This is a genomic window from Aliiroseovarius conchicola, assembly GCF_041403445.1.
Taxonomy (GTDB): domain Bacteria; phylum Pseudomonadota; class Alphaproteobacteria; order Rhodobacterales; family Rhodobacteraceae; genus Aliiroseovarius; species Aliiroseovarius conchicola.
On the sequence record NZ_JBGEHL010000001.1, the window covers coordinates 513,151 to 601,199 of the forward strand.

At 56.1% G+C, this 88,049-nt stretch carries 92 protein-coding genes and 1 pseudogene (1 of these 93 running past the window's edge); 38 read left to right on the forward strand and 55 right to left on the reverse strand.

Features of this window, described 5'->3' with window-relative positions; all coding sequences use genetic code 11:
- Positions 1 to 382, forward strand: the 3' portion of a protein-coding gene (gene pgeF, locus V6N04_RS02490) for a peptidoglycan editing factor PgeF (RefSeq protein WP_371168531.1). 377 nt of this gene lie to the left of the window's left edge; 382 of the gene's 759 nt are visible here — the last part of the coding sequence; its start codon lies off the left edge, out of view; it ends in the stop codon at positions 380 to 382.
- Here the strand turns inward: pgeF and V6N04_RS02495 are convergent.
- A complete protein-coding gene (locus V6N04_RS02495) occupies positions 379 to 879 on the reverse strand; it encodes an Lrp/AsnC family transcriptional regulator (RefSeq protein WP_371168532.1) in 501 nt (166 codons plus the stop codon). The genes pgeF and V6N04_RS02495 overlap by 4 nt on opposite strands.
- A gap of 246 nt (positions 880 to 1,125) precedes the next feature.
- On the opposite strand from V6N04_RS02495, the gene trxB reads away from it, so the two are divergent.
- The 3 genes from trxB to V6N04_RS02510 all read left to right on the forward strand — a co-directional run bounded on the left by trxB (position 1,126) and on the right by V6N04_RS02510 (position 4,714).
- A complete protein-coding gene (trxB, locus tag V6N04_RS02500) occupies positions 1,126 to 2,067 on the forward strand; it encodes a thioredoxin-disulfide reductase (protein ID WP_371168533.1) in 942 nt (313 codons plus the stop codon).
- Complete coding sequence (locus V6N04_RS02505) at positions 2,064 to 2,507, forward strand: RES family NAD+ phosphorylase (RefSeq protein ID WP_371168534.1); 444 nt, start codon at positions 2,064 to 2,066, stop codon at positions 2,505 to 2,507. Before trxB ends, V6N04_RS02505 begins: the two co-directional genes overlap by 4 nt.
- Positions 2,508 to 2,650: 143 nt before the next feature.
- On the forward strand, positions 2,651 to 4,714 hold the full coding sequence (locus V6N04_RS02510; RefSeq protein ID WP_371168535.1) for a bifunctional sulfate adenylyltransferase/adenylylsulfate kinase: 2,064 nt from the start codon (positions 2,651 to 2,653) through the stop codon (positions 4,712 to 4,714).
- 80 nt (positions 4,715 to 4,794) lie between these two features.
- On the opposite strand, the gene V6N04_RS02515 is transcribed toward V6N04_RS02510, so the two are convergent.
- Positions 4,795 to 5,034 carry a DUF1150 family protein gene (locus V6N04_RS02515; protein WP_371168536.1) on the reverse strand — a complete coding sequence of 80 codons (240 nt, stop codon included), beginning with the start codon at positions 5,032 to 5,034 and terminating at the stop codon, positions 4,795 to 4,797.
- A gap of 4 nt (positions 5,035 to 5,038) precedes the next feature.
- The gene (locus tag V6N04_RS02520; RefSeq protein ID WP_371168537.1) at positions 5,039 to 5,452 is read right to left on the reverse strand and encodes an Hsp20 family protein; all 414 of its coding nucleotides are present in this window, start codon (positions 5,450 to 5,452) and stop codon (positions 5,039 to 5,041) included.
- A 168-nt stretch (positions 5,453 to 5,620) separates the two neighbouring features.
- Here V6N04_RS02520 and V6N04_RS02525 point away from each other — a divergent pair, with 168 nt between their 5' ends.
- The 4 genes from V6N04_RS02525 (at position 5,621) to V6N04_RS02540 (ending at position 8,413) form a co-directional block, all read left to right on the forward strand.
- Positions 5,621 to 5,839 (forward strand): YdcH family protein, encoded by a 219-nt coding sequence (locus V6N04_RS02525; RefSeq protein ID WP_371168538.1) that lies wholly within the window; start codon positions 5,621 to 5,623, stop codon positions 5,837 to 5,839.
- Positions 5,840 to 5,903: 64 nt separating this feature from the next.
- Positions 5,904 to 6,392 (forward strand): 5-(carboxyamino)imidazole ribonucleotide mutase, encoded by a 489-nt coding sequence (gene purE / locus V6N04_RS02530; protein ID WP_371168539.1) that lies wholly within the window; start codon positions 5,904 to 5,906, stop codon positions 6,390 to 6,392.
- The gene (locus tag V6N04_RS02535; protein WP_371168540.1) at positions 6,385 to 7,455 is read left to right on the forward strand and encodes a 5-(carboxyamino)imidazole ribonucleotide synthase; all 1,071 of its coding nucleotides are present in this window, start codon (positions 6,385 to 6,387) and stop codon (positions 7,453 to 7,455) included. Before purE ends, V6N04_RS02535 begins: the two co-directional genes overlap by 8 nt.
- A 235-nt stretch (positions 7,456 to 7,690) precedes the next feature.
- Positions 7,691 to 8,413, forward strand: coding sequence for an outer membrane protein (locus V6N04_RS02540; RefSeq protein ID WP_371168541.1), 723 nt, complete (start codon positions 7,691 to 7,693; stop codon positions 8,411 to 8,413).
- 39 nt (positions 8,414 to 8,452) lie between these two features.
- On the opposite strand, the gene V6N04_RS02545 is transcribed toward V6N04_RS02540, so the two are convergent.
- The 3 genes from V6N04_RS02545 to V6N04_RS02555 form a co-directional block, all read right to left on the reverse strand.
- A complete protein-coding gene (locus V6N04_RS02545; RefSeq protein ID WP_371168542.1) occupies positions 8,453 to 8,938 on the reverse strand; it encodes a DUF2937 family protein in 486 nt (161 codons plus the stop codon).
- Positions 8,939 to 9,077: 139 nt separating this feature from the next.
- Positions 9,078 to 10,430 carry a proline--tRNA ligase gene (gene proS / locus V6N04_RS02550; RefSeq protein WP_371168543.1) on the reverse strand — a complete coding sequence of 451 codons (1,353 nt, stop codon included), beginning with the start codon at positions 10,428 to 10,430 and terminating at the stop codon, positions 9,078 to 9,080.
- A gap of 128 nt (positions 10,431 to 10,558) precedes the next feature.
- Positions 10,559 to 10,747 carry a hypothetical protein gene (locus V6N04_RS02555; protein WP_371168544.1) on the reverse strand — a complete coding sequence of 63 codons (189 nt, stop codon included), beginning with the start codon at positions 10,745 to 10,747 and terminating at the stop codon, positions 10,559 to 10,561.
- Positions 10,748 to 10,919: 172 nt separating this feature from the next.
- Between V6N04_RS02555 and V6N04_RS02560 the strand changes: the two genes are divergently transcribed.
- From V6N04_RS02560 to V6N04_RS02575, 4 genes are read left to right on the forward strand one after another with little or no spacing between them, the layout of a single operon-like run.
- A complete protein-coding gene (locus V6N04_RS02560) occupies positions 10,920 to 12,005 on the forward strand; it encodes an AI-2E family transporter (protein ID WP_371168545.1) in 1,086 nt (361 codons plus the stop codon).
- Positions 12,005 to 12,688, forward strand: coding sequence for an HdaA/DnaA family protein (locus tag V6N04_RS02565; protein WP_371168546.1), 684 nt, complete (start codon positions 12,005 to 12,007; stop codon positions 12,686 to 12,688). Before V6N04_RS02560 ends, V6N04_RS02565 begins: the two co-directional genes overlap by 1 nt.
- Positions 12,689 to 12,729: 41 nt before the next feature.
- Complete coding sequence (locus tag V6N04_RS02570; protein ID WP_371168547.1) at positions 12,730 to 14,928, forward strand: RNA degradosome polyphosphate kinase; 2,199 nt, start codon at positions 12,730 to 12,732, stop codon at positions 14,926 to 14,928.
- 50 nt (positions 14,929 to 14,978) lie between these two features.
- Positions 14,979 to 16,520 carry a Ppx/GppA family phosphatase gene (locus V6N04_RS02575; protein ID WP_371168630.1) on the forward strand — a complete coding sequence of 514 codons (1,542 nt, stop codon included), beginning with the start codon at positions 14,979 to 14,981 and terminating at the stop codon, positions 16,518 to 16,520.
- A gap of 14 nt (positions 16,521 to 16,534) precedes the next feature.
- Here V6N04_RS02575 and V6N04_RS02580 read toward each other — a convergent pair whose 3' ends face one another.
- From V6N04_RS02580 to V6N04_RS02640, 13 genes are all read right to left on the reverse strand, one after another.
- Positions 16,535 to 16,873, reverse strand: coding sequence for a hypothetical protein (locus tag V6N04_RS02580; RefSeq protein ID WP_371168548.1), 339 nt, complete (start codon positions 16,871 to 16,873; stop codon positions 16,535 to 16,537).
- A gap of 36 nt (positions 16,874 to 16,909) precedes the next feature.
- A complete protein-coding gene (locus tag V6N04_RS02585) occupies positions 16,910 to 17,926 on the reverse strand; it encodes an endonuclease/exonuclease/phosphatase family protein (RefSeq protein WP_371168549.1) in 1,017 nt (338 codons plus the stop codon).
- The gene (locus V6N04_RS02590) at positions 17,926 to 18,606 is read right to left on the reverse strand and encodes a TerB family tellurite resistance protein (RefSeq protein ID WP_371168550.1); all 681 of its coding nucleotides are present in this window, start codon (positions 18,604 to 18,606) and stop codon (positions 17,926 to 17,928) included. Before V6N04_RS02590 ends, V6N04_RS02585 begins: the two co-directional genes overlap by 1 nt.
- A 128-nt stretch (positions 18,607 to 18,734) precedes the next feature.
- Entirely contained in the window at positions 18,735 to 18,968 is a 234-nt protein-coding gene (locus V6N04_RS02595) for a GNAT family N-acetyltransferase (protein ID WP_371168551.1), read from the reverse strand.
- Positions 18,955 to 19,209 carry a GNAT family N-acetyltransferase gene (locus tag V6N04_RS02600; protein WP_371168552.1) on the reverse strand — a complete coding sequence of 85 codons (255 nt, stop codon included), beginning with the start codon at positions 19,207 to 19,209 and terminating at the stop codon, positions 18,955 to 18,957. The genes V6N04_RS02595 and V6N04_RS02600 overlap by 14 nt, the downstream gene beginning before the upstream one ends.
- On the reverse strand, positions 19,206 to 19,823 hold the full coding sequence (locus V6N04_RS02605) for a VOC family protein (protein WP_371168553.1): 618 nt from the start codon (positions 19,821 to 19,823) through the stop codon (positions 19,206 to 19,208). The genes V6N04_RS02600 and V6N04_RS02605 overlap by 4 nt, the downstream gene beginning before the upstream one ends.
- 76 nt (positions 19,824 to 19,899) lie before the next feature.
- Positions 19,900 to 22,026, reverse strand: coding sequence for a methylmalonyl-CoA mutase (gene scpA, locus V6N04_RS02610; RefSeq protein WP_371168554.1), 2,127 nt, complete (start codon positions 22,024 to 22,026; stop codon positions 19,900 to 19,902).
- Between the two features lie 124 nt (positions 22,027 to 22,150).
- The gene (locus tag V6N04_RS02615) at positions 22,151 to 23,707 is read right to left on the reverse strand and encodes a hypothetical protein (RefSeq protein ID WP_371168555.1); all 1,557 of its coding nucleotides are present in this window, start codon (positions 23,705 to 23,707) and stop codon (positions 22,151 to 22,153) included.
- A 3-nt stretch (positions 23,708 to 23,710) separates the two neighbouring features.
- Complete coding sequence (locus tag V6N04_RS02620; protein ID WP_371168556.1) at positions 23,711 to 25,756, reverse strand: ATP-binding protein; 2,046 nt, start codon at positions 25,754 to 25,756, stop codon at positions 23,711 to 23,713.
- A gap of 129 nt (positions 25,757 to 25,885) precedes the next feature.
- Positions 25,886 to 26,092 (reverse strand): hypothetical protein, encoded by a 207-nt coding sequence (locus V6N04_RS02625; protein ID WP_371168557.1) that lies wholly within the window; start codon positions 26,090 to 26,092, stop codon positions 25,886 to 25,888.
- A gap of 325 nt (positions 26,093 to 26,417) precedes the next feature.
- Positions 26,418 to 26,765, reverse strand: coding sequence for a hypothetical protein (locus V6N04_RS02630; protein ID WP_371168631.1), 348 nt, complete (start codon positions 26,763 to 26,765; stop codon positions 26,418 to 26,420).
- Positions 26,766 to 26,779: 14 nt separating this feature from the next.
- Positions 26,780 to 27,235, reverse strand: coding sequence for a DUF6497 family protein (locus tag V6N04_RS02635; protein ID WP_371168558.1), 456 nt, complete (start codon positions 27,233 to 27,235; stop codon positions 26,780 to 26,782).
- 11 nt (positions 27,236 to 27,246) lie between these two features.
- Complete coding sequence (locus tag V6N04_RS02640) at positions 27,247 to 28,779, reverse strand: acyl-CoA carboxylase subunit beta (RefSeq protein WP_371168559.1); 1,533 nt, start codon at positions 28,777 to 28,779, stop codon at positions 27,247 to 27,249.
- 168 nt (positions 28,780 to 28,947) lie between these two features.
- Here V6N04_RS02640 and V6N04_RS02645 point away from each other — a divergent pair, with 168 nt between their 5' ends.
- From V6N04_RS02645 to V6N04_RS02655, 3 genes are all read left to right on the forward strand, one after another.
- Positions 28,948 to 30,162, forward strand: coding sequence for a multidrug effflux MFS transporter (locus V6N04_RS02645; RefSeq protein WP_371168560.1), 1,215 nt, complete (start codon positions 28,948 to 28,950; stop codon positions 30,160 to 30,162).
- A gap of 70 nt (positions 30,163 to 30,232) precedes the next feature.
- Positions 30,233 to 31,636, forward strand: a complete 1,404-nt coding sequence (locus tag V6N04_RS02650) for a helix-turn-helix domain-containing protein (protein WP_371168561.1) — start codon at positions 30,233 to 30,235, stop codon at positions 31,634 to 31,636.
- Positions 31,633 to 32,457 (forward strand): alpha/beta hydrolase, encoded by an 825-nt coding sequence (locus tag V6N04_RS02655; RefSeq protein WP_371168562.1) that lies wholly within the window; start codon positions 31,633 to 31,635, stop codon positions 32,455 to 32,457. The genes V6N04_RS02650 and V6N04_RS02655 overlap by 4 nt, the downstream gene beginning before the upstream one ends.
- A gap of 60 nt (positions 32,458 to 32,517) precedes the next feature.
- On the opposite strand, the gene V6N04_RS02660 is transcribed toward V6N04_RS02655, so the two are convergent.
- From V6N04_RS02660 to betI, 4 genes are all read right to left on the reverse strand, one after another.
- A complete protein-coding gene (locus V6N04_RS02660; RefSeq protein ID WP_371168563.1) occupies positions 32,518 to 32,757 on the reverse strand; it encodes an HP1242/YdcH family protein in 240 nt (79 codons plus the stop codon).
- Between the two features lie 83 nt (positions 32,758 to 32,840).
- Positions 32,841 to 34,496 carry a choline dehydrogenase gene (gene betA, locus V6N04_RS02665; RefSeq protein ID WP_371168564.1) on the reverse strand — a complete coding sequence of 552 codons (1,656 nt, stop codon included), beginning with the start codon at positions 34,494 to 34,496 and terminating at the stop codon, positions 32,841 to 32,843.
- 22 nt (positions 34,497 to 34,518) lie between these two features.
- Positions 34,519 to 36,027 (reverse strand): choline-sulfatase, encoded by a 1,509-nt coding sequence (gene betC, locus V6N04_RS02670; protein ID WP_371168565.1) that lies wholly within the window; start codon positions 36,025 to 36,027, stop codon positions 34,519 to 34,521.
- Positions 36,024 to 36,605, reverse strand: a complete 582-nt coding sequence (gene betI, locus V6N04_RS02675; protein WP_371168566.1) for a choline-binding transcriptional repressor BetI — start codon at positions 36,603 to 36,605, stop codon at positions 36,024 to 36,026. Before betI ends, betC begins: the two co-directional genes overlap by 4 nt.
- A gap of 197 nt (positions 36,606 to 36,802) precedes the next feature.
- Here betI and V6N04_RS02680 point away from each other — a divergent pair, with 197 nt between their 5' ends.
- The 3 genes from V6N04_RS02680 to choV all read left to right on the forward strand — a co-directional run bounded on the left by V6N04_RS02680 (position 36,803) and on the right by choV (position 39,669).
- The gene (locus tag V6N04_RS02680; protein WP_371168567.1) at positions 36,803 to 37,735 is read left to right on the forward strand and encodes a choline ABC transporter substrate-binding protein; all 933 of its coding nucleotides are present in this window, start codon (positions 36,803 to 36,805) and stop codon (positions 37,733 to 37,735) included.
- 75 nt (positions 37,736 to 37,810) lie between these two features.
- Positions 37,811 to 38,641: a choline ABC transporter permease subunit gene (choW, locus tag V6N04_RS02685; protein WP_371168568.1), complete on the forward strand. Its 831-nt coding sequence runs from the start codon at positions 37,811 to 37,813 to the stop codon at positions 38,639 to 38,641.
- A 2-nt stretch (positions 38,642 to 38,643) separates the two neighbouring features.
- Positions 38,644 to 39,669 carry a choline ABC transporter ATP-binding protein gene (choV, locus tag V6N04_RS02690; RefSeq protein WP_371168569.1) on the forward strand — a complete coding sequence of 342 codons (1,026 nt, stop codon included), beginning with the start codon at positions 38,644 to 38,646 and terminating at the stop codon, positions 39,667 to 39,669.
- On the opposite strand, the gene V6N04_RS02695 is transcribed toward choV, so the two are convergent.
- Entirely contained in the window at positions 39,666 to 40,160 is a 495-nt protein-coding gene (locus V6N04_RS02695) for a hypothetical protein (RefSeq protein WP_371168570.1), read from the reverse strand. The two genes, choV and V6N04_RS02695, sit on opposite strands and share 4 nt — an antisense overlap.
- A gap of 176 nt (positions 40,161 to 40,336) precedes the next feature.
- Here V6N04_RS02695 and V6N04_RS02700 point away from each other — a divergent pair, with 176 nt between their 5' ends.
- Positions 40,337 to 40,708: a VOC family protein gene (locus V6N04_RS02700; RefSeq protein WP_371168571.1), complete on the forward strand. Its 372-nt coding sequence runs from the start codon at positions 40,337 to 40,339 to the stop codon at positions 40,706 to 40,708.
- Between the two features lie 3 nt (positions 40,709 to 40,711).
- Positions 40,712 to 41,410, forward strand: a complete 699-nt coding sequence (locus V6N04_RS02705; protein WP_371168572.1) for a helix-turn-helix transcriptional regulator — start codon at positions 40,712 to 40,714, stop codon at positions 41,408 to 41,410.
- Positions 41,411 to 41,469: 59 nt separating this feature from the next.
- Here V6N04_RS02705 and polA read toward each other — a convergent pair whose 3' ends face one another.
- The 4 genes from polA to V6N04_RS02725 form a co-directional block, all read right to left on the reverse strand.
- Positions 41,470 to 44,262, reverse strand: a complete 2,793-nt coding sequence (polA, locus tag V6N04_RS02710) for a DNA polymerase I (RefSeq protein WP_371168573.1) — start codon at positions 44,260 to 44,262, stop codon at positions 41,470 to 41,472.
- 139 nt (positions 44,263 to 44,401) lie between these two features.
- Positions 44,402 to 44,599, reverse strand: coding sequence for a zinc-finger domain-containing protein (locus V6N04_RS02715; protein WP_371168574.1), 198 nt, complete (start codon positions 44,597 to 44,599; stop codon positions 44,402 to 44,404).
- A 71-nt stretch (positions 44,600 to 44,670) separates the two neighbouring features.
- The gene (locus tag V6N04_RS02720) at positions 44,671 to 45,054 is read right to left on the reverse strand and encodes a histidine triad nucleotide-binding protein (RefSeq protein ID WP_371168575.1); all 384 of its coding nucleotides are present in this window, start codon (positions 45,052 to 45,054) and stop codon (positions 44,671 to 44,673) included.
- 28 nt (positions 45,055 to 45,082) lie between these two features.
- Positions 45,083 to 46,660 (reverse strand): DUF5928 domain-containing protein, encoded by a 1,578-nt coding sequence (locus V6N04_RS02725; RefSeq protein WP_371168576.1) that lies wholly within the window; start codon positions 46,658 to 46,660, stop codon positions 45,083 to 45,085.
- A 153-nt stretch (positions 46,661 to 46,813) separates the two neighbouring features.
- On the opposite strand from V6N04_RS02725, the gene V6N04_RS02730 reads away from it, so the two are divergent.
- Positions 46,814 to 47,632 carry a sulfotransferase family protein gene (locus V6N04_RS02730; protein WP_371168577.1) on the forward strand — a complete coding sequence of 273 codons (819 nt, stop codon included), beginning with the start codon at positions 46,814 to 46,816 and terminating at the stop codon, positions 47,630 to 47,632.
- A 39-nt stretch (positions 47,633 to 47,671) separates the two neighbouring features.
- On the opposite strand, the gene V6N04_RS02735 is transcribed toward V6N04_RS02730, so the two are convergent.
- Together V6N04_RS02735 and nth are read right to left on the reverse strand one after the other, a co-directional pair.
- Entirely contained in the window at positions 47,672 to 48,664 is a 993-nt protein-coding gene (locus tag V6N04_RS02735) for an adenosine kinase (protein ID WP_371168578.1), read from the reverse strand.
- A complete protein-coding gene (gene nth, locus V6N04_RS02740; protein WP_371168579.1) occupies positions 48,661 to 49,305 on the reverse strand; it encodes an endonuclease III in 645 nt (214 codons plus the stop codon). Before nth ends, V6N04_RS02735 begins: the two co-directional genes overlap by 4 nt.
- A 228-nt stretch (positions 49,306 to 49,533) precedes the next feature.
- Between nth and V6N04_RS02745 the strand changes: the two genes are divergently transcribed.
- The 4 genes from V6N04_RS02745 (at position 49,534) to V6N04_RS02760 (ending at position 53,221) form a co-directional block, all read left to right on the forward strand.
- Positions 49,534 to 50,577 (forward strand): heme-binding protein, encoded by a 1,044-nt coding sequence (locus tag V6N04_RS02745; protein WP_371168580.1) that lies wholly within the window; start codon positions 49,534 to 49,536, stop codon positions 50,575 to 50,577.
- Positions 50,578 to 50,708: 131 nt separating this feature from the next.
- Positions 50,709 to 51,551, forward strand: a complete 843-nt coding sequence (locus V6N04_RS02750) for a methylated-DNA--[protein]-cysteine S-methyltransferase (protein WP_371168581.1) — start codon at positions 50,709 to 50,711, stop codon at positions 51,549 to 51,551.
- A 144-nt stretch (positions 51,552 to 51,695) separates the two neighbouring features.
- Positions 51,696 to 52,349, forward strand: a complete 654-nt coding sequence (locus V6N04_RS02755) for a YiaD family glycine zipper/OmpA-like lipoprotein (RefSeq protein ID WP_371168582.1) — start codon at positions 51,696 to 51,698, stop codon at positions 52,347 to 52,349.
- 113 nt (positions 52,350 to 52,462) lie between these two features.
- Entirely contained in the window at positions 52,463 to 53,221 is a 759-nt protein-coding gene (locus tag V6N04_RS02760) for a FadR/GntR family transcriptional regulator (protein ID WP_371168583.1), read from the forward strand.
- A gap of 85 nt (positions 53,222 to 53,306) precedes the next feature.
- Here V6N04_RS02760 and V6N04_RS02765 read toward each other — a convergent pair whose 3' ends face one another.
- The 5 genes from V6N04_RS02765 to V6N04_RS02785 all read right to left on the reverse strand — a co-directional run bounded on the left by V6N04_RS02765 (position 53,307) and on the right by V6N04_RS02785 (position 55,998).
- Complete coding sequence (locus V6N04_RS02765; protein ID WP_371168584.1) at positions 53,307 to 53,870, reverse strand: F0F1 ATP synthase subunit B; 564 nt, start codon at positions 53,868 to 53,870, stop codon at positions 53,307 to 53,309.
- 5 nt (positions 53,871 to 53,875) lie between these two features.
- On the reverse strand, positions 53,876 to 54,442 hold the full coding sequence (locus V6N04_RS02770; protein ID WP_371168585.1) for a F0F1 ATP synthase subunit B': 567 nt from the start codon (positions 54,440 to 54,442) through the stop codon (positions 53,876 to 53,878).
- 77 nt (positions 54,443 to 54,519) lie between these two features.
- Positions 54,520 to 54,756, reverse strand: a complete 237-nt coding sequence (locus V6N04_RS02775; protein ID WP_055188564.1) for a F0F1 ATP synthase subunit C — start codon at positions 54,754 to 54,756, stop codon at positions 54,520 to 54,522.
- A 59-nt stretch (positions 54,757 to 54,815) separates the two neighbouring features.
- Positions 54,816 to 55,619, reverse strand: a complete 804-nt coding sequence (locus V6N04_RS02780; RefSeq protein ID WP_371168632.1) for a F0F1 ATP synthase subunit A — start codon at positions 55,617 to 55,619, stop codon at positions 54,816 to 54,818.
- 28 nt (positions 55,620 to 55,647) lie between these two features.
- A complete protein-coding gene (locus tag V6N04_RS02785; RefSeq protein ID WP_371168586.1) occupies positions 55,648 to 55,998 on the reverse strand; it encodes an AtpZ/AtpI family protein in 351 nt (116 codons plus the stop codon).
- A gap of 228 nt (positions 55,999 to 56,226) precedes the next feature.
- Here V6N04_RS02785 and V6N04_RS02790 point away from each other — a divergent pair, with 228 nt between their 5' ends.
- On the forward strand, positions 56,227 to 56,550 hold the full coding sequence (locus V6N04_RS02790) for an ArsR/SmtB family transcription factor (RefSeq protein WP_371168587.1): 324 nt from the start codon (positions 56,227 to 56,229) through the stop codon (positions 56,548 to 56,550).
- A 9-nt stretch (positions 56,551 to 56,559) separates the two neighbouring features.
- On the opposite strand, the gene V6N04_RS02795 is transcribed toward V6N04_RS02790, so the two are convergent.
- On the reverse strand, positions 56,560 to 57,450 hold the full coding sequence (locus tag V6N04_RS02795; RefSeq protein ID WP_371168588.1) for a LysR family transcriptional regulator: 891 nt from the start codon (positions 57,448 to 57,450) through the stop codon (positions 56,560 to 56,562).
- Between the two features lie 113 nt (positions 57,451 to 57,563).
- Between V6N04_RS02795 and V6N04_RS02800 the strand changes: the two genes are divergently transcribed.
- Positions 57,564 to 58,130 carry an FMN-dependent NADH-azoreductase gene (locus tag V6N04_RS02800; RefSeq protein ID WP_371168589.1) on the forward strand — a complete coding sequence of 189 codons (567 nt, stop codon included), beginning with the start codon at positions 57,564 to 57,566 and terminating at the stop codon, positions 58,128 to 58,130.
- Positions 58,131 to 58,270: 140 nt separating this feature from the next.
- Here V6N04_RS02800 and V6N04_RS02805 read toward each other — a convergent pair whose 3' ends face one another.
- Positions 58,271 to 58,558 carry a hypothetical protein gene (locus V6N04_RS02805; protein WP_371168590.1) on the reverse strand — a complete coding sequence of 96 codons (288 nt, stop codon included), beginning with the start codon at positions 58,556 to 58,558 and terminating at the stop codon, positions 58,271 to 58,273.
- A gap of 251 nt (positions 58,559 to 58,809) precedes the next feature.
- Here V6N04_RS02805 and V6N04_RS02810 point away from each other — a divergent pair, with 251 nt between their 5' ends.
- Positions 58,810 to 59,307 carry a universal stress protein gene (locus V6N04_RS02810; RefSeq protein ID WP_371168591.1) on the forward strand — a complete coding sequence of 166 codons (498 nt, stop codon included), beginning with the start codon at positions 58,810 to 58,812 and terminating at the stop codon, positions 59,305 to 59,307.
- Between the two features lie 379 nt (positions 59,308 to 59,686).
- Here V6N04_RS02810 and V6N04_RS02815 read toward each other — a convergent pair whose 3' ends face one another.
- Positions 59,687 to 61,882 carry a primosomal protein N' gene (locus tag V6N04_RS02815; protein WP_371168633.1) on the reverse strand — a complete coding sequence of 732 codons (2,196 nt, stop codon included), beginning with the start codon at positions 61,880 to 61,882 and terminating at the stop codon, positions 59,687 to 59,689.
- Positions 61,883 to 61,984: 102 nt separating this feature from the next.
- On the opposite strand from V6N04_RS02815, the gene fsa reads away from it, so the two are divergent.
- The 4 genes from fsa to V6N04_RS02835 all read left to right on the forward strand — a co-directional run bounded on the left by fsa (position 61,985) and on the right by V6N04_RS02835 (position 65,176).
- Positions 61,985 to 62,638, forward strand: coding sequence for a fructose-6-phosphate aldolase (gene fsa / locus V6N04_RS02820; RefSeq protein WP_371168592.1), 654 nt, complete (start codon positions 61,985 to 61,987; stop codon positions 62,636 to 62,638).
- 138 nt (positions 62,639 to 62,776) lie between these two features.
- Complete coding sequence (locus V6N04_RS02825; RefSeq protein WP_371168593.1) at positions 62,777 to 63,484, forward strand: DUF484 family protein; 708 nt, start codon at positions 62,777 to 62,779, stop codon at positions 63,482 to 63,484.
- Positions 63,481 to 64,416, forward strand: coding sequence for a tyrosine recombinase XerC (locus V6N04_RS02830; protein ID WP_371168594.1), 936 nt, complete (start codon positions 63,481 to 63,483; stop codon positions 64,414 to 64,416). The genes V6N04_RS02825 and V6N04_RS02830 overlap by 4 nt, the downstream gene beginning before the upstream one ends.
- Positions 64,417 to 64,477: 61 nt before the next feature.
- A complete protein-coding gene (locus V6N04_RS02835; RefSeq protein WP_371168595.1) occupies positions 64,478 to 65,176 on the forward strand; it encodes a CDP-alcohol phosphatidyltransferase family protein in 699 nt (232 codons plus the stop codon).
- A gap of 11 nt (positions 65,177 to 65,187) precedes the next feature.
- Here V6N04_RS02835 and V6N04_RS02840 read toward each other — a convergent pair whose 3' ends face one another.
- The 12 genes from V6N04_RS02840 to V6N04_RS02895 all read right to left on the reverse strand — a co-directional run bounded on the left by V6N04_RS02840 (position 65,188) and on the right by V6N04_RS02895 (position 77,046).
- On the reverse strand, positions 65,188 to 65,637 hold the full coding sequence (locus V6N04_RS02840; protein WP_371168596.1) for a molybdenum cofactor biosynthesis protein MoaE: 450 nt from the start codon (positions 65,635 to 65,637) through the stop codon (positions 65,188 to 65,190).
- A 1-nt stretch (position 65,638) separates the two neighbouring features.
- A complete protein-coding gene (gene moaD, locus V6N04_RS02845; protein ID WP_371168597.1) occupies positions 65,639 to 65,887 on the reverse strand; it encodes a molybdopterin converting factor subunit 1 in 249 nt (82 codons plus the stop codon).
- Positions 65,880 to 66,554, reverse strand: a complete 675-nt coding sequence (gene pgsA / locus V6N04_RS02850) for a CDP-diacylglycerol--glycerol-3-phosphate 3-phosphatidyltransferase (RefSeq protein ID WP_371168598.1) — start codon at positions 66,552 to 66,554, stop codon at positions 65,880 to 65,882. The genes moaD and pgsA overlap by 8 nt, the downstream gene beginning before the upstream one ends.
- 18 nt (positions 66,555 to 66,572) lie before the next feature.
- Positions 66,573 to 68,456: an excinuclease ABC subunit UvrC gene (gene uvrC / locus V6N04_RS02855; RefSeq protein ID WP_371168599.1), complete on the reverse strand. Its 1,884-nt coding sequence runs from the start codon at positions 68,454 to 68,456 to the stop codon at positions 66,573 to 66,575.
- A gap of 322 nt (positions 68,457 to 68,778) precedes the next feature.
- Positions 68,779 to 69,567: an SDR family oxidoreductase gene (locus V6N04_RS02860; RefSeq protein WP_371168600.1), complete on the reverse strand. Its 789-nt coding sequence runs from the start codon at positions 69,565 to 69,567 to the stop codon at positions 68,779 to 68,781.
- A complete protein-coding gene (locus tag V6N04_RS02865) occupies positions 69,568 to 70,539 on the reverse strand; it encodes a calcium/sodium antiporter (protein ID WP_371168601.1) in 972 nt (323 codons plus the stop codon).
- 168 nt (positions 70,540 to 70,707) lie between these two features.
- On the reverse strand, positions 70,708 to 71,505 hold the full coding sequence (locus V6N04_RS02870; protein WP_371168634.1) for a S49 family peptidase: 798 nt from the start codon (positions 71,503 to 71,505) through the stop codon (positions 70,708 to 70,710).
- Positions 71,506 to 71,584: 79 nt separating this feature from the next.
- Positions 71,585 to 72,346 (reverse strand): ABC transporter permease, encoded by a 762-nt coding sequence (locus V6N04_RS02875; protein ID WP_371168602.1) that lies wholly within the window; start codon positions 72,344 to 72,346, stop codon positions 71,585 to 71,587.
- Positions 72,343 to 73,269: an ABC transporter ATP-binding protein gene (locus V6N04_RS02880; protein ID WP_371168603.1), complete on the reverse strand. Its 927-nt coding sequence runs from the start codon at positions 73,267 to 73,269 to the stop codon at positions 72,343 to 72,345. The genes V6N04_RS02875 and V6N04_RS02880 overlap by 4 nt, the downstream gene beginning before the upstream one ends.
- Positions 73,270 to 73,334: 65 nt before the next feature.
- On the reverse strand, positions 73,335 to 73,793 hold the full coding sequence (locus tag V6N04_RS02885) for a methylated-DNA--[protein]-cysteine S-methyltransferase (RefSeq protein WP_371168635.1): 459 nt from the start codon (positions 73,791 to 73,793) through the stop codon (positions 73,335 to 73,337).
- A gap of 173 nt (positions 73,794 to 73,966) precedes the next feature.
- On the reverse strand, positions 73,967 to 76,870 hold the full coding sequence (ileS, locus tag V6N04_RS02890; RefSeq protein WP_371168604.1) for an isoleucine--tRNA ligase: 2,904 nt from the start codon (positions 76,868 to 76,870) through the stop codon (positions 73,967 to 73,969).
- A 14-nt stretch (positions 76,871 to 76,884) separates the two neighbouring features.
- Positions 76,885 to 77,046 carry a hypothetical protein gene (locus tag V6N04_RS02895; RefSeq protein WP_371168605.1) on the reverse strand — a complete coding sequence of 54 codons (162 nt, stop codon included), beginning with the start codon at positions 77,044 to 77,046 and terminating at the stop codon, positions 76,885 to 76,887.
- Between the two features lie 95 nt (positions 77,047 to 77,141).
- On the opposite strand from V6N04_RS02895, the gene V6N04_RS02900 reads away from it, so the two are divergent.
- Complete coding sequence (locus V6N04_RS02900; protein ID WP_371168606.1) at positions 77,142 to 78,359, forward strand: FAD-dependent oxidoreductase; 1,218 nt, start codon at positions 77,142 to 77,144, stop codon at positions 78,357 to 78,359.
- On the opposite strand, the gene V6N04_RS02905 is transcribed toward V6N04_RS02900, so the two are convergent.
- The 3 genes from V6N04_RS02905 to V6N04_RS02915 all read right to left on the reverse strand — a co-directional run bounded on the left by V6N04_RS02905 (position 78,307) and on the right by V6N04_RS02915 (position 81,164).
- Positions 78,307 to 79,320: a YcjF family protein gene (locus V6N04_RS02905; protein ID WP_371168607.1), complete on the reverse strand. Its 1,014-nt coding sequence runs from the start codon at positions 79,318 to 79,320 to the stop codon at positions 78,307 to 78,309. The genes V6N04_RS02900 and V6N04_RS02905 overlap by 53 nt on opposite strands.
- A gap of 111 nt (positions 79,321 to 79,431) precedes the next feature.
- The gene (locus V6N04_RS02910) at positions 79,432 to 79,752 is read right to left on the reverse strand and encodes a GNAT family N-acetyltransferase (protein ID WP_371168608.1); all 321 of its coding nucleotides are present in this window, start codon (positions 79,750 to 79,752) and stop codon (positions 79,432 to 79,434) included.
- Positions 79,749 to 81,164 (reverse strand): YcjX family GTP-binding protein, encoded by a 1,416-nt coding sequence (locus tag V6N04_RS02915; protein ID WP_371168609.1) that lies wholly within the window; start codon positions 81,162 to 81,164, stop codon positions 79,749 to 79,751. Before V6N04_RS02915 ends, V6N04_RS02910 begins: the two co-directional genes overlap by 4 nt.
- Before the next feature lie 205 nt (positions 81,165 to 81,369).
- On the opposite strand from V6N04_RS02915, the gene truA reads away from it, so the two are divergent.
- The 3 genes from truA (at position 81,370) to V6N04_RS02930 (ending at position 83,851) form a co-directional block, all read left to right on the forward strand.
- The gene (gene truA / locus V6N04_RS02920) at positions 81,370 to 82,137 is read left to right on the forward strand and encodes a tRNA pseudouridine(38-40) synthase TruA (protein ID WP_371168636.1); all 768 of its coding nucleotides are present in this window, start codon (positions 81,370 to 81,372) and stop codon (positions 82,135 to 82,137) included.
- A gap of 65 nt (positions 82,138 to 82,202) precedes the next feature.
- A complete protein-coding gene (locus V6N04_RS02925; RefSeq protein ID WP_371168610.1) occupies positions 82,203 to 82,853 on the forward strand; it encodes a site-2 protease family protein in 651 nt (216 codons plus the stop codon).
- Between the two features lie 83 nt (positions 82,854 to 82,936).
- On the forward strand, positions 82,937 to 83,851 hold the full coding sequence (locus tag V6N04_RS02930; protein WP_371168611.1) for a DUF533 domain-containing protein: 915 nt from the start codon (positions 82,937 to 82,939) through the stop codon (positions 83,849 to 83,851).
- Between the two features lie 78 nt (positions 83,852 to 83,929).
- Here the strand turns inward: V6N04_RS02930 and V6N04_RS02935 are convergent, their stop codons facing one another.
- Positions 83,930 to 85,243, reverse strand: a complete 1,314-nt coding sequence (locus tag V6N04_RS02935) for a pyridoxal phosphate-dependent decarboxylase family protein (RefSeq protein ID WP_371168637.1) — start codon at positions 85,241 to 85,243, stop codon at positions 83,930 to 83,932.
- 270 nt (positions 85,244 to 85,513) lie between these two features.
- Here V6N04_RS02935 and parE point away from each other — a divergent pair, with 270 nt between their 5' ends.
- Both parE and V6N04_RS02945 read left to right on the forward strand, forming a co-directional pair.
- Positions 85,514 to 87,472, forward strand: coding sequence for a DNA topoisomerase IV subunit B (gene parE / locus V6N04_RS02940; RefSeq protein WP_371168612.1), 1,959 nt, complete (start codon positions 85,514 to 85,516; stop codon positions 87,470 to 87,472).
- Between the two features lie 27 nt (positions 87,473 to 87,499).
- Positions 87,500 to 87,931 carry a hypothetical protein gene (locus tag V6N04_RS02945; protein ID WP_371168613.1) on the forward strand — a complete coding sequence of 144 codons (432 nt, stop codon included), beginning with the start codon at positions 87,500 to 87,502 and terminating at the stop codon, positions 87,929 to 87,931.
- A 4-nt stretch (positions 87,932 to 87,935) separates the two neighbouring features.
- On the opposite strand, the pseudogene V6N04_RS19000 reads toward V6N04_RS02945, so the two are convergent.
- Positions 87,936 to 88,049: pseudogene (locus V6N04_RS19000) on the reverse strand (IS200/IS605 family transposase); the annotation flags it as partial.

Here is an 88,049-nt window from a genome sequence, read left to right on the forward strand (position 1 = left end):
GGGTTGGAAGGGGGCGTTGGACGGAGTCCTCGAGGCAACACTGAATGCAATGGAAGCTTTGGGCGCCGCGCGTGGCAACATCACCGCAGTCATCGGTCCTTCGATCAGTCAGAGCGCTTATGAAGTCGGCCCTGAATTTCTTGACAGGTTTTTGGACGCGGATCCGGAATACAGTCGGTTTTTCGCCGGTGCCGACGGTGACAAAGCGATGTTCGATCTACCAGCGTTCGGGCTGTACCGGCTGCGCGCGGCGGGCGTGGGTCATGCTGAATGGGTGCGTTATTGCACATATTCAGACCCCGACCGTTTCTACTCGTATCGAAGAAGCTGTCATCAGAACGAGGCCGACTACGGGCGCCTCATCTCGACCATTCGGCTTTAGGGCGCTTCTTCCAAACGTGCTTCAAGCACATCGAACGGCACCCCCGGCTCGTCTTTCGCCCCTCGAATAACAAGTGACGTTTTGACCGACGCCACGTTTTCTGCCGCGGTCAGTTCTTCGGTCAAAAAGCTCTGAAATGTCGACAAGTCAGGAGCGACGCATTTCAGGACAAAATCCACCTCACCATTCAGCATGTGGCATTCTCGAACCAACGACCAGCCTCGGCACTGCTCCTCGAACGCTGACAGGTCGGCCTCGGCCTGACTGACAAGCCCAACCATAGCAAAGACTTGTACTTCAAACCCAAGCGCACGAGCGTCCACATCCGCGTGATAGCCACGGATCAGCCCTTGTTCCTCCAACGTCCGCACCCGGCGTAAACAAGGTGGCGCCGAAATGCCCACCCGTTTGGCCAGTTCGACATTCGTCATGCGGCCATCAGCCTGAAGCTCGGCCAGAATCATGCGATCAATCGGATCAAGTTTGCTTACAGACATTGATTAACCTTCTTAGGAGGGCGCGCGAAGACCCTGTTTGGACAGGGCTTTCGTCGGAAGTTGCGCGAAGACTACTCTTGCGCGATTGAATGCGCAACAATCTTTCGTCCATGCGCAAGATAATTTCCGGACCAGATAAGCCATCAAAGAAACGTGTTGTAGGTGGCAGGCATCACAGTTGGGGTTCCCTCGGACCCCGAGCGGCCTTATATGCGTTGGGAAACCAGAATGCTCAAGGGAATTTCCATGTCCGAGACACGTCACACCAAAGTCCTGATCATTGGCTCCGGTCCCGCCGGTTATACCGCCGGCGTCTACGCCGCGCGTGCGATGTTAGAGCCGATCCTTGTGCAGGGCATGGAACCCGGTGGCCAGTTGACCACCACCACCGAGGTCGAAAACTATCCAGGCTTCACCGAGGTGCAAGGCCCGGACCTGATGGTCAAGATGGAAGAACACGCCAAAGCGATGGGAACCGAGATCATCGGCGACCTGATCACAGATCTGGACCTGTCAGAACGCCCCTTCACAGCAACCGGCGATAGCGGGACAATCTACAAGGCGGATGCGGTTATTCTGGCCACCGGCGCACGCGCAAAATGGCTGGGTCTTGAGAGTGAAGAGAAGTTCAAGGGCTTTGGCGTTTCGGCCTGTGCAACCTGCGATGGCTTCTTCTATCGCGGCCAGGAAATCGTGGTGGTCGGTGGCGGCAACACCGCCGTCGAAGAAGCACTTTTCCTAACCAATTTCGCTTCGAAAGTGACATTGGTTCACCGCCGGGACGAGTTGCGCGCCGAGAAAATCCTGATTCATCGCCTGATGAAGAATGAAAAAATCGTTCCCCTGTGGGATCACACATTGGAAGAGGTCGTCGGTGACGAAAATCCCTTGGGCGTTACGGGCGTGCGCGTCAAACACGTCAGAACCGGCGAGATCACGCAGCTTGACGCAAAGGGCGTCTTCATCGCGATCGGCCACGCACCAGCGAACGAGCTGGTGAAAGGCACTCTTGAGACGCATATGGGGGGTTATGTCGTGACGAAACCGGATTCCACCGCAACCTCGATCCCCGGTGTGTTCGCCGCAGGTGACTTGACTGACCATAAATACCGGCAAGCCGTTACCTCGGCTGGCATGGGGTGCATGGCAGCGCTTGAGGCAGAGCATTTCATCGCTGAACAGGAATGATATCGTTCACCGGTCGCAGCTATCGGCTGATTTTCACTGATCATGACGCGTTGTTGCCGGTGCAATCGCCTGAAGGCCGTTTTCACCATTCAGGACAGTTCGCGATCTACACATCCCTCACGCCCGAGGGCTGTGCGGTCGCAATCAAGCGATATTTGAGTATTGCAGACCGAAACCGGCACATCATACCGCTGAACATTTCTTTGGATCGTGTTGCGGATATGAGAGGCCAAGAGCACGCTTCAATCGTTTGGCAGGGCGAACGGATCGCCGGACAACCGGCCTCGACATGGGCGATTTCCGATGCAGCGCGCGACCGGAACGCACAGGGAATGCTGTATTCCTCGCGATCGCGCCCGGACCTTACGCATCTGGTATTGTTCGTAAACACCTCGAAACAGGTTCAAGTTGCTGGGGACCCGCTTCCCTTCCCTGCATAACGCGCACCTCAACCGCGGCGTTACAGCAATACCACGTCTTTTAGGAACGTCTTTTCCCCCTAAAAATATCTTTGCTCAAACCTCAATCCATGCCATGTGTTCACGCGTGAACACACTTTGAGTCGCCAGCCATGACGTCGCCAATGACAAAACCCAATTCTACCGAGGAAGATCAGCTCTTCCTACTCTTGCGCCAGCTTGATGCCGCGCCTGAGGCCTCGCAGCGCGCGACGGCGGCATCCATTGGGATTTCACTTGGACGTCTGAACGCTTTGCTGCGAAGGGCAACAGATAACGGCCTTATTAAAGTCACTGAACGGTCTGGCCCCGATAAACGTCAACGCTTCGCTTATGCGCTGACGTCACGCGGTGGTGCTGAAAAACTAAGGCTTACAGATCAATTTCTAACCCGCAAATTTGCAGAATATGACGCATTGCACGCAGAACTAACCGGAACTTCAAGCGGCTTGGTTCCGCTGAAACACAGGACCCATCCAATGGAAAACAACCTTACTCCAATCCCCGAGCTCTATGTCTCGTATGAAAGTGCCCAGAAGCTAAAAGTCGAGGCGGCAGACCTGACCAGCCATGACCTGACACCACGTCAGATTTGCGATCTGGAGCTTTTGATGAACGGCGGGTTCAATCCCCTGAAGGGCTTCCTGACCGAGGACGACTACAATAGCGTGGTCGAGAACATGCGCCTTGCCGACGGCACACTGTGGCCGATGCCAATCACATTGGATGTCTCAGAGGACTTCGCAAAGTCGGTTGAGCTGGGCCAAGACATCGCCCTTCGCGATCAGGAAGGCGTCATTCTGGCGACCATGACCGTCACGGACCGGTGGGAACCCAACAAAGCACGCGAGGCTGAAAAAGTATTCGGCGCGGATGATGACGCTCACCCGGCGGTGAATTACCTGCACAATCAAGCTGGTAAGGTCTATTTGGGCGGTCCGATTGTTGGAATCCAGCAGCCCGTCCACTATGATTTCCGCGCCCGCCGCGACACCCCCAATGAACTGCGCGCCTATTTCCGAAAGCTGGGCTGGCGCCGCATCGTCGCGTTCCAAACACGAAACCCGCTGCACCGCGCGCACCAAGAGCTGACGTTCAGGGCCGCAAAAGAAGCTCAGGCCAACCTGCTGATCCACCCCGTCGTCGGCATGACCAAACCCGGTGATATTGATCACTTCACTCGCGTGCGCTGTTACGAGGCCGTCTTGGACCAATATCCCGCCGCCACAACAAGCATGTCCCTTCTGAACCTTGCCATGCGTATGGCTGGCCCGCGCGAAGCAGTGTGGCACGGCTTGATCCGCAAAAACCATGGCTGCACTCACTTTATTGTTGGCCGCGACCACGCGGGGCCCGGCAAAGACTCGGCCGGTGACGATTTCTACGGCCCCTATGATGCACAGGACCTGTTCCGCGAGCATCAAGAAGAAATGGGCATCGAGATGGTCGACTTTAAGCACATGGTTTATGTGCAAGACCGCGCCCAGTACGAACCAGCGGATGAGATCACCGACAAAGACGACGTGACGATCCTGAACATTTCGGGCACCGAACTGCGTCGCCGCTTGTCCGAAGGTCTGGAAATTCCTGAGTGGTTCAGCTTCCCAACTGTCGTGGAAGAACTGCGCAAGACCAAGCCACCACGCGCGGAACAAGGCTTCACCGTGTTCTTCACCGGCTTTTCGGGCTCTGGTAAATCCACCATCGCCAACGCGTTGATGGTGAAACTGATGGAGATGGGCGGACGCCCCGTAACCCTTCTGGACGGCGATATCGTTCGTAAGAACCTGTCATCTGAACTTGGTTTCTCCAAAGAGCACCGCGATTTGAACATCCGTCGTATCGGTTACGTCGCCTCGGAAATCACCAAAAACGGCGGTATCGCCATCTGTGCACCCATTGCACCTTACGCGACCACACGTCGCGCTGTGCGCGAAGATATTGAAGGGTTCGGGGCGTTTGTTGAGGTCCATGTCGCCACATCAATCGAAGAATGTGAACGCCGTGATCGCAAAGGGCTCTACAAGCTCGCACGAGAAGGCAAGATCAAAGAATTCACAGGTATCTCTGATCCCTATGATGTTCCCACAAACCCAGAGCTTAGTGTTGAAACTGAAAATGTGGACGTCGACAACTGCGCCCATCAAGTTCTGCTGAAACTTGAAAGCATGGGCCTGATCAAAGCCTAAGGCGCTCGTAAAAAGAATAAACCCGGAGGTCTCCTCCGGGTTTACTCACTCTTTGTTTGTTCTCTGACCGTCATTCCACGTTAGTGGATGGATACCGGCGAAAAATCATTCTCACGCGCAAGCAGATAGGCCAGCTTTCGGTCTGCAACCAAAGCCAACTGCTCGCCATCTTCTCGGTGCACAGAATAGAGCGTCTCAACTCCGTTGGCCTGTGCACGCGCTTCATCCCGAATGTCGGCGGGAAGGTCCTCAATCGCTACGGACTTCACGTAGACGATGTTACCGATCTCGGCCTTATCAAGTGATAGTTTGTGATTCATCTGCTCACCCCTTGTTAATTTGGATCGTTTGCACCAACCGCTCGGGTTCAGCCCGTTCAAGGTCGATATGCAGAAGGCCGTTTTCTGTCCGTGCGCCAATCACATCAACGCCATCGGCCAAAACGAAACTTTTCATAAACTGGCGCGCTGCAATGCCTCTGTGTAGAAACACACGCTCATCACTTGTGTCTGACTGCGCACCGCGGATCACCAGCTTGGCGTTCTCTACCGTGATCGACAGATCGTCATCAGAAAACCCCGCCACGGCAAGCGTGATACGGTAGGCACGGTCACTGACCTGTTCAATATTGAAAGGGGGGTAGCCATCCTTGCCGGATTTCGCGGCCTGTTCGACCATACGTTCAAGCTGTTCAAAGCCCAAAAGAAAGGGATGTGTTCCCAGATTCATCTTTGTCATCGACACGTCCTTAACTAAGCGACACGTTTTTGGCCCCTAAAGCGGCGACCGTTGTAGAAAATATGGGGGCTGGCCGCGGTGCTTGCAAGGGGTGCTTTTCCTTGGCTAAGTGCACCTGTTGGCGCTAAACTGTCCCCGCAATCGCCAAGAAAAGAACGACTCGCAAAAATGAGCAACGCTAAAGAGATGAAGACCGAAGAAGTGCTCCGCGTGGAGCTGGAGGTCTTCCGCGCAGAACACCGTGATTTGGACGACGCAATTCATGCCTTGGAAGAGCGTGGACGCGCCGATCAACTACAGCTGCGGCGCCTGAAAAAGCAAAAGCTGGCTTTGAAGGACAAGATTGCCCAGATCGAAGACAAACTGACCCCGGATATCATTGCCTGATTGCATCGCACCATGCAGAGCTTGTAAGTAAGCGCCAAACTTATGCGTTTGACGCGAGGACAGCATGACCGATGTAAAAGTGGGTATCATCATGGGCAGCCAGTCTGACTGGTCGACGATGAAGGAAGGCGCAGATATTCTTGATGAACTGGGCATCGCCTATGAAACGAAGATTGTCTCGGCGCATCGCACGCCGGACCGGTTGTGGGAGTACGGCAAGACCGCCGCAGATCGCGGATTGCATGTCATCATAGCGGGCGCAGGGGGGGCTGCGCATTTACCTGGCATGATGGCCTCAAAAACGCGTGTGCCGGTGGTGGGTGTTCCGGTGCAAACCCGCGCCTTATCGGGTGTTGATAGCCTTTATTCCATTGTTCAGATGCCCAAGGGCTTTCCCGTGGCCACCATGGCGATCGGCGCGGCAGGCGCTGCCAATGCGGGGCTTATGGCTGCGGGCATACTTGCGATTTCAGACGCGGACTTAGCTGACCGGCTGAATGACTGGCGCGACGCGCTGTCCGCCTCCATACCCGATGAGCCGTCAGATGACTGATGCTCTTGCACCCGGCGCGACGATAGGGATCCTTGGCGGTGGCCAGCTTGGTCGCATGCTGTCTGTTGCCGCTTCTCGCCTTGGTTTCAGAACCCACATTTTTGAACCGGGTTCCAATCCTCCAGCCGGTCATGTCGCAAATCATGTGACGACGGCCAACTATGGTGACCATGCGGCTCTCGAGGCGTTTGCAGCCTCAGTCGACGTCATTACATTCGAGTTTGAAAACATCCCAACCGCCGCTCTGGACGTGCTAGAGGCACATCGGCCCATCCGACCCGATCGCGAATCGCTTCGGGTGAGTCAGGACCGATTAACAGAGAAGGAATTCCTATCTGGTCTCGGGTTGCATGTGGCTCCTTATGAAAACATCGAAAATTTTAAAGATCTCGAAGCTGCGGTTGAAAAAATCGGCACACCATCCATCCTAAAGACTCGTCGATTTGGATATGATGGGAAAGGACAAGCGCGTTTGCGCTCTGCTGAAGATGCCAAACAGGCTTTTTCCGACATTCAGGGCGCCCCGGCCGTGCTGGAAGGTTTCGTGAACTTTAGCCACGAAGTTAGTGTGATCGCAGCGCGTGGCCTGAACGGTGAGATCGCATGCTTCGACCCCGGCGAGAACGTCCACAAGGACGGCATTCTTTCGACCACGACAGTTCCAGCGCGCCTGACCAGAGCCCAGCGCACAGATGCCGTTTTGTTAGCTGCGAACGTGTTGAATGCGTTGGAGTATGTTGGCGTTATGGGTGTTGAGCTTTTCGTTACACCTCAAGGACTTATTGTGAATGAGATTGCGCCTCGCGTTCACAATTCCGGGCACTGGACACAAAATGGCTGTGCGATAGACCAGTTCGAACAACACATCCGCGCGGTGGTGGGGTGGCCTCTGGGCGACGGGTCACGCCATGCGGATGTCGTGATGGAGAACCTCATCGGAGCCGACATGAACCGAGTCCCAGAGATCGCGAAAGAGGCAAACGCAGCACTTCACCTTTACGGCAAGGCGGATGTTAAGCCCGGTCGGAAAATGGGCCATGTAAATCGCGTCAAAGCTCCCTAAAATTGCACCAACCCGACATGTACCACTTAGTTGGCAATGGCCCCAATCGCTTGGATGCGTTCAATAGTAATACAAAATGTATACAACCCAGAGTTTGATTATCATTTGGACAAACGTAGAGATCGTCCATCATTAGTGGTGTCATACTAGATATGACCTAAAAAATGTTTCCCTACGCAAGGTTTTGTAGGTAGAAATCACCAGCCGTTTCTTTTGTTGCTAATGGATCAGTAAGATGCCAACTCAATTTTTCTCCAAAATGACCCTCGCAATTCTGCTGGCGGTCATCTCTCAAAGCGCATTCGCTGGGAACCTGACAGACCCAACTGTCGAACCGTCGATTGATCTCGCACAAAGCGATAACCGAGCTTATTGGGAAGGTGCCTATGTCGGGGCGACAATCGGCTATAACTTCGGAAACCGGGACCGCATTGGTATTACTTCTCCGATAGAGCCGGATTTTCGCCTAGGTAACTTTTTCAATGAAGGTTGGGCGGGCAGTCTACGCGCCGGCTATCGTTGGCAAACCGGCCGCTGGGTATTTGGCCCTGAGATCGCCATCGAGGGAGGCAAAATCGAAGACAGCGTTAGGTTCGAGGACTATCGCGGCAACACAAAGCTCAACCATGCATTCTCTCTTCGTTTGAAGGGTGGCAGAGCTGTCCCGGTGTTCAACTCAATTGTCTACGGAACCATCGGCGTCACGCGCGGTTCCTTTGATTATGATCTGATTGGCACTGGTCCGTATGGAACCATCGACTTTGACGACGGCTTCTCTGCGAACGGGTACATACTTGGGTTTGGGATCGAGCATCCGCTAACCAAGCGGCTGTCAGTCACAGGCGAATACGAATATGTAAACTACGGAAAGACTGAGCTAACGGACTCCCTAGGCAATGTGACGGTCGCAACACCTCTGTTTCATAACGTCAAAGTTGGTCTAAACCTGCGGTTCTAATCCTGCACGCGCAGTCTAAAGCTGTGGCATCTAGACCCCTCAGGCCGCGCGGCGAAATGGTCGCATAAGCAGACCAAGCAAGAGTGATACTGAAAGCCACCCTCCGACAAAGCCAATTCCGGCGCAGAGCAATCCGTCGGCCGTCACCGGGATCGCTGGTCTGAAATCGTCCCATGTCCGCTGGACCAAATCCGTATCACGAAAGTGCCAAAGCTTTGTCAGACGCAACAAGGGCTCCGTCCCTTTCAGCGAGACATAGGCGGCATCCAAACTGTCATATCGGTTGAAGTTCCGCTTCATTTGGTCACGCAAATCGTTTTGAAACGTGGAGCCGCCCATATTTTCCAAAGCATCTTCACGCGAGTAGCCTGCTGCCTTTGCCGTCAGGTCAAAAGCCCCGGTGATGACTTTCAACTCCGTCCGTGCGCCCGAAAGGCGCTGCATGTACTGCTGTGAAAACTCGGGAAACTGGCTCAACGCCACCGCGCCGGCCAAACCGCCTGCCATTGCCAAAGCCCGGATCATCTTGACCACCGCCCGTTGTTATTCTTGGTCGCCAGACTCTCAAAGCCGCGTGTTCTGGTCAAGGGGTGGATGGGTTGAAAGTACTTAAGCAAATGGCGCACCCTTGAGTGCGCCATTCCTCAACACTTCAAAAAAGCGCTTACAGCCCGCGAACGTGATGCGGCTTGTAGATCTCGATCACCTTGGCGACTGCGGCCTCGGGCGCCATTTCTTCGCTTTCGCCAGTACGGCGGTTGGTTAATTCAACCACACCGTTTTTCAAGCCACGCGGCCCGACGGTGATCCGCCATGGCAGACCGATCAGGTCCATTGTTGCAAACTTGCCGCCCGCGCGTTCGTTACGATCATCATAGAGCGGCTCAAGACCAGCATTGGTCAGTTGCTCGTAGAGTGCTTCGCAGGCTGCATCAGCTTCGTCATCACCTTGCTTCAAGTTCACGATGCCGCAATGGAACGGTGTCACACCTTCGGGCCAGATAATGCCCTTGTCGTCATGGCTGGCTTCAATGATCGCGCCCAGCAGACGACTGACCCCAATCCCGTGCGAACCCATGTGAACTGGCACTTGTTGCTGGTCCTTGTTGACCACAGTTGCGCCTAGCTTCTCAGAGTACGTTGTACCGAAATAGAATATCTGCCCCACTTCAATCCCGCGCGCGACGCGGCGGCGATCCTCGGGGAGATTTTCGAACTCGGCTTCATTGTGGGTCTCATCGGTCCGCGCATAGCGTGAGGTGAACTCGTCCATAACACCTTGGCATTGCGCGACATTGTCATAGTCAATGTCCCGGTCGCCGAAGCTCAGATCGGTGACTTCACTGTCGTAGAAAACTTCCGACTCACCGGTGTCGGCTAGGACCAGAAACTCGTGCGTGTAATCGCCACCAATTGGGCCGGAATCGGCACGCATCGGGATCGCTTGAAGTCCCATCCGTTCATAGGTCCGCAAATAGCTGACCAAATGGCGATTATAGGCGTGCAGCGCGTCTTCTTTCGTCAGATCGAAATTATAGCCGTCCTTCATATAGAATTCACGACCTCGCATCACACCGAAGCGTGGGCGGATTTCATCACGGAACTTCCACTGGATCTGGTACAGCGTCAGCGGCAGGTCTTTATAGGAGTTTACATGCGAGCGGAAAATATCGGTGATCATTTCCTCGGCGGTCGGTGAGAACAGCATATCGCGCCCGTGGCGGTCCTGCATGCGCAGCATCTCTTCACCATAGCCGTCGTAACGGCCGCTCTCACGCCATAAATCCGCCGACTGAAGCGTCGGCATCTGCATCGGAATATGTCCCGCACGCACCTGTTCTTCGTGGACGATGTTCTCGATCTTACGCAGCACTTTGAAACCCAGCGGCAACCAAGAATAGATACCAGCGGATTGCTGTTTAATCATTCCAGCGCGCAGCATGTAGCGGTGCGAAACGATCTGGGCCTCGGAAGGGGTTTCCTTCAACACAGGCAGGAAATAGCGGGACAGGCGCATTGGGACCTCGTTCAATCCGAAATTATCCCAAGCGGTCTAGTCGATTGATGCGCGAGGGGCAATCAGACAATGGCCTGCGCTACACATTCGCGCAGTCGATCGAGCTAATTTGAACAAGTTTCAGGGTGTCAAAGCGACCCGCCAAGATGAATGCGGATCTTCGTTTTGTTAACGGGTGTAGTTTTACCGCCTTCGTATTTGACACCGATCCCCGCCTCGCCCGAGATCGAGATACCCGGTTCGCGCGGTTCGTACTTATGCCCCGTACAACCGGCAAGAACAGCTAGGCCCGCGGCGATAACAACGAAAACACGCATTTCCTGTCCTTTTCGACTTGGTCAGGTCAACCTGACGCAAGCCCTATAATCCAACGTCTGCGCTTTGTCGGCAAGCCTCAAAGCTGCAACTCAGTAAGTTGTGACCACCACCGACCACCCTTGAAAACCCGCACAGACTAGGCGACATAGGGACAAAGACGAAGGAGCGCCAATGGCCTTACCCGTTCAGACGCAAGCCAAGTACTGGTCCATCGCCATCGCAATCTTCGCGCTGGCTCTTTGGTATTTGGGCCACGTGATCATGCCGTTTATCCTAGGTGGGGCGATTGCCTACTTCATGGACCCTGTGGCCGACCGGTTAGAAACGATGGGCCTGTCACGTGTATCGGCAACGGTCATCATCTCGGTCATCGCTATCTTGCTGTTTGTCATCGCCATCTTGTTGGTCGTCCCGACCCTTATTTCACAAGCGCTTGCACTGGCGAACGCCGCCCCCGATCTGTTCCGCGAGCTTCAAGCCTTTTTGACAGAGCGCTTTCCGTCGCTGGTCGACGAAGGCTCAACCATTCGCCAGTCGCTTGAAACGATCGGTCAGAAAATTCAAGATCGTGGCGGCGAGCTTGTTGGTACGGTTCTGAACTCGGCACTCGGGGTGATCAACATTGTCATCTTGCTGGTCGTAACACCGGTGGTCGCATTCTATTTGCTCTTGGATTGGGACCGGATGGTGGCACAGATCGACAAGCTGTTGCCGCTTGATCACCGTCCTGCCATCCGCCAAATCGCCCGGGATATCGACAGGACACTCGCCAGTTTCATTCGCGGACAAGGTTCGGTTTGTATCGTGCTTGGGACCTATTATGCGGTGGGGCTGATGTTGGTCGGTCTTCAATTTGGGCTGGTTGTAGGCTTTATCGCAGGACTGATCACATTCATCCCCTATGTCGGTGCATTGGTTGGGGGTGCGCTGGCCATTGGGCTGGGGCTGTTCCAGTTCTGGGGCGATTGGTGGAGCCTGGGTGCAGTCGCCGCCATCTTCATGCTTGGCCAATTTCTTGAAGGAAACATCCTGACGCCGAAACTGGTCGGAAAGTCGGTTGGGCTTCACCCAGTCTGGCTGATGTTTGCCTTGTCTGTCTTTGGGTCGCTGTTTGGATTTGTCGGTATGCTGGTCGCCGTTCCAGTAGCGGCATCGCTGGGCGTCGTTGCACGGTTCTTTATCGCGAAATATCAGCATGGTCGCCTGTATCAAGGTGTGACAGGCAGTACGCCTTTGGATGATCTTGGCAGCGACTGATGGCCGAGCAGCTGACCTTTGATTTGCCCGCGCTTGCCGCGCAGGGGCTAGACGATTTCCTAATGACACCGTCAAATATGACCGCTTTGGCCGTAATCAAAGGGTGGCAGGAGTGGCCCAATCGCAAGCTGATCCTGACCGGGGATCGGGGCACTGGGAAAACCCATTTGGCCCATGTATGGGCCGCAATGTCGGACGCCGTGATCCTGAATGCGATTGATCTCGGCGCGACCGATATCGCCGACCTTGCCGGACGAAACGTGGTTGTCGAGGACGCTCAGGAAATCGCCGGCCAATCAGCACCCGAAACTGCCCTTTTTCACCTGCACAACCTGGTACTGGCCGAGGGAGGCTGGCTTTTGGTGACGGCTGCTGCACCCGCAACACGCTGGGGCATTACGCTGCCCGATCTCCGCAGCCGGATGGAAAGCACAACACTGGCGCAGCTGGATGCACCCGATGATATGTTACTTTCGGCCGTACTGGTGAAGCTCTTTGATGACCGTCAGATCGCAGTACCCGCGAATGTCATCGACTATATTCTGCCGCGGATGGAGCGGTCCTTGGCAGCGGCTGCCGACCTGGTTGCGCAATTGGACAAAGTCGCCTTGACCGAAGGCCGCCCGCTCACGCGGGCGCTGGCGGCACGCGTTCTAGACGCACCGACGAAACCAGAGGCATAACGTCACCTTCCCGTCACAAATGAACGTGATAGAGTGCTGCTATGAACAAGAACAACACACCCCAGATTCCCCTAGTCGATTTTCTTGCGTCGGACTTCCCTGCCCCGCAGTCCCGTCCAGTCGAGGACTATGCCGGCACCCGGCGGTTCTTTAACCGCGAGCTAAGCTGGTTGGGCTTCAACTGGCGTGTGCTGGAGGAGGCCGAAAACACACGGGTTCCTCTTCTAGAACGGCTGCGCTTTCTCTCGATCTCAGCCACCAATCTGGATGAATTCTACACCGTCCGCGTGGCAGGGCTGCGTGAACTCGTCCGCGAAGGCGTGACGACGCCTGCAGCAGATGGTTTAAGTCCAACTGAGCAATTAAAGCTGATCAACGCAGATGCGCGCGCGCTTATGGCACGCCAGCAGGCGGTATTTGAAACATTGACCGCAGACATGAACAGCCAGGACATCATCATCGCCCGCCGGGTGGACTTGACTGATGCCGACCGGGCGCATCTGGATCAGGTATTTCTAAACCAGGTTTTTCCAGTATTGTCGCCTCTGGCTATTGACCCGGCCCACCCCTTCCCGTTCATTCCGAACACCGGATACACATTGGCGCTTCAGCTGGAGCGCAAATCTGACAAGCAGAAGCTGAAGGCACTTTTGCCCATTCCGGCCCAGATCGACCGCTTCGTCGCCCTGCCCGCCGAAGATGGCCAGTACCGGTTCCTTCCTCTAGAAGATCTATTGCTTGAGCATCTAGGCTCGCTCTTCCCGGGATATGTCGAAAAGGGAAACTGCGCATTCCGCATCCTGCGTGACAGTGATCTCGAGGTGGAAGACGAGGCCGAAGACCTTGTGCGCGAGTTTGAAACCGCATTGAAACGTCGCCGTCGTGGTGAAGTCGTGCGCATGAAGATCACCAAAGGTGCGCCATCGGGCCTGCTGTCGATGATCAAGCGCGAGTTGAAAGTCACGGATGACGAAATCGTCGCCGTCGACGGCATGATCGGCATGGCCGATCTGGGTGAGCTTGTGATCAAGGACCGCCCGGACCTTCTGTGGCCTAGCTTTTCTCCGCGCGTGCCCGAGCGTGTACAGGACCATGAAGGCGATATGTTCGCAGCGATCCGGCAAAAGGACATGCTTCTTCATCATCCCTATGAGACGTTCGACATGGTCGTGCGGTTCTTGCATCAGGCCGCGCGCGACCCGAACGTAGTGGCGATCAAGCAGACGCTCTATCGCACGTCCCACGACAGCCCGATCGTGACAGCATTGTGCGAAGCCGCTGAGGATGGAAAATCCGTCACCGCACTTGTCGAGCTAAAAGCCCGATTTGACGAAGCTGCCAACATCCGGCAGTCCCGCCGGTTGGAGCGTGCAGGGGCACATGTGGTCTATGGGTTCATCAACTATAAAACCCATGCCAAAATCTCGACCGTGGTTCGGCGTGAAGGCGATCAGCTTGTGACCTATACGCACTACGGCACCGGAAATTATCACCCAATCACAGCGCGGGTTTATACAGACCTAAGCCTGTTTACCTGTGACACAGCACTTGGCCGTGACGCCACACGGGTCTTCAACTATCTGTCGGGGTATGCGGAACCCCAGTCACTTGAAAACCTGGCTATTTCACCGCTTGATCTGAAATCCACTCTGATCAAAAAGATCGAGGCCGAGGCGAAATTTGCCGCCGAAGGAAAGCCTGCCGAGATCTGGGCCAAGATGAACTCGATCGTCGAACCCGACGTCATCGATGCACTTTATAAGGCCAGCCAAGCGGGCGTGAAGATCAGCCTTGTCGTGCGTGGTATTTGTGGTTTGCGGCCGGGCATCAAAGGCCTGTCCGAAAACATCCGCGTCAAGTCCATCGTTGGTCGCTTTCTTGAGCATTCGCGCATCGTCTGCTTTGGCAACGGCCACGGTCTGCCGTCAAAGAAAGCCCGTGTTTACATGTCATCTGCTGATTGGATGGGCCGCAACCTGAACCGCCGCGTCGAAACACTGGTGGAGATCAAGAACGCCACCGTGAAAGCCCAGATCGTCAGCCAAATCATGGCCGCAAATCTGGCAGATGTCGCCCAAAGTTGGGTGATGGGCCCCGACGGCAGCTTTCAACGTGCGGACCTTGATGCAATCGACAGACCGTTCAATTGCCACCGCTTCTTTATGGAGAACCCCTCGCTTTCGGGCCGCGGGTCAGCGGGTGCGTCTGACGTACCGAAATTGGCGCATTCGCAAGATTGATCGCGGCGTTGTAGATAGCTAGATTGGCGCCACCAGATGGGGGACACATGATGGATGGACGTGGCGATACAGGCGACGATTGGGGTCCCTTTGGGCGCCCCTTGTTTGACGACCCATCTGTTCGCGCACTTAGCCGCGTTGGCGTCGTGGACGTCGGTTCAAACTCGGTCCGGCTGGTGGTGTTTGACGGTGCAGCCCGCAGCCCTGCCTACTTTTTTAACGAAAAGATTCTGTGTGGTTTAGGCACCGGGCTTCTTGAGACCGGGCGCTTGCATCCTGAAGGGCGCGAGCGGGCTCTGGCCGCAATCAAACGCTTTCAACTGTTGGCCGAGGGCATGAACCTACCGCCTTTATCGGCGGTGGCCACAGCAGCAGTACGAGAAGCAAGCGACGGGCCAGATTTCCGCGCAGATGTCCTGCGCGAAACCGGGCTGGAGCTTTATGTCATCGACGGCGAGGAAGAGGCGCGCCTGTCTGCTCAGGGCGTCCTGCTTGGCTGGCCCGAGGCTGATGGTTTGATGTGTGACATTGGCGGATCATCCCTTGAGCTTGCCAGCATCGCGGACGGGCAAGTTGGCAAGCGCGTCACCTCGCCGCTGGGACCATTGAAACTGGCAGGCATCCCCGGCGGCAAAAAAGGATTGAAGGCGGAAATCTCTCGTGTTGTCGATCAGCTCGCCGAAGATATGGGCACCGATCATGATCGTCTGTTTCTGGTCGGCGGCTCATGGCGTGCGATTGCACGTCTAGACATGGAACGGCGCGGATACCCCCTGACCGTTCTGCATGAATACCGGATGACCCCAAAGTCTCTTGTTTCGACGCTAAAGTGGATTGGTGAGGTCGATCTAAATGAAGTTCGCCAACGCACCAACACCTCCGCGGCCCGGATGGCGCTCGTCCCCATCGCAGCGCAGGTCCTGAAACGCCTGATCCGCAAGTTTCGCCCGAAAGAGATCGCGGTCAGTTCATATGGTATCCGCGAAGGGCTGCTTTACGAACAGATGCCAGACCGTTTGCGCAAGCGCGACCCGCTGATCGAAGCCTGTTACGTCGCCGAGAAAAAAGACGCACGAAACCCCGGTTTTGGCAAACGCCTTTTCAACTTCCTGCACCCGCTGTTCAGCAAAGCAAAACCTCAAGAGCTTCGGGTGATCAAAGCCGCCTGCCTGTTGCATGACGTGAGCTGGCGCGCGCATCCCGATTACCGCCACGAAGTCTGTTTTGACAATGCAACCCGCGCCAACCTTGGTGGCTTGACCCATCAGGAACGGGTGTTTTTGGGGTTTGCGCTTTTGCACCGTTACAAAAATACCCGCGAAGGATCTCGGTTCGAGAATTTGATCGAAATACTGTCCGAAAAAGATGTGACACGCGCCGAGGTTTTGGGAAAAGCCATGCGGTTTGGAGCGATGTTTACGGTCGATGATCCAACCCAACTTGGCACGCTCAGGTGGCATCCAAAGAAACGTCTGCTCGTCCTGAATCTTAATTCGCGAGGCACGGATTTGTTCGGCGAGGTTGCCCAAGCGCGGTTCAACGCGTTAACGACTGCTTTGGATGCAGAAGGGCGCGTCAAATCCAAGCGATAGTCAGCGCAGCGCCGTTATAGCTCCGTCTCGCCTTCTGGTGCTTCTGCCGCGTCCAATGGCGTCCGACGACGGATAATAATGTCGCCGTTGGGCAATGTCTCAGGCGGATGATAGGCATTCAAGTCGCCAAACCGTTCGACCAACCCAGCCCAACCTTCGGCCCATTGATCAGCCATAGGTTCGACCTCGTTCGCCAACCCCTCCAACAGCAATTTGAAACCTTGGCTCAAAAGCTCAGCGCCTTCGGAAAGTTCGGGGTTGTTGGGGGGCTGTTGATCTTCCGAAAAGGCTGAACCAGACCATCCAACGGTGGATACAACGACAATAGTGGCTATTTTTGCAATCTGTTTCATATCCACCATGTAGGTCGAAACTTGAACATTTGAAGGTCAGAGATCAATATCCATTGTCACCGGAAAATGGTCCGACGCGGTGAGAAGCGCGTCACGAAGTGCGGGCGCGTTGTAACACTCTGGATCATCAAACGGATGCCAAATCCGCCAATTCGGTGACTTTTCTGCAAGGTCGGGCGACACCATGATGTAGTCCAGTAACGCCTGTAGATAGCGCTTTTCTTTCGCGATGTAGAACCGTGACGTGGCTGGGCGGGCACCGGCGCGTTGGGTCAGGACCATCCTCGCGTGGGGGTCAAACATACAAGTGGCATCGCCCTCGCCCATCACGATTTCAACGCCAGAACGTCCAAAGAGCTTCTCGTATTCATCCAGACCTGGGCCATCGTTGAAATCGCCCAGAACAATCAGGGGATCCCCGTTCTCAAGGTGTTCATCCACGCGCTGTCTGATCCAAATGCATTGGGCCATCTGTTTGCGGCGATTCTCGATCGCGACACGGGTTACTTCGGCAGGTCCGCGCGCGCCATGGGGGGCCTTCGACTTGGCGTGAACACCGATCAACCGCATAACCTTGCCGCTTGACAGATGTGTCAACGCGACCTCTAGGGGTGGTTTGGAAAACACAATCGGATCGGGCGAGGCATCGGTGTTCAGGTCAAGCTGAAACGTGGTGTCAAACCGTGGACCGATCCGTCCGCCCGGATCGCCAATGGGATCGTGGACGGCAGACAGTTTGTCGGGGTCATACAGCAACGCGATTTCCTGTTGTGTATCGTTGCCAAACCCGATCATTGCCTTGCGGGCACGCAGCTCAAAAACCTCTGCGAAATTCTCAAGCGCTCGTACCGTGTCGCGGCGATTGCTCCGGTCAGGGGCCTCGATAACCATGATCGCATCTGCGTCCAAAACCTTGAACACAACCCCAGCCGCCTTGAACTGTTCATGGCGCGTTACGTCTCGTCGGCTGGACCATTGATTGTCCACAAGCGGTTGGCCATCGTCATCGAAAAGTGCGTTGAACCATTCGACATTGTAGGTGGCAATCCGCATTAACCAAGCTCCTGATTGATTTGCTCCCAAGCGCGGTTGACCGCGATCAGGCGCTTTTCGGCCAGCTTGATGGCTTCCTCCGGAACGCCCCGTGCCATCATACGATCGGGGTGGCTTTCACGCACCTCGCCGCGCCAAACCTTGCGTATGTCTTCCAGTGACATGTCGGGCGTGACCCCCAACACCTGATAGGGGTCAGGCTCTGCATCCGGTACGAAGCGGGACCGTAAAGCTGCAAATTTGCGCGGAGAGATGCCGAATATCTCGGAGACATGCAGGAGGTATTCATTCTCGGCGGGATGATATTCCCCGTCCGCTACTGCAATGTGAAAAAGCCCCTCTAACAAATCGCTGAGCGCGGGGTCGTCAGGGCCGAACATTGTCGCGATCCGCTGGGCGTAAAGTTCGAAACCGGCCACATCAGTACGCGCCAGGTTAAAAAGACGAGCCGCGTTTTTTTCTTCATTCTGGGGAATGTTGAACACTTCGCGAAAGGCCGAAACCTCGTCCCGTGTGACCAAACCATCTGCTTTCGCCATCTTCGCCCCCAACGCAATCACCGCAATAGCAAAACCAGCCGAGCGTTCGGGCGGCGTGCGCAATTGCGAGAACACGTCTGAAAGGCTTTCGCCCTTGGCAAGAGAAGACAGTGCGTCAGAGATACGGGACCAGATCGACATGGGGTCTTGTTACACAGTCTGTGATTCAAAACGAGTGCAAACCGTATCTGTGATTGAGGGCACTAATGATTAGAAACCATTCGCGAAACGGGAGCGCCCGTCAATCCAAACACCCATCAAAAGATCAGTTAAAGTAATTTCTGCATCAAAATCAGGTCGTGCCACTGACCGAACTTCTGCCCGGCTTCCGGCACGCGGCCCACGGCCTCAAAGCCAAGTGCTGTGTGAAATGGGATCGCGCCGGGATTCGATCCCGAGATACCGGCAATCAACGAATGGACGTTCTGCTGGCGTGCCTGTGCCATCAAAGCGTCCATCAGTGCCCGCCCCAGCCCCTGCCCGCGCACATCACCCGACAACATGATCGAGTGCTCTTTGGTGTGCGCATAGCCCCACCCCGCTGCGAAACGGGAACAACCCGGCAAATCCCAGGATCTTGCCGCCCTGTTCAACCACCAAAAAAGCATCATACTCACCCAAGGCAGCTTTCACATCGGACAGGGTTTTTTCAGTGGCGTTGAACGTGATCAACGTGTCCCGGATTGCGTGATTCCACAGCGATTGAATGGCCGCAGCATCCCCTTCTTCTGCCTTTCGGATCATGGCAGCTTCACCAAGCCGTTGGGCGTATCGAGCCACGCCGCCACAGCGGGCTTGCCCACGTGAACGGACAGCCGATCATCTTGAACAAGCGGTGCTATGGCCACTGACAGGGCTTCGGCTTCTGGATGTGTTACCTCGAGCGCCGCCAGTCGGATCGCCTGATCTGGCAAGTTCGGCGCAGGCTGCGCACCAGCCCAGCTGAGCATTCCCGGCGCACAGCCATCAAAGGGTAGCCGTCCATTCTCGGAAATGGCCATGTCCCAAACAAGGCTTCCTCGTTCCAACCGGGTCGCCACGCCCATACCCGCTGGTGCGCGTTGCAATGCTTCAGGCAATTCTGGCACGCGAACGGCCCAATTTGTCAGCCGGGTTGGGCCGGTGAAATAGTCCAGATCGAACCAGCGTGCATGGTCGGGTTGCGATGCCTCTGGGTTAATCGCGATCACCTCCAGATAGGTCGCAGGGCCCAACGACAGCAAGGCGTTGTGAGTGCCCATAAGCGGATGTTCTCCTCCCTCCGCCATGGGCACTCCCAACAGGTCCTCTAAAAACGCAACACCTTCGGAAAGCGTTGCGGAGGATACAACCAGATGATCAATTTCGCCCAGCGCCATGCGGAACTCCTTTAGGACCCCCATTGGTCTGCGCGATGCTGGCGGGGATTGCCGCCCGCATCAAGTGTAATGTGGATTAGCCACGCGTTTCGCGCACGAGCTTCAGGATGTCTTGCGCTGCCTCCGGGATATTCGTACCCGGCCCGAAAATGGCTTTCACCCCATTTTCATAAAGGAAATCATAATCTTGTTGCGGAATGACGCCACCGCAGATGACAATGATATCCTCGGCACCCTGTTCCTTTAGCGCCTGCACCAGTTGTGGGGCCAGTGTCTTGTGACCCGCCGCCTGAGAGGAAATGCCAACAATATGCACGTCATTGTCGATTGCATCCTGAGCAGCCTCATCCGGCGTCTGGAACAATGGCCCAACATCAACATCAAAGCCAATGTCCGCAAAAGCTGTGGCGATGACCTTGGCCCCTCGGTCGTGGCCGTCCTGACCCATCTTGACCACCAGCATACGTGGGCGACGACCTTCGGCATCTGCGAAATCCTCGACCGATTTCTGGATGGCTGCAAAGCCTTCGTCGCCTTCGTATGCGGCACCATAAACACCAGCGAGTGTTTTCACCTCGGCGCGGTGGCGCCCGAATTCATCTTCCATAGCCATGCTGATTTCTCCTACGGATGCTCGGGCGCGGGCCGCTTCGACGGCGGCTTGCAACAGGTTTCCTCCTTCGCGCGCCACACGTGTAAGCTCTGCCAATGCGGCCTCGCATCCGGCTGCGTCGCGGGTCGCGCGAATTTTCTCAAGGCGGGCGATCTGATTGTCACGCACGGCCATGTTGTCGACATCGAGGATCTCGATCTCATCCTCTTTCTCAAGCTTGTGCTTGTTGACGCCGACGATGGTTTCTTCACCCCGGTCGATCATCGCCTGACGTTTGGCGGCGCTTTCCTCAATGCGCAGTTTGGGCATGCCCGACGCCACGGCCTTGGTCATGCCGCCCATCTCCTCGACCTCTTCCATCAAGGCCCATGCTTTGTTGATCAACTCGCCCGTCAGGCTTTCCACATAGTAAGAACCCGCCAGCGGATCGACCACATTGGTGATCCCCGTTTCTTCCTGCAAGATGATCTGGGTGTTGCGTGCGATGCGGGCCGAGAAATCGGTCGGCAGGGCAATCGCTTCGTCCAACGCGTTGGTGTGCAGCGACTGAGTGCCACCAAGCGCTGCCGACATCGCCTCGTACGCTGTGCGGATCACGTTGTTATAGGGGTCTTGTTCCTGCAGCGACACACCCGAAGTCTGGCAGTGGGTGCGCAACATCTTGGAGCGTTCGGATTTCGCACCGAATTCCGTCATCACACGGTGCCACAGGGTACGGGCGGCACGCAATTTGGCAGCCTCCATGAAGAAATTCATGCCGATGGCAAAGAAGAAGCTCAGACGACCCGCGAACTTGTCCACGTCCATGCCGGCTTCGATGGCGGCGCGCACATATTCGCGCCCATCCGCAAGCGTATAGGCCAGCTCTTGCACCAGGTTCGCGCCCGCTTCCTGCATATGATAGCCGGAAATCGAGATTGAGTTGAATTTCGGCATCTCATTTGAGGTGTATTCGATGATGTCCGAGATAATCCGCATCGAAGGCTCAGGTGGGTAAATGTAAGTGTTGCGCACCATGAACTCTTTCAGAACGTCGTTCTGAATGGTGCCAGCCAGAAGCGATTTGTCATGCCCCTGTTCTTCGCCAGCCACAATGAAGCTCGCAAGGATCGGGATCACCGCACCGTTCATAGTCATCGAGACCGAAACCTTGTCCAGTGGAATGCCGTCAAACAGGATCTTCATGTCCTCGACGCTGTCGATGGCCACACCTGCCTTGCCAACGTCGCCCACAACACGCGGATGATCAGAATCGTAGCCCCGGTGTGTCGCAAGATCGAACGCGACCGAAACACCTTGCTGACCCGCCGCCAGATTACGGCGATAGAACGCGTTAGATTCCTCGGCGGTCGAGAAACCCGCATACTGGCGGATCGTCCACGGACGGCCCGCATACATCGTGGCCTTCACACCGCGGGTGAACGGGCCGAAACCGGGCAGCGTGCCCATATGTTCAACGCCGTCAGTATCTTCAGCGGTATAGAGGGGCTTGACCTCGATCCCTTCAAGCGTGTTCCACGTCAGATCGTCCAACGCACGCCCGCGAAGCTCCTTCTCGGCCAGCTCTGTCCACTTGGCTGTATCGCTCATCTCGTCGTCCTTTTCGTCATCTTGTCCCCACACAGCGGCGGGATGAAGCCCCATCTGTCATCACAGACAAATGCGGCCGGTATGTCATCGAATATGTACGTGAAGTCGTAACTGTACTCGAACATCAGTGGCCCTCCGGGAACGTGACCAACCGGGCTTTACCTTCGACCGTAGGTTTGAACTCATCAAGTTGCGCGCGGATTGCCTGAGCGGCCAGCTCGTTTGTGGCATAAAAGCTCACGTCAAAGTCCCCAAGGAAAGCCGCATCACCGGTGTACTGAAGCTGCCCAACTTTAATCCAGTCCTTGCCGATCCCTTCTTTGATCCATTTGTCATAAATCATCGCAAGCTCGACGCCACGTTCCTTCATTAGATCCCCAGCCCAACCGTCGTAGGGGTTGTCTAGTCTTGTCCTTAGCGCGCGATAGGAGGCCAGCCCCCACAGATCGAGTACGTAGTCGGAGTTGTTCCACGCAACATATCCAAGGTCATTCACAGCAACAGGCTTTTTGTACACCTCGGACACAAAGCGGCTCATGTTGCGCTGTTGCGAGTAGATACCGGCAGGTGCGTACCGACCGTCCTTGATCAGAATGCTTGTATAAGAAGCACTTAGGTATAGCAAAATGCCCAGCAACGCTAATTTTTCCCGCGTCAGTCCCTGAGTTCGAAACAGCGCAAGTATCAGCATGCCGATCACAAAGTTGATCGCATATAACTCGTATCGGTTGAACCACCCGAACTTCCCCAAGATCAGATGCCCAATCCCAACAAAGATCGCTGCCGTCAGACAAGCGCGCATGATGCGCGAAGATCTTGGCGTGATCACCATGACTCCAACCGACAGAAACACGGCCAACAGCAAGGCGATCGCCTTGTCCGAAAAAAGATTGACCAGCAACTTCACAGGGATCGACGAGAGCATGGAGTGTTTCTCCTGCCCGCTCAAAGTGAGCTTGGCTATGACCGAGTTCGGTAGCGGCTCAAGTCCCAGGTAAATAAGGAACACGGCAAATGCTGCGATTAGAAACGTAGCACCGGTAAACAAGATAGAACCTAGCACCCACCGGCCGGTCAGCGCCAACACAAGAGCCGCACCACCCGTCACTGCTAGCCCTTCAAACCGGATCATCGGCCCCAAAAGCATACCCGCAATCAGCAACCAACTGATGTACCCTTCCTCAAACTTGATTTGCAGTCCTCGCAGCACCGCTATCCCAAGCAATAAATGGATCGTATGTTCCATACCAACAAAGGTCGAACCGGGCAGGTTGAAGGCAAGCGGTCCAATAGCGGCCAGCACTACTGCCCAACGCCGATCTGACACAGCGCACGACACGATCTTGCCCCACAGACCCGCAGCAAGGACCATCGCGAGCAAGTTCCAAAATGCAGGCAACCAGGCATGAAACGAGCTTCTCGCTAGCGGCGTCAGTAAAAACGGATATAGCGGCGAGGAGGCCGCCGACGAGTACTCGCCGCGGTTCACCCCATATCCTCCGGTGGCAATCTGCTCGGCAACGGCAAGGTGGATATAGACGTCGTCAAGCGGATACTCGAAAGCTCCAATCTCAGTGTAGGCAATTGCTTGCACGAACGCATATACACCGATGCACACGACAATCGCGATTAGGGAATACCGCTGCGGGGCACGAGGATTCGCTGCGGCTTCGGTCATCATCCGTTACTCGAATTCCATGATAACTTCGTCAACAGCCAAGCTATCACCTGCCCCTGCATTGACGCTGGCGACAACACCTTTCTTTTCGGCGCGCAGGATGTTTTCCATCTTCATTGCTTCAATTGTGCAAAGCGCCTGACCCTCTTGCACTTCTTGACCTACCTCCACGTCGACCTTCACCATCAGGCCGGGCATGGGGCACAAGAGCATTTTGGACGTATCAGGTGGCAGTTTTTCGGGCATCAGGCGTGCAAGTTCAGCTTGACGAGGCGTGCGAACCTGCACTTTCAAATCTGCCCCACGGGTGCGCATACGGAACCCGGATGTGATCTTATCGACCTTCAATACTAACGGGTCGTCGCCAACATTCAGTCGCGCAAGGCTGTCACCCGGTGTCCAGTCGGAACTGACCCTAAGTTTCGTGCCGTCTTCGAACTTGATCGTCGAACCCTTCTTGTCCGCTTTTATTTTTACAGCGAACTCAACGCCTTGCAGGGAAACAACCCAGTGCTTTCCCACTTTCCGCTCGTGATTATCCATCCGGCCCGAGATACGCGCACGCCGGATTTCCGCGACACGGTACATCGCAGCAGCCGAGGCAGCGATCCGCCGCAAGTCATCCTCCCCCAGGGTGACGCCTTCAAATCCGTCCGGGTATTCCTCGGCGATGAAAGCCGTGGTCATGTTACCCTTGATGAAGATCGAATGATCCATCACGGCGGACAAAAACGGAAGGTTATGCCCGATACCTTCAACCTCGAAACTGTCCAGTGCCACGCGCATCGCCTCAATGGCTTTGTCGCGGGTTGGCGCCCATGTGCAAAGCTTGGCGATCATCGGGTCGTAATACATCGAGATCTCACCGCCCTCGAACACTCCGGTATCGTTGCGGACGGCCGCAGCGCCTTTGGGCGCATCACCTTGCCACTTATCATTCTCAAGCAATGGACCCGAGGCAATTTCCGCAGGTGGCCGATAACGTGTCAGGCGGCCAATGGACGGCAGAAAGTTTCGATAAGGATCTTCGGCGTATAACCGGTTCTCAATCGCCCAGCCCGTTAGCTTCACGTCCTTTTGCTTCATGGACAGTTTTTCGCCCGCTGCAACGCGGATCATCTGTTCGACCAAATCGACGCCGGTGATCAATTCTGTCACCGGATGTTCCACCTGAAGGCGCGTGTTCATCTCAAGGAAATAGAAGTTCTTATCCCCATCCACGATAAATTCCACGGTCCCGGCAGACGCATAGTCCACGGCCTGTGCAAGCGCCACGGCCTGTTCGCCCATTGCCTTACGGGTCTCTTCATCAAGGAATGGCGACGGCGCTTCTTCGACAACTTTCTGGTTACGGCGTTGGATCGAGCACTCGCGCTCTCCCAAGTAGATACCATTGCCATGAGTGTCGCAAAGAACCTGAATCTCGATGTGGCGCGGCTGGGTTACGAACTTTTCGATAAAAATACGATCGTCGCCAAAGCTCGACGCAGCCTCGTTCTTAGAGGATTGGAAACCCTCGCGAGCTTCGTCATCATTCCACGCGATGCGCATGCCTTTGCCGCCGCCGCCGGCAGAGGCTTTGATCATCACCGGATAGCCGACTTTGTTCGATATCTTCACCGCATCGTCCGCGTCCTCGATCAGGCCCATATAGCCCGGAACCGTCGACACATCCGCCTCCTGAGCGATCTTCTTCGAGGTGATCTTGTCGCCCATCGCCTCGATCGCGCCAACAGGCGGTCCGATGAAAGCAACACCTTCCGCGGCCAATGCTTCAGCAAATTTGGAATTTTCAGACAGAAATCCATATCCCGGATGAACAGCCTCGGCACCTGTTTCTTTGATGGCCTTCATTACATTTTCGATAACAATGTAAGACTGGTTGGCCGGCGGAGGGCCAATGTGAATCGCTTCGTCGGCCATTTTGACATGCAACGCATTCTTATCCGCATCCGAATAGATTGCGACGGTCTGGATGCCCATCTTACGGGCGGTTTTGATCACACGGCAGGCGATCTCGCCCCGGTTCGCAATCAGGATCTTTTTGAACATGACCTGTCCCTTTCATTCATCTGCGTATGTCGGCACAGACCGCCCCACGCGTTATCAAAGAAAAACCCGCCCGGCACGCGCCTGGCGGGTTGAATGTCTTGTTTTGAGCCGCAGGTTGCGGCGGATTGTTCAGTTACAAAGCTTGACGCCAACGTCATCGCACAGCGCGCCTGCGCCCGCGCCAATGACGGCACCGGTAAGTAGGTTGCCGCTTGCCGCTTGCGCAACGACTGCGCCGGTAGCAGCGCCCACTCCGGCGCGTTGAAGGTCGTTCCACTGGCACCCGGCCAGCACGCTAAGGGCGAAAACCCCCGCAGTGATTTTGCTGATCTGCATCGTTGATTGCCTCTGGTTGTATTATTATTGCCAACCAGTCTGCCCTGAAACACTTGGTTTCGGAAGTGCAAATTCGAGCGATGTGCCCTGCGTGTTGCAGTCATCGGCAAAAAGAGGCCCGGTCCAGATGCTTGCGCATAGAACCGGGCTGAAGAAGGGGAAGGGTAATGGTTTCGACAAACCATAGCGGAAAACGGGGATTTGCTTTCCGCTTGATTAAGAGATTGGCACGGATCGCCGGCGTTACAAGCACGCAGAAATGGCGCCCCCCTTGTTTGGGCTGGATTCTGCCGGTTCGCTCTATCAACGGGCGAATTCATGCCGATCACCCCTCAAACACATCCGGAAACGCTGCGGCGGCACGGGCGACGTCAATCACCAGCATTGCCTCATAGCTTTCGGCATCAAAAGGGTCTTCGGCGGCAACGACTTCGCGCCCGAACAACCAAGACAGGCGGCCTGCATCAAGATTGCCGCGTTCAAAGGGTTGATCGCCGAAATACTCCCAAAGGGCGGCCATAAACCCCGTATCCGCACGCCGATCAGCCGGTTTTCGATCCGCATAGCGCTCGCGGGCGGCCAACAGTGTTGCACCAGTTTTGTTCGGACGGCGGATGGTGAATTGAAAGTCGGTCCCCGGCAAACGGCCGGGAAATCCCTTATGCTTCGTCATATACGGTAAGGCCATCAGAACCCCTCCCAAATGCAGGTGTTGCCTTCGGGGCGATAGGCCTCGAAAAATTGTGTCGCGTCAGGGTTCGTCACACCAAACTCGACCGGGCGATCTGACATGACAATTATGATTTGCTCGGGCATCTCGACATCCTGCTCCAGCAGATAGGGTAAGATATGATCCTGACACAGCATGGCCATGTCTTCCTCGGCCTCGGCAAAGCCCACCTCACCCGTATCGCGTGCGATACCCGGTGCGACAAATCGATATCTCAGCGCCGACCCTTGTGCACTGTCGACCCCCTTGATCACATCCAGAAACGTTACGTCCTGACCCGAAGGCATTGTTACTTTCGTCCCCGGTTCAAACACATCGTCCGCAGCATAGGCCGCGAGTGACAATGGCAGGGCCAGGGTGGCGGACAGTGCCGCCACCCCAGTCAGGCCTGAACGGCCTTTATATCCCGCCATATGACCCATACTTACAGCGGAATATTGTCGTGTTTTTTCCACGGGTTTTGCAGCTTCTTGTTGCGAAGGGATGCAAAGGCCCGGCTGATGCGCTTGCGCGAAGAATGCGGCTGGATCACCTCGTCAATGAAACCGCGCTCTGCCGCAACGAACGGATTGGCGAAACGGTCTTCATAGTCCTGCGTGCGCTGCGCGATCTTTTCGGCATCATCCAGCTCTGAGCGGTACAGAATCTCAGTCGCGCCTTTGGCCCCCATCACCGCGATCTCGGCCGTGGGCCAAGCGTAGTTGAAATCCCCACGCAAATGCTTGGACGCCATAACGTCGTAAGCGCCGCCATAGGCTTTACGCGTGATCAATGTGACCTTGGGAACGGTCGCCTCGCCATAGGCAAAAAGAAGCTTCGCCCCATGCTTGATTACACCCCCGTATTCCTGACTGGTCCCCGGCAAGAAGCCCGGAACATCAACCAAGGTCAGGATCGGAATTTCAAACGCGTCACAGAAGCGCACAAAGCGCGCGGCCTTACGCGAGCTATCAATGTCCAGACAACCAGCCAGCACCATTGGTTGGTTGGCCACCACCCCAACCGTCCGCCCTTCTAGCCGAACAAACCCAGTGATGATGTTCTTGGCATAGTCTTCCTGAATCTCGTAAAAATCGCCTTCATCCGCGAGCTTTACGATCAATTCCTTCATGTCGTAAGGCGCGTTTGCATTCTCGGGCACCAACGTATCAAGGCTTTCATCGATCCGACCCGGATCATCAAAGAAGGGGCGAACCGGTGCTTTGTCGCGATTGTTGAGGGGCAGGAAATCGACCAAACGGCGCACTTCTGCCAGCGCCTCAACATCGTTTTCAAACGCGCCATCCGCGACCGAGGATTTCTTGGTGTGTGTCGACGCACCGCCCAACTCTTCAGCTGTCACGACCTCATTGGTGACGGTTTTCACCACATCCGGGCCCGTCACAAACATGTAAGAACTGTCCTTCACCATAAAGATGAAGTCGGTCATCGCCGGGGAATACACTGCGCCGCCCGCGCACGGCCCCATAATTACCGAAATCTGAGGCACCACACCCGACGCCATGATATTGCGCTGGAACACCTCGGCATAACCCGCAAGCGACGCCACACCTTCTTGAATACGCGCACCGCCAGAATCGTTGATGCCGATCACCGGCGCGCCGTTCTGCATCGCCATATCCATGATCTTGCAAATCTTTTCCGCGTGCGTTTCAGACAACGAGCCGCCGAACACGGTGAAATCCTGACTGAAGACATAGACCAAGCGTCCGTTGATCGTTCCCCAACCAACCACAACACCATCACCTGCAGGCTTGTCTGCTTGCATCCCGAACTCAGTACAGCGATGCGCCTTGAACATGTCAAACTCTTCGAACGAGCCCTCGTCCAGCAACAAATCAACCCGCTCGCGCGCGGTCAGTTTGCCCTTTTTGTGTTGGCTGTCGATCCTTCGTTGACCACCACCCAAACGAGCGGTCTGGCGGCGACTCTCAAGTTCCTGAAGAATATCTTTCATCGGCGGCACTCCTTGATTTCGGTGCAAACTAACGATCAAACCCAAAGATCGAAAGGAAAATTGGGCGAATTTGCAAACTTAATGCAATGCAGAAAATGCAAACTGAATATTTGCAAATAATCCATAGGTAGCATGGACAGTTCGAAGTCACAGGCATAGCCATGTCACATGCCCTCTCAGACCGCATCACGTTTTCTAGACGCCTCGACACCACCACACGTGTTCACGCTGACATTTGTGGCAGCGGCGGCAACGCTGTCGATGAACGTGTTTCTGCCTTCCCTACCTGGCATGGCCCGCTATTTCGACACTGATTATCGCGTCGTTCAGCTATCGGTGGCTCTTTATCTGGGCATGAACGCAATCATGCAAGTGATAGTCGGCCCGATCTCAGACCGCTTTGGGCGCAGGCCGGTGATACTTGCGGGCTTCGGTCTTTATATCCTTGCCACACTAGGGTGCATCTATGCACCGACGATCCAAACATTTTTGGCCTTTCGCATGATGCAGGCGACGGTCGTCGTGGGCGTGGTGCTATCTCGGGCCGCCATCCGCGATATGGTGCCCGGTCCACAAGCGGCATCGCTGATCGGTTATGTCACCATGGGCATGTCGATCGTTCCCATGCTCGGCCCCTCGATCGGAGGGTTGTTGGATCAGGCCTTTGGCTGGAGGGCCAACTTCTGGATTCAAGCCTTGGCAGGTGTCGCTGCGATGGCCCTGACTTGGCGGGATCTGGGCGAGACGATCACCCCTCGCCCCGGCGGGTTTACGGCACAGTTCCGCGCCTATCCATCGCTTTTGAAATCACCGCGCTTCTGGGGCTATTGCGCGTCGGCGGCCCTGACGTCTGGGGCCTTCTTTGCCTATCTAGGCGGCGCGCCCTTCGTCGGAAGCGAAATCTACGGCATGTCGCCGGCTCGGCTGGGCTTTTTCTTCGGCGCCCCAGCGGCAGGTTACTTGGTCGGAAACTATGTTTCGGGTCGCTATTCGGTGCGGGTCGGCACGACCAAGATGGTGGCATGGGGGGCCGTCATCACAGCAATAGGTCTGTTAACCTCTCTTGTGCTTTTCCTGCTTGGACTGGGATCCGAGTACATCTTTTTCGGCTTCATGACTTGGGTCGGATTTGGCAATGGAATGACGTTGCCCAACGCCAATGCGGGCATGATGAGCGTTAGACCCGAACTGGCAGGGAGCGCATCAGGCTTGGGCGGCGCGCTCAACATCGGCGGGGGTGCGGCATTATCTGCTATCGCTGGCTGGTTGCTGGTCGAAGATTCGACCGCCATGCCCCTTTTGCTGCTTATGTTGGCTTCGTCGATACTGGCGGTCGTCGCGATCAGCCTGGTTATCTTACGCGAAAAGCGTATGGGGCTTTGACCGGAAATATTTGCAAATGCTAGACAAATAGCCTAGCAAACTCTGCAAATAACCGAAGGAGCGCACCTCCATGGCGATGCAAAAACTTTACGCAGGCGTGAAACTTCGCGAAATTCGCACACGGCTGGGCCTTACGCAAAAGGCCTTCGCAGAAAAACTCAGCGTCAGCCTGCCGTATCTGAACCAAATGGAGAACAACAACCGACCTGTCTCGACCGGGGTGGTGTTGGCACTGGCACAGGAGTTCGGGTTCGACGTCGCCGAGCTATCAACCGGCGACGCAGAGCGGTTGGTCAGTGACATGCGTGAGGCCTTCGCAGATCCCGTATTCTCGGACGTGCCACCATTGGCGGATCTACGGCTCGCGGCGTCAAATGCCCCGGCATTGGCCCACGCTTTGTTAGAACTTCACCGCGCCTATCGGCTGGGGCACGAGCGGCTTGCCTCGCTCGACGAAAGCCTTGGCGCCGAAGACAGCCGCACTAAGGCTAGCCCGTGGGATGAAGTGCGGGATTTCTTTCACTATTGCGACAATTACATCGACGCGGTCGATCGCGCTGCCGAACATTTTGCAAACACCGGGAACAACCGAGGACTGCCCCCTGCTGCGATGGCCGAAAATACCTTGAGCGACCGCGGTATCACCCTTGAACGCCTCGATCAGGAGGCAATGCGCAGCTATGATCCGGACAATCGCGTTCTGCGCCTGTCGACCCGACCACCGCGCGCGACGCAGGAATTTCAGCTGCTGATGCAAGTGGCAATGCTGACCCAAGATGCTCTGCTGGAAGCCACACTCGATTTCGCCCGGTTTCAGACAGAAGAAGCCCGCGCCATCGCAAAGTTGGGGCTTGCAAATTACTTCGCCGGGGCCGCTCTTTTACCGTATCAGCCGTTTCTTGCCGCTGCGGACGAGACGCGCCACGACCTTGAACGGCTCGCGGATCGGTTTGGCGCTTCGATCGAACAGGTCGCCCACAGATTGTCCACGTTGCAGCGTCCAGGCGCGAAGGGCATCCCGTTCTTTTTCGTGCGTGTGGACCAAGCGGGAACCATCACCAAACGCCACTCGGCAACGCGGCTTCAGTTCGCTAGGTTCGGTGGCGCTTGTCCGCTGTGGAATGTTCACCAAGCCTTTGAAACACCAGGCCGATTCCTTCGTCAACTGGCGCAAACCCCCGACGGCGTTCGCTACTTTTGCTTGGCGCGGAATGTGTCTAAATCCGGGGGTAGCTTTGACGCCCCTGTTCGGCGTTATGCCATCGGTCTTGGATGCGAGGTGAAACACGCTGGCGCACTGGTCTATGCAGATGATCTGGACGTCTCAAATGATGCTTCTTTCGAACCTATCGGCGTGTCATGTCGCATCTGTGAACGGCAGCACTGTCACCAACGCTCGGTTCCTCCCCTTGAACGCAAGTTGCAGGTAGACCCATATTCACGGGGAACACTGCCATACGAGATAAAAAGATGAAGAAGTTATTGTTTTCTGCGCTGCTGGCGATCGTGGCGACCTTTTGTTTTTTTGATCAGCCGGCGCGGGCCCAGTCCGCCAAAACGCTGCTGGAGCAGCGGGTTTTTTATCAATTCGACCCGGCAAGGGCTGACCCCAAAAGCGTTGACAACCGCCTTTGGGAGGCGGATTTTCGTGGGCTTGTGCTTTGGGTCAGCAAACCCAAACCCGGCAAGCCGACGATCTTCTACCTTCCCGGATCTGGCGGCAATCTGGGCCTGCGGCGCAACAAATTCCCTTGGTTCCTTGATCGTGGGTACGGTTTGGTCGCAATGGCCTACCCTGGAATGAATGGCAGCAAAGGGGTTCCAAGCCGACAACACATCCAGAACCTTGCCAACCAGCTATACAAACAGATGCCAGCGTTGGTGGGAAACGGTCCGACAATCATCTGGGGTGAGAGTCTGGGAACAGGTATTGCACTTGAGATTGCCACACATGCCGTAGGCAGGAATCGCCCCCCGCTTGGCATCATTCTTCAGGCTCCCTACACATCTTTGGTGGACCTTGTGGCAAGTAAAAAACCAGCCATGCTTCCGCTTTTCTTAGGCCGAACGGACCTATGGCCATCAAAGCGCACCATTAAACACTCAACTGTCCCGCTGCTTATCATGCATGGCGGAAAGGACAGGAAAGTCCCAGTTTCGATGGGTAAAAAACTTTACCGTCTTTCCCCAAGCCCCAACAAGAAGCTGATTACCTATCCGGATGCTGGCCACACAACGATCTGGCGCAAGGATGCACTGGCCACGATGCATGAGTGGGTGGAAGCGCTGTATTAAGCCATCACGGCTAGTACCTAGAATGTTGACCGACATTCGGCGCGTTTGTCAGGACATCAACTACCCCGCCGTCAGCATCCGATAAATCTCGTCTTTCAACGCGGCACGCTTTTTGCGCATCTCTTCCTCATTGAACTGGTCGGTCGGTTCGACATTCGTCTCTGCCCGGTGCACCGCACGGTTAAGCTCGTGATACTCATCCGCGAGTTTCGAAAAATGCGCGTCTGATTGCTTTAGTTCGGTCAATTTTTCGGCCAGCTCTGGAAATTCTTCATGCAACTCGTGAGGGGTATGTGACATTCGCGGGTTCTCCTGTTTTCTGGTCCGAGGGCAGTGTGCATGCGCGCGCGCGCCCTCGCTTTGACGTTGATCAAACTATTGCGCTAACGCTGTGAGTTTTTCCAATCCGGGTTAACCCATGGCTCATCATTTGCCGCTGGCAACCTGCGCCCCAAGATATGATCCGAGGCTTTTTCGCCGACCATAATCGACGGACCATTAAGGTTTCCATTGGTGATCCGAGGAAAGACCGAACTGTCAGCGACACGCAGACCTTCGACGCCGATGACGCGCATCTCTGGATCGACCACTGCCATCGGGTCATCCGCGCGGCCGATCCGGCATGTGCCACAAGGATGATAGGCGCTTTCCGCATGTTCGCGGATGAAACTGTCGATCTCGTCATCTGTTTGCAAAGCGTTGCCTGGTTGAATCTCGTGCTTCACATAGGGCTCGAACGCTTCTTGGGCAAAGATCTCTCGGGTTAGGCGAACACAGGTGCGGAAGTCCTCCCAGTCCTGATCGGTCGACATGTAGTTGAAAAAGATGCGCGGGGCGTCGTTCGGGTCCGCAGACTTAAGTGTAATCGCGCCACGCGACGGGGATCGCATCGGGCCGGTATGCGCTTGGAAACCGTGACCCTCTGCTGCGGCCTGCCCGTCATAGCGCACGGCCATGGGCAAGAAGTGATACTGGATGTCTGGGTACTCAACGCCAGCCTTCGACCGAATGAATGCCGCACTTTCAAACTGGTTGGACGCGCCAAGACCTTTTTTGGTGAACAGCCATTGTGCGCCCAGCACACCCTTCCAGAACAGATTCCAGTACCGAAACAGTGTTATTGGCTGCTTGGACGCGTACTGCATATAGACCTCTAGATGGTCTTGTAGGTTTTGCCCGACGCCCGCGCGATCAGCGACAACATCAATACCATGTTCAGCCAAATGAGCCGCCGGGCCGATGCCTGACAACATCAAGAGCTTTGGCGAATTGATCGAGCTCGCTGCGATGATCACTTCGGCCTCGGCGCGGATCACTTCAATCTTACCACCGCGATCCAACTCGACCCCGACGGCGCGCCCGTCTTCGATCACGATCTTGCGTACAAACGCGCGAACAAGTTCACAGTTTTCGCGTTTGAGCGCCGGACGAAGATAGGCATTCGCGGCCGACCAGCGGCGCCCCTGCCAAACGGTCTGCTCCATCGGGCCGAAGCCTTCTTGTTGGTGCCCATTGTAATCGCCGGTTACGGGATAGCCTGCCTGGCGACCCGCTTCGACAAACGCATGAAACAACGGGTTCTCACGCGGGCCGCGCGTGACGTGCAATGGGCCATCCTTGCCCCGCCAGTTCGCATCGCCGCCATGCCCGCCGTCATGCCAATTTTCTTGCCGTTTGAAATAGGGCAACACATCAGCGAAAGACCAGCCATCCGCGCCTTGCTCTGCCCAATGGTCGAAGTCCTTGGCGTGACCACGCACATAGACCATCCCGTTGATCGAACTAGAGCCACCAATAACCTTGCCACGTGGCGTCACCAATGTCCGTCCGCCCAAATGGGGTTCCGGCTCGGTCATGAACCCCCAGTCATACATCGACATATTCATGGGATAGCTCAGCGCCGCTGGCATCTGAATGAAAGGACCTGCGTCGGTGCCACCATGCTCGACGACCAAAACCCGTTTACCGGCCTCTGCCAACCTATAGGCAATCGCACATCCAGCGCTGCCTGCTCCTACTATGACGTATTCCGCTTGCATGTTCGTTCCGATTTCCTTGGCGCTACTCCCCACGCGGGAAGCGCTGTCCTTCTTCAAGATTGTCCAAATTCATGTGGTTGCGCATGTAGCGCTCAGACGCCTTTTGCAGCGGCTGATAATCCCACGGGAAATATGCCCCGTTGCGCAATGCCTCATACACGACCCACCGGCGCGCCTGGCTTTCGCGTACCTCGGCGTCGTAGGCGGCAAGATCCCAGCGGGCTTCCGATTTCGCGCGCAGGCTGGTGAGCGTCCCTTGATGTGCAGGATCTTCTGCGAGGTTGGTCGACTCGTGCGGGTCCGCTTCAAGATCAAACAGCTGATCGGGATCCAGCGCACACCGATTATACTTCCACTTGCCATATCGTAAAGAAACAAGTGGCGCATAGGAGGCCTCTGCGGCGTATTCAATGGCGACCGGGCTTGTCCGTTCCCGTCCTCTGGCCAAGGGAACCAGACTTTCGCCATCAACCCACGGCTTCACCTCATCCAGCGAAATCCCGGCCAGATCAGCCAGTGTTGGGGTCACATCCAACGTGGACACGGGTGCTTCGATCAACCCAGGCTCGAACCCCGGAGCGGAGATCATCAAAGGCACACGCGCCGACCCTTCGTAGAAGTTCATCTTGAACCACAAGCCGCGCTCGCCCAGCATGTCGCCATGATCCGAGACGAACATGATGATCGCCTCTTGCCGGGTGCGTTCCATGACATCCAGCATCTCGCCTACCTTATCGTCCAGATAGGAAATATTGGCGAAGTATGCGCGACGAGACTTGCGGATATCCTCTTCGGTGATGTCGAAATTACGCCAGTCATTGGCGTCGAATATCCGCTGCGCGTGGGGGTCGTGGTCATCGTATTCCATCGCCGGCACGTCAGGCAACAGATGCTCGCAATCCTCGTAGAGATCCCAGTATTTGCGGCGCGCGACATAAGGGTCATGTGGATGTGTGAAACTGGCCGTCAAACACCAAGGGCGCTCATCATGGCCCCGTGCCAGATCATAAAGTTTGGCGCAGGCATTGTAGGCAACCTCGTCGTCATACTCCATCTGATTTGAAATCTCTGCCACGCCAGCACCGGTCACGGACCCCATGTTGTGATACCACCATTCGATCCGTTCGCCCGGTTTGCGATAATCAGGCGTCCAGCCGAAATCGGCGGGGTAAATATCGGTGGTCAGACGTTCTTCGAACCCGTGCATCTGATCGGGGCCAACAAAGTGCATCTTGCCCGACAGCGCGGTCTGATAGCCCGCGCGGCGCAGATGGTGGGCATATGTCGGGATGTCCGAGGCGAACTCGGCCGCATTATCGTAAACCTTCGTGCGGCGTGGAAGCAGGCCGGACATAAAACTGGCACGACCCGGCGCGCAAAGCGGGCTGGCCGTATAGCTATTGGCGAATCGCACAGACCGTTCCGCCAGTTTTTTCAAATTGGGCGCATGCAACCAATCCGCGGGCCCGTCCGGAAACAAAGTTCCATTCAGTTGGTCCACCATGATGATTAGGATATTGGGTTTGGTCATGAGTATTTCTCCAGAAACATATCAAGGCATTCCAGAACTCGTTCACATGCGTGCTTACCCGACGGTGTCTCTTCACGCAGAGCGTGGCGAATGTAGAACCCGTCAATCATCGACGCGATGGAATCTGCCACGTCATGCGACTCGTTCCCAATAAGCGGGCGAAGGTCGAATACGAGATTAGAGTGCAACCGGTGTTGATAAACCCGTAATAGCCGACTGGCACCTTCATTGCTTTGAGACAAAACATAAAAATTCAACCAGGCGCTTACGACTTCAGGTCGGAAGTTACCCGCTTCGAAGTTGGCGTGGATAATGGCTTCAATCCGCTCGCGTGGCGATTTCGCGCGCAGGACTGCGGCACGCACCTGAGCGCTGTAAACCGTTAGAATGTGGCGCATCGCCGCTAGAAATATCTGATCTTTCCCGCCGAAATAGTGATGCGCAAGCGCGCTGGAAACACCCGCACGTTTGGCGATCTGCGTAACTGTGACGTCAAGGCTGCCGGCACGCCCAATCTCGTGGATCGTTGCTTGAACCAACGCCCCTTTTCGGATCGGTTCCATTCCTAGTTTTGGCAAAACGCTCACCTCCTTGGTCGAGATTTCTACACCGTTGCGTTTTTTTAATTGACTCGTCAATCAATAAAAAGCAGCGTCATAGCATAATCAAAGCCGGTTCCAACCCTGCGCAGGCTGCGTTAGGGTTTGGGCGAACCGTCCGGGGCATCCCGGGCTGTCGCTAAGTTGAACCGCGCCAAACAACAGGGAGCGAACACATGAATCTTAGAACAACCCTTTCTGCACTTGCTTTGTCAGCCGTCGCCACAACGTCCTTCGCGGATGGTCATTGCGACAAGATCACCTTCTCGGATGTGGGCTGGACAGACATCACTGCAACAACAGCCGCCACAACGGTCGTGTTGGACGCACTGGGCTATGAGACTGACATCAAAGTCCTGTCTGTGCCGGTGACTTACACCTCGATGGCAGAAGGCGATATTGACGTCTTCCTTGGCAACTGGATGCCCACGATGGAGGCCGACATTGCCCCCTATCGCGAAGCGGGCACTGTGGACACTGTGCGCACCAATCTGGAAGGCGCGAAGTACACGCTTGCCGTGAACAAAGCCGCCGCTGATCTGGGCATCAAAGATTTCGCTGACATCGCCACCCATAAAGACGCGCTGGAAGGCAAGATTTACGGCATCGAGCCGGGCAATGACGGCAACCGCCTGATCCAATCGATGATCGACGGAAAGTCTTTCGGACTTGAGGGTTTCGAAGTGGCGGAAAGCTCGGAACAAGGCATGCTGGCGCAGGTCGCCCGCGCTAACAAGAAAGGCGAGCCGATCGTGTTCCTTGGTTGGGAACCCCACCCGATGAACGCCAATTTCGAAATGTCCTATCTGACCGGGGGCGACGACTTCTTCGGCCCGAACCTTGGTGGTGCAGTGGTCGATACGAACACCCGCGCAGGCTATGTCACCGAGTGCCCTAACACCGGTAAACTTCTGCAAAACCTCGCCTTCTCGCTTGCGATGGAGAACGAGATCATGGGCGCAATCTTGAATGATGGCCAAGACCCGACCGACGCTGCCAAGGCTTGGCTTGCCGCCAACCCGGACGCCTATATGGCATGGCTCGACGGCGTAACAACCAAAGACGGTGGTGACGCTGTGGCAGCCGTCAAATCCTCGCTGGGCATGTAAACTGCCCGACCTATCAAAACGCGCGGAGCACCAGCTTCGCGCGTTTTCTGTTGCCTGCAATACCCGAGGATTTCCATGACGTGGCTCACTGACACGAAAATTCCGGTCGGCAAGACCATCTCTGATGGATTCGACTGGTTGACCGACGCGTTCGGTCCATTCTTTGACTTCATTGATGACGTTCTAAGCGATGGTATTGATGGGTTTCTTTGGCTGCTTCAGGCACCGCCAGCCCTGTTGATTGTCGCCCTTCTTGCAGCGTTGACTTGGTATATTCAACGCAGCTGGGGACGGGTCACCGTCGTAGTCCTGTGCTTTCTTTATGTGCTGAACCAAGGATATTGGGAGGAAACGACCGAAAGCCTGACCTTGATCTGTTTCTCGGTGATCTTCTGTATGGGCGTTGGTGTTCCAATTGGCATCTATGCGGCCCATAAACCCAGATTTTTCAAAGCGATTTTGCCCATACTGGATATGATGCAAACGATCCCTACATTCGTCTACCTGATCCCGATGATCGTATTGTTTGGCATCGGTATGGTGCCCGGCCTTGTGGCGACCTTCATCTTCGTGATCCCCGCCCCAATCCGATTAACACAGCTAGGGGTTAGCCAAGTACCCAAGGCTTTGACCGAGGCAGGCGAGGCCTTCGGCGCGACCAGAATGCAGACCCTGTGGAAGATCGAACTGCCTTCGGCTTTCCCGCAGATCATGACGGGCCTTAACCAGACCATCATGCTATCGCTGTCAATGGTTGTCATCGCGGCACTTGTTGGCGCAGATGGTCTTGGTGTTCCGGTGGTGCGCGCGCTGAACACGGTGAATGCTTCGCTCGGGTTCGAAAGCGGGCTTGTCATCGTGGCCGTCGCCATCGCCCTTGACCGAATGCTACGTGTGGAGAGCTGATTATGACCGCCGTTGAATTTGACAATGTCTCGATCGTGTTTGGAGACAAACCGAAATCCGCCCTGCCCGCGATGGACGCTGGTAAAGACCGGTCCACCGTCAAGGATGAGACCGAGCAGGTCTTGGGCGTCCACAATTGCTCGCTTTCTGTCGCTGAAGGCGAAATTCTAGTGCTGATGGGTCTGTCCGGGTCCGGTAAATCCACACTCCTGCGCGGCGTGAATGCGCTAAACCCAGTGGTGCGTGGCTGTGTGCGGGTGAATGATGGGAACGGGTTGGTCGATGTTACCAACGCCGACGCCGCCACCCTTCGCCGCATTCGCCAGAACCACGTTGCAATGGTGTTCCAGCAATTTGGCCTCTTACCATGGCGCACAGTGCGCGAGAATGTGGGATTGGGGCTTGAGCTGGCAGGCATGAATAAGGCCGAACACAAAGCCCGCGTGGACGAGCAACTTGAGCTTGTCAATCTAAGCGAATGGGCGGAGCGTAAGGTGGGTGAATTGTCCGGCGGCATGCAGCAACGCGTTGGCCTTGCCCGCGCCTTTGCCACCAAAGCGCCGATCCTTTTGATGGACGAGCCTTTCTCGGCCCTCGACCCGCTGATCCGTGCACGCTTGCAAGACGAGTTGATCGAACTCCAGAGCGAACTGAAGCGGACAATTATCTTCGTGAGCCACGATCTGGACGAGGCGTTCAAACTGGGTGATCGGATTGCGATCATGGAAGGGGGGCGTATCGTTCAATGCGGCACCCCGCGCGATATTTTCACATCCCCAGCAGACGATTACGTGGCCGATTTTGTGGCTCATATAAACCCTCTGGGCGTTCTAACCGCACGCGATGTGATGTCCGAAGGCCCCTCGACCGCAAACGAAACCGTTGATGTTGAAGACCGTGTGGCGATCGTCATGAAAGCCCTTCAGGGTCATACTGAACTGCTTGTGATCGACGGCGGTCAACCTGTTGGCAAAATCACGTCGGAGAACGTCATGTCACGTCTTCTAAGCCCACGCGGTGCTGGCTAACGTGTCGCAATACAGTAGCGTTGCTCTGGCGACTTTCCGACGGCCTTGCGCGGACAGGCTGTCCCAACCAGCGTGCCTCCTCCGCTAGGCTTCTCACTGGCCGCAGAACCTGTTCGGACCGCGACAATTTCATGAGCCCATGAAAACGGCCGAGCTTGCAGCACCCAACCCGACAAGCTGGGTTTTTGACCAGCTGTCGTGACCGCCAAGTGAGCATCATTCGCAGGTAGCAGTAGCCAGTAGGCTCTGCCCCGACGCTTTGAATGGACCTGAGAAACTTTAATCCATACGCCGTCGCCCGCGGGTTTCGCACAGACTTCGGCCTGGGTGACTGCACGCTCTGCGCCATCCTCGCCTTCAATCGGTGTCCAACGGATCAGTCGGTCACAAAACGTGGCACTTCCGCGCGACGTCTCGGAGTTTCCGGTTGATTGGCATCCGGACAGGGCAATTGACACCATGATCGCGAACGGTGCGATGGATCGGTACATGTTTGGTCCCCCTGACGAACTAAGTAAAACCCTACAGCACCTGAGTTTTCGGTCAAGCGAGCGACTTCTGGCGGCGGCGACAGTGCGGGTTTATGCGCATTGTTAAATGCTCCTGACATGATGCTGTCAGGAGGGGTGTGCGACACAGGTGCCATCAACTTTAATAGGAGACCATCATGACCACGCAACCCATTGTCGTCTGGGCCGAAATACCAGTTTCAGACATTCGCAAAGCCACCGCGTTCTACAACGCTGCATTTGATTGGTCGATGGAGGTCGACACCACATCTGGACCGGAGCCTATGGCGCTTCTTGGTGGCCGGATGGATACGGTCGGCGGCAACCTTTATGAAGGCGATGTTGCCGAAGACGGGCGCGGTCCCCGCGTTCATATTGCGATTGATATCAAGCTTGAAGATGCGGCCAAACGCTGGGAAAACGCGGGCGGAAAAGTGATCACAGAGCCTGTCGAAATTCCCCCGGGCCGCTTCGTCTTTGCAACTGATCCAGATGGCAATACGTTAGGTCTGTTCGAGCCCAAAGGATAAGACATGCGACGCGCCGACCGCCTTTTTCAGATCGTTCAACATCTTAGAGGCGGTCGGCTGACCAGAGCTCGTGATCTGGCCGAGACGCTGGAAGTCAGCGAGCGTACAATCTATCGCGACATCGCGGATTTAATCGGATCTGGTGTGCCCATCGATGGGGAGGCCGGGGTCGGCTACATCATGCGCGCGGGCTATGACATTCCACCGCTTATGTTCACCCGCGACGAAGTCATGGCGGTGATTGCCGGCACGCGCCTGATCCAACGCATGGGCGGCGCGTCTATGGCGCGCGCTGCCACAGAGGCCGTTGAAAAGATCAAGGCTGTGTTACCCGACCAACTTGAAGCGCAAGTGGGCCGCGTTGAAATCCATGCGGGCACCAGCTTGATGCCATCCCAACGGGACCGACAGTTCATCGATCAAATCGAGGCCGCAATTGATGCCCGATTGCGACTGACGATGACCTACGCAGACGAAGAAGGACGGCAGAGTGTCAGGACGGTGCGCCCCCTTGGCCTTTGGTTATGGAGGGACGGGTGGTGCGTATCGACCTGGTGCGAATTGCGCGAGGATTTTCGCATGTTCCGCATAAACCGGATCGAAGGGTTTGCCACTGGTGAACGGTTTCGTGCGGAGCCAGACAAGAGCCTTCCTGCGCTCTATGCGCAATTGGCTGAATGTGGCATCGATCCCGTCAGCTAAGGGGCTTTGCCCCTCTGCCTTCGGCATTCACCCCAGAATATCTAGAACAAGAAAAAGTGCTAGTGCGCTTCCGCCCAATTCATTCCGGTCCCTGCATCTACGACAAGCGGCAGGTCAAGTTTAACGGCCGGGGCGGCCGCATTTTCCATCACATTGCGCACCGCCTGTGTAACCTCTTCAATCGCGTTTTCATCCACTTCGAAAATCAACTCATCATGCACCTGCAAGAGCATTTTAGCAGGCAGGTGCTTGATCGCTTCGGGCATGCGGATCATCGCGCGGCGGATGATATCGGCGGCTGTCCCTTGAATGGGTGCGTTGATGGCCGCGCGTTTGGCAAAGCCCGCGTGCGGACCCTTTGCGCCGATCTCGGGCGTGTGAATACGGCGACCGAACAGGGTCTCGACACGTTTGTGCTCTTTTGCGAAGGCGACCGTGTCGTCCATGTATTTTCGGATGCCGGGGAACCGTTCGAAGTAGCGGTCGATAAATCCCTGTGCATCACTGCGCGGAATACGCAAGTTGCGGGCCAGACCGAAGCCAGAGATACCATAGATAACGCCGAAATTGATAGCTTTGGCTTGGCGGCGAATGTCTGGCGTCATCTCATCCATGGGCACGTCGAACATCTCGGACGCGGTCATGGCGTGGATGTCCTGGCCATCGCGGAACGCTTGTTTTAGCGCTTCAATATCGGCCACATGCGCCAGAATACGCAGTTCAATCTGGCTGTAATCCAAGCTGATCAGCTTGGTGCCTTCGGGGGCGATGAATGCCTCGCGAATACGGCGGCCTTCTTCGCTGCGCACTGGTATGTTTTGCAGGTTCGGATCGGTCGAGGCCAAGCGCCCGGTGTTGGCGCCTGCAATCGAGTAGGAGGTGTGGACGCGCCCCGTTTCGGGATGGATGTGATCTTGCAGCGCATCGGTATAGGTCGATTTCAGCTTCTGAAGTTGGCGGTAGTCCAGAACGCGGGCCGCAAAATCATGTTCAGTGGCAAGGTCTGCTAGAACATCAGCAGGTGTTGACCATTGGCCAGACTTAGTGCGTTTGCCGCCTTCAAGCTCCATTTGGTCAAACAAGATCTCACCCACTTGTGCTGGACTTTGTACATTGAATTCGCGCCCGGCCATCTCATAAAGCTCAGCTTCGTACCCAGCCATCTTTTGCGCAAAGGCGTTTGACATGCGCGACAGGACTTCACGGTCAACCTTGATCCCTGTCCGTTCCATCTGCGCCAACACTGGGACCAGAGGTCGTTCCATCCTTTCGTAGACCCTTGTCACATGCTGTGTGTGTAAGCGTGGCTTTAGATAGTGCCACAAACGCAAGGTGATATCGGCGTCTTCGGCTGCGTATTTCACCGCGTCTTCAAGCGGTACACGATCAAATGTGATCGCGGATTTGCCGGTACCAAGCAGGGATTTGATCGAGATTGGCGTGTGGCTCAAATAGCGATCAGACAGAGCGTCCATACCGTGATTATGAAGCCCCGCATTTTGCGCGTATGACATCAGCATAGTGTCGTCTATCGGCGCCATATCCACGCCATAGCGGGCAAGGATTTTGACATCATACTTCATGTTTTGGCCGATTTTGAGGATCGCTGGATCCTCCAAAACAGGTTTGAGCATCGCGATCACGTCATCCAGCGACATCTGTCCCTCGGCAAGGTCGTCGCCTCCGAACAGATCATCGGTCTGGCTGGTTTTGTGGGTGATCGGGATGTAGCAGGCCTCGCCCGGCTCGACGGCCAGAGATATGCCCACAAGATCGGCTCGCATTTCATCCAGCCCCGTGGTTTCGGTGTCGAATGCCACATAGCCCCGGCCCTTGATGCGATCGATCCAGACAGCGAGCGCCTCGGCGTCCTTTACCCATTCATAGGCGTCTGGGTTGATCTCGGGCATCTCAGGCGCGGCGGCGGTCGTGTCGGCTTCAGGGATCTTGATCTCGGGACTGTCCACGCCAAGCATACTGGCAACCCGATTGGTCAGCGTGCGAAACTCCATATCCGCAAGGAATGGTAGAAGCGTGTCGGCCACCGGATCTCGCAGTTCAAGGTCATCGAAATTGACGTCCATATCCATAGCGTCGTCAAGCTTCACCAGTTCGCGGCTCGTCCGAATCTGATCCACATTATCGATAAGGGTCTGGCGGCGCTTGGGCTGCTTGATTTCCTCAGCGCGCTCCAGAAGCGTATCCAGATCGCCGTATTCATTGATCAACAGAGCTGCTGTCTTGATGCCGATGCCCGGTGCACCCGGAACGTTGTCAACGCTATCGCCGGCCAGTGCCTGCACATCCACCACGCGATCAGGTCCAACGCCAAACTTCTCTTCGACACCTTCAACGCCGATCCGTTTGTTTTTCATCGGATCCAGCATCTCGACCCCACCGCCCACAAGCTGCATCAGGTCCTTATCTGAAGACAGGATAGTCACCCGCCCACCGGCTTGATCGGCGCGCTTTGCAAGGGTTGCGATGATGTCGTCAGCCTCGAACCCTTCCTGTTCAATACAGGCGATGTTGAAAGCACGTGTCGCGTCGCGGGTCAGCGGAAACTGAGGAACCAAATCCTCGGGCGCTGGGGGGCGGTTGGCCTTGTAGAGCGGATAGATATCGTTGCGAAAGCTCTTGCCTGAATAGTCAAAAATCACCGCCACATGGGTGGGCGCATCGGCCCCCTTGTTGTCGCCAATGAACTTGAAGAGCATGTTGCAAAAGCCAGCGACCGCTCCGATAGGCAACCCATCGGACTTTCGTGTCAGCGGAGGCAATGCGTGATAGGCGCGAAAGATAAAGGCCGATCCATCGACCAAATGCAGATGACAACCTTTACCGAAGCTCATCGGGTCTCTCCCTATCATTTGCGTCCATTGTTGTGGGCGCAGTCAACGAAGGCCGCGAAGCGTCTGCCCGCGACCCTGACAATCAAGCACCAAAGTAAGCGCCCCGTAGATGCCCACGTAAATGCCCTGGACTGGCCGATCAGGCCGCCTGTCCGTCACTCAGTTTATCCGCATGATCCTTCTGGACAAATTTGCAGTCGCAATAGGGGCATTCGACCCAACCATGTTCGTTTGGAATTTGCAGATAAACGCGCGGATGGCCAAGGGCACCTTCGCCGCCGTCACAGGCGACTTTATAACCATCAACAATCTTGGTTTCGGGCGGAGTGTGGGTCATGTTGGCCACCTTATTCATTCAATTTGCGCCATGATACCAGCGACACGTCGCTTCGCAAGGCAGAACAGATGTCAATCGGCACGTTGCAGCATCCGACCCAGCGGACGCCCACCCAGAATATGGGTGTGCAGGTGAAAGACCTCTTGCACGCCGTGAGTGCCAGCGTTTGAGATCGCGCGGAACCCCTGCCCTGCCTCGCCCGGTTCGACCCCCATCATGGTGCAGACTTTACCGATGGCACGCATGTAGCCCACGATCTCGGCGTCCGTTGCCGCGTTCGCAAAGTGGTCATAGGTGACATACGGACCCTTTGGGATGACCAGAACATGCACGGGGGCTTGTGGCTGGATATCGCGAAACGCCAGCGCGTAATCGTCCTCGTAGACGGTGTCGTTGGGAATTTCTCCGCGCAAGATTTTCGCGAAGATATTTTGGTCATCATAGGTATAGGGCATTCCGGGCCTCCTGTCGGTGGGCTGCGTCTTAATCGGCAAATAAATGCGGTGTTTCGGCGATATCTTTGGCTTTTTCTTCGGAAATTGAAAGAAAACGGGACAAAGGAACGGTATTTTCCTCAACGCTCGCTGTTTCGCGGATCCGGTAGTATTCGGCAAACCCGGCGTCCCGTATCTGATCGCTCTCATAAGCCACATCAGATCGGATGGTTGGAAGCAATCGATCGATCGATTCTTGCGAAGTATTTTCACCTGCAAGCCCGACGCGTTTGGCATGTCCTAACAAGTAGTCATCCGAGAACTCGCTTTCGATCTCCAACACCCGCGTGGTCGAGCGGTCGGCGAAGAAGTCCTGCAACAGGTCAAGGTTGTCGGGGTCCATACAAACCACAAGCCGGTCTTTGTCGTAGTAGTCAAACAACATCCGCATCAACGCACGCCGGTGGCGGGTCCGTTTGTACAGACGGGTCTGAATACCGCCCAGATTAGGCATGGGGCAACTTTCTTCGTCGAACAGATACTCGACCGCCGGAATATCAGTAGTTTGGCCGATCTTGTGTACAAGGCGTTTTCCAACGTGCCATTTCTTGGCCACGATGATCAAAAGCTCGCGTTCGCGCCCAAGGCTGCTTTCCGCTTCCCAGAATCGAGGGGCAAACCGTTGCCCAATGCGTCCACGGCCCGTCAGGAACTTAAACAGGCTGCGACCCTCGTTCGAAATCTGAAAGTACACTCCTTGAGCAGCATATAGATCACCCAAACGGCGTTTCAGCTCACGCGCCTCCGCACTAATTTTTCGCGCAAACAGAAAGTCCTGGCTAAGCAGAAGGTCATAGTGGTCGTCATAAAATGTCACCGGCATTCCGTAATCGGTGAACATCAAAAATGTGGGCGTGCGCGAACGTATTTCGTCCCCTGGTACGAGGTGACGAACCAAGGTCTGGAAAAACGTTTCATCCGGAATCCATGTCGTGCGGAAAAAGCGCATGACGTCTTTTCGTTTACGCACAAAATCCATGATCCACTCGACTGTGCGACGGCGCAAGCACCACCACTGACTTCCAATCATGACCTGTATGTCTGGGGGTATCTGGCGGGTTAGTCCAAGCTTCTGCTGCGCGTGAAAACTGGCATAGAAGCGGCGTTTTTGAGTGCGCTCATTGAAGAGGTGGCGATAGATCAGCCGCTCTTCCTTCATACCTGTCTTAATCCAATCGCTTTCAAAATAATCAAAGCTCTCGATATAGTCGACATCAGCAGCGTCCAGAAAATCATGCGTGTATTCAGCGGATTTGATCGCCATACAATCGCCTGACACCATGTAGAAATGGGTAGCACGTGGGAACGCATCCAACGCAGCCTCTACCGCGTTCAGGGTGGCCTGAACCAAAGACCACTCCCCCCAGCCGCACCGCACGCGCTTGCGCGCAAAGGTAACGTTGGAATTATCAGCGAGCGCCTCGCGTATCTTGTGATAGTGCTCGGGCCGGGCGCTTGCATCGAAGTGAATCGACATATAATCGCCCACCGCGGTCAGCCGTGTCGCCTGCTTTATGATGGCGTCTGGGTCCTTGTGACACAGAAGAATGAAGGCGATTTTGGCCATGATGAAGTCACAAAGCCCATATAAACACGTCGACTATTGCCATAGTTACCGTGAAAGACCATTGAATAAACAGTGTTTCTTTGCTTTTTTCTGCACTGTACTGTGATGAATTGAATTATCGGTCCGTTTTTGGACCCAGGAGATATTGAGTAAATGGGTTTTCCCGGCACCTGGATGACTGAAAGTGAAAGCGTCGTGTATCGGGTTGTTCCGAAATGCGCCTGCTCGACGATCGGTCAGATCATGTATTATTCCGACCATGGCGAGTTTTTCGACGGCGACATCCATGACAGCACCCAAGGCCTGCACAAATGGGCACAAGAAGGTTCGCAGCCGCTGATCGAAGCAAATGCGACCGGGCACAAAAGCTACGCATTCACCTGTGTGAGGAACCCCTATACCCGGATATTGTCCAGCTTTTTTGACAAGATTTGTGGCATCCAGCGCAACGGCCGCCGCTATCGTGGCAACCTGGTTCCGCTGTTGATCCAGAAATATGGGATCGAGGTTGGTGCCCCCGAAAATGGATTTGAGTTCGACCAGATCAAGAGCTTTCGGCGCTTTCTTCTGTTTGCACGCGACACGATCCGTTGGCGCAAACCGATGGACCCAGACATTCACTGGTCGGCGATGTCCGGCCATGTGTCGACGTTCATTGCCAATGGCGGGACATACGACCAGATCATGTGGACCGAAAGGTTCAACGACGGGATGCAGCAAGTGCTGGACCACATTGAGGCACCCCACGACATCGTTCTGTCAGATATCCCGAGATTCAACGAAAGCGAGGGCCACGGCCCGAAGCGCGCCCACCCCGTTGAGGATTACTTCGACGATTTGTCTATGCACCTGGTCTATGAGATTTTCAGTCGCGATTTCGATCTGTTCAAATACGATTTCGAAAACCCGGGCAACAAGATGCCAATCGGCGAGATTGATCTGGATGAAGTCCACGCCAAGCTCGGAGATTAGGGACCGGGCGCAAACGTTGCGCCCGGAATATCCTCTTGGTCAGACCAACCCCTTGTCACGTAGAAGCGCATTCAGATCGCGATCCGCACGCGGGCCGATATGGCGGATTACTTCACCCGCAACAGTGCAGCCCATTTCGCCACAGGTGCGAAGGTCAGCGCCTGTCGCCATTCCATACAGGAACCCAGCAGCGAACCCGTCCCCTGCACCTGTTGCATCGACGGGAATGATACGCTCTACCGGAACGTCGACCCGTTCTTCTGCTGTGATGATACTGACGCCATCACCGGAGCGGGTGCAGACCACCATTGGACAGATCGCAGCAGTTTTGGCGATGCCGTGTTCAAGATCGTCCGTTTGGAACAGCGACTTGATTTCTTCCTCGTTCCCAATGACATAGTCCAATTCATTCTCGATCAACGCTAGGAAATCGTCGCGATGTCGTTCCACGCAGAACGGGTCAGAAATCGCGATCCCTGCCTTACCGCCAGCGGCTCGGCAAGCCCGTGACATTGCGATAAACGCCTGCTTCCCTTTGTCCTTGTCGAAAAGATAACCTTCAAGGAATACGATCTCGGCGTCGGCGGCGACCGCGTCATCCACATCCTCTGGCCCCAGCTCAGCCGAGATACCCAGATAAGTGTTCATCGACCGCTCGCCGTCCGGCGACACGAAGATCATCGAGCGTGATGTCGGAAGTTCGCCACCTGGAACAGGGGGATTCACGAAACGCGTACCGTCCATCTCCATCGCCTCGGCATAAAAATGACCCAGCGCATCGTCATGGACCCGTCCCACAAATCCGGTCGAAAGCCCAAGATTACCAATTCCAGCAATGGTGTTCGCAACTGATCCACCCGCCGCCTGTTTTCGCTCTTTCATTGCGGCATACAGGACTTCGGCGCGGTCGCGCTCGATCAGTTGCATGATGCCTTTCTCAATGCCCATGTGTTCCAGAAAGCTGTCATCTGCCGTGGTCAACACGTCGACAACCGCGTTTCCGATGCCGACAACTTGGTACTTTTTCGTCATAAGTTCTTTTCCTCGAACGGGCAGAGATCCCGGATGATACAGTTTCCACACATAGGTTTGCGCGCCTTGCAGGTATAGCGACCATGAAGAATCAGCCAATGATGCGCGTGTTGTTGATAATCGGCAGGAATGTTGTCTTCAATCGCGCGCTCGACAACATTCACGTCTTTTCCCACAGCGATCCCCGTGCGATTGCCGACCCGAAAGATATGTGTATCGACCGCCTGGGCTGGCACACCCCACCACATATTCAGAACCACATTCGCTGTCTTGCGCCCGACCCCAGGCAGTGATTGAAGGGCCGCGCGTGAGTTCGGAACCACACCGTCATACTCTTCGGCCAGAATGCGACTGAGCTTGATGACATTTTTCGCCTTTTGCCGATAAAGCCCGATGGTCTTGATGTGTTCGATCAAGCCCTCCTCACCCAACGCAAGCATTTTCTCGGGCGTATCCACGATTTTGAACAGCTCGCGCGTCGCCTTGTTTACTCCCACATCCGTGGCCTGCGCCGATAGCGCAACAGCAACCACAAGCGTAAAGGCGTTGACGTGGTCAAGTTCACCTTTCGGTTCGGCCTCCGCTTCATGAAAACGATCAAAGATCGCGCGGATCTGGTGGTATCCAAGTTGCTTTGTCATCCAAGGACGGTATGCACGGATTTGCGATGCGGGCAAGGAAATGCTGGTGGATTATAATCAGCGGAACCACGCCGAAATGCCCCGCCAAACAGCAGGGTTCACGCTGCCTTCATGGAAATTTTCCCGTTATTGTGGTATGCATATTGGGTGCCAGTTTTATTTTGGGCACAACGTGTCACTATTTTTCGACGCAATTACAATGTTTTAACATATATATGAGGTTGTATTATGCCTACTGAAGCACTTGCCGATAAAATGCGTACCTATCACCGCTCGGTCGAAGTCGCCCAACAGGGTGACGATGATCTGGGTCCATTTAAACTCCTACCCGGTGTCTGGAAAAACGGCGACAGCACCCGCGGACGAGGCTGGAACATGATCGCGCTGCCACATGGCACCGAACCCGACAGCCGTATTAACTATCGCGTGTTGGTCAACCAGTATGAAGAAACGCTTGAGTTCACGATGGTGGACAAGGCGGTTCCGAACCGGGGGATCAAACGTCCTAACCCGGAAAGCGGTGATCCAACGATCAGCGATGATCAATTCGTGGTCACCATTGACTATCAGCAAACCATCTCGCAAATCGCAGCGGACGATCGCCCGGTCAGCGGCAAAGCCGGCCCGGCCAATCTGGCCATTCACCACGAACCCGGCTTGTTTTTGCACATGACCAATCTGACAACAAACAACTTGGACGTGGCGCGGCTGGGCACGATCCCTCATGGGGATTCCCTGTTGGGATTGGGCACCGCCGAGGTGATTGACGGAGCGCCGACCATTCCAGCGGTCAATAGTCTTCCGATTGGGGCGACGCAGAACCTGAACAGTCCGTACCTGACACCCTACAAGCACTTCACCGACAACCCTTTCATGGGCGTCATCACCGATGCTGGATTTCCTGGCTTCGACCCGGTGAATCCACATCTGCTGCTGCAGTTGGGAATGCCAGGGAATGTGAAGCGGACCACCGTGCTGCCATTCAATACCGAGCTGGAAGACGCTGGCATCGTCAATATCCCGTTCATCGTGGATCAGGCCAATGCTGCCGTGATGGATTCAACCTTCTGGATTCTCGAACTGGACGAAGAGGGGTTTGATGGCGGGCCGAAACTGATGTTGATGTATATTCAAATCGTTGGGCTGGATTTCTTCCAGCGGTTTGACGGCACGCCCGGACTTATCCGGTGGCCGCATGTCAGCATCAACATGATGGAGAAGGTTGGGCCGCCCGAGGAAACGCCAAAGTATCGGACCATTCCGGCGGTCTAAGCACAACCAAAGCCATTGCCTGCGCGCGGAGCATGCTGAATACTTCGCGCGCATCGTTGATTTGCGCAGGATACGGGTCGACCTTTTGCACAGCATGTCTAGGCTGAAGGATGCGAAAGGAGACCCGACTGATGTCAGAGAATAACTACCACTACGATGTCATACGCCGTGCGATAGACGAAATAGACGCCGCAGGTGGAGAGACATTACCGTTAGAGGATTTGGCGGCCCGCATGGATATGTCGCCTGCGCATTTTCAGCGTGTGTTTTCGCGATGGGTGGGGATTTCGCCCAAACGCTACCAACAGTTCCTGACATTGGGTCATGCAAAGACACTTTTGCAAAACAGATTCTCGACACTCGACACGTCTCATTCGGTTGGGCTTTCAGGACAAGGGCGTCTACATGACTTGTTCCTGCGTTGGGAGGCGATGAGCCCCGGTTCTTACGCAAACGGGGGCACGGGCCTGACGATCCGCTGGGGATGGTTTGACAGCCCCTTTGGTCCAGCCTTGGTCATGGGCACGAGCAAGGGCATCTGCGGGCTGGGATTTTCGGCCGAAACCGGAGAGGCAGTCGCCATGAGCGACTTGCGTTCGCGCTGGCCCAACGCAACCTACCTTGAGGATCCAGAGGCGCTTAGACCATGGGTGGAGCATGCATTCGATGGACGTGGCATGACCCCACTTCACCTCATAGGCGCGCCCTTCCAGATCAAAGTGTGGGAAGCCTTGCTGAGCGTGCCTTCAGGTCATGTCACCACCTATTCGCAGATCGCTGAGAAAATCGGATCGCCGCGTGCCGTGCGTGCAGTGGGAACGGCGGTAGGACGCAATCCGGTTAGTTGGCTGATCCCCTGTCACCGGGCGTTACGAAAATCGGGGGCACTTGGGGGGTATCACTGGGGACTGCCGGTCAAGCGCGCACTTCTGGCTTGGGAAACCGCCGAAGTTGAGGACGCCGCGAGCGCCTGAAATCTGAAAGGTTTTTCGGTTTGGGACCGAAGCAGAGATCCGCCGAAATGCCCATGTTTGCGCCAATATCAGGGCTTGATATTCGATAACAATCGGCGTTCATGTAGGGAAAAGAACAACATGAACACATTGAGGAAAGCAGACATGTTCCAAACCAAGCCCTTATTGATTCTTGGCACCATTGGTGTCCTGTCCATCACTGCCTGTACCTCGCCCAACGGTGAATTTGGGCCTCGTACAAAAAACGGTGCCGCAACCGGCGCAGCGATCGGTGGGATCATCGGCGCGATCAGTGGGGATGACAACAAGCTCGGCAGTGCAGCCTTGGGTGCGGCCATCGGCGCAGGCCTTGGTGGTGCTGTTGGAAACTATCTCGATAAGCAAGCGGGTGATCTGCGCCGTTCGATCAGCAATGATCGCGTTGGCATCGTGAACACCGGCAACGAGTTGATTGTCACCATGCCGCAAGACATCCTGTTTGCAACAGACAGCACACAGGTCGGCCCGGCGCTTCGTGGCGATTTGGGCGCAGTAGCGCGCAACCTTCTCGATTATCCGAACTCGGTGGTCGAGGTCGTGGGCCACACTGACAATGTCGGCAACGCGGATTACAATCTGGACTTGTCGCGCCGTCGCGCGGCCTCGGTTGCATCGATCTTGCTGAACAATGGTGTGCCGTCATCGCGGGTCGTTACCATCGGCTATGGCGAGGATCGTCCGATTGCCTCTAACCTGAATGCTGCTGGTCGCCAGCAGAACCGTCGGGTCGAAATTATCATCCGGCCAATTCGCAACTGATAAACTGCATCAAAGCACACATTATAAAAAGCCGGGCATCGTCCCGGCTTTTTTCATTGAGGCCCATCCATCTATGTGGTCATATAATCTGACCAATTCATTCGAGGGCCGCAATGCCATTTCAGAAAATCGCCGCCGGAAAGCTATCTCAGTCTGTTGTAGATCAGATCGAGTTATTGATCTTGCGCGGGATTCTGCGACCGGGTGAACGGCTGCCTTCAGAACGCGACTTGTCGGAACGCATGGGCGTCTCTCGCCCTTCTCTGCGTGACGCGATTGCTGATCTTGAGGAAAGCGGCCTGCTGTCCCGGCGCGCAGGTGCGGGCATCTATGTCAGCGACAGCCTTGATAGCTCATTCCCACCTGCTCTGACCAATCTGTTCTCGCGCCATGATGAAGCCGTCTATGACTACATTGCCTTTCGTCGTGATATGGAGGGTCTGGCCGCGGAGCGGGCTGCCAAGTATGCATCCGACACCGATCTAGAGGTGATCGGCGAACTGTTCCAGAAAATGGAGAATGCACCAGAAGGTCGGGGGGCCGATCTGGACAGTAATTTCCACATGGCCATCATCGAAGCCAGTCACAACGTGTTGATGGTTCACATGATGCGCGCGATGTACGACCTATTGAAGCAAGGTGTGTTTTACAGCCGTCAGGTGGTGATCCAGATCACCAACACGCGTTTGGATCTTCTTGAGCAGCACCGCAACATTAACGATGCCCTTCAGGCACGCAATCCCGCCGCAGCCCGAGCCGCCGTCGAAGCACATATGGATTTCGTGACGCAAGCCTATACAGATTTACGGCGAGCCGAACGGAACGAGGACGTTGCCCGGCTACGGCTGTCGCGCGAAGAGGAGCGCGGCTGACGCAGCTTCGTGTGCCCTTGATAATGAAGAACCCCGGCCAGAGCATTCTCGGGCCGGGGTTCTTTGTATCTTGAATTAGGTCGCGTTAGTGCAGCTTGGTTTCCACCGTCTTGATAGCGTCCTCGATCAGCTTGTTGCCGTCCGTGGCAGTCATCTGCTTGGCGATCACGTCGCGCGCTGCGCCGACGGCCACTTGAACCGCGCTGTCACGCACCTCTTTGACCGCAGCGGTCTGAGCAGACACGATCTGATCCTCTGCAGCCGCCAACCGGCGCGCAATCGAGGCTTTCAGATCTTCCTTGGCCGCAGCCGCTGCGTTGGAAGCTTCTTCCTTGGCATGTGCGACGATACGTGTTGCTTGCTCAGCAACTTCCTTTTGCTTCCGCTCATAAGACGCCAGAATAGTCTGGGCCTCTTCACGCAAAGCACGGGCTTCTTCCAGCTCGGACTTGATGCCTTCGGCACGGTTGTCCAACTGCGAACCGAGCATCTTGTGGACACCCATATAACCCAGGAAAGTGATGAACAGCAGAAATGCCAGCGTCACAACCATGTTGGTGTTGGACAGGTCTGTCCAACCCGCACCGTCCGCCGCAAAAGCGGGAGCAGCCAACATCACCGACAGAGGGGCAATGATCAGTTTTTTCATCATCTTCACCCCTTCATCCGTGATGTCACTGCAGCAGTGACGGTTTTGGCATCAGCCTTATATCCCATGGACGCAAGGATTTCCTTGGCGGCGTCCTTGGCCACTGTTTTCACACTGTCGACGGCACCCGCACGGATCTCTGCGATCGCGGCTTCGCTTTCGGCAGCCTTCGCGGCAATCTCGGCGTCTGCCTTGGCAGCAGCCGCATCAACGTCAGCCTGAATGTCCGCCCGTGCTTCGGCAACGATCTTGTTTGCCTCTGCCCGCGCGTCAGCCAAAGCCTTGTTATAGGCCTCTTCAGCTTCTACAGCTTTTTGCTTCAACTCTTCGGCCGCGGCCAAATCGTTGGTGATCGTGCCCCGACGTTCCGACAGCACCGCTTCGATCCGAGGCAATGCGATCTTGGTCAGAACAAAGTAGATCACGACCAGCGTGACCAACAGCCAGAAGATCTGGTTCGCAAAGGTCGAGAAGTCGAGCTGCGGCATACCCGCGGCTTCAGCGGCTCCATGAGCCTCCGCAGCCTTGCGCGCGCCTTCTGCAGTTTCTGCGCTATGTGTGTTGCTTGCCATGTCTTAAGTCTCCAGGAACCGGATTACTTAGGGCGAAACGACTGGCGCTTCGCCCCGGCGTAAGGATGGTTCAGGTCTTAGACAGCAAACATCAAGAGCAGAGCGACCAGGAACGAGAAGATGCCCAGAGCTTCTGCAAATGCGATACCGATGAACAGGGTCGCTGTTTGTGCGGCAGCTGCCGACGGGTTGCGCAGAGCACCGGCCAGGAAGTTACCAGCAACGTGGCCCACACCGATAGCGGCGGCACCTGAACCGATAGCTGCCAGACCTGCACCGATGAATTGACCCATTTGAGCGATATTGCCTTCCATTGTGATTTCTCCTTACGTTGGAATGCTTGAATTAGTTGGATGAGCGGGCTGCAACCGACTTAGTGTGACGGATGCAGAGCGTCTTTCAGATATACGCAGGTCAGGATGGTGAACACGTAAGCCTGAATGAAGGCCACGAGCACTTCCAGTGCGTAGACGGCCGAGATGGCCAGGATGGGCAGGAAGCTGAACACGCCCAAGGCGGCAGCGAAGCCTGCGAAAACTTTGATCACCGCGTGGCCAGCCATCACGTTACCAGCCAAACGAATGGAATGGCTGACGGGGCGCACGAAATAAGAGATCAGCTCGATGATCGCCAGAACCGGGCGCAGCGCCAGTGGCGCGGCCGAGACCCAGAAGAGGCCAAGGAAACCCATGCCGTTCTTTACGAAACCAAGGATGGTCACGAAGAAGAACACGATCAGCGCCAGAACGGCGGTGACGGCGATGTGGCTGGTGGGCGTGAAGCTTGTTGGGATCAGCCCCAAGAAGTTGGCAAACAGGATGAACATAAACAGGGTCATGATGCCCGGGAAGTACTTGACGGCGTCTTTGCCTGCCACGTCCTCGACCATTTTGTAGACAAAACCGTACGCTAGCTCAGCGACCGACTGGCTGCGTGTTGGCACAATCGCACGACCGCGCGACCCAACAACCAGCAACAGGATAATGCCAACAATCGCCAACATCATCCAAAGTGTTTGGTTCGTTGGTGTAAAGGCTCCGATATGGTCACCACCAAAGAGCGGCTTCAGCTCAAACTGATCCATCGGGTGGATCGCAAGACCGGGATGCTCAGGAGCGAAAATCAAGCCCGATACAAGGACCAGCGCCAGCACAACAAAGAAAGCGATCTTGATGATCGGGCCTGCGCCCTGTTTTTCGCTTTGTTCAGCCACGTCTCTTTCCCTCTTCTTCTTCGGAAACCTGCGCGTGTTGCACTTCTTCCGCTTTCTTCTGCATCTGGGCCGCTGTTGACAGCATGACCTTCATGCCCGCTGCGAAACCCAACATTGTAAACAGCACCATGAAGATCGGTATGGTGCCGAATAGCGCATCCAACCCGTATCCGATGCCAAAGCCGATGATAAGACCGACCGTAAGCTCTATGACCATCTGCCAGGCGAACGACGCCTGATTGTAGGCCGCGTCGCCGGTTTTCTCTTCCTCGTCATCACCCTTTGCCTGTTTCAGGCGCGCCTCGAGCTCTTTCAGACGCTCGGGATCGGGTTCGTTAGACAAGAAAAAACCTCCGTTGACGGTTGCTGCATGTGCTAAGCGCTGACGGGCCTTGAGTCAACGACGTTTAACTATCACGCAGGCAGATTTAAGCATCTGAAATATAATGATATTTATGCTGTCGCAGAATCCCAGAAACCGTTTTAGTCATCGAAATCAACGAATTTTAGGCGTTGGGTGAAGTTTAACCATTTGGTTGACGATCAAGCACACCACTTTTAACCCGTAGTCATGGATACTCGCCTTGACCTTGCCTTCGCCGCCCTGTCTGACCCGACCCGGCGCGCCATATTGACCATGCTATTGGAAGATGACATGGCCGTCACAGACGTGGCCGAGCCGTTCGAAATGTCTTTGGCAGCGATCTCCAAACACTTAACGATCCTGTCCCGTGCGGGGCTGATCAGTCAGGAAAAACGCGGGCGGGTGAAGTGGTGTAAACTGGAGCCCGACGCCCTGCGTGACGCGTCCGTTTGGATGCAGGGGTTCGGTCAGTTTGAACCCGTCAATCTGGATGCGTTCGAAAAGTTTTTGAAAACAGAGCTGTCTGATTAAATGCCCCCGCTACGGCAACGACATGCCCGGCTCGGTTTCAGCCCAGCGCTGTGCTGCCTCCTTCAGATCGGACAATATCGCTTGCACTTTGGCAGACCGATGAAGGTCAACATGGGTCACCAACCAAACCGATGAGACCCACTCCGGCTTCGGCTCCATCACTTCAACAGCGCCTTGCAGCGCGCCCCGCATCGCGAACCCAATGCCTGCGCCTGCGGTAATCGCTGCCTCCATTGCACGATCATCTGCGACTTGAAACCGTATACTCTCGGTCGGGATCTGGTCAGTCAGCCACTTTCTGAACGGAGCGCGACTCGCGATGTAGTCTAGGCCGACGAACCTATGTTCACTTAGATTGTCGGCCGTTGGCATTCCATACCGCTCAAGATAGCTAGGCGCTGCATAGAGACCCAGTGACATCTTCAATAATGGCTGAACCACGTTGTCCAAATCTTCAGGAGCGTGCCCTGCGCGCAGCGCCACATGTGCTTCACCATACGCTAATTTGAACAGCCGAGATCCTGTCAGTAGTTTGATATTCACCTCTGGATGCTTGATCTGAAACTTCGTCAGCACCGGTGCCAGCAGTGGGGAAAACGACGTCAGCGCCGTCACAACAAGGTCGCCGGTCACACGCTCCCCCTGCCCTTTCAATCGCCCGCCCAATTGCGAGAACTGCTCATCGGTTGTCCGTGCGATTCTCGCTAGATCAGCACCTGCCTCCGTTGGTGTATATCCACGCGCATGCCGTTGGAAAAGTTTGACACCAAGACGCGTTTCTAGCGCGTCGATGTGACGAATGGCAGTCGCGTGATGTATTCCAAGGGCGTCGGCCGCACCGCTAACCGTCCCCGCCCGCGCAACATGATAGGCCGTTCGAATTTCGTCCCAGTGATCCATTTGAAAGCCCCGCGTCTTATTGTGCTATTTTGCACATACTATGTTCGAAAACGAATATTGTGTTTATTTTTGCAAATCCACACATTCGCTTCAACACAATACTGGAGCACACCATGACACATATCCTACGTATCGACAGTTCGGCCCGTCACGAAGGCTCGGTTTCGCGCGCCCTTGCCGACAAGCTGTTGGCCCGCACCCCGGAGGCAACCGTCACACAACGCGATCTGGCCGACGGCATACCCCACCTGGATGCTATCTGGACCAAAGCCACCTTTACCCCACCGGAGGAACGCACCGCCGAAGAAAACGCGGCCCTCGCCCTTTCGGACGAACTCATCGCCGAGGTGCAGGCCGCCGACGTCATCGTGATTTCGGCCGCGATATACAACTTTTCAATCCCATCGACCCTTAAAGCTTGGATCGACCATCTGGCGCGAGTCGGCGTCACGTTCCACTATGGCGAAGACGGCAATCCCGTGGGGCTGATTAACGGCAAACGCGTGGTTTTCCTGACTGCATCGGGCGGCACCCCAGCCGGCGCACCGCATGACTTTGCAACGCCCTACTTGAAGTTTGTTCTGGGCTTCATGGGCATCACCGACGTCGATGTCATCTCATCCCCTGGCGCAGACGGTCGCGCAGCTGCTGAAGTCCAGCTAGAGAAGCTAGCCCTGTAAGGAGGGCCCGGCCGGGGCGTTTGTGAGCAGGCGCCCCACGAAAACCCCAAAGAATGGACGCCCGACGGCTCCACCACGGGCCGCACGACCAGCACGATCAGCACTTACGAGCTGGACAACCTGCGCAAGCTTGATTGATCCTATGACCGACCGCCTAGCAGTTTTATGTCATCAATAGCTTGGCACAACCGATCAATTCCTTCTTCGACGCGGTCATGGCGTATCGAAGACACGCCCAAACGAAAGAAATTGACGCCCTGCGAAGCTTTCGAAAAACAGGGAAACATGGGCTCGACGATGACCCCGCGCTCTAATGCAGCCCGTGCAATCGACTTGGCATCCAATCCATCTTTGTCGTCTGCCAAGATAAAGTTCGTGCCGCCGAACTCTCCAGACTTCAGCAAGTCAGGCAACTTATCCCGGAGCACCACATCCGCTAGATGCCACCGCTGTTTATAACATTGACGGACCCTACGAAGCAGCGCGTCATAGTATCCAAGCCTAATGCAGGTGGCCGCCGTTTGTTGGAGGATCAAAGGCGGATGCCGACACATCATACCGCAGCAGTCGCGCGCGGCGTCGATGAACTCGACTGTCTGAAGTCAGCGCTTGTGGGACCACTTAGGGCCATTTTCTAAGAGAGGGTTTGTTGCTCATCGTAGCTACTGAGGAGTGGACGATGAGAAAGACAACGAAGAGCCCTGGCGAGAAGATCGTCAAGGATATCAAGCGCGCCACACGCAAGCATTATTCTAGCGAAGAGAAGATCAGGATCGTGCTGGATGGACTGCGTGGTGAAGATAGCATCGCAGAGTTGTGCCGCCGCGAGGGCATATCACAGGGCATCTACTACAAATGGTCCAACGACTTCATGGAAGCCGGGAAGAAGCGGCTGGCTGGGGACACGGCGCGTGCCGCAAACACCGATGAGGTGAAGGAACTGCGCCGGGAGGCAAAGGATCTCAAGGAAGTCGTCGCAGAGCAGACGCTCGAGGGAATTGACTCCTATGTAATGTCTGGCCATTCGACCAATTCGGTACTCTGTTGGGCAAATAAGAACAGTGTTGATTGCATCGTCGTTGCGTCACATCGAGCCGGGCTATCGGGCCTTTTGCTGGGATCAGCTGCGGCGCGCGTGGTACGCCATGCACAGTGTAGCGTGGTTGTGCTGCGGTAGCATCAAGCACTTTGCGACGAATGCTCCAGCGCTAACTTAGTTTGTGCTACGGCATCCGCCTCCGATGACGCGTACTACATTACAGTGATAGCATCTCGGATTAATCTCCCCGCACTACTACCACCGTGCCGTTCCGTCGTCCAATTGCTGTCCTTCGCTTCAGCTCATTAGGCCGCCAAACCGTCTAGAACACTTCTGCAGGCTATGACGTCACCATAGAAATCGGTGTTGGTATGATGTACGTTCTCGTCCTTGAAGGTGTCGCTGACGGTCTCAACTGTTATTCATCCAAACTCGTGGTCGTCGGCTTGCACGGGCGAAGTAGATACCGAATAAACCAGCGCGTCGCCGGGTTCTTAGCTTTCAAATCACAGCGACCTCAATAAAAACTCTGCGGATCAATATCCACCGACACCCGCATATCGCCCTTGACTGGGAACTGCGCGAGCCAGCGTTTTAGTGCGGCTTGGATTGGCGCCGATTTCTCGGCTTTCACAAGCAGGCGTACACGGTGGCGTCCGCGCACGCGGGCGATGGGCGCTGGGGCGGGTCCGTAGAGTTGCGCTCCGATTTGGATAAGCGGTTCTGACCGGCGGGCCATTTCTGCCCCTAGGTCGAACACTGCCTGAATGTCGGGCGAAGACAGGACGATCCCGGCCATACGTCCATAAGGCGGCACACCCGCAGCTTGACGTTCGGCCGCTTCGGCTTTCCAAAACTTCTCTTCCTCCCCCGCAAGGATCGCGCGGATCACCGGGTGTTCAGGCTGGAAGGTTTGCAAAAGGGCGACGCCCGGTGTTTCTGCCCGCCCGGCCCGCCCCGCCACCTGTCGGATCAGTTGGAAAGTCCGTTCGGCAGCGCGCAGGTCCGAGCCTTGCAGGCCGAGGTCTGAATCTATCACACCCACCAATGTCAGCTTTGGAAAGTTATGCCCTTTCGCAACCAATTGCGTGCCGATGATGATGTCGGCCCCACCCTCGGCGATCAGCTCGATCTGTTCTTTCAGCGCGCGTGCCGATCCGAACAGGTCTGACGACAGCACTGCCACGCGGGCATCGGGAAAACTTGCGCGCACCTCCTCGGCCAGTCGTTCCACGCCCGGACCGACCGGGGCCAACTTGCCCTCGACCTCGCATTCTGGGCAGGCCTCGGGCATCGGTTTCGTCTCACCGCATTGGTGGCAGACAAGACGTTTTTGAAAACGGTGCTCCACCATGCGTGCATCGCAGTGATCGCACCCGATTTGATGCCCACAGGCGCGGCAGATCGTGACCGGTGCATAGCCACGCCGGTTGATGAACAGGAGCGATTGCTCACCCTTCGAGATGCGCAGAGTTACGGCGGCTTTCAATGTAGGTGAAATCCAACTTTGCGATGGCAAATCTTCTTGCCGCATGTCAATCGCGCGCATGTCGGGCATCACAGCCGGGCCGTAGCGGCTTGTCAGCTCAATCCGATTGTATTTGCCAGCTTCGCAATTGGCCCAGGTTTCCAGCGACGGCGTCGCCGAAGCGAGCACTACTTGCGCGTCACAGATGGATGCCCGCAGCACCGCCATATCCCGTGCCGAATAGAGCACGCCATCTTCTTGTTTATAGGAGCTGTCGTGCTCCTCATCGACAATGACCAGTCCCAGATCGCGGAACGGAAGGTAAAGCGCAGATCGGGCACCAACGACGAGCGAGGCATCCCCCTGCCCGACCATGCGCCAGCACCGGCGACGCTCTGTCATTGTCACCCCTGAATGCCACTCAGCGGGGCGTGCGCCGAAGCGTTCTTCGACTCGTTTCAGGAATTCGGCGGTCAGGGCAATCTCAGGCAACAGCACCAGCGCTTGGCGACCCCTGCGCAAGCAGGTCGCGACCGCTTCCAGATAAACTTCGGTCTTGCCCGCACCCGTGACGCCGCGCAACAGCGTGGTGCCATACCGACCCGCCCGCACGCCGTCGGTCAACTGCTTGGCTGCGGCGGCCTGATCTTCAGTCAGTTCTTTGCCGGGCAGGCTGGGGTCAAGTCGCGGATACGGCATATCGCGGGGAGTATCTTCTTCTCGGATCGCGCCCAGCTTCACCAGGCCTTTCACAACAGAGCCGCTGACACCGGCCAGGTCGGCCAGTTCTTTCTGGGTGAAACCTTCGCCATACCGATCCATCAGCACGTCCATCACCTTGGCGCGCGCATCGGTCAGGCGGTTGGGGCGATGGCCCGACGCCTTGAGCACTTTGCGCATAGAAGGTGGATCACTCAGCCCCGGCGCGCGGGTGGCTAGGCGTAGCATCTGGCTCATCGGTGTTAGCGTATAGTCGCCAACTCGCGTTAAGAACTCGGCCATCTCTGACCGCATTGGGACCGCATCCAAAACCCGGTTCACGACCCGCAGTTTGGACGCATCAAACCCACCTTCGCCCGGGCCCCAAACCACCCCCAAAACTTTGCGCGGGCCCAGCGGCACCTCGACAAAATCGCCTTGCACGCAGCCCCCTTCGGGCGCGCGGTAGGTCAGGATGCGATCCAGCGGTTGGGCGGTCAGTACGCCAACCCTCGCGCCCTCCGAAAACTGCTCAATATCGCTCATACAGCCAGATTCCCCGTCATCAGACGCACCATAGGGGCTTTCTGCGCGCGCGCCCATGGGGTATGAGAGCGCAAACACGTAACAGCCCTAGGAACCGCGCACATGAAATTCTTCGCTGACACCGCTGATATCCCCGCCATCAAGGAGCTTAACGACCTTGGCATGGTTGATGGCGTCACCACCAACCCTTCGATCATCAAGAAATCCGGCCGTGACATTCTGGAAGTGACCAAAGAGATTTGTGACATCGTGGATGGTCCCGTCTCGGCGGAAGTGACCGCAACAGACGCAGACACCATGATTGCCGAGGGCCGCAAGCTGGCCAAGATCGCCGATAACATCGCGGTCAAAGTACCGCTGACATGGGACGGTTTGAAGGCGTGTAAAACGCTCACTGACGAAGGCACAATGGTCAATGTCACGCTGTGCTTTTCGGCCAACCAAGCACTGCTGGCTGCGAAAGCCGGAGCGACCTTCATCTCGCCCTTCATTGGTCGTCTGGACGATATCAACTTGGATGGTTTGGAACTGATCGAAGACATTCGCACCATTTATGACAATTACGGGTTCGAGACACAGATTTTGGCAGCTTCTATCCGGTCAGCCAACCACATGAAAGACTGTGCGCTTGTTGGCGCCGATGTGGCAACCGCGCCCCCGGCAGTCATCGAAGCAATGGCCAAACATGTGCTGACGGACAAGGGGCTCGACGCCTTCTTGGCCGACATTAAGGCCGCAGATATCAAGATTCTGTAAACCAAACACGGATTTCGGACTGTTACGAGGGGGCCACGGCCCCTTCTTTCTGTTTTGACAATGTGAAAAATCTGCCCACCCGCATCCAATCGTGGTGTATGTTCTTTCAAAACGAAAAGAATAAATCCGAGGCAGCAGATGAACGTACCAGCTACGATCGATGATGAATTGCGCGCACATTTGATCGCGCAACCCGAAACCATTTTGGACGACCCAGAGGTCATGCGCGCCCTGATCGCCGCGAACGAGCGCATCATGGGCGAAAATATCGTCGACCTTCGCGGGATCGCGATGGATAGGCTTGAGACACGGCTGGACCGGCTTGAAAATACCCACCGGTCTGTCATCGCGGCAGCCTATGACAATGTTTCTGGGATGAATCTGATTCATCGTGCCGTGCTGCGGATGTTGGACCCGGCTGATTTCGAACTGTTCATGGCAGACCTGAGCGGTGAAGTGGCCGAGATTTTGCGTGTTGATTGTGTGCGACTGGTTCTGGAAACTGAACAGAACCAAAAGAACAACGCGATCGAACGACTGGGTGATGTATTGGCCATCGCAGAGCCGGGTTTCGTCGATGAGTATCTGGGCATGGGCCGGGATCAGGGCGGGCGGCAGGTCTTTTTGCGCCAAATCCAAGAGCAGGACGAAACCATCTATGGTGACACCGGCTTCTGGGTTCGCTCCGAGGCTTGCATCCGACTTGATCTTGGCGAGGGCCGCCTACCGGGCATGTTGGTGCTTGGGGCTGAGGACGATCAACAGTTCAAGCCGGGGCAAGGCACAGACCTGCTTGGCTTCTTCGGAGGTGTCTTTGAACGCGCCATGCGCCGTTGGTTGTCGTGACTGCCAAAGACACATTATCGATTTCCGCGGGCGCACGTGATGCGCTTGAAGCTTGGCTTGACCACATGCGTGCACTTGGCGGGGCCTCGAAGAACACCATCGCGGCTTATCAGGCTGATCTTACCGGCTTTCTGGCCTTCATGGCAGGTCATCTGGGTGGTGCGGCAGGGCGCGGAGGACTTGCGAAGGTCACGCTTTCCGATATGCGCGCGTGGATGGCACATGAGCGTGGTCGAGGCGTCGGAGCCCGCAGTCTGGCGCGCGAGTTATCCGCTGTGAAAAGCTTCTATAACTGGCTCAGCGAGCGTGACGAGTTCGACGCCACTGCCGTGCTGTCCACGCGCAGCCCGAAATTCACCAAGAAACTCCCGCGTCCCCTGACGCCCGATGCTGCGAAGGCCGTGATCGAAACGATGGGCCAGCAATCTGAGCAAAGTTGGGTCGGTGCCCGAGACATCGCTGTTATTACGCTGCTTTATGGCTGTGGGTTGCGGATATCCGAAGCGCTTGGTCTGACCTGCGAAGACGCGCCTCTAGCCGACACACTCCGCATCAAAGGCAAGGGCGGCAAAGAAAGACTGGTCCCCGTCCTGCCAGCAGCAAAAGACGCGGTCGAGACCTACCGGCGTCTGTGCCCGCATCCCGAGGCATCGGATGCGCCGCTTTTTTGCGGGGTAAGAGGTGGTGCGCTAAGCCCGCGCATGGTGCAGAAAACCACCGAAAAGGTGCGCCTTCAACTTGGCCTCCCCGCCACGGCCACGCCTCATGCGATGCGCCACAGCTTCGCCACCCATCTGTTGACGGCTGGTGGCGACCTGCGGGCAATCCAGGAACTGTTGGGACATGCCAGTTTGTCGACCACCCAAGCCTATACCGCAGTGGACACAACTCGGTTGCTAGAGGTCTACAAATCCGCACATCCGCGCGCCTGATCCGAACCAAGGTGTTAGCTTTCTACTTTCCCCGCTGGCCTTTTTGCGGCACAAAGCCCGCATGAAAATCACGACCAAAGCACTGCTTGTACATCTATTGACCGCCACCGGCGCGGTATTTGCCATGCTCGCCATGCTAGCCGCAGTGGATGAAAAATGGGGTCTGATGTTTCTTTGGCTGGTTGTGGCTTTTGGCGTGGATGGCATTGACGGACCGCTGGCCCGCAAATTTGAGGTCAAGGTCAACGCACCGCAATATGACGGTGTATTGATGGATTTGATCATCGACTATCTGACCTACGTGTTTATCCCGGCCTATGCACTATTCAAGTCGGGCCTCATGCCAGGCTGGACAGGCTGGTTTGCAATCATCGTGATTACATTCACTAGCGTCGTCTATTTCGCGGATACGCGGATGAAGACCAAGGACAACAGTTTTTCCGGGTTTCCGGGATGCTGGAACATGGTGGTTATCGTCCTGTTCGCGACTGAGCCGAATTTTTGGATCATGACCGCTCTGGTGGCTGTTATCGCGGTCGCAATGTTCCTACCTTTGAAATTCATCCATCCCGTGCGGACCGAGCGCTGGCGTGTGCTCAGCCTTCCTATTGCGCTCGCATGGACCTTTTTCGCAGGTTGGGCGGCGTGGGTCGATTTTCACCCGGAAAGCTGGGCCCATTGGGGCTTGGTGCTGACCTCTGTATACTTGCTTTGTGCTGGGATCGCCCAACAAATCATCCCGCCTGCACGTTCCGCTTGAACGGTGGGTGATTAGTCAGACCATCGCTTCAATGCATCTTCGTCATCGACCTTGGCATCGACCCAACCCGAGCTGCCATCTTTGATGAATTCTTGCTTCCAAAACGGCGCGCGGGATTTCAGGTAATCCATCAGGAACTCGGCCGCTTCAAACGCTGCCACCCGATGGGCTGATGCCGTGGCCACCATCATTATCTGCTCACCGGGACGCAGCGGACCATGGCGATGAATCACAAGGCAATCGGCTAAGGTCCAACGAGCAATTGCCTCGTCCACGATCTTGCCAATCGCTTTTTCTGTCATACCCGGATAGTGCTCGATCTCCATCCGATCCAGCGTCCCAGCGTCGTCTCGAACAACACCAGTGAAGCTGACAACGGCACCCAAATCGCTGCGGCCCTGCGCAAATCCGGACAGCTCCCGCCCGGGATCAAACGCTTCAGCCTGAACCCGCACATCCATCTTAGCCGCCCGTCATCGGAGGGAAAAACGCAACTTCCCGCACACCTTTCAAAGGCGCGTCAAAGTCCGCCAAGTCCTGATCTAAAGCCACGCGCAAGGCCGAGAGGTCGGCAAACGCCGCCGCATACCGCGGTTCGCGTGCCCGTAGCTCGTCAACGAGTTCTCCAACAGTCTTTGCCCGTGTTTCGATCTTTTCACGGGGTTCACCGATGCGTTCGCGCACCCATGCGAAATACATGACCTCAACCATCGCTTGGCTCCTCTTTCAGAAATGGCAGCGCTTTGCGGAAATAATCCCAGCCTGTCACGACTGTAAGAGCACCGGCAATCCACAATAGCGTGATGCCGACCCAAGCCGACCAGCGACCGGCCGCCTCGTAAAACAGCAATCCAACCTCGTCCGCGATCGAACCGTTGAAGATTCCATCAACCACCGTCTGATCCATGCCCTGCATTCGGTCCAGCATACTGTGTTGGAATATCCCGGTCGAAAACAACACCGCGATTGCGACCATCTGAACAGTGGTCTTCCACTTTGCCAGATTGGTCACCTTCAACGCCCGCGCTCGATCTCCCAGCGTTTCACGCAGACCCGAGACGAACACCTCGCGATAAATTATCAAAGCCGAGGGCAGCAAAATCCACGGCGTCAGCCCCGCATATCCGTTGATCACCAGCAAGGCGATCAGCACCATTGCCTTGTCGGCAATCGGATCCATCGCTGCGCCAAACAAGCTTTCCAGCTTCCAGGCCCGCGCCAAATATCCATCAAGATAGTCGGTGATCGAGGCCACAATAAACAATATCATGGCGTACCAATCCGCCCAAGGTCGGGCGAAGTACAAGAACATGATCGGCAACAAAGGCGCTGCAATCAGCCGGGCGATGGTCAGTATGTTGGGTAAGTTCCACTTCATGGCTTTCTCCTTACCGCGTCAGCCCTTGTCATGGAAGAAGCCATAGATGGTTTCCGCAAGAGTTTCCGAAATTCCATCCACAGCCTTAAGGTCATCCAGCCCAGCCCGGCTAACCGCCTTGGCCGATCCAAAATGCTGCAAAAGGGCACGTTTTCGGGTGGCCCCCACGCCAGGGACCTCGTCCAGGGGGGTGGCCCCTTGCGCCTTGGCGCGCTTCGCGCGATGGGTGCCGATGGCAAATCTGTGCGCTTCATCGCGCAGACGTTGGATGAAATATAGAACTGGGTCATTTCGTTTTAACGCAAAGGGCCGCTTGTTCCGTCGATAAAATTCTTCTTTTCCGTGATCGCGGTCCACCCCCTTGGCCACGCCGACCATAGGAATATCGGTGACGCCCCACTCCTCCATAATCTCATGGACCGCACTGACCTGCCCTGCACCGCCGTCAATCAGCAACAGATTGGGCCAATGTTCGCCTTCGCGATTGGGGTCTTCTTTCAACAGTCGTTTGAAACGGCGGGTCAGAACCTCTTTCATCATGCCGAAATCGTCACCGGGTGTCAGGTCTTCACCCTTGATGTTGAACTTGCGGTATTGGCTTTTCAGATAACCCTCGGCACCAGCCACGATCATCGCACCAACGGCATGAGCACCCTGAATATGCGAGTTATCGTAGACTTCGATCCTTGCGGGCGGACCATCTAAGTCAAATGTTTCGGCGATACCTTCAAGCAATCGGGCCTGCGTCGCGCTTTCGGACATCTTCCGGGCGAGGCTTTCACGGGCGTTGCGCTGTGCATTCGCGATAAGTTCGGACTTCTCACCCCGAAGCGGGACCGAAATTTCGACCCGTCGCCCCAAGCGCTCGGTTAAGGCATCGGCCATCAAGTCCTGTTCATCAAGCGGGTCCGATAACAAGATCAACCGTGGCGGCTCTTTCTGATCATAAAACTGCCCGACAAAAGCTTGCAACACCTCGCCCGATCCGGCGCCCGCACCGGTGCGGGGGTAAAAATCCCGGTTGCCCCAGTTTTGGTTGGCACGAATGAAGAAGACCTGCACGCAGGCCTGCCCGCCATCCATGTGGAGCGCGATAACGTCGGCCTCGGACACTCCGCGCGGATTAACACCCTGTGCCTGCTGAACCTGCGTTAACGCTCGGATGCGGTCACGCAATACGGCAGCCTTCTCGAACTCCATCGCCTCGGACGCGGCTTGCATATCAGCGGCAAGCCCTTCCTGCATCTTGGTGGTGCGCCCGGACAAAAAATCCTCGGCATCCTTCACCAGCGTCGCGTAACCTTCGGCATCAATCTTACCCACGCATGGGCCAGAGCAGCGCTTAATCTGGTACTGAAGACAAGGGCGCGAGCGGGCGTCGAACGTGGCATCCGTGCAGTTTCGTAGCAAAAACACCTTCTGCAATTGGTTAAGCGTCCTATTCACCGCATCCGCACTGGCAAACGGGCCATAGTATGACCCTTTTTCCTTGCGCGCGCCGCGATGTTTTTTGATCTGCGGAAAATCATGCCCGGTCACAAGGATGTTCGGAAAGCTCTTGTCGTCGCGCAGCAGCACGTTGAAATGGGGCTTCAACTGCTTGATCAGGTTTTGCTCAAGCAACAGCGCTTCGGTCTCGGTCTGCGTGGTCAGAAACATCATCGAAGCCGTTTGGCTGATCATCCGCGCAATCCGCGCGGTGTGGCCCGTCGGCTTGGCGTAATTTGACACCCGCTTTTTCAAACTGCGCGCCTTGCCCACATACAAAACCCGCCCTTTGGCATCGAGCATGCGGTAAACACCCGGAGAATTATCCAGCGTTTTCAGATATGACTGAATGACCTCGTGCCCGGTTGGTACCGGCGCATCAGCGTTCAAATTTTGCGTGTCGTCACCGCTCATTCAGTCTGCGCCCCGATTCTCTGTTGGTCTGCAATCTTAGCCTGCTTCATACAAGAGAAAACATGCTCACAATTTCTGTGGATAACTCTGAGGATAGCTTTTGCCCATTGGGAAAAATCCTTTGTTTTTCGCCAGCTTCGGCTATGTGCCTGTTTTTTAGGCACATATTTAACCCCTTGAAAATAAACAAAAGAATTATCACAGCTTTGTAAATTTATGAAATCATTGCAAAAAATATCAACGGTCGGGGTTTGAAACTTCACAGGTGCACAACTTTCTTACCGAATTCGAACCAAACTTACGCGGCGGCAAGCAATTCGGCCTACTCGACCCCTTGGATATCCGGCGTTCTCCAGCCCAGATGCTGGCCACCATCAACCGCAATCATCTGGCCTGTCACAGCAGGCGAATTCAGAAAAAAGCCAAGTGCGGTGGTGATGTCTTCAACGTTCGGGCCGCGCTCCAAAAGTGACCCGGTGCGTTGGCCGTCGAAGTGTGATTGAGACTGGCGCGCGCCGATCAACGTGGTGCCCGGCGCAATTCCGTTGACGCGCACATGCGGTGCAAGTGCTTGGGCTGCGGTCTGTGTCAGCGTCCACAGCGCATTCTTTGCAAGGCTATAAGTCATGAACTCTGGCGTATGCTTCTTCACCCTCTGATCCAGCATATTGACCACCAGCCCCTGCGAAAGCCGTTCGCCATTCTCGTCTGCTACCGCATTGGGCATCTGCTTCGCGATGGCCTGCATCAAAAAAAATGGCGCGCGCAGGTTGGTAGACATATGCCGATCCCAGCTTGTCTGGGTCGCGGAGAGTATTGTGTCGTAATCGAAAATGGACGCGTTGTTCACCAGAACAGTCAGCGGACCACCAAAGGCGTCAGTGGCACGGGGGACGAGCGCCTCGACCTGCTGCATATCAAGCAAATCGGCCTGCAAGGTCACAGCCTGCTGACCCATGCCGCGTATCTCTTCAACCGTCTGCTCTGCGCCCTCAGCCGAAGTCGCGTAGTGGATGGCAACGTCATAGCCCGCACGCGCAAGGTAAAGGGCCATCGCGCGACCCAGCCGCGCCCCTGCCCCAGTGATCAATGCGCGCGGTTTCACCGTCATTCAGGACGCCCCCAAAACGGTGAGGACATAGATGACATAGAGCAACGTCAGGACGATCCCCCAAGCGCGGCCCATATTCCATTTCAGGAAAACAAAGGGCGCAAGCAGAAGCGAGGCACCTAACATCACCCACAGATCAAACTGCAAAATACCCGGAACAACCGGGATCGGTCCGACCAGCGAGGCGACCCCAATGATAGCCAAGAGGTTGAACATATTCGACCCGATGACATTACCTAGTGCGACTTCGGCCTGATTGCGCAATGCAGCCATCACAGTGGTCGCGAGCTCTGGCAAAGACGTACCAAGCGCCACCAGCGTCAAACCGATGACGGTCTCCGAGACCCCGAAATGCCGCGCAATATTGGTTGAGGCATCAACAAGCAGCTCCGCACCCAAAGGTAGGCCGATAAGTCCCAACACGAGGAACATTACCACCTTCCACCATGGCATATTGGGGTCTGCACCCTCGACCTCTTCCTCGTCCTCGCAACAGGCCACGGCTGGTGCGCCGTTTGCTGTGCGCCGATGTGATAGGGCAGCGCGGAACGCAGAACCAAGCATCAGTCCAAGTGCTGCCAGTAAAACCAGCCCCTGAACCCATGTGATCACCCCACCCATACACAATACGATGAACAGGACCGTAGCGCCCATCATCTGAAGATAACTTTTCTTTGTGTCGCAGGTACCGGTCGACAACCCTGACACCAAAGCCGGCACACCCAGCACCAGCAGGATATTGGCTGTATTGGACCCCACGACGTTACCCATGGCCAGCCCCGGAACACCTTCGGCAATCGCCTGAATCGAGATCAGAAGTTCGGGCGCAGACGTCCCGAACGCAACAATGGTCAACGAGACGATCAAGGCCGGCACACCTAGCCTTAGCGACAGGTTAACGGCACCACGCACGAGGCTGTCGCCGGCGAGCAGAAGGATTACCAGCCCCAGAGCGGCAAATAACAGGTCCAAACCCTAGCCCTTCCCTTTACAGTCGCACGGGGATTTCCCCAGCCGATACCGCCCACATCCCGGGCACTTCATAGCTTCGATACGTTGCTGGCCCGGATAGCGCAATTTGCCAAACATTGCCAACACACCCATTGCGACAAGAAACAGAGCAACGATCTTAATGATCATCTACAGACCAAAACGCGCGTATTCTGCGCGCTCCTCGATAGCGGCCAGCGCATCTGCACCAAGCTTCAACCCAAATCGGCTGAGCATCGAGCGGCGTGGACCATGCACCCGAAACCGTACCTTGTCCCCGTATTTCTCTTTCATTGTCGGGACAACGTGGCCGATCCCATCGGCCAGTCCCTTCTCGATTGCCGACCGACCCAACCAGATATCTCCGTTGAACAGGTCTTCGCCTTCGGGCAACTTGCCGTCACGGCGCGACATCACTTGCTGTTTAAATGCCGCATGAATCTCGTTCTGCAACCCCTTCAGGCGCTTGATATCCGCCGGCTTCTCTGGCTGAAACGGATCCAACATCGACTTGGATTTACCTGCCGTGTAAACGCGCCGCTCAACTCCCAGCTTCTCTATCAATCCAGTCAGACCAAACCCCGCCGATATCACTCCGATTGATCCCAGGATCGAGCTTTCGTCCGCGTAGATCTCATCACCGGTAGTGGCCAACCAATAGCCACCGGAAGCTGCCACATCTTCCACGAAAGCGTAAACCGGTACCTCTTTTTCGACCGCCAAGCGACGAATGCGTGCGGCTATCAGGCTGGATTGAACAGGGCTACCGCCCGGAGAGTTGATCACCAAGGCCACCGCGGACGGCTTGCCTTTTCGAAAGGCCCGCTCGATCACTGGCGCCAACGCCGCGTCATTCAGCTGCCCGCGCGCGCCCGAGGCGATCACGCCTGTCAGTCGGATCACCGCCACCAAGGGCGGTTTTTTCAAAAATGGGATATATTTGGTCATGGCTGTCATGTAGACCGCCCCTCCGGTGCAAACAAGGGTGAGGCGATCACGGTTATTCCCATGTTGCAAAAGCTCATCGTTAACTGCGCAGACGATAGCCGGTGCGGAAAATCCACCAGATCGTCGCAAGACACGCGCTCATAAAGAATGCGATGGCCAAAACGGACCACCACAATGACACATCAGCCACGCCAAAGAACGCCCAGCGGAACCCCGAAATCAGATAAACGACAGGGTTGAACAGCGTTATGGTCTGCCACACAGGTGGAAGCATCGAGATCGAATAGAACGATCCCCCCAGAAATACCAAGGGTGTGATCACCAAAAGCGGCACCAGCTGAAGCTGTTCAAAGTTCTGAGCCCAAATGCCGATGATAAAGCCAAGCAGAGCGAAACTGATACAGGTCAAGACCAGAAAGCTCATCATCCAAACCGGATGTTCGATGGTCAAGTCGACAAAGAAATGCGCCGTCGCCAAGATAATTAAACCGATCATGAACGCTTTGGTCGCCGCCGCCCCAACATATCCGATCACAATCTCGAAAAACGAGATCGGCGCGGACAAAAGCTCGTAAACCGTTCCGATGAACTTGGGAAAATATATCCCGAAGGAGGCGTTGGTCGTGCTTTGCGTCAGCACCGTCAGCATAATCAGACCGGGCACAATAAACGCACCATAGCTTACGCCCTCGACCTGATCGATCCGCGATCCAATGGCCGCCCCAAAGACGATAAAATAGAGCGAGGTGGACAGCACTGGCGAGACAATCGACTGCGCCAGAGTACGAAACGTCCGGGCCATCTCAAATCGGTATATGGCCGCGATAGCATTCCAGTTCATGCCGCATCCTCCTTCACGAGATCGACAAAAATATCTTCAAGCGAGCTTTGCCGCGTCGATAAATCCTGCATTTGAAGCCCGGCATCACGCAAGGCCGCCAATAACCCGGTGATCCCAGTGCTGCCCCCTTGCGCATCGTAGGAATAGACCAGATCTCCGTCATTGGTGATCGACAACGGATAGGTCGAAAGCGCACCCGGAATCGTATCAAGTGGCGCTTCCAGCTCAATGATAAGTTCTTTTTGTCCCAAACGCTTGATCAGGGCATCCTTATCCTCAATCAACAGGATTTCACCCTTTGAGATCACGCCAATACGATCTGCCATCGCTTCGGCTTCTTCGATGTAATGCGTGGTCAGAATGATTGTCACACCGGTCTCTTTCAGACGCGCAACGACCTCCCACATGTCTTTGCGCAATTCAACATCCACACCAGCGGTTGGTTCGTCCAGAAACAGTATCTTCGGATCATGGCACAGCGCTTTTGCAATCAGAACGCGCCGCTTCATCCCGCCAGACAAGGTCATGATCCGCGCGTCCTTCTTGTCATGAAGGCTAAGCAGCTTCAGGATTTCCTCGATCCGCGCATCATCGCGTGGCTTACCAAACAACCCGCGTGAAAACCGCACGGTATTCATAACCGTCTCGAACGGCTCAAGATTGATCTCTTGCGGGACCAAACCAATCATGTCGCGGGCGGCGCGGTAATCATGAACGTGATCATGCCCGCCGACCGTAATCGCGCCCGAACTCGCAGTTGCGATCCCGCATATAATTGAAATTAATGTTGTTTTTCCCGCACCGTTTGGGCCCAACAAGGCAAGAATCTCACCCTCTTCGATGTCCAAATCGATACCCTTCAGCGCTTCGTGACCACCCTCGTAGGTTTTGGTCACGCCACTGACGTTCAGAATTGCTGCCATTATGTCCCCCGGTTTCGCCACGACATTGCCCTGTATTTAAGGCAATGACCAGCAGGCCGAATATGTCAAATAAGCAGCCCTGCCGCCCCTTCAAGACGCAGAAGCTGAACTTTTGTCTCAACCCCGCCGGAACCTGAAAAACCCACCAGCTTGCCTCCCGCTCCCATCACACGATGGCAGGGGATAATGATCGGGATGGGATTGCCACCGCAGGCATTACCAACAGCCTGCGCCGAGTTGCCCGTCATCTTGGCGATGTCGCCATAAGTCAGGGTCTCGCCATAGGGGATCGCGGACATGGCATCGCACACGGCGCGTTGAAAATCAGAGCCGTGCACGCGGGTCGGCAGGTCGAACCTTGTCAGACGTCCTTCGAAATAGGCGCCCAACTGTGCCTGTGCCTCTGCCAACACTGGGGTCAAGTTCCCCTGTGGTGTCGCATGCCAGATCAACCGAGTAATCGATCCACCCTCGTCCACCACGCCCAGACGCCCAACTGGGCTATCGACTACAGCAATATCCATTTGCCCAGAATGCGCCACCACGCCCGGACCCACAATCCGATTCATGACAAAAGGGACCGCAAAAGCGGCCCCTCTTTTTTCTTGTCTCAAATATCCCGGGGTAGAGTGCAGCCGAAGGCTTCGCTCGAAGGGGCCGCGCCCCTTAGGCTCGCAAAGCGAGCCACCGGGAGCCGTCAGCCCAGCGCCTCATCGCAGCGTGCGCACGTGCCTGTATGATCATGGCTACCCACATCCGGCAGGATTTTCCAGCAACGCTGACATTTCTCGCCGGACGCCTTCTCAAACACGACGCCCACGCCCTCGACCTCTGGCACACGGAACGCTTCGGCTGGCAAGGGGTCACCCGAAAGCACGATCTGCGACGTGATCGAGACATCGGCGAAGTTCACCGACTTCAAAGACGCCAGAACATCCCCGTCCCGCACATGCACAACAGGCGCGGCCTCCAAAGAGGCCCCGATCACCTTGTCGCGACGCTGGACTTCCAGTGCGGCAGTGACCACCCGGCGCACCTGACGGATGCCCGCCCATTTCGCGGCCAGTGGTTCGTCCAACCAATCAGCCGGCGTGTCTGGGAAGTCGGCCAAATGGACTGAGCTTTCTTCACCGGGGAAGCGTTCCAGCCAGACATCTTCCATTGTGAAGACCAGAACCGGCGCAAGCCATGTTGTCAATCGGTGGAACAGGATGTCCAAAACGGTACGTGCGGCACGACGGTTCAGGCTGTCTGCCGCGTCGCAGTACAGCGCGTCCTTGCGGATGTCGAAATAGAAGCTCGACAGGTCCACCGTCGCGAAGTTGAACACGGCCGAGAACACACCTTGGAAGTCGAACTTGCGATAGCCGTCGCGGACCACGTGATCCAATTCAGCCAGACGATGCAGCACCCAGCGTTCAAGCTCCGGCATGTCAGCCACGTCCACACGCTCGGCTTCGTCAAACTCATGCAGGTTGCCCAGCATAAAGCGCATGGTATTGCGCAGACGACGATAACTGTCCGCCACACCTTTCAGGATTTCTGGCCCGATCCGCTGATCTGCTGTATAATCCGTCTGAGCCACCCAGAGGCGTAGAATGTCTGCACCGTATTGTTTCACCACGGTCTCTGGCACGATGGTATTGCCCAAGGATTTGGACATCTTCATGCCCTTCTCATCCAGCGTAAAGCCGTGGGTCACCACGTTCTTGTAAGGCGCGCGGCCCGTGGTGCCACAGGCCTGCAACAGCGACGAGTGGAACCAACCGCGGTGCTGGTCAGTGCCTTCCATATAGACATCCGCAATGCCGTCCGGCGTGCCGTCTTCACGGTCGCGCAAAACGAACGAATGGGTAGAGCCACTGTCGAACCAAACGTCCAGAACGTCGAAAACCTGCTCCCATTCATCGGGGTTATGGTCACGACCAAGGAACCGCTCTTTCGCGCCCTCAGCATACCACGCGTCTGCGCCTTCCGCCTCGAACGCTTCAGCGATGCGCGCGTTCACGGCGGGGTCGCGCAGAAGGAAGCCGTCGTCGGTCGGCAGCAGGCCCTTTTTCACGAAGCAGGTCAGAGGTACGCCCCACGCACGCTGACGCGACAGAACCCAATCCGGGCGCGCTTCAATCATCGAATAAAGCCGGTTGCGACCGGTCTGCGGCCACCATTTCACCAGTTGGTCGATCGAGTTCAGGGCACGTTCGCGGATGGTCTTGCCCATCTCGTCTTGCCCATCGCCAACCTCGCGATCCACGGATGCAAACCATTGCGGCGTGTTGCGGAACACGATGGGCGCTTTTGACCGCCATGAGTGCGGATAAGAGTGCGTCACACGGCCACGCGCGATGATGCCATCGGCCTCGACTAGCTTGGCGATCACGGCGTTATTCGCTTTGCCTTCTTTGCCCTTGCGGTCGAACACTTGCAGCCCTGCGAAGAACGGCACATGTGGCAGGAACTCCGATTCCTCGCCGACATTGTGGGTCATGCGGTCGATCCAGTTGCGGGCCACGAAAGCTTCGTAGTCGTCGGCACCGTGGGAAGGCGCGGTGTGGACAAAACCCGTCCCAGCGTCGTCGGTCACGTGATCGCCGTCGATCATCGGCACGTCGTAGTCCCAGAAGCCATCTGCGCCATCAAAGCCGTTGAACGGGTGCTTACAGATCAGCCCGGTCAGCTCGTCCGCTGCCACATCCCGCAGGCGGGTGAATTCGGTCACGCGGGATTTGCCCAGCGCGTCCTCGGCCAGTGCGTCGGCGAAGATGTAGGTCTGACCCGCAGCGGTCCAGCTTTCTTCCTCGGTCGCGTCAACACGGTAAAGACCGTATGCAATCTTGTTGTTATACGCGACCGCCTTGTTCGACGGGATCGTCCAAGGGGTGGTGGTCCAGATCACAACGCGCGCTTCGGCCAGATCGCCTTCGGCATTGGCGAACGAGAACGGCACCCAGATGGTGTGCGACTTGTGGTCGTGATACTCGATCTCGGCCTCGGCCAGCGCGGTCTTCTCAACCGGCGACCACATCACGGGCTTGGAGCCTTGATACAGCGTGCCGTTCATCAGGAACTTCATGAATTCTTCGGCGATCACGCGTTCGGCGTGGAAATCCATCGTCAGATAAGGCTTGTCCCACTTACCAGTGATGCCCAGACGTTTGAACTCATCACGCTGGATGTCGATCCAACCCTCGGCGAACTTGCGGCATTCCTGACGGAAATCGACCACGTCGACCTCGTCCTTGTCGCGTCCCTTCTTGCGATACTGTTCCTCGATCTTCCATTCGATGGGCAGACCGTGACAATCCCACCCCGGCACGTAGCGTGCGTCATGGCCCATCATCTGGTGCGAGCGCACGATCATATCCTTGATCGTCTTGTTCAGCGCGTGACCGATATGCAGGTGCCCATTCGCATAAGGAGGGCCATCGTGCAGGATAAACGGTTCGCGACCTTTCGCGTTTTCGCGCAGGCGGTCATAGACGCCGATCTTCTCCCACCGGGCCAGCCATTCAGGCTCGCGCTTGGGAAGACCCGCGCGCATCGGGAAATCGGTGACAGGAAGCGTCAGAGTATCTTTGTATTCAGGGGTGTCGGCACACATGTGTCCGGTCCTTTTCAGGAAATGTCGTCAGAAATCGGAAGGGTCAGCGCGGGTTGTCCATACGCTTTGTCCCGGCGGCTCAGTTGGGTCAGAGCGCCGGGCATATAATTCGAATAATGATGGCCTGTGCGTGCATCATGGAGGGCGTTATAGGCCGCTTGGTATCCGTCGTCCATAGCAAGACAACCGCACACCAACACACTTTGCCGCAGTTGACATCGCGCGGCCTCCGGACCACGGTCCGATCCAGTAGTTGTTGGGTTAGGTCTGCATGACGCGTTCAGCCAATATTGGAATTGCCGGAGCAGGTATTGGTGGCCTCGCATTGGCCATTCTGTTGCATGATCGAGGTCACAAACCAGAGATTTTTGAGCGGTTTGAACACCCCAAACCTGTCGGATCAGGTCTGGTCATTCAACCTGTCGGCCAAAGCATTCTGGCCCGACTTGGATGTCTTGATGAAGTCATTCGCCACGGGAACAAAGTAATCAGGATGCTTGGATCCGAGGCGTCCTCTGGTCGGCGCGTTCTTGATGTTCACTACGGCGAGGCTCTGGAACATGGGCGGTTCGGGCTTTCAATCCAGCGTGCCAGTATATTCGACGCCCTGTTCAACGCGGCACTGGATCGCGGCATCCCAATTCACACGTCTTGTGATATTTCCGGCCATGACGGCAAAGCTTTTCTGTTCGAGGACAGCAAGCGCACGAAAGACTTCGATCTTCTCGTCGACGCAAGCGGAGCGCGGTCTCGGTTGTCACCCTTAAAGAGCAAGCAGCTTTCCTATGGAGCGTTGTGGGCAAAACTTAACTGGGTCGAAGACGCCGGTTTTGACAGAACGCTCCTGAACCAGCGCTATAACGGCGCAAGAAACATGATTGGTGTCATGAACACCGGGATGATGCGAACCGGCGAAACAGAATCTGCCGCCTTTTTCTGGTCTTTACCGTCTGACAGCTATCAAGACTGGCGCAGTGCTGGCTTGTCCCGTTGGCGTGACGAGGCTGTGCGATTGTGGCCCGAAACCGAGCCATTCGTGCAGCAGGTCACGGACCCGGATCAGTTCACAATGGCTCGCTACACACACGGCACCTTACGGCGACCATATGAAGATGGAATTGCGTTCATTGGCGACGCCGCCCACCGCGCAAGTCCGCAGCTGGGCCAAGGGGCGAACATGGCGTTGCTTGACGCCGCGGCTTTGGCGGACGCTTTGGATCGACACGCACCAGCGCAAGCCACTGTGGCTTATGCTCGCGCACGTCGTGTTCATGTCGCCATCTACCAGGCAATGAGCTGGGTTTTCACGCCGATGTATCAATCCAACAGTCGTGTTCTACCTGTCCTGCGCAACAACCTACTTTTCCCGTTGTCACTTATCCCACCTGCCCCGCGTGTTTTGACGTCACTCGTCTGTGGAACGATGACGAACCCGATCAGGTATTTGCCCCAAACAACCCCGTCAACGCGCGTTTCACAATCCCGGTAACGCTGGGGCGTTTGCCCTTGCCAAACGGCAGCGGGCGGCAGACTTCGAGCGCCGCGACGCCGACACGAGCGGTGAGGGCTCCGTTTACGACGCCTTCGCCAAACCGGCGCGAAAGCTTGGACAGCACACCGCCGCCAGCAAGAGACCCGATCATGTCGTCCCCGATGGCGACCGCGCCTGTGGCGACCAGATGTGCCATGACTGCGCGGGTCAGACGCCAACTGCCGAAGGCCCCGGACCTACCGCCATAGATCTCGGCCACGCGACGGATCATTCGGATATTGGCGGTCAACGCCGTTGCAACATCGGCAAGGGCCAAAGGCACGATGGCTGTGACCGTTGCGACCTGACGTGCCGCGGCCTCAACTTCTTTCAATGCCGCCGCATCCAGAGGGGTCATCAACTCAGCCTCGGCAACCGCGAACAAAGTGTCGGCATCGAACGCATCGCCCTCACGCTCTGATATGCGCTCTAGCGCCCAGCGCATATCGTCGCGCCCGCGGTAGAGCCGCTTAAGCTTGTCCACGACCGCGCGTGCTTCGCCCAAATCACCATGGGCCAACGCGGCTTCAGAGGCGCGGTGGAGGTCATCAACCCGACGAAGACGTGCAAAAGCCGCCCATTCTTTCAATGCGATAATGAGCAGCACAATAATGAATGCCGACACGAGACCCAGCGCCACATATCCAAGGATCGGTTGAGTTGCGATCAGGCCGGTGATGAAGCTGTGGGCAGCGACCGACAGCACGAACCCGGTGATCGCGAGCAGCAGCGACCAGAACCAACGCGCCAGCCGCGAAGGTTTGCGACCCGCAAAGCTGATTGCAGTTTGCATCGCGCCACCAGTGGCATCTCGTAGGTCAACTTCCGGCACAGGCGGCGCATCCGCGGGCGTTACGGAAGACACCTCGTCCAGTTCGATCAACACTGGGCCTTTAGCCGATTTCGATGTGTCAGCCATTATTCAGCGCTCCAAACGTATCGGATATCGGGCAGTTTCTCGTCATTACCGGCCCCGTCGGTCCGAAAATCTTCTGTGAACCCTTCACGCTCGTAGAACCGGCGGGCGCCCTCATTCGCTTGAAAGGTATAAAGTCCAAGGTCCGCGCGAGCGGCCTTTGCCGTCAAGAAGCGCCTTGCCAATCCCCTTCCCGCGCGCCACTGGAGCCAGATACAGCGCGTGAATTTCGGCCTCGTCTCGGGACAGAAAACCCAATACTCGCTCGTTTTCACATGCAACGCTGGTCCACCCGCGATCAACAAGTGTCTGCGCAAAACCCTTCTCAGAACCGCGCGTATGAACGCGTGGCATCCATGGCGTTGCGGCGATCCAGCCCGACAATATATTGGCGATCGCTGGTGCATGCAGGCGCGCGGCATTGGCGATGATCACAACCTGTCTCCGATCAAGAACTCGACGGCTTTATCAAGCCTGATGTGGGGTGGACCTTCGCCCGACTTCAGCGAAACCGCCGCGGGCGCAAAGCGCATGATCTGGTAATCCGCGTCCAGCCATTTCTCGGCCCCATCGCGGGCCGGGACAAGAAGACGGGTCGGGTCTTCGGGCAAATCGCCGGGGTAAAAGGCGGCGGTCTTTCCGCCATCCAGCAGCTGCCCACGGACACAGTCCAATTCTTCCCCATCATGCTCCACCGTTTCCTCAACTGTGGTGCGCAGCGCAGCGATGGACATTGCAGCAGTTTTCGCCCCCGCGAAATCAGCACGGTCGCGCGCGTCGCGCAACAGCGCCTCGGTGATCGCCGTCAGGCGCGGATGTTGACTGTGGTGAAGGTGATCGGCCTTGGTTGCCGCAAACAGGATGCGTTCAACACGGCGGCCCAGAAAAAGCGAACTGAGGAACGCATTTGCACCCGGACGAAAGGCCGTCAGGATGTCGGCCATCGCACGGCGTAAATCCTCGAGCGCTGCGGGACCGGCATGGATCGCGCCCAACACGTCGACCAACACGATCTGACGATCAATTTTGGAGAAGTGGTCGCGGAAGAATGGTTTAACTACGCGGGACTTGTAGGCCTCAAAACGACGTTCCATCTCGCGCCACAGGCTTTTGCGCGGCGTGGTGTCAGGGCGGGCAATGGGTGCGAAGGTCAGGGCGGGGCTGCCCTCCATATCGCCGGGCAACAAGAAGCGGCCGGGGGTACAATCGCTATAACCATCCTCGCGTGCGGTGCGCAAATAGCTTGAGAATGCTTGGGCCAGCTCTTTGGCCTGAACCTCGTCCAATGGGACGGCCCCGTCTACCTGTTCAAGTCTACCGAGATATGCTTGTGCCTGAGAGCGGCCCTTGATCCGCTCCAACACCTGCGCCGCCCAATCGGCGTAGCTTAGATCCAACAGCGACAGGTCCAAAAGCCATTCACCCGGATAATCCACGATGTCGAGATGCACCGTACGCGGTCCACGCAGACCGCCCAGCAGGCCAGAGGGCTGTACCCGGAACGAAAGCCGCAGTTCAGATGTGGTGCGGGTCGAGGCAGGCCAGTGAGGTGTCGGGCCAGTCATCGCGGCCAAATGGGTTTCGAAATCGAACCGGGGAACCGTGTCGTCGGGCTGCGGCTGTAGGAAAGCGGTCTGAATTCGTCCGTCCGCCGCAGCGACCAAACCCGGCATACGGCCTCGGTTCATCAGGTTGGCGACAAGCGATGTTATGAACACCGTCTTGCCCGCACGCGAAAGGCCGGTAACACCGATACGGATCACGGGTTCGAACAAAGCCTCGCTGGTGGCATCGCCGATCGCCTCGATCTGGCGGGTAATACTATCTGCGATGTCGCCTAGGCCCACGGGCGTCTCCTTCACTGCTCGTAGGAAAGATATGGTGTGGGGGTCGGTTTCACCAGAGGGGAGGTTGGTCTAATCTCTCCCCCTAGGCTCAGGGGCGTTGCCCCTGCGGGTGATCCTACGGATCGCCCTACCCCAGGATACTTTAAGAAAGAAAATGAGGAGACGAGTGCTTGTCGGTCTTTGGCGGGCGCGGTATGCGGTATCCATGCCGAGATTTGCGCTGAAAATAGAATATCATGGGGCTGGCTTTGTCGGATGGCAGCGCCAGAAAGAGCATCCGTCGATACAAGGCGCAGTCGAAGCAGCCTTGGCAAAGTTGGAACCCGGGGAACATAAGATCGCCGCGGCCGGGCGCACCGATGCGGGCGTACATGGTTTGGCGCAGGTTGCGCATTGCGATTTGGTGCGCGAGTGGTCTCCGTTCCGTTTGTCAGAGGCGTTGAACTATCATCTAAGGGCGGAGCGCGTCGCGATTGTCGACTGCGCGCAGGTTGGTGACGATTTCCACGCACGTTTTTCTGCAACCGAGCGTCGATATCTGTTCCGGTTGATTGTCCGTCGAGCGCCATTGACCCATGAACGCGGCCTCGCGTGGCACGTAAAGCGCACGTTGGATGGGGAAGCGATGCAGGCAGGCGCGGATCGGCTGATTGGGCAGCATGACTTCACGACGTTCCGATCCTCCATCTGTCAGGCGGAGAGCCCAGTAAAGACGCTGGACGAGGTTCGAGTCGAGGAAGTCCCAATGCCACAGGGCACCGAATACCGCTTTCACGTTCGCGCCCGGTCGTTCTTGCACAATCAGGTTCGCAGCATAGTCGGTACAATGGAGCAAGTCGGCGCAGGGACATGGTCCCCCGACGACGTATCAGCGGCACTTGCCGCGCGCGACAGACAGGCTTGCGGTCCCGTATCACCCCCTGAGGGGCTTTATCTGGCGGGCGTTACCTATCCCGTCGACCCATTCACCTGACGTTTCACGCTGGACGCCCGTTCAGCGAACGGGCAACATGTACCGAGGCAAGGAATACGTAACGAATGCTATCAGATCAGGTATTATTTGAGCATCGCGGCCCCTTTGGCATCATTGTTCAGTTCCGCCAATCGCTGTTGTTGCTGGTTGGGTTGCTGTTGTTTCTTGGCTTTAATCCTTCAAATCCTATTGGTTCTTTGGTGTTTCCTGCTGTTCTGATCAGCTCGATCTATTTGCACGAGATCGGGCACGCCTGGGCTTGTAAAGTACAGCGCATCCCGATCCGTGAGGTCGTGGTATATGGCGGAGGTGGTTACGTGTTGCCGGGCCGATCACTGTCGCGCCGGGAGGACGAATTTGTCACCGCGATGGGGCCGATTGTAAACTTGGGTCTTTGGGCGATCTCGTCGCTGATATTGTTGTATTTTCCTACGGGTCAGATCGGCTATGCCCTTTATATCATCGCGCAGGTCAACATCTTTCTGGCGATCTTCAACCTGTTCCCGATGATGCCGCTTGACGGTGGGCGCCTGTTCCACCTGTTTCTGGCGCGGTTTTTGAAGCCAAAACTGGCGACACGTATCGCGGGCGGCGTGGGGCTAATCTGCTGCGGGCTTTGGCTCATAATTTTGATACTGCGTTTCACAACAGGGGGCATGTTGCTGTTGTTCATCCCTCAGTTCGGCCTCCATTGGCGCATGTTGCGACAGGCATAGGTGACAACCTCAGAATGCTTTTCCCCTTAAGATGTGACTGAGCACACGCTACGCTCGTCGGATTATAACTGGGAGGTACGGATATGAGTCTTGTTGGAACATTGGCGAAGATTGCAATTGGAGCAGCCTTGGCGAAGGGCGTGTCAAGCATGTCGAAAGGGGCCGCGCAACAGCGCCCAGCGACAGAGCCCGGCACTGGTAGCATCTTTGGAAGCGAACATTCGCCCGGTGGCGGATTAGGTGATCTGTTAGGCGGGCTTACCGGCGGACAACAGCCCACAAGTCAAAGCCAGTCCGGTGGGCTTGGCGGCCTTCTGGGCGGTATCCTACAAGGTAAAGGCGGATCAACGCAGTCCGGTGGTGGCGGTGGGCTGTCCGATATTCTAGGCGGCCTTGGTCAAGGCACGCAGGGGTCCTCTTCTGCTCAAGGTGGTGGTGATCTTGTGGACATGCTGGGTAAAATGCTTGGCGGCGGTCAAGCAGGTGGCGCAGCACAAGGTGGACTGGGTGGCCTTTTGGAAAGCTTGGCTGGCGGTGGAGCACCGGGCGCACAGGCCCAGCGCCCTTCGACCGATTCTTTGGGCGGCATGCTGAACGACGCATTCCAGAACGGAGGCGTCACCCATGTTCAGCCGACACAGGCACAAGAGGATCAGGCCGCCCTGTTGATGCGGGCGATCGTACAAGCCGCCAAATGCGACGGTCGCGTCGACGCCAAAGAGAAAGAGGCTCTTATGGAGCACATGGGCGATATGAGCCGCGATGAAATTCAGTTCGTGAACGAGGAATTCCAACGCCCTGTCGACGTCAAAGGTCTGGCCCGTGACGTCCCTCGGGGAATGGAGAATCAGGTCTACGCGATGTCTCTGGTCGGTCTCGACCTCGACAGCCAGGCCGAGGCGAAGTATCTGCACGCGCTTGGCCAAGAACTGGGCATTGATCCGAAAACTGCCAATGCCATCCACCAGCAAATGGGTGAGCCGCCGCTTTACGGCTAAAGGCTCAGCAACCAATGAACACAATATGAGGCATCGGGTAATCCCGGTGCCTTTTTCATTTACAATCTGGCCGTCGGATCAAGAATGCGCGAGGGCATACACCTCTTCCACCGCAGCATAGATATGACGATCCCGAGTGCGATGATTGACCAGCGCGGCCCTAAGGCAGGTCACGCCGTTCACAATCGTCGTGGAAAACACCGTCCCGCTTTCCAATTGAAGTTTGATTGCAATTTCACTGTTCTGCTTGGACTGCTCATCAACAGATAGGGCTGGGTTCGCGGTGAAGACACATACATTTGAGACCACCGGCGCCATCAACGACATGCCTCGCGCCGTGGCCAGTTCACCCATCAATGCAGCCTGTGCGCAATTACGGGTGATCGCGGTAGAGAACGCGCGCGCGCCGAACATCTCTAGCGCGCACCATACTTTCAGCGCACGATTGCCGCGCGAAAGGTCGATGCCGTAATCACAAAACCAACGGTCGCCGCCTGACAGCCCGGTATCAGAACCCTCAAGATAGGGAGGGCGAACGGCGAAAGCCGCGCGTTGATCGGCTTCACGCGCGATCAACGCCAACCCGCAATCATATCCAACATACATCCATTTGTGGAAATCCAGCGCGATACTGTCCGCGCGGCCAATGCCATCGCTCAGCCCACGCCAAGGGTCATCCGCAAGCCGTGTCCACGCGCCAAATGCTCCATCGACGTGAAGCCAAAGGCTTTGTTCAGATGCGATATCAGCAAGTGCATTAAGATCATCGAAACTACCAATATCGACCGAACCGGCGGTGCCAACAATGGCAAGAGGTGTGAAGCCCTCACTGCGATCCAGTTCAATCTGACTTTGCAACGCATCGATGCTCATGGCGCCATTTTCCGTCGAGATCAGGCGCACAGCATTGTGCCCAAGCCCCAACAACTCCGCCGCTTTGCGTGTGGCGTTGTGCACGCCGTTTCCAGCGTAGATCGTAAGTTTCGCTTCGTTCCCATCAGCACGAAGGTGGGGCAACGCGCGCACTTTTGCAGCTTGAAGCGAGATTACTGTTGCCTGCGAGGTCCCTGTGACAAGAACGCCGCTTGCCTGTGGCCCCATGCCCATTTTCTGGCGTGTCCAATCAACGACCGCCCGTTCCATTGCATTTGCACCGTGATTGCGACCGCCCACGTTGGAATTCATGACCGCACCCGCAAGCCCGGCCATGATGTCAGTCGGCAGGCCACTTCCAACAACCCACCCCCAAAACTTTGGGTGGGTATTGCCGCTGTGATATGGGATCACATCCGTTGCCAGCCTCGAGACAAGATCACCACCCTGACCGATGGCATAGGTTTCTTCCAAATCCGCCGGTGGTGATTTCCAAGGGTGGCTTTCGGCGTCCTTCATTCGATCCACGCAAAGTGTCCAGCAAAGCGTGCATCTGTCCGCGAAAATCTTCCCAATCCGGCGGGTTAAGCTGACCATCCGGGTCCACTTCGGTCGGCGTCGAGCCGTCGAATTTCAGATGCTCGGTCATAATAATTCCTTCAAAATATCTTCGTCAAAAATGTGGTTCTAAATCGATCAATCAAATAACGCGCGCTCTTTCCCAAAATGGGGCGCTCTGTCATAATACACGAAATAATGACGCAGAGCAGCATGCAGGGCAAAAAATTTATGAGCAACGACCTTTTGGCCGATCAAGGTCCCGATACCTATGATGCTTCCTCGATCGAGGTGCTGGAAGGGCTGGAGCCTGTGCGCCAGCGTCCGGGGATGTATATCGGCGGAACGGACGAGCGTGCGTTGCACCATATGGTCGCGGAAATCCTCGACAATTCGATGGACGAGGCCGTCGCTGGCCACGCCAACCGGATCGAGGTGACGCTGAACGACGACTACTCGGTTTCGATCACCGACAACGGACGTGGCATTCCCATCGACCCGCATCCGAAGTTTCCCGACAAATCCGCGCTTGAGGTGATTCTGTGCACGCTTCACGCAGGCGGCAAGTTTTCGGGCAAAGCCTATCAGACGTCGGGCGGTCTGCATGGGGTTGGATCGTCGGTTGTGAATGCCTTGTCGGACTCGATGGTTGTGCGCGTCGCCAAGAACAAAGAAATGTTCGAACAACGCTTTTCACGCGGCATCCCCCTTGGTCCCGTCGAAAAGGTGGGTGCGGCACCGAACAAGCGCGGCACCGAAGTGACATTCCACGCCGACGAGGAAATCTTCGGCCACCATCGGTTCAAGCCCAAGCGGCTGTTCACGTTGGTGCGGTCGAAAGCCTATCTGTACTCGGGCGTTGAAATCCGCTGGAAATCGCAGATCGACGACGGCGAGACCCCGACCGAAGCGACATTCCACTTCCCCGGCGGCTTGGCGGACTATCTGAAGGAAACGCTGGGCAGCGCATCGGTCTATGCCGACCAGCCCTTTGCCGGGAAAGTCGAGTTTCGCGAACGTTTCAATGAACCCGGCTACGTCGAATGGGCCATCAACTGGACGCCCTCGCGCGATGGCGACCTGCAATCCTATTGTAACACCGTTCCCACGCCCGAGGGCGGCACGCACGTCACCGGATTCTGGGCTGCGATGCTGAAAGGCATCAAGGCGTATGGCGAGCTGGTGGGCAACAAGAAGGCCTCCAACATCACACGCGATGACCTGATGACGGGGGGCTGCGCGCTGGTGTCCTGCTTCATCGCTGATCCGTCTTTTGTGGGGCAAACCAAGGACCGCCTGTCGACCGAAAGCGCCAGCAAGATGGTCGAGCAATCTGTGCGCGACCACTTTGACAACTGGCTGGCGGCGGACACGAAATCCGCCGGTGCGATCCTTGATTTCCTTGTCCTGCGCGCCGAAGAACGCCTGCGCCGCAAGCAGGAAAAAGAGACGCAGCGCAAGACCGCCACCAAGAAACTGCGTCTGCCCGGCAAGCTGGTCGACTGTTCAGCCACCAACCGCGAAGGCACCGAGCTGTTTATCGTCGAGGGCGACTCGGCTGGTGGATCGGCCAAAATGGCGCGCAATCGTAAGACACAGGCGCTGCTGCCCCTGCGCGGGAAAATCCTGAACGTGCTGGGCGCCGCGGGGTCCAAGATCGGCACCAATGCGGAAATCAACGACCTGACCCAAGCGCTGGGCGTTGGGCTAGGCACGCGGTTCAACGTCGATGACCTGCGCTATGACAAAATCATCATCATGACCGACGCGGATGTGGACGGCGCGCATATCGCAGCACTGCTGATGACGTTCTTCTTTACCCAAATGCGCCCGATGATCGACACCGGCCACCTGTATCTGGCCTGCCCACCGCTGTTTCGCCTGACCCAAGGCGCTAAACGCGTCTATTGCCTGGACGAGGCCGAGCGTGACGCGTGGATGGAGAAGGGTCTGGGCGGTAAAGGCAAGATCGACGTCAGCCGCTTTAAAGGTCTGGGCGAGATGGACGCGAAAGACCTGAAAGACACCACCATGAACCCCGCCACGCGCAAACTGATCCGTGTCACGATTGACGAGGACGAACCCGGCGAAACCGCCGCTTTGGTCGATCAGTTGATGGGGAAGAAACCCGAGCTTCGTTTCCAGTATATTCAGGAGAACGCGAAGTTTGTGGAGGAGTTGGATGTTTGATGCAAATCGTTTGTAATCGTTAGAACTATGTTAGCCATCCTGCTTGAACACGATAACCTCAGATCAGCACGGCGGGCCGTTTTGATATCTTCTTTCGCGACTTTAGTGCTTCCTCAGGTAGTCGTGAGTGGCGATGGCTTGAAAATTCTTGGACTAACAATCCAAATGTCGCAAGCGGACCTATTTCGAAGCTCTTGGTTAGTAACCGTTTATTTCTTCGTTATTTTTTTGGGCTTTGTTTCAGCACGCATTATTAACTCGACAAAAGATCGCCTGCTTAGCCGGTACAACCGAATTCTCGATAACTCGCTGGCTGCGGCCAAAGAAATTGACGAAGTAATCGGGATGCATCCCGATCATGAAGATGAATACAATGAGGATTTCGATGGTTGGTGGAAAGAACATTTCAATCTAAAGCAAACTGTCAAAAGTAAAGAAGAAAAAACTGTTCTGTACTGAACGACTACCGGCTGGCGCCGGTAGGATCGGCGATGTGCTTTTCCAAGTACTGAAGTACGATGTCCTCTGTGATGGCGCCGTTGGTGGTCGAGAAATACCCACGGCCCCAAAATCGCCT

Excerpts from the sequence above, each read along its gene's own strand:
- V6N04_RS02945 (WP_371168613.1), top strand. The coding sequence starts at position 87,500 with ATGTTAGCCATCCTGCTTGAACACGATAACCTCAGATCAGCACGGCGG.
- V6N04_RS02495 (WP_371168532.1), bottom strand. The coding sequence starts at position 879 with ATGTCTGTAAGCAAACTTGATCCGATTGATCGCATGATTCTGGCCGAG.
- V6N04_RS02735 (WP_371168578.1), bottom strand. The coding sequence starts at position 48,664 with ATGACGAAAAAGTACCAAGTTGTCGGCATCGGAAACGCGGTTGTCGAC.
- V6N04_RS02895 (WP_371168605.1), bottom strand. The coding sequence starts at position 77,046 with ATGGACGACGGATACCAAGCGGCCTATAACGCCCTCCATGATGCACGC.
- parE (WP_371168612.1), top strand. The coding sequence starts at position 85,514 with ATGAGCAACGACCTTTTGGCCGATCAAGGTCCCGATACCTATGATGCT.
- V6N04_RS02840 (WP_371168596.1), bottom strand. The coding sequence starts at position 65,637 with ATGGATGTGCGGGTTCAGGCTGAAGCGTTTGATCCCGGGCGGGAGCTG.
- truA (WP_371168636.1), top strand. The coding sequence starts at position 81,370 with ATGCCGAGATTTGCGCTGAAAATAGAATATCATGGGGCTGGCTTTGTC.
- betC (WP_371168565.1), bottom strand. The coding sequence starts at position 36,027 with ATGACCAAACCCAATATCCTAATCATCATGGTGGACCAACTGAATGGA.
- V6N04_RS02525 (WP_371168538.1), top strand. The coding sequence starts at position 5,621 with ATGAGCAACGCTAAAGAGATGAAGACCGAAGAAGTGCTCCGCGTGGAG.
- V6N04_RS02770 (WP_371168585.1), bottom strand. The coding sequence starts at position 54,442 with ATGGCAAGCAACACACATAGCGCAGAAACTGCAGAAGGCGCGCGCAAG.
- V6N04_RS02615 (WP_371168555.1), bottom strand. The coding sequence starts at position 23,707 with ATGATGACCGAAGCCGCAGCGAATCCTCGTGCCCCGCAGCGGTATTCC.
- V6N04_RS02700 (WP_371168571.1), top strand. The coding sequence starts at position 40,337 with ATGACCACGCAACCCATTGTCGTCTGGGCCGAAATACCAGTTTCAGAC.
- V6N04_RS02775 (WP_055188564.1), bottom strand. The coding sequence starts at position 54,756 with ATGGAAGGCAATATCGCTCAAATGGGTCAATTCATCGGTGCAGGTCTG.
- V6N04_RS02625 (WP_371168557.1), bottom strand. The coding sequence starts at position 26,092 with ATGCAGATCAGCAAAATCACTGCGGGGGTTTTCGCCCTTAGCGTGCTG.
- polA (WP_371168573.1), bottom strand. The coding sequence starts at position 44,262 with ATGAGCTTCGGTAAAGGTTGTCATCTGCATTTGGTCGATGGATCGGCC.
- pgsA (WP_371168598.1), bottom strand. The coding sequence starts at position 66,554 with ATGAAGTGGAACTTACCCAACATACTGACCATCGCCCGGCTGATTGCA.
- V6N04_RS02535 (WP_371168540.1), top strand. The coding sequence starts at position 6,385 with ATGACTGATGCTCTTGCACCCGGCGCGACGATAGGGATCCTTGGCGGT.
- V6N04_RS02695 (WP_371168570.1), bottom strand. The coding sequence starts at position 40,160 with ATGTACCGATCCATCGCACCGTTCGCGATCATGGTGTCAATTGCCCTG.
- V6N04_RS02815 (WP_371168633.1), bottom strand. The coding sequence starts at position 61,882 with ATGAGCGATATTGAGCAGTTTTCGGAGGGCGCGAGGGTTGGCGTACTG.
- scpA (WP_371168554.1), bottom strand. The coding sequence starts at position 22,026 with ATGAGCGATACAGCCAAGTGGACAGAGCTGGCCGAGAAGGAGCTTCGC.
- V6N04_RS02885 (WP_371168635.1), bottom strand. The coding sequence starts at position 73,793 with ATGGATATTGCTGTAGTCGATAGCCCAGTTGGGCGTCTGGGCGTGGTG.
- purE (WP_371168539.1), top strand. The coding sequence starts at position 5,904 with ATGACCGATGTAAAAGTGGGTATCATCATGGGCAGCCAGTCTGACTGG.
- V6N04_RS02720 (WP_371168575.1), bottom strand. The coding sequence starts at position 45,054 with ATGCCCTATACCTATGATGACCAAAATATCTTCGCGAAAATCTTGCGC.
- V6N04_RS02520 (WP_371168537.1), bottom strand. The coding sequence starts at position 5,452 with ATGACAAAGATGAATCTGGGAACACATCCCTTTCTTTTGGGCTTTGAA.
- betA (WP_371168564.1), bottom strand. The coding sequence starts at position 34,496 with ATGCAAGCGGAATACGTCATAGTAGGAGCAGGCAGCGCTGGATGTGCG.
- V6N04_RS02595 (WP_371168551.1), bottom strand. The coding sequence starts at position 18,968 with ATGTTGTCGGGTGATGTGCGCGGGCAGGGGCTGGGGCGGGCACTGATG.
- fsa (WP_371168592.1), top strand. The coding sequence starts at position 61,985 with ATGAAATTCTTCGCTGACACCGCTGATATCCCCGCCATCAAGGAGCTT.
- V6N04_RS02600 (WP_371168552.1), bottom strand. The coding sequence starts at position 19,209 with ATGATCCGAAAGGCAGAAGAAGGGGATGCTGCGGCCATTCAATCGCTG.
- uvrC (WP_371168599.1), bottom strand. The coding sequence starts at position 68,456 with ATGAGCGGTGACGACACGCAAAATTTGAACGCTGATGCGCCGGTACCA.
- V6N04_RS02540 (WP_371168541.1), top strand. The coding sequence starts at position 7,691 with ATGCCAACTCAATTTTTCTCCAAAATGACCCTCGCAATTCTGCTGGCG.
- V6N04_RS02680 (WP_371168567.1), top strand. The coding sequence starts at position 36,803 with ATGAATCTTAGAACAACCCTTTCTGCACTTGCTTTGTCAGCCGTCGCC.
- V6N04_RS02620 (WP_371168556.1), bottom strand. The coding sequence starts at position 25,756 with ATGTTCAAAAAGATCCTGATTGCGAACCGGGGCGAGATCGCCTGCCGT.
- V6N04_RS02790 (WP_371168587.1), top strand. The coding sequence starts at position 56,227 with ATGGATACTCGCCTTGACCTTGCCTTCGCCGCCCTGTCTGACCCGACC.
- V6N04_RS02545 (WP_371168542.1), bottom strand. The coding sequence starts at position 8,938 with ATGATCCGGGCTTTGGCAATGGCAGGCGGTTTGGCCGGCGCGGTGGCG.
- V6N04_RS02900 (WP_371168606.1), top strand. The coding sequence starts at position 77,142 with ATGACGCGTTCAGCCAATATTGGAATTGCCGGAGCAGGTATTGGTGGC.
- V6N04_RS02750 (WP_371168581.1), top strand. The coding sequence starts at position 50,709 with ATGTCAGAGAATAACTACCACTACGATGTCATACGCCGTGCGATAGAC.
- V6N04_RS02645 (WP_371168560.1), top strand. The coding sequence starts at position 28,948 with ATGCCCTCTCAGACCGCATCACGTTTTCTAGACGCCTCGACACCACCA.
- V6N04_RS02715 (WP_371168574.1), bottom strand. The coding sequence starts at position 44,599 with ATGACCCACACTCCGCCCGAAACCAAGATTGTTGATGGTTATAAAGTC.
- V6N04_RS02660 (WP_371168563.1), bottom strand. The coding sequence starts at position 32,757 with ATGTCACATACCCCTCACGAGTTGCATGAAGAATTTCCAGAGCTGGCC.
- V6N04_RS02870 (WP_371168634.1), bottom strand. The coding sequence starts at position 71,505 with ATGACCAAATATATCCCATTTTTGAAAAAACCGCCCTTGGTGGCGGTG.
- V6N04_RS02760 (WP_371168583.1), top strand. The coding sequence starts at position 52,463 with ATGCCATTTCAGAAAATCGCCGCCGGAAAGCTATCTCAGTCTGTTGTA.
- V6N04_RS02800 (WP_371168589.1), top strand. The coding sequence starts at position 57,564 with ATGACACATATCCTACGTATCGACAGTTCGGCCCGTCACGAAGGCTCG.
- ileS (WP_371168604.1), bottom strand. The coding sequence starts at position 76,870 with ATGTGTGCCGACACCCCTGAATACAAAGATACTCTGACGCTTCCTGTC.
- V6N04_RS02655 (WP_371168562.1), top strand. The coding sequence starts at position 31,633 with ATGAAGAAGTTATTGTTTTCTGCGCTGCTGGCGATCGTGGCGACCTTT.
- V6N04_RS02630 (WP_371168631.1), bottom strand. The coding sequence starts at position 26,765 with ATGACGAAGCATAAGGGATTTCCCGGCCGTTTGCCGGGGACCGACTTT.
- V6N04_RS02880 (WP_371168603.1), bottom strand. The coding sequence starts at position 73,269 with ATGGCAGCAATTCTGAACGTCAGTGGCGTGACCAAAACCTACGAGGGT.
- V6N04_RS02650 (WP_371168561.1), top strand. The coding sequence starts at position 30,233 with ATGGCGATGCAAAAACTTTACGCAGGCGTGAAACTTCGCGAAATTCGC.
- V6N04_RS02860 (WP_371168600.1), bottom strand. The coding sequence starts at position 69,567 with ATGACGGTGAAACCGCGCGCATTGATCACTGGGGCAGGGGCGCGGCTG.
- V6N04_RS02725 (WP_371168576.1), bottom strand. The coding sequence starts at position 46,660 with ATGGCCAAAATCGCCTTCATTCTTCTGTGTCACAAGGACCCAGACGCC.
- V6N04_RS02930 (WP_371168611.1), top strand. The coding sequence starts at position 82,937 with ATGAGTCTTGTTGGAACATTGGCGAAGATTGCAATTGGAGCAGCCTTG.
- V6N04_RS02825 (WP_371168593.1), top strand. The coding sequence starts at position 62,777 with ATGAACGTACCAGCTACGATCGATGATGAATTGCGCGCACATTTGATC.
- proS (WP_371168543.1), bottom strand. The coding sequence starts at position 10,430 with ATGCGCCTGTCCCGCTATTTCCTGCCTGTGTTGAAGGAAACCCCTTCC.
- V6N04_RS02875 (WP_371168602.1), bottom strand. The coding sequence starts at position 72,346 with ATGAACTGGAATGCTATCGCGGCCATATACCGATTTGAGATGGCCCGG.
- V6N04_RS02580 (WP_371168548.1), bottom strand. The coding sequence starts at position 16,873 with ATGAAACAGATTGCAAAAATAGCCACTATTGTCGTTGTATCCACCGTT.
- V6N04_RS02635 (WP_371168558.1), bottom strand. The coding sequence starts at position 27,235 with ATGGCGGGATATAAAGGCCGTTCAGGCCTGACTGGGGTGGCGGCACTG.
- V6N04_RS02765 (WP_371168584.1), bottom strand. The coding sequence starts at position 53,870 with ATGAAAAAACTGATCATTGCCCCTCTGTCGGTGATGTTGGCTGCTCCC.
- trxB (WP_371168533.1), top strand. The coding sequence starts at position 1,126 with ATGTCCGAGACACGTCACACCAAAGTCCTGATCATTGGCTCCGGTCCC.
- V6N04_RS02640 (WP_371168559.1), bottom strand. The coding sequence starts at position 28,779 with ATGAAAGATATTCTTCAGGAACTTGAGAGTCGCCGCCAGACCGCTCGT.
- choW (WP_371168568.1), top strand. The coding sequence starts at position 37,811 with ATGACGTGGCTCACTGACACGAAAATTCCGGTCGGCAAGACCATCTCT.
- V6N04_RS02570 (WP_371168547.1), top strand. The coding sequence starts at position 12,730 with ATGAACAAGAACAACACACCCCAGATTCCCCTAGTCGATTTTCTTGCG.
- V6N04_RS02925 (WP_371168610.1), top strand. The coding sequence starts at position 82,203 with ATGCTATCAGATCAGGTATTATTTGAGCATCGCGGCCCCTTTGGCATC.
- moaD (WP_371168597.1), bottom strand. The coding sequence starts at position 65,887 with ATGGTTGAGGTCATGTATTTCGCATGGGTGCGCGAACGCATCGGTGAA.
- V6N04_RS02590 (WP_371168550.1), bottom strand. The coding sequence starts at position 18,606 with ATGTCGATCTGGTCCCGTATCTCTGACGCACTGTCTTCTCTTGCCAAG.
- choV (WP_371168569.1), top strand. The coding sequence starts at position 38,644 with ATGACCGCCGTTGAATTTGACAATGTCTCGATCGTGTTTGGAGACAAA.
- V6N04_RS02560 (WP_371168545.1), top strand. The coding sequence starts at position 10,920 with ATGGCCTTACCCGTTCAGACGCAAGCCAAGTACTGGTCCATCGCCATC.
- V6N04_RS02605 (WP_371168553.1), bottom strand. The coding sequence starts at position 19,823 with ATGGCGCTGGGCGAAATTGATCATCTGGTTGTATCCTCCGCAACGCTT.
- nth (WP_371168579.1), bottom strand. The coding sequence starts at position 49,305 with ATGACAAAGCAACTTGGATACCACCAGATCCGCGCGATCTTTGATCGT.
- V6N04_RS02835 (WP_371168595.1), top strand. The coding sequence starts at position 64,478 with ATGAAAATCACGACCAAAGCACTGCTTGTACATCTATTGACCGCCACC.
- V6N04_RS02575 (WP_371168630.1), top strand. The coding sequence starts at position 14,979 with ATGGATGGACGTGGCGATACAGGCGACGATTGGGGTCCCTTTGGGCGC.
- V6N04_RS02745 (WP_371168580.1), top strand. The coding sequence starts at position 49,534 with ATGCCTACTGAAGCACTTGCCGATAAAATGCGTACCTATCACCGCTCG.
- V6N04_RS02565 (WP_371168546.1), top strand. The coding sequence starts at position 12,005 with ATGGCCGAGCAGCTGACCTTTGATTTGCCCGCGCTTGCCGCGCAGGGG.
- V6N04_RS02730 (WP_371168577.1), top strand. The coding sequence starts at position 46,814 with ATGGGTTTTCCCGGCACCTGGATGACTGAAAGTGAAAGCGTCGTGTAT.
- V6N04_RS02510 (WP_371168535.1), top strand. The coding sequence starts at position 2,651 with ATGACAAAACCCAATTCTACCGAGGAAGATCAGCTCTTCCTACTCTTG.
- V6N04_RS02705 (WP_371168572.1), top strand. The coding sequence starts at position 40,712 with ATGCGACGCGCCGACCGCCTTTTTCAGATCGTTCAACATCTTAGAGGC.
- V6N04_RS02505 (WP_371168534.1), top strand. The coding sequence starts at position 2,064 with ATGATATCGTTCACCGGTCGCAGCTATCGGCTGATTTTCACTGATCAT.
- V6N04_RS02555 (WP_371168544.1), bottom strand. The coding sequence starts at position 10,747 with ATGCGTGTTTTCGTTGTTATCGCCGCGGGCCTAGCTGTTCTTGCCGGT.
- V6N04_RS02585 (WP_371168549.1), bottom strand. The coding sequence starts at position 17,926 with ATGCGGATTGCCACCTACAATGTCGAATGGTTCAACGCACTTTTCGAT.
- V6N04_RS02905 (WP_371168607.1), bottom strand. The coding sequence starts at position 79,320 with ATGGCTGACACATCGAAATCGGCTAAAGGCCCAGTGTTGATCGAACTG.
- V6N04_RS02795 (WP_371168588.1), bottom strand. The coding sequence starts at position 57,450 with ATGGATCACTGGGACGAAATTCGAACGGCCTATCATGTTGCGCGGGCG.
- V6N04_RS02935 (WP_371168637.1), bottom strand. The coding sequence starts at position 85,243 with ATGAAGGACGCCGAAAGCCACCCTTGGAAATCACCACCGGCGGATTTG.
- V6N04_RS02755 (WP_371168582.1), top strand. The coding sequence starts at position 51,696 with ATGTTCCAAACCAAGCCCTTATTGATTCTTGGCACCATTGGTGTCCTG.
- V6N04_RS02515 (WP_371168536.1), bottom strand. The coding sequence starts at position 5,034 with ATGAATCACAAACTATCACTTGATAAGGCCGAGATCGGTAACATCGTC.
- V6N04_RS02810 (WP_371168591.1), top strand. The coding sequence starts at position 58,810 with ATGAGAAAGACAACGAAGAGCCCTGGCGAGAAGATCGTCAAGGATATC.